Here is a 115,343-nt window from a genome sequence, read left to right as displayed (position 1 = left end):
GAACAGTAGAGGCAGGCGCATGAGGGAGGGGCGGCCCGAACCGGGCCGCCCCTCGCTCATGCCGTCGGCGGTGCGGGCGACACCCGGACCGCGCGCGCCCTCAGAAGAAGACCGACCGACGCTGCACCAACAGCTTGTAGAGCGTGTGCTGGATCTGCTCCCGCACCTGGTCCGTCAGGTTGAACATCAGCATCGGGTCCTCCGCCGCCTCCGGCGGATACCCGTCCGTGGGAATCGGCTCCCCGAACTGGATCGTCCACTTCGTCGGCAACGGCAGCGCGCCCAGCGGCCCCAGCCACGGGAACGTCGGCGTGATCGGGAAGTACGGGACACCGAGGACGCGCGCCAGCGTCTTGGAGTTGCCGATCATCGGGTAGATCTCCTCGGCCCCGACGATCGAGCACGGCACGATCGGCACCCCGGCCCGCAGCGCGGTCGAAACGAACCCGCCCCGCCCGAAACGCTGGAGCTTGTACCGCTCGCCGAACGGCTTCCCGATGCCCTTGAAACCCTCCGGCATCACCCCGACGACCTCGCCGCCCTGCAGCAGCCGCTCCGCGTCCTCCGCGCACGCAAGGGTGTGCCCGGCCTTCCTCGCCAGCTCGTTGACCACGGGGAGCATGAAGACGAGATCGGCCGCCAGGAGCCGCAGATGCCGCTCCGCCGGGTGGTTGTCGTGGACCGCGACCTGGAGCATCAGCCCGTCCAGCGGCAGCGTCCCGGAGTGGTTGGCCACGACGAGCGCACCCCCGTCGGACGGGATGTTCTCGATGCCCTTCACCTCGACCCGGAAGTACTTGTCGGCGAGTGGCCGCAGCACCGACATGAGGACCTGGTCGGTCAGCTCCTTGTCGTAGCCGAACTCGTCGACGTCGTAGTCGCCCGTGAGCCGGCGCCGCAGGAACGCGAGCCCGCCCGCGATCCGCCGGTCCCAGCCGCTCCCGGCACCCGCGTCACCGTCCTGTGGGGCGGCACCAGTGGCCTCGGCGGCCCCTCCCGGCACCTGACCGCCCGGCAGGGCGCTCACGGGCGCAGGACCGGCCGTCGCCGGCCCTCGGGCGCCGCCCGGCAGCACGCCTCTGCGCCGCGCCGCGCCTGAGCGCGAACGGTCGTCGTCGAAGGGAATGACCTTGGCGTCCGCCATCGTCGGTCGCGCTCCTCTACCTGGCGCCGTGAGTCGAATGTGTCCTGTCGGCCTGTCCCCCGCCGAGCGGCAGCCCGGCGAGTCTCCCGACCGCCCTGCCCACCCGCTCGGGAGGCAGCAGCCCCGGCCCCCGGCTCCGCGCGAACTCCGCGAAGGTCTCGGCCGTGGTGAACCTGGGCCTGAACCCGAGCGTCTCGCGCATCTGCACCGTCGAGACGACCCTGCCGTGGGTGAGCAGCCGGATCTGTTCCGGCGAGAAGTCCGTCATACCGATCGTACGGAGCGCCGTCCCCACCCAGGTGACGGCCGGCAGCAGCACCGGCACGGTCGGCCGTCCCAGTCGGCGCGAGCACTGCGACAGCAGCAGCACACCGTCGCCCGCGATGTTGAACGTGCCGCTGTTCAGGGTGCCGCGCCGGGGTTCGCGTGCGGCGATCTCCAGTACGTCGACGACGTCGTCCTCGTGGACGAACTGCAGCCGGGGGTCGTACCCGAGGACCGTCGGCAGGACCGGCAGCGTCAGGTAGTCGGCGAGCGGCGAGTCCGGCTCGGGCCCCAGGATGTTCGCGAACCTCAGCACGCACACCGCCACGTCCGGCCTGCGGCGCGCGAACCCGCGGACGTACCCCTCGACCTCCACCGCGTCCTTGGCGAAGCCCCCGCTGGGCAGGGACTTGGGCGACGTGGTCTCGGTGAAGACCGCGGGGTCACGGGGCGCGGAGCCGTAGACGTTCGTGCTGGACTTGACCACGAGGCGCTGGACGGACGGGGACTTCTGGCAGGCTCCGAGCAGCTGCATCGTGCCGATGACGTTGGTCTCCTTGACCGTCGTCCGGCCGCCCGCGCCCAGCGCCTTCGCCGAGACGTCCAGATGTACGACGGTGTCGACGGAATGCTCGGCGAGGACCCGGGCGATGGCCGACTGCCGGATGTCCGCCAGGACGAACTCCGCGTCACCCAGCTGGTGCCCGGGCGTGACCGCGTCGAGCGCGATCACCCGGTCCACACCGGGATCGCGCTGGATGCGCCGCACGAAGCGGCCTCCCAGCTGACGGGCCGCACCAGTGACGAGCACGATCTTCCCCAAGATCAGCGCCTTCCGTCGATCGTTCACCGAACGGGGTCTTCCCCTGGCCGTCACCGTAGTCGGTGGATGTTGCCCTGTGATGACCCCAGGCGGGCTTTACCGAACCGATGGCGCGAATACCACCGGATCCGCCGCACGGCACAGGAGCCCGGAACACGCCCGGAACGCACCGAGGCCCTCCCGCCATGACGGCGGGAGGGCCTCGGACTCACGAACTGCGTTCGCCTACTTCTTGTTGCGACGCTGAACGCGCGTGCGCTTGAGCAGCTTGCGGTGCTTCTTCTTGGCCATCCGCTTGCGCCGCTTCTTGATAACAGAGCCCACGACTACCCTCGCTCACTTCTTCTTCACTGGTGCGGGGCGTCTGGGCCCACACGACCTACGTCGGCCTAGCCTACCCGCCACCGGGTGAGGGGCGTAATCCGAGGGCAACGTCAGGCCGACTCCACCCCCACGAAGGACTCGCGAAGGTACTCGTGAACCGCTTGCTCCGGGACCCGGAAGGACCTTCCCACCCTGATCGCCGGCAGATGACCGCTGTGCACCAAGCGGTACACGGTCATCTTCGACACCCTCATGACCGAGGCGACTTCCGCCACGGTCAGAAACCTGACCTCGTTGAGAGGCCTCTCACTGTCAGCAGCCATGACCCACCTGTACCTTCCGCACGAGACGCGCACCGGCTTCCCCTCCGGTGACTCTTCGTCGTTGTGCGCTCACTCCCCAGATTAGGGGCGGGTGATACGAGTGGGGAAGAGGTGAGACGATCGGCCGCCTACTGTGACAGACACGCCCGATTGAGTACATACCGAGTGAGAGGCCGGTAGTAGTCCGACCGCACCCCGTCATCGAGCGGAACGGCGACGGACACCCGCCCCTCCGCCTCGCCCACGAACAGCGCGGGGTCGTCCGTGTCCGCCAGCCCGATGGCCTCGATACCCAGCTGACCTGCCCCGCAGACCCACCCGTGGTCCCCGACGACCAGCTCCGGCAGCGGCCCCCCGGCCCTCACCGCCTCCTCCAGCACCGCCCGGACCGGCAGCGGCGAGTGGGTATGTGCGCCGGTCGCACTCCCGGGAACCCGCACGCCCGGTTCGCGCACCAGCGCGACACCTTGTACGTAGTCGAGGTGGTACGTGCGTACGCCGAATCGAGTCGCCATGTCGACACATCGGCCCTGCGCCGGGGTGAGGACCGCGCAGCCGGCCGCCGACAAGGCGTCTGCCAGCCCGGCGTAGAACCCGAGCAGCCGATGCGGATGCCCCGTGCCGAACAGCACCGGAGCCCGCCTCTCCGCAGCCCCCGCGAGACGCCGCGCGAACGCTTCCAGAGCGGTCAGGGTCCGCTCCGGATCGATCACGTCCGGACCTGACACATAATCAGGATCGTCCGAGACACCGCACTTGTCGGCCATCAGCCGCAGCAGGTCACGCTCACCCCAGGCATGGTCCGGATCAAGTCCGAGCAGCACACGAGGATCCCTCGCCGCGAACAGCCGATAGCTCCGCAGACTGGTCTCCCGAGGCGTGGCCACGGGCCCCGCGAGCCGCGCCGCCAGCAGATGAGCGCGCAGCGCTCCGGTGCTCAACACCCTCCCGATGCTCCCGCACCCGACGCGCTCAGGGGCCGGAACCCGGATACCGCCCACCCGTTGGCGTAACCCCGGCTCAGGCCAGCAGCCCCCGCAGCGGGAACGCCGACCGCCGGGTCGCCAGCACCGCCTGGTCCAGCCGGTCCGCAGGGTCGTACCCGTCCTCCCACGGCTTCCACGAAGGAGTACGGCCGTCGGTCATCCGGGCAGGGCCCAACTGCCGCGTACGGGCGTAGACCTCGTCCCGCCACGAGGCCGGAATCACGGCCTCCGGCTCCACCGGCGCGTGCGCGGCGATCCCCACGAGATGCGTCCAGGAACGCGGCACCACGTCCACCACCGCGTAACCCCCTCCGCCCAGCGCCACCCAGCGCCCGTCCTCGGCGTATGAGTGGGCCAGCTCATGACAGGCCGTCATGACGGAACGCTGGGCGTCCAGCGACACCGCGAGATGCGCCAGCGGGTCCTCGAAATGCGTATCGGCCCCGTGCTGGGTCACCAGCACCTGCGGCCGGAAGTCCTCCAGGAGCTCCGGCACCACCGCGTGGAACGCCCGCAGCCACCCGGCGTCACCCGTACCCGCCGGCAGGGCCACGTTCACGGCCCCACCATCGCCCGCCCCGGCACCGGTCTCCTCCGGCCACCCGGTCTGCGGGAACAGCGTGCGCGGATGCTCGTGCAGCGACACGGTGAGGACCCGCGGATCCTCCCAGAACGCCGCCTGCACCCCGTCCCCGTGATGGACGTCCACATCGACGTACGCCACCCGCTCGGCGCCGAGCTCCAGCAGCCGGGCGATGGCGAGCGCCGGATCGTTGTACACGCAGAACCCGGAGGCAGCCCCTGGCATCGCATGGTGCAGCCCGCCCGTGAAGTTCACCGCGTGCCGGCTCTCCCCCCGCCACACCGCCTCCGCGGCCCCCACCGAGAGCCCGGCGATGAGCGCGGACGCCTCGTGCATCCCCGCGAAGGCGGGGTCGTCGACCGTCCCCAGCCCGTATGCCTGGTCGGCGGACCCCGGATCCACGGACGCGGCCCGGACGGCCGCCACGTAGTCCTCACGGTGCACGAGCCGCAAAGTGGAGTCCCCGGCGGCCTTGGCCGACCGCACGTCCACCGACCCGTCCAGCCCGAACGCCCGCACCAGGCCCATCGTCAGAGCGAGTCTGACCGGGTCCATGGGGTGACTGGACCCGAAGTCGTATCCGGTTACTGCCTCATCCCACATCAGCTGCGCGCGCCCGCTCATGCCCGCCACCGTATCGGGCGGGATCCGCACCGAACGAGCGGGCGTACACGAGCGTCGCCAGGACCAGCACCATGGGCACGAGCATCGCGCCGCGGTAGCTCCACGCGTCCCCGAGCGCCCCCACGAGCGGCGACCCCACGAGAAATCCCACGTAGTTGAAGACGTTCAGCCGGGCCACGGCCACATCACTCGCCCCGGGGAACATCCGCCCCGCGGCGGCGAACGTCTGCGGCACGATCACACAGAGACCCAGCCCCAGCAGCGTGAAGCCGAGCATCCCCCACCAGGCCCCCGGCGCCACCGCCACCACACCGAACCCCACGGCGGCCAGCACACTCCCGCCCCGCACCACGGCGACCGCCCCGAACCGGCGCACCCCGAGGTCACCGACGGCCCGCCCCAGCAGGGTCGTCACCATGTAGACGTTGTACGGAACCGTCGCAAGCTGCTCCGAGCCGCCCAGGACGTCCTGCAGGTACTTCGCGCTCCAGTTGGAGACCGTCGAGTCCCCGATGTACGCGAACGCCATCACCAGGCACAGCGGCAACAGCAGCCTGAACGGCACGGGCGTCCCCTCGGCCCGGCCGGGCGCCGATGCGTCACCGGCCACCTTCCCCTCCGCGTACCAGCGGCTCCCGATCAGGGCCGCGGGCAGCAGGACGAGCACCGCCGGCAGATAGGACACCAACAGCGACAGGTCCCAGTGCGCGCCGGCCCACGCCATCGACGCCCCGGCGATACCACCCAGGCTGTACGCGGCGTGGAAGCCCAGCATGATGCTGCGCCCGTACGCCCGCTGAAGGCTGACGCCCATCATGTTCATGGAGGCGTCCAGCGCCCCGACGGCCAGCCCGAAGACGCCGAGCGCGAGAGCGACCTGCCAGACCTCGGTGCCGGCGCCCACGCCGAGCAGGGCCAGCATCACCACGGGCTGCGCCCACCTGAGCACGGCCCCCGGCCGCACCCGCGCGACCACCTTCTCGGTGAGCACGCTGGCGACCCCCGCCAGGACAGGAACGGCGGCCAGGAAGACGGGCAGCAGCCCGTCGGATATCCCGTACCGGTCCTGGATGGCGGGGATGCGCGTCACGAGGAGAGCGAAGGTCACCCCCTGCACCAGGAAGCTCAGAGCGAGCGAGGCCCTGCCGTACCGCAACCGCGCATCCGTCATGGCCGCGAGCGTAGAGCCCTGAACTACCGCTGGGTAGACGGATCAGGCGAGGAGTTCGGGCAGCTGCCTCATGTCGGAGAAGTGCCCCGTGACTCCGCTGAGCCGGTCCGCCGGCATCATCGAGGTGAAGCCGTACACGTCCATCCCCGCGGCGCGGGCCGCCTCGACGCCCAGCGGGCTGTCCTCGATCACGACACACCGCTCGGGGGCGACGCCCATCCGTTCGGCGGCGTGGAGGAACAGGTCCGGGGCCGGTTTCCCCCGCCCCACATCCTCGGAGCTGAAGATCCACTCCTCCTCGAACCACTGGTCGAGGCCGGTGTTCCGGTGCCCTGCCGCGATCTTCTGGTGACTTCCGGACGAGGCGACGCAGTACGCCACACCGTCGGCGACGAGCGAGCCCAGCAGCTCGTCGACTCCCTCGACCGCGGCCAGCCGCTCCTGCTGGAACGCGCCGAGGGTGCGCCGGTGGAGCTCCTCGTCGAAGTCCTCGGGCAGTTTCTGGCCGGTCCGCTCCTCCACGAGGTCGTGGACCCGGTGGATGGCGGCCCCCATGTAGTCGCGGAGGGACTCGTCGTACGAGGTGGGGTGGCCGAGCTCGGTGAGGTAGCCGGCCAGGACGGTGTTGGAGATCGGCTCACTGTCGACGAGCACGCCGTCGTTGTCGAAGATGACCAGTTCGTAGCGCATGGTTCGACACTAGACGCTCAGAACGCAGAAAAGCCCCGTGCCACAAGGGCACGGGGCTTTCCCGGAATAATTGTTCGGCGGCGTCCTACTCTCCCACAGGGTCCCCCCTGCAGTACCATCGGCGCTGAAAGGCTTAGCTTCCGGGTTCGGAATGTAACCGGGCGTTTCCCTAACGCAATGACCACCGAAACACTATGAAATTAACCAACACCGGAACAAAACACGGCCGTTCGTTATTTCAGAACTAACACAGTGGACGCGAGCAACTGAGGACAAGCCCTCGGCCTATTAGTACCAGTCAGCTCCACCCGTTACCGGGCTTCCACATCTGGCCTATCAACCCAGTCGTCTACTGGGAGCCTTAACCACTCAAGGTGGTGGGAATACTCATCTCGAAGCAGGCTTCCCGCTTAGATGCTTTCAGCGGTTATCCTTTCCGAACGTAGCCAACCAGCCATGCCCTTGGCAGGACAACTGGCACACCAGAGGTTCGTCCGTCCCGGTCCTCTCGTACTAGGGACAGCCCTTCTCAATATTCCTACGCGCACAGCGGATAGGGACCGAACTGTCTCACGACGTTCTAAACCCAGCTCGCGTACCGCTTTAATGGGCGAACAGCCCAACCCTTGGGACCGACTCCAGCCCCAGGATGCGACGAGCCGACATCGAGGTGCCAAACCATCCCGTCGATATGGACTCTTGGGGAAGATCAGCCTGTTATCCCCGGGGTACCTTTTATCCGTTGAGCGACAGCGCTTCCACAAGCCACTGCCGGATCACTAGTCCCGACTTTCGTCCCTGCTCGACCCGTCGGTCTCACAGTCAAGCTCCCTTGTGCACTTACACTCAACACCTGATTGCCAACCAGGCTGAGGGAACCTTTGGGCGCCTCCGTTACTCTTTAGGAGGCAACCGCCCCAGTTAAACTACCCATCAGACACTGTCCCTGATCCGGATCACGGACCCAGGTTAGACATCCAGCACGACCAGAGTGGTATTTCAACGGCGACTCCACAACCACTGGCGTGGCTGCTTCAAAGTCTCCCACCTATCCTACACAAGCCGAACCGAACACCAATATCAAACTATAGTAAAGGTCCCGGGGTCTTTCCGTCCTGCTGCGCGAAACGAGCATCTTTACTCGTAGTGCAATTTCACCGGGCCTATGGTTGAGACAGTCGAGAAGTCGTTACGCCATTCGTGCAGGTCGGAACTTACCCGACAAGGAATTTCGCTACCTTAGGATGGTTATAGTTACCACCGCCGTTTACTGGCGCTTAAGTTCTCAGCTTCGCCGACCCGAAAGTCAGCTAACCGGTCCCCTTAACGTTCCAGCACCGGGCAGGCGTCAGTCCGTATACATCGCCTTACGGCTTCGCACGGACCTGTGTTTTTAGTAAACAGTCGCTTCTCGCTGGTCTCTGCGGCCACCCCCAGCTCACCGAGTAAATCGGATCACCAGTGATGGCCCCCCTTCTCCCGAAGTTACGGGGGCATTTTGCCGAGTTCCTTAACCATAGTTCACCCGAACGCCTCGGTATTCTCTACCTGACTACCTGAGTCGGTTTAGGGTACGGGCCGCCATGAAACTCGCTAGAGGCTTTTCTCGACAGCATAGGATCATCCACTTCACCACAATCGGCTCGGCATCAGGTCTCAGCCTTAATGTGTGACGGATTTGCCTACCACACGGCCTACACCCTTACCCCGGGACAACCACCGCCCGGGCTGGACTACCTTCCTGCGTCACCCCATCGCTTACCTAGTACAAGTCTGGTTCGTCGGCTCCACCACTACCCTCAACTCCGAAGAGATCGGGCCGGCTTCACGGACTTAGCATCGCCTGATTCAGTATTGGGCGTTTCAAAGCGGGTACCGGAATATCAACCGGTTGTCCATCGACTACGCCTGTCGGCCTCGCCTTAGGTCCCGACTTACCCTGGGCAGATCAGCTTGACCCAGGAACCCTTAGTCAATCGGCGCACACGTTTCTCACGTGTGTATCGCTACTCATGCCTGCATTCTCACTCGTGAACCGTCCACAACTCGCTTCCGCGGCTGCTTCACCCGGCACACGACGCTCCCCTACCCATCCACACAGGCGTTGGCCCTATATGTGTGAATGACACGACTTCGGCGGTACGCTTGAGCCCCGCTACATTGTCGGCGCGGAATCACTTGACCAGTGAGCTATTACGCACTCTTTCAAGGGTGGCTGCTTCTAAGCCAACCTCCTGGTTGTCTCTGCGACTCCACATCCTTTCCCACTTAGCGTACGCTTAGGGGCCTTAGTCGATGCTCTGGGCTGTTTCCCTCTCGACCATGGAGCTTATCCCCCACAGTCTCACTGCCGTGCTCTCACTTACCGGCATTCGGAGTTTGGCTAAGGTCAGTAACCCGGTAGGGCCCATCGCCTATCCAGTGCTCTACCTCCGGCAAGAAACACACGACGCTGCACCTAAATGCATTTCGGGGAGAACCAGCTATCACGGAGTTTGATTGGCCTTTCACCCCTAACCACAGGTCATCCCCCAGGTTTTCAACCCTGGTGGGTTCGGTCCTCCACGAAGTCTTACCTCCGCTTCAACCTGCCCATGGCTAGATCACTCCGCTTCGGGTCTAGAGCGTGCAACTCAATCGCCCTATTCGGACTCGCTTTCGCTACGGCTTCCCCACACGGGTTAACCTCGCTACACACCGCTAACTCGCAGGCTCATTCTTCAAAAGGCACGCAGTCACGACTGCATGTGCAAGCACATACAGCGACGCTCCCACGGCTTGTAGGCACACGGTTTCAGGTACTATTTCACTCCGCTCCCGCGGTACTTTTCACCATTCCCTCACGGTACTATCCGCTATCGGTCACCAGGGAATATTTAGGCTTAGCGGGTGGTCCCGCCAGATTCACACGGGATTTCTCGGGCCCCGTGCTACTTGGGTGGTTCTCAAGCAAGCCGTTGATGTTTCAGCTACGGGGGTCTTACCCTCTACGCCGGACCTTTCGCATGTCCTTCGCCTACACCAACGGTTTCTGACTTGCCGACCAATCGGCAGATTGATCAAGAGAACTCCCACAACCCCGCATGCGCAACCCCTGCCGGGTATCACACGCATACGGTTTGGCCTCATCCGGTTTCGCTCGCCACTACTCCCGGAATCACGGTTGTTTTCTCTTCCTGAGGGTACTGAGATGTTTCACTTCCCCTCGTTCCCTCCACACTGCCTATGTGTTCAGCAGCGGGTGACAGCCCATGACGGCTGCCGGGTTTCCCCATTCGGAAACCCCCGGATCAAAGCTTGGTTGACAGCTCCCCGGGGACTATCGTGGCCTCCCACGTCCTTCATCGGTTCCTGGTGCCAAGGCATCCACCGTGCGCCCTTAAAAACTTGGCCACAGATGCTCGCGTCCACTGTGCAGTTCTCAAACAACGACCAGCCACCCATCACCCCACCCTTACAGGTGAGTGCACTGGGGCCGGCAACCGAAGGCGACCGTAACCGGCCGTACCTTCAGATACCCAACAGCATGCCCGACCCGACCGATCCCTCACCACGTTCCACGCCGAAGCAGTACTAGCAGTGAGTTACCTGTCGTGCCGAATAGTCAACGTTCCACCCTTGAGCAACCACCGTCGAACATTTGCCGACGAAATGGTCTCTGGATTCCCCGAAGGAAACCTAGATGCTCCTTAGAAAGGAGGTGATCCAGCCGCACCTTCCGGTACGGCTACCTTGTTACGACTTCGTCCCAATCGCCAGTCCCACCTTCGACAGCTCCCTCCCACAAGGGGTTGGGCCACCGGCTTCGGGTGTTACCGACTTTCGTGACGTGACGGGCGGTGTGTACAAGGCCCGGGAACGTATTCACCGCAGCAATGCTGATCTGCGATTACTAGCAACTCCGACTTCATGGGGTCGAGTTGCAGACCCCAATCCGAACTGAGACCGGCTTTTTGAGATTCGCTCCGCCTCGCGGCATCGCAGCTCATTGTACCGGCCATTGTAGCACGTGTGCAGCCCAAGACATAAGGGGCATGATGACTTGACGTCGTCCCCACCTTCCTCCGAGTTGACCCCGGCAGTCTCCTGTGAGTCCCCATCACCCCGAAGGGCATGCTGGCAACACAGAACAAGGGTTGCGCTCGTTGCGGGACTTAACCCAACATCTCACGACACGAGCTGACGACAGCCATGCACCACCTGTATACCGACCACAAGGGGGGCACCATCTCTGATGCTTTCCGGTATATGTCAAGCCTTGGTAAGGTTCTTCGCGTTGCGTCGAATTAAGCCACATGCTCCGCTGCTTGTGCGGGCCCCCGTCAATTCCTTTGAGTTTTAGCCTTGCGGCCGTACTCCCCAGGCGGGGAACTTAATGCGTTAGCTGCGGCACCGACGACGTGGAATGTCGCCAACACCTAGTTCCCAACGTTTACGGCGTGGACTACCAGGGTATCTAATCCTGTTCGCTCCCCACGCTTTCGCTCCTCAGCGTCAGTAATGGCCCAGAGATCCGCCTTCGCCACCGGTGTTCCTCCTGATATCTGCGCATTTCACCGCTACACCAGGAATTCCGATCTCCCCTACCACACTCTAGCTAGCCCGTATCGAATGCAGACTCGGGGTTAAGCCCCGAGCTTTCACATCCGACGTGACAAGCCGCCTACGAGCTCTTTACGCCCAATAATTCCGGACAACGCTTGCGCCCTACGTATTACCGCGGCTGCTGGCACGTAGTTAGCCGGCGCTTCTTCTGCAGGTACCGTCACTTTCGCTTCTTCCCTGCTGAAAGAGGTTTACAACCCGAAGGCCGTCATCCCTCACGCGGCGTCGCTGCATCAGGCTTTCGCCCATTGTGCAATATTCCCCACTGCTGCCTCCCGTAGGAGTCTGGGCCGTGTCTCAGTCCCAGTGTGGCCGGTCGCCCTCTCAGGCCGGCTACCCGTCGTCGCCTTGGTAGGCCATTACCCCACCAACAAGCTGATAGGCCGCGGGCTCATCCTTCACCGCCGGAGCTTTTAACCCCGCCCCATGAGGGACAGAGTGTTATCCGGTATTAGACCCCGTTTCCAGGGCTTGTCCCAGAGTGAAGGGCAGATTGCCCACGTGTTACTCACCCGTTCGCCACTAATCCACCCCGAAGGGCTTCATCGTTCGACTTGCATGTGTTAAGCACGCCGCCAGCGTTCGTCCTGAGCCAGGATCAAACTCTCCATGAATGTTTTCCCGTAATCGGGAGAGCACCATGCAAGAGCGGAACAACCAGGTCGGAATATGACCGGTTGTTCACAGCGTCCTCGCTGATGTTGCCTACCCGGTCCGAGGACCGTGCAGGACTTTTCAAAGGAACCACCAACCTGCGTGATGCAGGCCGGGGTATCAACATATCTGGCGTTGACTTTTGGCACGCTGTTGAGTTCTCAAGGAACGGACGCTTCCTTCGGTCCCGTTTCACCGGGGCCCTCCGGGCGCTTCCCTTCGTTCTTGCGTTTCCGACTCTATCAGACTCTTTCGTGTCCGATTCCCGGTCGAAGCGGGTTACTACTTGTTTCGCTTTCCAGTTCTTCGCTTTTGCGTTTCCCTTTCCGGCGAGTCCGACTCTATCAGATCCTTTCGGGCCTGATTCCCAGTCAGCGGGGTTCGCCTTCCCGGCCCTTGGGCCGTTCCGACGAGTGAGACTTTAGCGGAATCCCCGGCCCCGACGCTAATCGGGCCACCTTCGAACGCTGATTCCTCATTTCGCACGTGCGCACGTGAAAACGACACGACAGATGCCGTTGGTTTCTCGTGGTTACTGCGGAATGGCTGTCCGGGGACCGACCGGGGTCGGCGCTCACGTCGGACAACTCGGAGCACACTACGGACCGGTGTCGGGCGTGTCAACCCCCGTCCGACGTGTCCCTGTCGTGGAACGCCAGCCTGTAGTCGCGTGGGCTGGTGGCCAGGTGTGTCGCGAAGTGCTGACGCATCGTGATCTCGCTGCCGAAGCCGGCTCGGCGGGCCACTTCGGGCACGGCCAGGTCGGTCCTTTCCAGCAGCTTCTGGGCTGCGGCGATGCGCTGGGTGATCAGCCAGCGCATCGGCGTCGTACCGGTGGTGGCCTGGAAACGGCGGGCGAAGGTTCGGGCCGACATGCCTGCCCGGGCGGCGAGGCCGGCCACCGTGTGGGGTTCGGCCAGACGGGTCAGCGCATAGGCCCGAGCCTCGGCCAGGGCATCCGCGTCACGGTCGACGCGTGGGGTGGGGTGTTCGATGAACTGGGCCTGGGTTCCGGTGCGGAACGGTGCCGTGACCATCGAACGCGCGATCGTCGCCGCCGCTTCCGCTCCGTGGGTCGTCCGCACCAGGTGCAGACAGAGGTCGATGCCGGCCGCGGTGCCGGCCGAGGTCCAGATGTTGTCCTCGTGGAGGAACAGGGCGTCCCGCATCACGGTGACCCTCGGATGCCTCGCCTTGAGCAGCTCGGTGAGGTTCCAGTGGGTGACGGCCCTGCGGCCGTCCAGGAGTCCGGCCTGGGCCAGGGTGAATGCCCCGCCGCAGAGGGCGGCGAGGGGGACGCCCCGGGTGTGGGCGCGGCGCAGGGCGTCGAGCACCGGCTCGGGCGCGGGCGTGACGTGGTCGTCGAGCCCGGGAACCACGATGAGGTCGGCACGGGCGAGCCAGGCCAGTGTCCGGTCGGGTGTGAGGGACAGGCCGCCCCGTAGCTGGACGGCGTCCGGCTCGCTCGCCACCCGTCGCAGTTCGAAGGCGGGTACGCCCCGGTCGGTGCGGTCCACTCCCCACACCTCCGTGATGACCGAGACGTCGAAGGCCCGGACGCCGGGGAAGGCCATTAGCGCCACACGGCCGGGACGGGGCTCGGGAGTCACGGTCATGGTGGCAGTAAAGCATCGGTCGATGACTTTTCCGTGTCTGGGAACGGGCCGCCGTCCGGAGGAGGGTGGTGGGCATGGAGATCGCGGAGAACGCAGCGCTGGTGGTCGTCGATGTACAGCAGGGGTTCGAGGAGGAGGCGTATTGGGGACCGCGTGACAATCCGGAGGCGGACCGGAACATCGCGAAACTGATCGATGTCTGGCAGGCGAGCGGCCGGCCCGTCGTGTTCGTGCGGCACGACTCCCCCAAGCCGGACTCGCCGCTGCGGGAGGGGTACGCGGGCAACGCGTTCAAGGAGTACGTCGAGGAACGCCGGGGGAAGGGCACGGGGCCGGAGCTGTTCCTGACGAAGTCGGTGAACTCCGCCTTCTACGGGACTCCCGACCTGGACACCTGGCTGCGGGCGGCCGGGGTCGGGCAGATCGTGGTGGCGGGGATCCAGACCAACATGTGCGCGGAGACGACGGCCCGCATGGGCGGCAATCTCGGCTACGAGGTGTTCTTCGCGCTCGATGCGACGTACACGTTCGACGCGGTCGGCCCGTGGGGCTGGACGCTGAGCGCGCGGGAGCTGTCGCGGGCCACCGCCGTGACGCTGCACGGCGGTGGGTTCGCGCGTGTGGTGCGCAGCGAGGAGCTGGTGGCCGCCGCGGAGTAGCGGGTCAGCCGTTGCCGGTGGCCAGCTCGCGGCTGCGGTCGCGGGCGGCTTCGAGGGCCGCGATGAGGGCGGCCCTCACCCCGTGGTTCTCCAGCTCCCGGATGGCGCTGATGGTCGTGCCGGCGGGGCTGGTGACGGCCTCGCGGAGCTTGACCGGGTGTTCGCCGCTGTCCCGCAGCATCACCGCGGCGCCGATCGCGGCCTGGACGATCAGGTCGTGGGCCTGGGCGCGGGGCAGGCCCAACAGGATGCCGGCGTCGGTCATCGCCTCGACGAGGAAGTAGAAGTACGCGGGGCCCGAGCCGGAGAGAGCGGTGGCCGCGTCCTGCTGGGACTCGGGCACCCGGAGCGTCTTGCCGACGCCGCCGAAGATCGACTCGGCGTGGTCGAGGTGTGCGGCTGTGGCGTGGCTGCCCGCGGAGATGACGGACATGCCCTCGTCCACCAGGACGGGGGTGTTCGGCATGACGCGTACCACCGGGGTCCCCGCGGTCAGGTTGTCCTCGATGAAGGCGGTGGTGATCCCGGCGGCCGCGCTGATGACGAGGCGGTCGGCGGTGACGTGGGGGGCGAGCTCGTCCAGGAGCCTGCCCATGTCCTGGGGCTTGACCGCGAGGATGAGGATGTCGGCGCTCTTGGCGGCCTCGGCGTTGGTGACGGCCTCGACGCCGTAGCGGGTGCGGAGCTTCTCGGCGCGCTCGGCGCGGCGGGTGGTCACCAGCAGATCGCTCGCCCGCCAGCCGGCCCTGATCATGCCGCTGAGCAGGGCCTCGCCGATCTTTCCTGTACCGAGGACTGCGACGGTCTGGGTCATGCGGTTCATCCTCCGGGGGCGGTGCGCGGTAGGTGGTTCGCCATCCTCGCACCGCACTGTCAGGTGGTGCGGCGGCGGAGGGTGGCGGCACCCAGGCAGAGGACGAGCAGAGCGCAGCCGGCGACGACCAGGATGTCGCGGCGGAAGTCGGCGGTGACTTCGGTGTGGGTGAGGACCTGGTTCATCCCGTCGACGGCGTACGACATCGGCAGGAGGTCGGAGACGGTCTCCAGGACAGGGTGCATCCGGTCGCGCGGTGTGAACAGTCCGCACAGCAGCAGCTGCGGGAAGATCACGGCGGGCATGAACTGGACCGCCTGGAACTCCGAGGCGGCGAAGGCCGAGACGAACAGGCCGAGAGCCGTGCCGAGGAGTGCGTCGAGCAGGGCGACCAGGAGCAGCAGCCAGGGGGATCCGACGACGTCGAGTCCGAGGACCCAGACGGACATCGCGGTGGCCAGGAGGGACTGGGCTACGGCGACGGCGCCGAAGGCCAGCGCGTATCCGGCGATCAGGTCGCCCTTGCCGAGGGGCAGGGCGAGGAGGCGTTCCAGGGTGCCGGAGGTGCGCTCGCGGAGGGTGGCGATCGAGGTCACCAGGAACATCGTGATCAGCGGGAAGATGCCGAGCAGTGAGGCGCCGACGGCGTCGAAGGTTCCCGGGCCGTCGTCGAAGACGTAGCGCAGCAGCGTGATCATCAGGACCGGGACGATCAGCAGCAGAGCGACCGTGCGGGGATCGTGGCGGAGCTGGCGCAGGACACGTCCGGCGGTGGCGAGGGCCCGGGCGGGGGAGAGCGCGGGGGTGTCGGTGCTCATCGGGTCGTCTCCTGGCCGGCGGGGGTGACTTCGTCCGCGGCCGCCCGGTGCGCGGCGGTCGCGGGCGCGGCCTCGGTCGTGACGGCCTCTGTCGTGACGGCTTCCTCGACGAGGCGCAGGAAGGCTTCTTCCACGGTGGCGGAGCCTGTGCGGGTGCGGAGGGCGTCGGGGGTGTCGTCGGCGAGGATCCCGCCCTCGCGCATGAGCAGCAGCCGGTGGCAGCGCTCGGCCTCGTCCATGACGTGGGAGGAGACGAGGATCGTGGTGCCCCGGTCGGCGGCGAGGGAGTGGAAGAGGTTCCAGAGGTCGCGGCGCAGCACGGGGTCGAGGCCGACGGTCGGCTCGTCGAGTACCAGGAGTTCGGGGGTTCCGAGCAGGGCCACGGCGAGGGAGACGCGGCTGAGCTGGCCTCCGGAGAGGGTGCCGGCGAGCGCGTCGGCGCGACGGGTCAGATCGACGTCGCCGATGGCCCGGGTGACGGCTTCCTCGCGGGCCGCGCGATGGCCGCGCCCCGGGCGGAGGACCGCCGCGAAGTAGTCGAGGTTCTGCCGCACGGTGAGGTCCGTGTAGACCGACGGTGCCTGCGTGACGTAGCCGACGCGTGCCCTCAGGGAGGGGTGGCCCGCGGGCCGTCCGAGGACGTCGAGCGTTCCCGAGACCTTGGCCTGGGTGCCGACGACGGCGCGCATGAGCGTGGACTTCCCGCAGCCGGACGGGCCGAGGAGGCCGGTGATCCTGCCGGGCTCGACGGTGAAGCCGAGGTCGCTCAGGACGGTGCGGTCTCCTCGTACGACGGTGAGGGCGCGTGCCTCGACGGCCCCCGCGTTCGCAGCACGCAGAGAATTCATCATGTGATGAATATGGGTCGCGCCGGAAGGGCCCGTCAAGGGATGCGGCATGCCCCGCCCTGTTGGTCAGCGGATCAGCACGGCGAGTTCGACCACGTAACGCTCCTCGACCATGCCGTCGGGGAACTCGGCGGCCAGGTGGCCGCGCTCCTCGTCCAGGAACCGGCGGGTGGGCTCCGAGTCCGGTCCGCCGCGCACCAGGAAGGCGGAGTGGCTGGAGAGGTTGGCGAGGTGGGTGCCGACCTGCACGGTGCGGGACCACGGCAGCAGCCGCTGCGCGAACTCGCCGCCGGACAGCTGCGGGAGGTTGCGTGAGCCGGTGACGCCCGGGGTGCCGTGCGCGCTCTCCTCGGCACCGAAGTGGCGTCGCAGCCGGGCGTCCTGGTCGGCGATCCACGGCACGGAGTGGTCGGCGACGTTCCACCAGAGCGCCAGGGCGCCACCCGGGCGCAGGACGCGGAGTGCCTCGGGGAGCGCCAGGGCCGGGTCGGTCCAGTGCCAGGACTGGGCATAGGTGATCAGCTCGGCCGATCCGGTGGCCAGGGGGAGGCGGTTGCCGTCGCCCCGGACGACGGGCACGGACGGCAGCGTCCGGCGCAGTTCGTCCGCCATGCCGGGACCGGGCTCCACGGCGGTGACACGGCAACCGCGCTCGTGCAGCAGCCGGGTGGCGATGCCGGTTCCGGCGCCGACGTCGACGACGCGGGCCCCGTCGAGGGGGCGGGCGGTCAGTTCCCCGACGGTGTCGAGGAGTACGGGCGGGTATCCGGGACGTGCCGCCGCGTACAGGACGGCGGAGTTGTCGAAGGAGAGGGCGCGGAGCCTGGATGCGGACATGGGTTCATCGTGCACGCGTCCTGCGGTTCGCGGGCCGTGATCGCGCCGACTTCACCTGCGGCCGGAGCGCTTCCCCTTGGCGCTCCTGCGGGCCGCCGGGTTTCCGGTCCGGGACGAGCGGCGCTTCTCGTACCGGGCCAGCGCCGTCCCGTACTCCGTGCGCCGCAGTGTCTCGCCGGGTGCCTCCCGGAAGGAGCGGAGGAAGTAGGCGAGGAGCGAACCGATGAAGCCGATCGACTTGAGGCCGCGCAGCCTGTCCTCGTGGGACGGGTCGGCGGGGCGGCGGGTGAAGCCCTCCCAGGTCTTGCGGAAGGCGATGGCGCTGCACACCGCGAACATCAGCACGACGAGCATGCCGACGAGGCCGCCGACCTCGGCGATCTCCAGCCCCTGATAGGCGAAGCGCAGGACGAAGCACGAGGCGACGGCCGCGACGAGCGAGCCGACGGTGACGCCCACGCGCCGCAGCCCGTACCCGCCGTCGTGGTCGACCCAGGTCGTACCGAAGAAACGGAGGGGTTCGGGCTGCGGCCCGGGCGTGGTGCCGCCCGCAGGCAGGTCCGAGGGCGTTCCGGGGGCTTCGCTGTTCTCGCTCACGGAATCGATTATCCCCGGACGCGCGACGGTCGGGTCAGTCGCAGCGCGTGGCGATGTAGCCGTCGCTGCCCGTCTTGACGTAGGCGTCCGACACGAACTGCCCGTTGGCGATGTTGTCCCACAGGTTCGACGTGCCGTACGGGCCGGTCACCCGCTCCCCCGGCTTCTGGCAGTACACCGGGACGCTCATCCCGTACGGCAGCGTCCGGACGATCCCGTACTGGGTGCCCGGACCCCTGCGGACGTTGACGCGGTAGCCGGGCGCGATCGGGTAGACGACCGTGCCCGCGGCGAGCGTCGCCACCCCCTCGGCCGCGGCCTCGACGGTGTCCGTGCCGGCCGAGCCGACGGTGTTCTCCTCAACGCCCATGAGGGCCTCCCCCGTTGAAAGTGACGCGTGTGACGCGCAGGCTAACAAGCCCCACGTCCCTCGCACGCACCATCGACTAGGCTCCGTGCGTCGCGCTTGCGCACGAACACACGGGGGTGGGCGATGCCGCCGCTGCAGGGGACCGGATCACATCCGGAAGCGGAGCATCCTGAGTACGCGGGGAAGTACCGGCTCCAGGCATGTCTCGGGGCGGGCGGCATGGGTGTCGTACACCTCGCGCGCTCCCCCTCCGGGCTGCAACTCGCGGTGAAGGTGGTGCACCGCCAGCACGCGGCGGACCCGGAGTTCAGGGCACGTTTCCGGCAGGAGGTCACTGCCGCCCGGCGGGTCAGCGGGGCGTTCACCGCACCCGTCGTGGATGCCGATCCGGCGGCGGCACTGCCCTGGATGGCCACCCTGTACGTCCCCGGCCCGACGCTCTCCGCGCAGGTGAAGCGGAACGGGCCGATGAGCCCCGCCGAGCTGCGCAGGCTCACGGCGGGGCTGGCCGAGGCGCTGCGCGACATCCACCGGGCCGGTGTCATCCACCGCGATCTCAAGCCGAGCAACGTGCTGCTCCCCGACTCCGGGCCCAAGGTCATCGACTTCGGCATCTCCCGGCCGTACGACAGTGACGTCCGCACGGAGACGGGCAAGCTGATCGGCTCGCCGCCGTACATGGCGCCCGAGCAGTTCCAGCGGCCCCGGGAGGTCGGCCCGGCCGCCGACGTGTTCGCGCTCGGGGCCGTGCTCGTCCACGCGGCGACGGGCCGGGGGCCCTTCGACTCGGACAGCCCGTACCTCGTGGCCTACCAGGTGGTGCACGACGAGGCCGATCTGACCGGTGTGCCCACGGATCTCGCGCCCCTGATCGGACGTTGTCTGGCCAAGGACCCCTCGGAGCGCCCCACCCCGGACGAGATCATGACCGCGCTGCACCCTCCGTCGTACGAGGCGGCCGCCTTCATACCCGTCCAGCGCAGACCGCTCGCCGCCGAGCCGGGGGAGGCGTCCGAGGGGACGACGCATGTCCGCGCGCCGGACGGGCTGCCGTCCGGGAGGCGGGGGGAGGGGCCGGCCGGGGGACGCCGTACGCCGCACCGGATGGCGGCCGTCGCCACCGCTGCCCTGCTGGTGGCCGGCGGGCTCTGGGCGGCCGTCACCTGGGGCGGCTCCGGGGCGCCGCGGCCGGAGCCCGGTGCGGAGGCGGGGCACGCGGCCGCCTTCACACCGTGGCGGACCCCCCTGCGCTCCACGGACGTGGCCACCCCCTCGTGTGCGGCGGGGGCGGACGGCACCGGCTCCGCGCTGTACTGCGTCACCGCCGGTCTCGGCACATCCCGGCTGGACCCGTCCGGCGGCACGGTGGTCTGGTCGCACCGGACCACGTCGCGGAAGGGTTCCGAGGGAGCGGTGTCCGGGAGCGTGCCCTACACCGTCGTCGAGGGCGAGGAGCTCAGGGCCTACTCCCCCGGCGACGGGGCGGAGCTCTGGCGCACGGACCTCTCCGCGTACCTGGACACCCCCCTCCCGGCCGGCGATCTCCTGCTGACGGTCCGCCAGGACGGTTCGCTCCAGGCACTCGACGCACAGACCGGCGGATCCCTGTGGCGGCACACCGCCCCGGGCCACGAACAGCCGGGTTTCGCGCTGTACGAGGCCGGGACCGGTCTCGCGTACGTCTACGAGAGCTCGGCCCGGGGGACCTCCACCCTTGTCACGGCCGTCGAGGCGAGGAGCGGCGACACGGCCTGGCAGCGCAGGCTGGACGGGCTGCTCACCCCGGCGGGGGCGTCCGACGGCACGCTTCTGCTGACCTCGATGAACGAGAAGGCCCAGACCACCGGGCTGGTCCGGTACGACCCCGGGGCGCGCGCCACGAGCCGTACCGAGCTGCCCTTCCGGATGAACGGGCCGGAGACCGTGGTGGACGGGGACACCGCCCTGATGCTGGAGCGCGGCGGGACACTGCTCGCCCTCGACATCCGGCCGGACGCCGGGCGGGCGGAGCGCTGGCGGCTGGAGACGGCCGTCGGGACGACCTCCGCGCCGGTCCTCGGAACGGGCGGGCGGCTGTACTTCTCGGCCGCGGACGGGCGGCTGCTCGCCGTCGACACCGAGCGCGGGACGCTGCTGGGACAGACGCGCCCGCGGCTGAAAGAGGGCAGGCTCGGTCATGCGTCGTCCCTGCCGGCCCCCGTCGTCCTGGGCCGGAGCGTCGTCGGCACCGCCCCGGACGGATCCGTCTTCGCCGTGGACGCGGACGACCCCGCCGCCTGGTGAGGCCAGGGGCGGGGCCGGACGGGACAGCCGGGGGTCAGCCGAGCTTGGAGACGTCGCGGACGGCGCCCTTGTCCGCGCTGGTCGCCATCGCCGCGTACGCGCGCAGCGCCTGGGAGACCTTGCGGTCGCGGTTCTTCGGCGCGTACACGCCGTTCAGCGCCTCGCGGCGGGCGGCGAGGTCCTCATCGGCGACGAGCAGCTCGATCGAGCGGTTCGGGATGTCGATCCGGATCCGGTCGCCGTCCTCGACCAGCGCGATCGTGCCGCCGGACGCCGCCTCGGGCGAGGCGTGCCCGATGGAGAGGCCGGACGTGCCGCCGGAGAACCGGCCGTCCGTGACGAGCGCGCAGGTCTTGCCGAGGCCGCGCCCCTTGAGGAACGACGTCGGGTAGAGCATCTCCTGCATGCCGGGGCCGCCCTTGGGGCCCTCGTAGCGGATGACGATGACGTCGCCGTGCGTGATCTCCTTGCGGAGGATCTTGTCGACGGCGTCATCCTGCGACTCGCAGACGACGGCAGGTCCCTCGAAGGTCCAGATCGACTCGTCGACGCCTGCCGTCTTCACGACGCAGCCGTCCACGGCGAGGTTCCCCTTGAGGACCGCCAGGCCGCCGTCCTTGGAGTAGGCGTGCTCCATGTCGCGGATGCAGCCTCCGGCCGCGTCCGTGTCGAGGGTGTCCCAGCGCTCGGACTGCGAGAAGGCGGTCGCGCTGCGGACGCAGCCCGGGGCGGCGTACCAGAGCTCCACGGCCTCGGGGGACGGGGAGCCGCCGCGGACGTCCCAGTTCTTCAGCCACTCACCGAGGCTGCCGGAGTGGACCGCGTGCACGCCTTCGTTCAGCAGCCCGCCGCGTTGCAGCTCGCCAAGGAGGGCGGGGATGCCGCCGGCCCTGTGCACGTCCTCCATGTAGTACGTCCCGCCGGGCGCCACGTTGGGGGCGACCTTCGCGAGGCAGGGGACCCGCCGGGAGATCTCGTCCATCTCCGGGAGACCGAAGGCGAGCTCGGCCTCCTGGGCCGCTGCCAGCAGGTGGAGGATCGTGTTGGTGGAGCCGCCCATCGCGATGTCGAGCGCCATGGCGTTCTCGAAGGCCTCGCGGGTGGCGATGCTGCGGGGCAGGACGGAGTGGTCGTCCTCCTCGTAGTGGCGCTTGGTGATGTCGACGATCGTGCGGCCGGCGTTCTCGTACAGCGCCTTGCGGGCGGTGTGGGTGGCGAGGACCGAGCCGTTGCCCGGGAGGGCCAGGCCGATCGCCTCGGCGAGGCAGTTCATCGAGTTGGCGGTGAACATGCCCGAACAGCTGCCGCAGGTCGGGCAGGCGTTCTCCTCGATACGGAGGATGTCCGCGTCGGAGATCTTGTCGTTGACGGCGTCCGAGATCGCGTCGACGAGGTCGAGGGTGCGGACCGTACCGTCGACCAGGGTGGTCTTGCCTGCCTCCATCGGACCGCCGGAGACGAACACCGTGGGGATGTTGAGGCGCATCGCGGCCATCAGCATGCCGGGGGTGATCTTGTCGCAGTTCGAGATGCAGATCAGGGCGTCGGCGCAGTGGGCCTCGACCATGTACTCGACGCTGTCCGCGATGAGGTCGCGGGAGGGCAGGCTGTAGAGCATGCCGCCGTGGCCCATGGCGATGCCGTCGTCCACCGCGATGGTGTTGAACTCGCGGGGCACCGCGCCCGCCGCCTTGATCGCGTCGGAGACGATCCGGCCGACGGGGGCGAGGTGGGTGTGGCCCGGCACGAACTCGGTGAAGGAGTTGGCCACCGCGATGATCGGCTTGCCGATGTCCTCGCCGGCTACGCCGGACGCCCGCATAAGGGCGCGGGCGCCCGCCATGTTGCGGCCGTGGGTGACAGTGCGGGACCTCAGCTGGGGCATCGTCTCTCGCTCCTTCGACAGAAAAGACTGCCTTTGAGCGTACGCCTCACGTGCCAAGATCTGGACATCCCGTCCGAAATGCGGGACGCGATGCCCAGTGGGCGGGCAGGCGGGACGACTGCCCGCCCCTCTCCGTCACACCGCCGGGAGGGCCAGCAGGCGACGGTCGTGCAGCGCGGCCAGACGCTTGCCGCCCGAGACCACGTACCACTGCTCGATCGAGCCCTTGCCGTCGTTGAACGTCCAGCGGAGCTTGCCGTCCCGCGCGTCGTAGGCCTGGACGCCGCCGTTCTCGTCGAACTCCGTCGCCCCGTAGAGAGTGTCCCCCACCTTGGCGAACTGCAGAGGGACCGAGACCTCGCGCAGGTCGGGGTTGTGCCACCGCCGCTCGCCCGTGGCGGGGTCGACGGCCCACAGGGCGTGGGCGCTGTCCGAGGCGTAGAGCACCCCGTCGAGGACGCTGGGTCCGTTGAACGTGTCGAACTCCTCGGTCCTCACCGCCCAGCGCTCCGCGCCGTCGCTCAGGGCGAAGGAGCGCAGATGCCTGCCGTCGGCGACGCAGACCGCCCCGTCGTGAACCGCGATCCGCTCGAAGTTGGACCGGCTGATCTTCTTCGACCACAGCTGCCGTCCGGTCGCGGTGTCGCGGACGGTCAGGTTCTTCCGGTGGTCGGTGTAGACGAGGTGGTCGCCGAGTACCGCGGAGGTGATGCCGGACTCCTCGGTGCCGGCGTCCCGCTTCTCGCTCCAGACGGCCTTGCCCGTACGGACGTCGACGGCGGCGATCACGTTGGTCCGGGAGCTGAGGTCCTTCTCCAGGATGCCCGCCACCACGTAGACGCGTTCGGTGTCGGCGCCGATGGGCCGGGGCTGCGCGTACCGCCCGTCCAGGCGGCTGCGCCACGTCTCCTTGCCGGTGGCCGGGTCGAGACCCACGAGGTCACCGTCGTACTGCCCGCTGGCGAGGTAGAGCGTGTCCCCGCCCATGATCAGCCGGGCGCCCGGCTGGGCGGCACCGGGCAGTGACCACAGCTCCTCGCCGGTGGTGAGGTCCCGGCCCGTCAGGGGGTCGCCCGCCACCAGCACCACGTTCCCCACGACGGCGAGCACCTCGTGGTTGCCGAGGGTGCCCACCGTGGTCTTCTCCTGCCACAGAGCGCGCGGGGCGCTCCCGGCCGGCGGAGTCGCGAACGCGTCCCCTGCGCCCTTTCCGCTCCCGCCGGGCTCCGGCTTCCCCGAGGCACCGGCCTGCTCGGGGCCGCACGCCGTCGTCACCGCCCCCGCGAGGAGGAGGCCCAGTCCCGCGCCGGCCATTCCCAGCAGCCGGCGGCGGGACACGGGGCCGTCCGCCGCGTGCCCGTCAGGTCTGCGTACATTGCGAGTCGTCACGGTCGTCTCCCCCACTTGTCGTCCACCACGTACAACCGGCTCGCCGGTCCCGGACAGCCAACCACCGGAATCCGGCCATGACGGCCGCTGGTACCGACTCGCGACACTGTTGTCGAACCAACGGCACAGCGGTCACACAGGCAGGGCCCCGGTCACCCGTCGGCCAGATACCGCTGGAGCGTGGGGGCCACCATCTCGATGATCTTCTCCGGATCGGCCGACGCGAGGGGCTCCGCCCGGACGACGTACCGCAGGATCGCGATGCCGATCATGTGGGAGGCGGCGAGTTCCGCGCGGAAGGCCGGATCAGGCACGTCGAGGCCCGCCGCGATCCGTTCCAGCAGCCGGCGCAGCACGAATTCGCGCAGCGCCTTCGCAGCCGCCTCGTGCGTGAGCGCGGAACGCAGGACGGCCAGCAGCGGCGCCCGGGACACCGGGTTCTCCCAGACGCCGATGAAGTACCGGGCCAGCCGCTCTCCGACGTCCTCGGAGGGCCCGCCCAGGATCGACGGGATGAGCAGCGCGGGTTCGAAGGAGACCTCGACGGCCGCGGCGAAGACCTCGTCCTTCGTGCCGAAGTAGTGGTGGACCAGGGCCGCGTCCACACCCGCCGCCTTCGCGACGCCGCGTATCGAGGTCCTGTCGTAGCCGCGTCCGGCGAACTCCGAGCGGGCCGCCTCCAGGATCCGGGTCCGGGCGTCGGGGCCCTCGGCGTGCGCCGCGCGGGAGGGGCGGCCCCTGCGCCGGGGGGCCGGGCCGTCGGCGCCGGGGGTCACGGCCGGGGAGCCTGCGCCGACGACGCCAGGTGCAGCCGGGTGAAGGCGAGCGCCTCCGCGAGATCGGCCTCGCGTTCGGCCGACGACATGGCGCGGCGGGTGTTGACCTCGATGACCACATGGCCGTCGAAGCCGGTGCGGGCCAGCCGCTCCAGCAGTTCCGCGCACGGCTGGTCCCCCCGGCCGGGCACCAGGTGCTCGTCCTTGCCGGAGCCCTTGCCGTCGGCGAGGTGGACATGGGCGAGCCGGTCGCCCATCCGGTCCACCATGGCCATGCTGTCGGTGCGTGCGGTCGCCGTGTGCGAGAGGTCCACGGTGAAGTGCCGGTAGTCGTCGTTGCTGACGTCCCAGGCGGGGGCGTACGCGAGCATCTCGCGGTCGCGGTAGCGCCACGGGTACATGTTCTCCACCGCGAAACGCACATCGGTCTCGTCCGCCATGCGCCAGATTCCGGTGACGAAGTCACGGGCGTAGTTGCGCTGCCACCGGAAGGGCGGGTGGACGACCACCGTCGAGGCACCGAGCTTCTCCGCCGCGGCCCTGGCCCTCTGGAGCTTCACCCACGGGTCCGTGGACCAGACCCGCTGCGTGATCAGCAGACAGGGCGCGTGCACGGCCAGGATCGGCACCTGGTGGTAGTCCGACAGCCGCTTCAGCGCCTCGACGTCCTGGCTGACGGGGTCGGTCCAGACCATGACCTCGACACCGTCGTAGCCCAGGCGCGCAGCGATCTCGAAGGCCGTCGCCGTCGACTCCGGATAGACGGAGGCCGTAGACAGGGCGACCTTCGCATCCGGGATGCGCACCACTGGTTCTGCCACGTTGACAGGGTACGGGCAGCGGTGTGCGGTGCCGAGGGAGCCCGGCTGAAAGTGAGAAGGGCCATGGCGGGCCGCGAGGTCATGCCAGGGCGGCCGCCTGCTGCGCCGGCAGGTGGTCGAGGCGGCGCAGGATGACTCCCTCCCGCAGCGCCCAGGGGCAGATCTCCAGCTCCTCGACACCGAACAGGTCCATCGCGCCCTCGGCCACGAGCGCCCCCGCCAGCAGCTGGGCGGCGCGCCCCTCGGTGACCCCGGGCAGACTCCCCCGCTGCTCGACGGTCATCGCCGAAAGCTTCGGCACCCACTCCTCCAGGGCCTTGCGGCTGAGGACGCGCTGCACGTAGAGCCCCTCGGCGGAGCGGGCGGCCCCCGTGATCCTGGCGAGCTGCCGGAACGTCTTGGAGGTTCCGACCACGTGGTCGGGCGGCCCCAGCCGGGTGAACTCGCCGACCGTCCGGGCGATGCCCGCACGGACGTGGCGGCGCAGCGCGCGCACGTCCGTCGGGTCCGGCGGATCGCCCTGGAGCCAGGCGGCGGTGAGACGGCCCGCGCCGAAGGGCAGCGACACCGCGGCGTCGGGCTCCTCGTCCATGCCGTAGCCGACCTCCAGCGAACCGCCGCCGATGTCCAGGACCAGCAGTTTCCCCGCGGACCAGCCGAACCAGCGGCGGGCGGCCAGGAAGGTCAGCCGTGCCTCCTCCTCGCCGCTGAGGACGGCGAGGGCGACACCGGTCTCGTCCCGCACCCGCGCCAGCACCTCGTCGGCGTTGCCCGCGTCGCGGACGGCGGAGGTGGCGAACGCCAGCACGTCCTCGCAGCCCTTGTCCTCGGCCGCCTGGAGTGCGTCGCCGACCGTGGCGACGAGCCGGTCCACGCCCTCGGGACCGATCGACCCCTCCGGATCGAGGAGTTCTGCGAGCCGCAACTCCGCCTTGTGCGAGTGGGCGGGCTGCGGGCGGGCGCCCGGGTGCGCGTCGACGACCAGCAGATGCACCGTGTTCGACCCCACGTCGAGGACTCCGAGTCTCATACGGGAACGCTACTGCGGCTTACTCTGGGCAGGTGCCAAAGACGAAAAAGGCGAAGCCGGACAAAGCCACGAAGAAGCAGCCGAAATCGAAGCAGGAGATCCAGCAGCCGGAAGCAGCGGGGCCGGACGGGCCCGACGAGAAGGGGCTCGACTTCGCACGGGCCTGGGTGGAGTTCGCCGACCCCGTCGACGACGAGCAGGTCTTCCGCTGCGATCTGACCTGGCTGACGTCCCGGTGGAACTGCATCTTCGGCAGCGGCTGCCAGGGCATCCAGGCGGGCCGCGCGGACGACGGCTGCTGCACGCTGGGCGCGCACTTCTCCGACAAGGACGACGAGAAGCGGGTGGCCGGGCACGTCGCACGGCTCACGCCCGAGATCTGGCAGTTCCACGACGTCGGCACGAAGACCGGCTGGGTCGGTGTCGACGAGGACGGCGAGCGCCAGACGCGGCGCTGGGAGGGCTCCTGCATCTTCCAGAACCGCCCCGGGTTCGCGGGCGGCATGGGCTGTTCTCTGCACATCCTGGCCCTCAAGGAGGGCAAGGAGCCGCTGGAGACCAAGCCCGACGTGTGCTGGCAGCTGCCGGTCCGCCGTACGTACGACTGGATCGAACGGCCCGACGACACGCGCGTGCTCCAGATCTCGATCGGGGAGTACGACCGCCGCGGCTGGGGACCCGGCGGCCATGACCTGCACTGGTGGTGCACCTCGGCCACGTCCGCGCACGGGGCGGGTGACCCGGTCTACGTCTCCTACCGGCCCGAGCTCACCGAGATGATGGGCAAGGAGGCCTACGACCGGCTGGCCGAGCTGTGCGAGCAGCGGCTGGCCTCGCTGCTGCCGATGGCTCCGCACCCGGCCGATCCGGCCTGACCGGAGACCGGCCCCGCCCCGACGGCGGCCCGGTGTGCGGAGCACGGACGTTCCGTCGCACACCGGGCCGCCGTTTCCCGTCACCCGGCCGGCCCGGACGGCTCGTCCGGGTCCGTCGTCGGGCCGGACGACGGACCCGGCGCGGTGGATCCGTCCGACGGTGACGGCGTGGGGCCCGGCGGGTCCGTCGGGTCCGTCGGATCCGTGGGCGTCGGCGTCGGCGTCGGGTCCGGCGGACCGGTGGGATCCGTCGGGGTCGGTGTCGGATCCGTCGACGTGGGCGGGGAGGCCGGCGTGGACGGCGTGGGGCTCGGGAACCCGGACGACGGGTCCGGGGACGGCTCCGGACTCCCGGGGCGCGGGGCACCGTGGCCGGTGATCGCGACCGCGGAGCCCGACGGGGCGACCAGGACGCGGGTGCTCCAGGGGCCCTGCGGCTCGGCCGAGCGGTCCACGAACACGTAGAAGGTGGTGCTCCGGCCGGGGGCGAGCGTGCCGGACGTACGGGTGAGCCGCAGCCAGGGGGCGCCGGACCGGGCCGACCAGGCGACGGCTTCGTCACCCGTCGCGGTCAGGGTGATCGCCGTGCGGCCGCCGGACGAGCGGGCCGAGACACCGATCGAGCCCGCTCCCTCCGGGCCGGCGCCGACACTGATGACCTCGGCCGAGACGTCCGGGCTCCGGACGCCGTCCGTGAAGCCGCCGTCCCCGTCGGTACGGGCGTTGCCGGCGTTCTCGTAGTGGTCGTACGGATCGGCCTCGGAGCCGGGCTCCACATCCACGTCGGTGGCGGTGACCGAGGTGTCGCGCCCCTCGCCGGTCAGCGGCGCACCCCGGTAGGCGGCCCACAGGGCGATCACCGGGGCGGCGACGACCGTCGCCACGACCGTCGTCGTCACCACCCGGGCCCGCAGCCGGTCCCGCCGCGCGGCGTGGTCCTTGGGGTCCAGCGGGAAGCCGGTCCGGGCGAAGCGCGGGGCTCCGGACCGGTTCCTCCGGGCATGGGCCAGGGCGACGTGCACCGAGGGCCGGGGCGCCTCGACGACCGGCAGCGGGGCGGCCGGGGTGACGGCCGCCCCGGGCCAGGGACCGGAGGCACCGGCCCGCTCGGCGGCGCGACGGCAGCGGGGGCAGTCGTCGACGTGCCGGACGAGCTCGCGGCGCAGGGCCGCCGAGAGCAGCACCTGGTGGGTGCCGGTGAGCCGGGCGACCGCGGGACAGTTCCCGGTCTCCACGACGGCGAGAGCGGCGCGGGTGCGCTCCACCTCGCAGGCGGCACCGGCCAGGAGCTCCCGGGCGCTGCCGGGGTCGAGGCCCAGGACGGCAGCGACGGCGCGCGGCGGCAGGCCGTGGCGCACGGCGAGCTCCAGTGCCTCGCGCTGTTCGGGGCTGGTGCCCGCCGCCTCGGGCCAGGCCAGCTTCGCGAGTTCGCGTCGGCGCGCTTCGGCCGCCGGGGACTCGGCGGGGGCGCCGGGGGCGGCCCGCGCGACGCCCTGGGCGGCCGGATCACCGGCGCCCTCGTGCGGCGCGGCGCCCCGGCGGACCGGCCGCCGCCGGTGCGCCTGGCGGCCCCTGCGCTGCTCGGTGAGCACCCTCAGGCACGTCCACCTGGCCAGGGCGTAGAGCCAGGATTTACGTTCCTCCTCGGCCGCGGGGCACCGGCCGTCCTGCCGTTCGGCGATCGCCAGGACCGAGCCGAGCGCCTCGGTGGCGGCCTCGTGGTCGCAGAGCACGGAGAGGCAGTAGGTGAACAGGCCGTCGAGGTACGGCTCGTCACGTGCGGGCGACCGCCGCACCGCGGGGCGGGCCTCGCGACGGTGCGCCCGGTGTGCGCCGGTGGTGTGCGTGTGGGGCTCCAGCCTGCTGCTCGTCACCTTGCGACCGTAGGCAGATGTGGGAGGAACCCTGACAGCATTTTCCGACATTTAATCCTTACGGGTGACAGGCCCCCTCGAAAGGGGACAGGAATCCCGGATTCCTCCTGAAATACCGCATCGGGCACATGTTCGGCTCCCGTGACCGTGGTCGACTGATCGGCACTGTCGGACCGCACCTATACGGTGACGCCATGGCTGCCCGTACGAAATCCGCGAAGGACCGGCCGTCCTACCGCTGCACCGAATGCGGCTGGACGACCGCCAAATGGCTCGGCCGCTGCCCCGAGTGCCAGGCCTGGGGGACGGTCGAGGAGTTCGGCGGCGCCCCCGCTGTCCGCACGACCGCTGCGGGCCGGGTCTCGTCCGCCGCCCTGCCGATCGGCCAGGTCGACAGCCGGCAGGCCACCGCCCGCTCGACCGGGGTTGGCGAGCTGGACCGCGTCCTCGGCGGAGGCCTCGTGCCCGGTGCCGTCGTGCTGCTCGCGGGCGAGCCCGGCGTCGGCAAGTCGACGCTGCTGCTGGACGTGGCGGCCAAGGCGGCGAGCGACGACCACCGCACGCTCTACGTCACGGCCGAGGAGTCCGCCAGCCAGGTGCGGATGCGGGCCGACCGGATCCGGGCGATCAACGACCACCTGTACCTGGCCGCCGAGACCGACCTCTCGGCGGTCCTGGGGCATCTGGACGCGGTCAAGCCGTCCCTCCTCGTCCTCGACTCGGTGCAGACGGTGGCCTCCCCGGAGATCGACGGCGCGCCCGGCGGCATGGCGCAGGTCCGCGAGGTCGCGGGCGCGCTCATCCGGGCCTCGAAGGAGCGCGGCATGTCGACGCTCCTGGTGGGCCATGTGACCAAGGACGGCGCGATCGCTGGGCCCCGGCTCCTGGAGCACCTCGTCGACGTGGTGCTCTCCTTCGAGGGCGACCGGCACGCGCGCCTGCGGCTGGTGCGCGGCGTCAAGAACAGGTACGGCGCCACCGACGAGGTCGGCTGCTTCGAGCTGCACGACGAGGGCATCACCGGCCTGGCGGACCCCTCCGGGCTCTTCCTCACCCGCCGCGACGAGCCGGTCCCCGGCACCTGTCTCACGGTCACCCTCGAGGGCAAGCGCCCGCTCGTCGCCGAGGTGCAGGCGCTGACGGTCGACTCGCAGATCCCCTCACCCCGGCGCACCACCTCGGGTCTGGAGACCTCCCGCGTCTCGATGATGCTGGCCGTCCTCGAACAGCGTGGCCGGATCAGCGCGCTCGGCAAGCGGGACATCTACAGCGCGACGGTCGGTGGCGTGAAGCTCACGGAACCGGCCGCGGACCTCGCGATCGCCCTGGCCCTGGCCAGCGCGGCCAGCGACACACCGCTCCCGAAGAACCTGGTCGCGATCGGTGAGGTGGGCCTCGCCGGGGAGGTCAGAAGGGTCACGGGGGTCCAGCGCAGGCTGGCGGAGGCGTACCGTCTCGGGTTCAAGCACGCCCTGGTCCCGAGGGACCCCGGGCAGGTCCCGGCCGGCATGAAGGTCACGGAAGTGGCCGACATGGGTGACGCCCTGAGAGTCCTCCCCCGCCGGTCTCGGACGGACGGACCACAGGAGGAGGGCGCACGCCGGTAGACTTTGCCCTGGTCTCGCCCGCCCGTACGACGGTATGAGCGACGAAAGGGCACCGCAAACCTGTGACCGGAGGAGTGCAGTGGCAGCCAACGACCGGGCAGCATCGCCCGGAAAGTCCGGCCAAGGCACAAGCAACGAGGCGCTCATGCGCGCCTCGTTGAGCGCCGTCGCGCCCGGGACGGCTCTCCGCGACGGCCTGGAGCGCATTCTCCGCGGCAACACCGGCGGTCTGATCGTCCTCGGCATGGACAGGACCGTCGAATCCATGTGTACGGGCGGCTTCGTGCTCGACGTGGAGTTCGCCGCGACGCGCCTGCGCGAGCTGTGCAAGCTGGACGGCGCGATGATCCTCGACAAGGAGATGACGAAGATCCTGCGGGCCGGCGTCCAGCTGGTCCCGGACGCCTCCATCCCCACCGAGGAGACGGGTACGCGCCACCGCACGGCCGACCGGGTCTCCAAGGCGTGCGGCTTCCCGGTGGTGTCGGTCTCCCAGTCGATGCGCCTGATCGCGCTGTACGTCGACGGGGAGCGGCGGGTCCTGGAGGAGTCCTCCGCGATCCTGTCCCGCGCCAACCAGGCGCTCGCCACCCTGGAGCGCTACAAGCTCAGGCTGGACGAGGTCGCCGGGACGCTCTCCGCGCTGGAGATCGAGGACCTGGTGACGGTCCGCGACGTGACGGCGGTCTCGCAGCGGCTGGAGATGGTGCGCCGGATCGCGACCGAGATCGCGGAGTACGTGGTGGAGCTGGGCACCGACGGCCGTCTCCTGGCCCTCCAGCTGGACGAGTTGATCGCCGGTGTGGAGCCGGAGCGTGAGCTGGTCGTACGCGACTACGTCCCCGAGCCGACCGCGAAGCGGTCCCGCACGGTCGCGGAGGCGCTGGCCGAGCTGGACACGCTCACCCACACCGAGCTGCTCGAACTTCCCGTGGTGGCAAGGGCGCTCGGATACAGCGGCTCCCCGGAGACGCTGGACTCGGCGGTCTCCCCGCGGGGCTACCGGCTGCTGGCGAAGGTGCCGCGGCTGCCCGGAGCGATCATCGAGCGTCTGGTGGAGCACTTCGGCGGCCTGCAGAAGCTCCTCGCCGCGAGCGTGGACGACCTCCAGGCCGTGGACGGCGTCGGCGAGGCGCGGGCCCGGAGCGTGCGGGAGGGACTCTCGCGACTGGCGGAGTCCTCGATCCTGGAGCGGTACGTCTAGAACCCACCTCGTCACGGCCCCTCCGGGCCGGACGCGCCCGAGCCCCGCCGGTCCTGACCGGCGGGGCTCGGGCTTGAGTCCGTGAGGCGCCGGCTCAGTTCGCGGAGTCGAGCTTCGTGCGCTGCTCGGGGGTCAGTTCGAGGTCCACCGCGGCCAGGCTCTCGTCGAGCTGCGCGACCGACGACGCGCCGACCAGGGGGAGGATCGGGATGTCTCCGCCCAGGAGCCACGACAGGACGACCTGGTTGGCGGTCGCCCCGGTCTCCTCCGTCACCTCGGCCAGGGCCGCGAGGCGGGGCTGGGTGCCGGCGTGCTCGAAGCCCGGGCCCAGGGGCTTGTCGTCACGGACGTACGCGCCGGAGAGCAGAGGCGTGTAGGCGACCTGGGTGAGCGAGGGCGTGGCCCGGACGTAGCTGAGCAGGTCGCCGCCGGCGAGTCCCTGGTTGCCGTCGGGGGAGCGCAGGCTCGGGGTGTCCATGCGCTGGCGCAGGTAGCTGTGGTGGTGCTGGAGCACCTCGTAGCCGGGCAGTCCCGCGGCCGCGGCCAGCGCACGGGCACGCTCCACCCGCCAGGCCCAGTGGTTGCTCGCGCCGAGCAGTCCGGCGATGCCGTCCTCCACGACCCCGCCGAAGGCCTCGACGGTCTCCTCCAGGGGAGTGTGCTCGTCCATGACGTGCGCGTAGAGCAGGTGGATCCGCTCGATACCGAGCCGGTCGCGGCTGCGCTCGGCGGACTCACGGATCACCTTGGCCGAAAGCCCCTCGATGTCGAGGCTGAACCCGCTGGTAGGAGCGTTCGGGCGGGCACCCAGCTTGGTGGCGAAGGTGATCTCGTCACCGATTCCACGGCTGCGGATCCAGCGCCCGAGCAGTTCCTCGCTCTCACCACCCTGCGTCCCGTTGAACCAGAACGAGTAGTTGTTGGACGTGTCGATGAAGGTTCCGCCCGCCTCCACGAAGCGGTCGAGAAGAGCGAAGGACGTCGCCTCGTCGGTCGCCGTTCCGAAAAGCATCGAACCGAGACTCACCACGCTGACCTCGCGGCGGGTCTTCGGGTCGCTGCCGATGACGCGGTATTTCATGTGCATCCAATCCGGAAGGGGTTCCGTGCTCAGAAGACGGAATCATTAATTCTGTGTCGAAAATGTTTGAACGGCGGAAACGGACTGCGCCATCGTCTCCGCCACGGCTTCGAGATGGGGGACCAGAAAGAAGTGCCCCCCGCTGAAGACGTGGAGCCGGAAGCTGTCCGTCGTGTGGTCGGCCCACGCCTCCGCCATCGGAATGTCCACCCGCGGGTCGCTGTCCCCGATGAACGCGGTGACGGGGCAGTCGAGTCGGGGGGCGCCCTGGTAGCGGTACGTCTCCGTGGCGACGTAGTCGCTCCGTACGGCCGGAAGGATAGCGTCCAGCAGGTCCGGGTTCCTCAGCATCTGGGCATTCGTGCCGCCCAAGTACTCCATGTCGGCGATGAGTTCCTCGTCGGTCGCGAGGTGTACCGAGCCCGGTGCGGGGATGGACGGGGCGCGTCGCCCCGACACGAACAGCGCGGTCGGCTCGGCCCCGTTCTCGCGCAGCCGGCAGGCGACCTCGAAAGCCAGGGTGGCGCCCATGCTGTGGCCGAAGAGGGCGAAGGGCTGCCCGACCCGGTCGGCCAGTTCGGCGGCGACGGCGTCGGCCAGGTCCGTCAGGCTCTCGATGCAGGGCTCGTTGAACCGCTCCTGGCGGCCCGGGTACTGCACGGTGAGCATCTCGATGCCGGGTGCGAGAAGGGCCGAGAGCGGGTGGAAGTACGAGGCGTTGCCACCGGCGTGCGGGAAGCAGAAGAGCCGCGGCGCACCGGGGTCGGCGGCGTGGAAGCGGCGCAGCCAGGGGGTGTCGGGCAGGTCCGCGCTCATCGGGCCCGGGCCGTGATCGGCACCCGCTTGTAGCCGGAGACGAAGTTCGATGCCAGACGCTCGGGCTTGCCGGCGGGCCGGAAGTCCTCGAAACGGGTGAGGAGTTCCTCGAAGAGGATCCGCAGCGTGACCCGGGCGACGCTGTGGCCGATGCAGTAGTGCGGGCCGATCCCGAAGGCGATGTGCTTGTTGGGCTTGCGGCGGATGTCGAAGGTGGCGGCGTCGGGGAAGACCGCCTCGTCCCGGTTGGCGGCGCCGAGCCAGACCACAACCGCGTCCCCCTCGGCGATCCGGGTGTTGCGTACCTCCGTGTCCCGGGTGGCGTAGCGCAGGAAGTGGTTGACCGGGGAGGCCCAGCGCAGCGCCTCCTCGACGGCGGTGTTGTTGACCTCCGGATGGGCGGCCCAGTCCTCCAGCACTCCGCTGTCGATGAACTGCGCCATGACGTAGTTCGGCGAGTGCGGGGTGGTGACGTTGGCCCCCAGGAGCAGGCTGTAGCAGTTCGCCACGATCTCACCGGAGTCCATGTGGCGACCCTCGAACTCGGTGGAGATCAGCACACTGAGCAGGTCGTCGCCGAGGTTGCCGCGACGGAAGCGGACGAGGTCCTGGAAGTAGGCGAACAACTCCCGGTGCGCGGTCTCCAGGGTGGCCGCCTTGCCGCCCGCGTCCTGGTAGTCCGGGTCGTCCGCGGCTATGCAGACCGTGGTGAGACGGCTGAGCCAGGGCCAGTCGGTGCTGGGCAGACCCATCATCGTGCCGGTCACGGACATCGGCATGGCCAGCATCGCCTCGGCGAAGTCGAAGGTGCCACCGTCCCCGAGCGGACTGATCAGATCGATGATCAGCGGTCGGATCATGTCCTTCTGGCGCTCCACGGCCTTGACCGCCAGTGCCTTCTTCAACCGGGTCTGCATCTCGGTGTGCCGGGGCGGGTCGGTGACGGCCAGCTGCTTCCCGCCGGCCGGGTCGTCCGTGCCCAGGAGGTCGAGCATGGTGCCGCGCTCGGAGGTGAAGACCGCGGTGTCGCGCAGTACCCGCTCGGCGTCGTCGAACCCGACGATGTTCCAGAACCCCCGCTTGTCGTCGACCTCCTGCCGGGTCAGCGTGTCGAGGCCGCGCATCCGCTGCCAGACGGCGTGCGCGTCGCCGTCGGTGTAGAGCAGCGGGTCGACGAGGTCGGTGGCTCCCGGATGTACGGGGCATCTGGAAATCGGGGCGTCGTGGACTTTCAACTGCTGTTGTCCTTCCGTCCGGTTCGGGGCCGACCTCCCGGAATTCACGTGGGAAGAGTGGCGCGGGACAACATACAGGCGAACCACGGAAATAGGCATCGCTTTCCGGCCACGTGACACGGGTCAAGCCACTTTGTCGAAACTTTGAATTCGGCGCGTTAAGGACTACACCGAGGCCGCCAAGATCACCCTTGACGCGTCATATTCAGGTGACGTAGCGTCCCCCCGGCTACGAACGGGCCCCTTTCCCACTCACTTCGGAGTCGGGAAGGCTGGGGGCATGGGCGGCCGTACACGGGGGGAATTCTCAGTGTTACCCGAATGTGAATTAGCTGATGGTCCCTGGTACCCGGCCACCCCGATGCAACAGGGCCTGTGGGTACTGGACCGCGACGAACTGCTGCGGCCGACGCAGCTGGTCCCCTCGGTCGTCGAGTTCACCGGGACGGTGGACCACCCGCTGCTGGTATCGGCGGTCCGCCGCGCGCTGGGCAGGCATCCGTCGCTACGCGCCCGCTTCCGGCTTGATCTGAAGCATCGCCGGGTCGAGTACAGCACCCATGAGGAGCCGGCCGACGCCGGGTTCCTCGACGCGGCCGCCGAGGGCTGGACCGAGGACGAGATCGACCGGTTGGTGCGGGCTCTGTGCGGCACCCCGTTCGACCTGGCCACCGAGGCACCGGCACGGGCCGAGGTCATCCGGATCGGCGCCGATCGCACCCTCCTGGTGCTCACCTCGCACCACATCGTGTTCGACGGTCTGTCACGCACGATGCTGCTGGAGGAGATCTTCACCGTCTACCGTGCCGGACTGGCCGGCGTGGAACCGGAATTGAGCAGCCCTCCGCATCCCGCCTCGGTGGTCGCCACACCGTCCGCCCAGGACGTGGCCGCTCAGGTCGAGGAGGTGGTCGAGCGGCTGCGCGGCGCCCCCACCGAGGTGCCGCTCCCCTTCGAGCGCTCCGGCACCGCCAAAGAGGAAACGTCACTTCTCGGTACCACCATCACTACCGGCCTCGATCCGGAACGCACCGCCGGTGCCCTGGCGGTGGCGTCCGAGGAGGGCTGCACCACCTTCATGCTGGGCGTCGCGCTGCTGGCCGGGACCCTGGCCCGCCGCAGCACCCAGCGGGACTTCCTCATCGCCTTCGCCTGGCCGGGCCGCGACCACCCGGACGCCGCCGACGTCATCGGCATGTTCATCACCACCGTGGTGCTACGCGTGTCACTCGAACCCGACACCACGTGGCGCGAGCTGCTGGGCAACGCGCGCATCAGCAGCATGGAGGCGTTCATGGACAGCGACGTACCGCTGGACGCCATCTCCGCCGAGCTCAATCCCGACCGCAACGCCCTCTGGCCGCCCCTGACCCCGGTGCTCCTCAACCTGGACGACGCGCCGCACGCTCCCGAACTCGCGCCGGGCGTCACGGGCCGACTGCGCCCGCTGGACCCGCTGTACATCAAGTACGACCTCGCCCTGTTCGTCCGCGTCGAGGACGGTGCCGACGGACGGCGTCTCGAGCTGTCCCTGGACTACCCCGCAGACGTCAGCGACCACTCCACCGTGTCCGCCTTCCTGTCGGATCTGCGGCGCAGCGCCGCGGACCTTGCCACTTCTCCGGAGGAAACCGTGCTCGAACAGTCCATAGACGCGATCGATCTCGACGACCCCGCCCAGCGGCTCGACCTCGTACGGTCCATCTGGCAGGAGGTCCTGCAGAGCGACGACATCGAGGACGACGTCAGCTTCTTCGAGTCGGGCGGCGACTCCCTCCTCCTCGTGGTGCTCGTCGAGCGGCTGAGCCAGGCGTCGGGCCGCATGCTGCGGACGGTGGACCTCTTCAGATCCGCCACGGTGAGAGGCCAGGCGGACCTGCTCGCGGCCCCCTCAACGGAGCCGCGGGAGGCCGCCGCCCCCGCCGACGGCCGCCTCGGCATGCTGGACGCCGCCCGCAACCGGCGCGCGACCGAAGAGGCCGTCTGATGACCTGCGCGGACCTGGCCGTCTCCGTCCTCGGTGAGGGGACGGACCCCGCGGACTTCGCCACCGACAGCTTCATCGCACTCGGCGGCGACTCGCTGCGCGCCATGCGCCTGGCCGCACTGGCCGAGGAACAGCTGGGTCTGCGCATCGCGGCGGCGGCGCTGCTGAGCGAGACCCCGCTCGCGACCGTGCTCTCCGGCGCGGAACCGGTCACCGGGACCGACGGGGAGCCCGCGGCCGCCGACGTCTCCGACGACGGCGCCCTCTCCCCGCGCAGCGCGGGATGTGGCTCATCGAGAGCCTGGCCGGCGGTTCCCCGTACAACCTGGTGTTCACGTGCTTCGTCGAGGACGGCACTCTGGACCGGGACTACCTCGCGAAGGCACTGGCCGAGACCACCGGCCGCCACGAGGGGCTGCGCACCGTCTTCCGCGAAACGGACAGCGACGTCGTGCGCGAGGTCCTTTCCGCCCACGTACCGGAACTGACGACGTACGTGTACGACGGCCCGGCGGCGGGGTTCGAGGAGTACGTCCGCGACGAGGGCGCCCGGCAGGGACGCAGGCCCTTCGACCTGTCCGCGGCCCCCGCCTACCGGTGGCTGCACTTCTCGCGGCCGGGGGGCGGCGAGGCGGTCGTCCTGGCCGCTCATCACATGGTGCTCGACGGCTGGGCGGTGGGGCTGCTCCTCACGGAGGTCTTCGCCCGCTACGGCGCACTCGCCGACGGAGCGGCCGAGCCGGACCTCGGCCCCGACGTACCGGTGGGAGTGCTCGCCCGCCGCCAGGAGGCCCTGCGCGCCACGGGCGTGTGGGACAGCCAGGCCGAGCTGTGGAAGCGCCACCTCGACGGGGTGCCCAGGGTCCTGGAACTGCCCGCCGACCGCCAACGCCCGGCCGTCCAGGACGCCACGGGCGGCCGCAGCGCACTGGACCTGGGCCCCGGGACGACCGCGGCGGTGGCCGGGAGGGCGCGGGAACTCGGCATCACCCCGTACGCCTTCCTGCTCGGCGCCTTCGGCCTGACCCTGAGCCGGCGGACGGGCAGCCGCAGTCTGCTCGTCGGTGTGCCGCTGCTCGGCCGCGGGTTCTCCGAGCTGGAGCACCTGGTGGCGGTGACGGGCAACCTGGTCCCGGTACGCGTCGACGTCGACGACGAGGCCACCGCCGCCGGGTATCTCCGCTCGGTGCACGCGTCCCTGGGGCGCAGCATCGACGCCGGGGACCTGCCCTTCGAGGAGCTGGTCGCCCGCGTGGGTGTCGAGCGAGGTCTCGGCTGCCACCCTCTCGTGCAGGTCTGCTTCGGCATGCACGACCAGCTCGTGCCACAGGGACTGGACGCGGGTTCCGTCCGGCTGCGGGTCGAGGAAGGGCACGGCGGCGGTTCGCAGTTCGACCTCACGATGCTCATCGGGCACGCCGATCCGTCCTTCTCCGGTCATGTGGAGTACGCGACGAGCGTCTGGACCGAGGACGAGACCCGCGCGTTCGTCGCGGACTTCCGCGCGGCGGTCGAGCAGCTGGCCACGGACCCTGCCGCCAGGCTGGAGGACGTCCGCTGCGTGTCCGCCGCGAGCCGCGCCCGGCTCGACGGGATCAACACGGCGGCCGACGACTTCCCCGACAGCTCCCTCGACGCGCTCTTCCGGGAGGTGGCCGCGCGCACACCGGACGCCGTCGCCGTCCGCGACGAGGCGTCGGCTCTCACCTACGCCCGGCTGGCGGACGCCGCCGCCGAGCAGGCGCGCCTGCTGCGGGAGGCCGGTGTCGGACCGGGCGACCGGGTACTGGTCGGCGTGGACCGGTCGGTCGCCGAGGCCGTCGCCGTGCTGGGCGTGCAGTGGGCGGGCGCGGCGTACGTCGGTGTGGAGCAGGGCGTGACCGACGCCCATCTGGCCCGGATCGTGGCGCGCGCCGCACCGGCCGCGGTGCTGGCGGGGCCGGTGTCCGGGCCCGCCGCGGCGCGGGCCGCCGCGCTCGGCGTCCGCCCGGTCGCCACGTGGGAGCCGTCCTGGCCCGCCGCCACCGAGGGCGGCGCCGCGCCGTTCGCGCCGGAGGACCCCGCGCGGCTCGCCTACGTGGCCTTCACCTCGGGGTCGACCGGTGAGCCCAAGGGAGTGTCCGTACCGCACCGCGCCGTGATCCGGCTGGTCCACGAGGCCGGCTTCGTGCGGCTGGGGCCCGGCGAGCGGATGCTGCGGCTGTCGCCGCTGGCCTTCGACGCCTCGACGCTGGAGCTGTGGGGTGCGCTGCTGACCGGGGCGACCCTTGAGGTCCACCCGCCCGGCCTGGCCTCGCCGACCGAGCTCGGCGCCTTCCTGCGGGAGCGCGGGATCACCGTCGCCTGGCTCACCGCGGGCCTGTTCCGTCTGGTCGAGGAGTTCGCCCCCGACTCGTTCGCCGGGGTGCGCCAGTTGCTGACGGGCGGCGACGTCGTACCGCACGACCACGTGGCACGCGCGCTCACCCGCCACCCGGGCCTGGTCGTCACCAACGGCTACGGGCCGACGGAGAACACCACCTTCACCACCACCCACTCGGTGGAGCGGCCCGAGGACGTCGACGGCCCGCTGCCGATCGGCACCCCGGTGCCGGGCACCCACGTGTACGTGCTCGACGAGCGCCGACGGATCGTGCCGGCGGGAGCGGTCGGCGAACTCTACGCGGGTGGTGCCGGGCTGGCCGACGGCTACCTCGGCGACGAGGCCGGGACGGCGCGCTCGTTCGGGACGTTCTCACCGGACGTCGGCGAACGCCTCTATCGCACGGGCGACGTCGTACGGATGGACGGCCTGGGGCGGCTGCGCTTCCTCGGCCGGGCGGACGACCAGGTCAAGCTGCGCGGCTACCGGGTCGAGCTGGGCGCGATCGGCGACGTCCTGACCGCTCACCCCGGAGTGCTGGACGCCGTCGTGCACGTCACGGACGGCGACAGCGCGGAGAAGCGTCTCGTGGCCTCGGTGGTACTGACCCCCGGAGGCGGGACCGACGCGGTCGCCCTGCGCGCCCTGCTCAAGGAGCGGCTCCCGGCCTACATGGTGCCGAGCCTCTGGGCCGTCGTGGACCGCCTCCCCCTGACCGTCAACGGCAAGGTCGACCTGCGCGCCCTGGCGGCACGCGCGGTGCCGGCCGCGCGGGCCGGCCCGTGGCCGGGGCCGGGGCGGGCACCGTGGCCGCACCGGTGGAGACGGAGCAGACCGCCCCCGGCCCGGCGGAGGAGCCCACCCCCTCCCTGTCGGAGCGGATCGCGGAGCTGTTCACCGCGGTCATCGAGGACCCCGAGGCGGCCGTCGCCGTGACGGGCGACACCGACTTCTTCATGGTGGGCGGCAACTCCCTCGGCGCGGTCCGGCTCATGCGCAGGCTCAAGGCGGAACTGGGAGTGAGCGTACGTCTGCGCGACTTCCTGCTGGCCCCGACACCGGACGGTCTCCGGGCACTCGTGGAGAAGGCCGGCGCCGAGTGAACCGCACACGGACGAAGGCCCCGTCGCTGTCCCTGCCGGACGGCGCCGGGGCCCCGGAGTGGGACGAAGGGCTGGAGTGCTGGGTCGTCGCCGACCCCGGGCTGGCCCGGCAAATCCTCAACCACACCGGCTTCACCTCCGGGACCTTCGAGCGTTCCTTCCAGCTGTACATGACGGAGGCGTCGCGCGAGGAGTACCGCGAACTCACGGACTTCCTGCGGCTCTGGTTCGTCCAGACCGACGCCCCGGAGCACGCGGCGCTGCGCCGCCCCGTGCAGCGGATCATGTCCGCGTCGTACGTCCGCTCCCTCGCTCCGCGGATCGAGGAGATCACCGAGGAGTGCCTCGACGATCTCGCCGCGGCCCGGCCGCACGACGTGATGCCGACGGTCGCCGACGGCATCTCCGGCAAGGTCATGGCGCACGTGGTCGGAGTCGGTGAGCAGCCGGCGGTGCTGCACCGCTGGTCGCGGGCACTGTCCCTGTTCATCGGCGCCATGTACCGGCGCGACCACGCGGAGGGGGCGCACACCGCGATGGAGGAGATGGCGGAGGCGCTGTCCCGGGCCTCCGCCCCCGCGGCCTTCCCGCGTGACACCCCGCTCGACCGTGCCCGTACGACCGCGACCTGGGCGATGAACCTCTTCGGCGGACTGGAGACGACGGCGTCCCTCCTCGGCTCGGTCATCCTGACCGCGCTCGGCGACAAGGCCGTCTGGGACGCGGTCCGCGAGGAGCGGGAGGGCGCCGTGGAGGCGCTCGTGGAGTCCGTGCTCGTGGCGAGGCCCCCGCTGAGGCACCTCGGACGTGTCGTCGCCTACGACCAGGAGGTCGGCGGGAGCCGGCTGAAGGAAGGCGATCTGGTGCTCGTCAGCCTCACCGGCGACGGGCTGCTCACGGAAGGGGAACCCGCTACCCCGGCCACCGGCTGCCCGGTCACCGGAGCCGCAGCCGTGAGCGGGACGGACGAGGGGGCGGGACGCCCGGAGCAGCACCTCGTCTTCGGCCACGGACCGCACTACTGCGTCGGCGCGCCGCTCGCCCGTCTGGAGGCGGCCGTGCTGCTGCGCCGGTTCGCGAAGCGGTTCCCCGACGCCCGGCTCGCCGGCGAGGCCGCCGTCTGGGGCCCCAACCTCTCGTACGTGGGCCTCGACCACCTCTACGTCGACCTGGGGGTGTGAGCGTGCCGACGGAGAACGCCGTGGCCGTGGTCGGCATGGCATGCAGGCTGCCGGGCGCCGACGACACGGACCGGTACTGGGCGGCGCTGACCGGCGGCGTGGACGGGATCAGCCGGTTCACCCCCAAGTGGCTGCTGGCCCAGGGGGCGGACCCGGAATACGTGCGCAGGGAGAACTTCGTCCCGGCCATGGGGGTCATCACCGGGTCCCGCCGTTTCGACTGGCCGTACTTCCGCTACAGCCGGGCCGAGGCCGCGGCGATGGACCCGCAGCAGCGTGTCTTCCTGGAGTGCGCGACCACCGCCGTCGACGACGCGGGCATCGATCCCACCCGGTTCCCGGGCCGGATCGGGGTCTACGCGGGGGCCGACCGGGTCGGCCGCCGGGCCGACGGCTCGCTGAGCGAACTCGCCCTGTACATCGGCCAGGAGAAGGACTTCCTCGCCACGCGCGTGGCCTACAAGCTGGGTCTGCGCGGCCCCGCGCTCACCGTCCAGACGGCCTGCTCGACCTCGCTGACCGCAGTGCACCTCGCCGCGCGGGCCCTGGCCGGCGGCGAGTGCGACGCGGCACTCGCCGGGGGCGTCACCGTGATGCCCAGGGGCGAGTGGGGATACCTGTTCGAGCAGGGCGGCATCCTCTCGCCCGACGGGCGCTGCCGGCCGTTCGACGAGCAGGCCGGGGGCACCGTGCCCGCCGAGGGTGTCGCCGTGGTCGTGCTCAAGCGGCTCGCGGACGCGCTGCGTGACGGCGACCGGATAGCCGGGGTGATCGCGGGCACCGCGATCAACAACGACGGCTCGGACAAGATGGCGTACACCGCGCCGTCCGTCCCCGGCCAGAGCGAGGTGATCCGCGCCGCCCAGCGGATCGCCGGGATCGATCCGGCGGACATCGACTACGTGGAGGCGCACGGTACGGCGACCCGGCTCGGCGACCCGATCGAGGTGGAGGCGCTGACCGATGTCTTCCGCGACTCCGCAGGCACCACCGGGCAGTGCCTGCTGGGCGCGGTCAAGGGGAACATCGGGCACACCGGGGTCGTGGCCGGCGTCGCGGGGCTGATCAAGACCGTGCTGATGCTGGAGCGGGGGCAGATCGTGCCCACCGCCCACTTCACCGGCCCCAACCCGCTTCTGGAACTGGAGACTTCGCCCTTCCGGATCGCCGCGGCCAACGAGCCCTGGCCCGACCGCGGGACCCGGCTCGCGGCAGTCAGCTCCTTCGGTGTGGGCGGCACCAACGCCCACGTCCTCCTCCAGGGGGCTCCGAGCCGCGCTCCGCGCAAGGGACGTCCCGGCTTCCGCCCGCTCACCCTGTCGGCGGCCTCACCGGACGCGCTCGGACGGCTGGCCGGGGCGCTCGCCGACCGGCTCGAAGCGGCCGCCCCCGGCAAGGCGGCTCCCACGCTCGCCGAGGTGTCCCGCACCCTCGCCGAGCGGCGCGTGCACCGGCACCGCAAGGCACTGGTCGCGGCGGACCCCGCGGCGGCGGCGCGACTCCTGCGAGGCGCGGCGCAGCCCGGGCCGCCCCCGCGGAAGCTGGGCAAGGTCGCCTTCCTCTTCCCCGGCCAGGGCACCCTGCGGCACGGCGCGGGCACCGCCGCGTACCAGCTGCTGCCGGGATTCCGGGCGGAGTTCGACGAGATACGCAAGGGCGTGCGCGACGCGCACGACATCGACCTCACCCCGGTCGTCACCGACCCGGCGGACCAGGACTGGTTCGCCGACACCGTCCACCAGCAACTGGGCCTGTTCGCACTCGGCTACGCCTTCGGACGCCAGCTTCAGGCATGGAACATCCGCCCGGCCGCGATGCTGGGCAACAGCATCGGCGAGTACGTGGCCGCCGCGCTCGCCGGGGTCTGGGCCCCGCAGGACGCCGCGGACCTGGTGCACCGCCGCGCCCGGGCGATGTGGGACACCGAGCCCGGCCGCATGGTGAGCGTCGCCGCCTCCGCCGACGAGGTCGTCCCCCGGCTGCCCGGGGACGGCGAGGTCACCGTCGCCGTCGAGGCCACCGGCTCCGTCGTCCTGTCCGGACCCGAGGCGGCGATGACGGAGCTGCTCGCGGGCGACCGCCTGGCCGGACTCGGGACCACCCTGATCCACACCCGGCGCGCCTTCCACTCGAAGGCCATGGACGGGGCTGCCGAGGAGGTACGGGCCGCCATTTCGTCGATGCCCGTCCGTCCTCCGCGGCAGCCCCTCATATCCGGCACCACCGGACGACGGGCCGATCCGCAGGAGGTGACGGACCCCGGCTACTGGGCCGCGCAACTGCGCAGGCCCGTCCTCCTCGGGGAGGCGATGAGCACCCTGCTCGGCTCGGGCTGCACGACGTACGTCGAACTGGGCCCCGGCAGCTCGATGATCGGCGGCCTGCGCCGCACCCCCGGCTGGGACAGCTCCTTCACCGCGGTGCCGCTGACCTCCCGGCGCGAGGACCCGGCCGAGGCGGGGCTGCTGAGGGCGCTGGCCACCCTGTGGGAACTCGGCGCCGACCGCGCGCTGGAGGACGTGCTCGACACGGCGCCCGGAGCCGGCGAGGAGAGGCCGTCGCGCTGCTCCCTGCCGGGATACCAGTTCCTCGGAGAGGACCCGGAACAGGCGGACGAGGCCCTCCCGCCCGCGCCGGTGGCACCGCGCGCCCCGGCATCGGTATCGGCGCCGTCACCGGCCTCGTCACCGGCCCGACGGCCCGACACGCGTGCCGTGCTGGCGGAGCTGTGGTGCCGCACCCTCGGCGTCCCGGTGGCGCTCGACGACGACAGCTTCTTCGCCCTGGGCGGCGAGTCGCTCATGGCCGTCACCCTGACGGCCCAGGTCAGGGAGCTCACCGGCTGCGTGCTGTCCGTGACCGACTTCTCCCGTGCGCCGTCGTTCGGCCGGCTCGTCGAGACCGTCGAGCGGCAGTCGCCCGCGCGGCCCGCCCCGGCGGCGACGGGCACTCTCCCGGTCCCGGGGGTCGCCACCCTGGCCGAAGGCGGTCCGGGCCGGCCGGTTTTCCTCGTCGCGGACGCCACGGGCACCGCACTCCCCTACCGGGAACTGGCCGCCCTGCTGGCGCCCCTCGCCGAGGACCGGCCGGTCCTCGGACTGGAGGACCCCGGGGGTCCGCGCACCCGCACGATCCCGGCCATCGCGGCCGACCACGTCACCGCGCTGCTCCGCACCCAGCCCGAGGGCCCCTACACGCTCGGCGGATGGTCGTTCGGCGCGGTCGTCGCCCATGAGATGGCGTACCGCCTCGCACGGCTCGGCAAGCGTGTGGACCTCCTCGTGTGCCTGGACGGCTTCGTCCCGGACACCGGGGGTCTGCCGGTGTCCTTCGCCCCCGAGTTCCTGCGCGCCGGGCTGCGGTCCCAGGCCGAGGCGCTGCTCGGAATCGGCCCGATGGGACGACGCCTTGGGCGCAGCACGGCCCTGCGCAGGCAGTTCGTCGCCAATCAGGCGACGCTGCTGCGTTACCGGCCTCGCCCCGTCGCGTGCCCGGTCGTGCTCTTCAAGGCGTCGAGCGGGCCGGCGGAGGCGGACCGGCTGCGCGGCCGGTTGTCCGGGCTCTACGGGGACGGGATCCGGGTCGAGCCGGTCGGCGGCGACCACTGGTCGATGCTCACCGGCCCGTACGCGGGCGATCTGGCGCTGAAGCTGGCGCATGCACTTCCGGCCGAAGCCTCGGCCGAGCAGGGAAAGAGATGACGATGTCCGACAAACCACCGGGCGGGGTCGACACCCCTGATCCCGCAGCCGTGACGACGGCGGCCCCGGACGCGGCGACCGCGGAGACCCCGCTGCTGCGCAACGGCAACTTCCAGGCGCTGTGGACCTCCGAGGCGTTCGCCGCCCTGGCCAAGGAGGCCGCGGAGGTCGCCTATCCGCTGCTGATCCTGACCACCACCGGCTCCGCCTTCTACGCGGGTGCCGTGGGATCGGCCCAGCTGCTCACGGCGAGCGTCATGTCGATCCCCGGCGGAACCCTGGCCGACCGGGTCGACCGGCGGATGATCCTCATCGTCTGCAACCTGGTCCGCGTCGTCCTGCTCGGGCTCTTCGCCCTGCTCATCTGGACCGAGGACACCAACCCGTTCATCATCTTCGGCATCGCCGTCGGTTCGGCGGTCTGCCTGGGCGTCTCGAACCCGACCGGGCTCGCGGTCATCAAACAGCTGGTGCCTCCGTCGCAGCTCACCCAGGCGACGGCGCAGAACCAGGTCCGGTACTTCGCGGCGACCATGGGCGGCCCGCCGCTGGGCGGCTCGCTCTTCGCGGTCGGCCGGGCGTTCCCGTTCCTGAGCTCGGCCGTGGCCTTCCTGGTCTCCACGGTGCTGCTGCTGTTCATCCGCAAGCCCCTCAAGGTGGAGAACGCGGCACCGGGGGAGAAGCGCCACGCGGTGGAGGGCTTCAAGTTCCTGGCCCGGCAGCCGGTCCTGCGCCTCCTGATCATCTGGATCATGGGCTCGAACATGGCGTTCACCCACACCGGAGTCTTCCTCGCGCTGATCGCCACCGCCGAGAGCCGGGGCGCGTCCCCGGCCTTCACCGGCATGCTGCTCTCGATCGCCGGCGTCGGCGGACTGGTCGGCTCCCTGCTGGCGGGCCCGATCATCAAGCGGGTGCGCCCGCCGGTGCTCTTCCTCACCGCCGCCTGGATCGGTCCGGTCGCCGCCGTCCTGCTGGCGAACGTCTCCGGGCTGATCCCGCTCGGCATCATCGTGGCCTGCGTGTTCCTGCGCGGGCCGGTCACCAGCGCGCTGTTCCTCGCCTACCTGGCCGCCATGGCACCCGACAAGGTGCAGGGCCGCGTACTGGGCGCGGTGATGTTCATGTCGATGATCGCGGCGCCGATCGGCGTGTTCGCCGTCGGGACCATCTTCGACCTGGCGGGCGCCACCTGGGTGTTCACCACCATGGCCATCGTCTCCGCCCTCGCGGCACTGCCCACGCTCAGCCCTGTCATCCGCAAGCTCGCGCCGCCCGAGCACTACGCAGACGCCGGCGCGGCCCCCGACGCACACCCCACTCCCAAGGAGACGTGATGGCCGAGACCGACCAGCTGCCGCCGGAGTTCTTCACGGCACCCGAGCCCGGCGACACCCACGCGGCCAACAAGCGGCTGCGCGCGGCAGGCTGCCCCGTACGCGCCATCAACTACCCGCCGGGCGGCGACGCGTACGTCGTCGCCGACTACGAGACCGCGCTCAAGGGGTTCAGCGACCCCCGTCTGTCCAAGCAGGTGGAGAACTCCCCGGCCTGGTTCCGGGAGCTCCTGGAGGACAGCAGCCCGGTCCTCATACGCAACATGATCACCGCGGACGCGCCGGAGCACACCCGGCTGCGCAGGCTGGTCAGCAGGGCGTTCGTGCCCCGCCGGATGGCGCTGCTGCAGCCCCGCATCCAGGAGATCACCGACGAGATCATCGACGCCTTCCCCGAGTCGGGCGAGGTCGACCTGATGGAGTTCGCGTTCACGCTGCCCATGCGCGTCATATGCGAGTTCCTCGGCGTACCGATCGAGGACCGCCCGGAGCTGCACGCCTGGGGCTACTGGCTCAGCGGCGCCCCGTTCGCGGACGAGGAGTCGAACCGGCAGCTGAAGCTGGCGAGCGACGGGATCGAGCGCTACCTCGTCGACCTGCTGGACCAGAGACGGAGCTCCGGCCTGGGCGAGGACCTGGTCAGCATCCTGCTGAGGGCCGCCGACGAGGACGTCTTCACCAACGACGAGCTCGTCTCGACGCTCGTCCTGCTGATCATCGCGGGCCACAAGACCACGGCCAACCTGATCGGGAACGGGATGCAGGCGCTGTTCAGCCACCCGGACCAGCTGGAACTGCTGCGCTCGAAGCCGGAGCTGGCCGAGACGGCCGTCGAGGAGTTCCTGCGCTTCGAGCCCCCGGTCTACCGCGGGACGCTGCGGGTGGCCACCGAGGACATGGAGCTGGCGGGCTGCCCCATTCCCAAGGAGGGCTTCGTGCACATCCTGATGGACTCCGCCAACCGTGACCCGGAGGCGTTCGAGGACCCCGACCGGCTCGACATCACGCGCGCCTCCAACCGCCATCTGGCCTTCGGCCAGGGAGCGCACTTCTGCGTGGGCGCGCCGCTCTCCCGCGTCGAGGGGCTGGTGGCCTTCCCCACCCTGCTGCGCAGACTGCGCGGCCTGGAGCTGGCGGTGCCGCACGACCAGCTGGACTGGGTCTTCGACAACTCCACGAGCCGCGGTCTGAAGTCGCTGCCGGTGCGGTACGACGCCCGGCTGGCCTCCGACACCCTGGAGGGCTGAGATGTCCGTCCGCACCACCCTCGTCTGCCTGCCCTTCGCCGGCGCCGGCGCCTCCTTCTACCGCCCGTGGCAGCGGCTCGCCGGTGACGCGCTGACCATCCTCCCGCTGCAGCTCCCGGGCCGGGAGCGGCGGATCGACGAGGAACCGTACACGGACGCCGGAGCCGCCGCCGACGGACTGCTGGCCGACCTCCGCCACGCCCTGGACGACTCGGCGCGGCCGCACCGGATCGCGCTGTTCGGGCACAGCCTCGGTGCCGTACTCGCCTACGAGCTGGCGCACCGGCTGGTCTCCGAGCCGGGCGTCGAGCCGGCCGGGCTGTTCGTCAGCGGGTCCCCGCAGCCCGCCGAACAGCGCTCCCGGCGCGCCACCGGTCTGCCCGACGACGCCTTCCTGGCACGCGTCAACGAGTTCGCCGGCTACACGCACGAGGCGCTGGAGGACCCCGAGATGAGGGAGATGATCCTCCCCACCCTGCGGGCGGACGTCGAGATGCACGAGAACTACGTGCCGGGCACCGATCTCCCGCTGCCCGTCCCCCTCACCTCCCTGCGCGGCGCCGACGACGAGCTGGTCAGCCGCGACGAGGCCGCCGCCTGGTCGAAGGTCGCCGGAGCGGACTTCCGTTACGTGGAACAGGCGGGCGGCCACATGTACCTCACCGAGTCGCCCCGGGCACTGCTGGAGGTCGTCTCCGGCCGGCTCGGCGCGGGGGCGGGCGAGCCGTGCGCCTGAAGGGGAAGACCGTCGTCGTCACCGGGGCGGCCCGTGGCCTCGGCCGTGCCACCGCGGTGGCGTGCGCGGCCGAGGGCGCCGACCTGATGCTGCTCGATCTCTGCGGTGACCTGCCCGGGGTGCCCTACCCGCTCGGCACGGCGGGCCAGCTCGCGCACACCGCGGCGCTCTGCCGCAAGGGGGGCTCCGCGGTCGCCACGGCGGAGTGCGACGTACGTGACCTGCGGTCGGTGGAGGCGGCGATCGCCCTGGCCGAGGACCGTTTCGGCCGGATCGACGCCGTGGTCAACAACGCCGGGATCGCGGCCCCTTCGGGCAAGCCGGCGCACGAGATCGGCGAGGACGAGTGGGCGCTGATGATCGACGTCGACCTCTCCGGCGCCTGGCGGGTGATCCGTACGGTCGGCAAGGCGATGAGCGCACGCCGCTCGGGCAGCATCGTCAACATCGCCTCCACCGCCGGCCTGGTCGGTTACCGGCACTTCGCCGGGTACGTGGCGGCCAAGCACGGCCTGATCGGGCTGACGAGGGCCGCCGCCCTCGACTACGCCCCCACGAAGGTGCGGGTCAACGCCGTCTGTCCGGGCTCGGTGCGCGACGACACGGTGGTGGAGGGCCGGATGCTGGCGGAGATCGCGCGGGCTCTCGACGTGCCCGTGGGCGAGCACGAGCAGGCGTTCACCGAGGCGCAGCCGATGAACGCGCTGATCGAGCCGGAGGACGTGGCCGCGGCCGTCGTCTTCCTCGTCTCGGACGACTCCCGGCAGGTGACGGGGTCGGTCATGACCGTCGACGGCGGCTTCACCGCCCGCTGACAGAGCGTCGAACAGCCGGCTGGACAGACAGCCGGACAGACAGGGGAGGACACCCGTGCTGGGTGCACAGTGCCATGCGGTCCGCGTCCGGCTGACCGGCCCTCCGGTGCCGGAGGGGACGCTCGCCGAACGGCTGGCCGCCGCCGGGCCCTGGCGGCTGTGGGTGGACGACGTACCGGCGGGAGCGGCGGAGCCGTTCGCCGCCCGCCGCCTCGACGCCGAGATGCGGCGGCCGGCGGCCGGCGTGCGGTGTGTCCTCCTGCGGTACGACGACGGGGAGGCCGACCTGGTGGTCGTGGCGGACCGGGACCGGCTGGACCGGGGCGGGCTGCGCGCCCTGACCGCGATGCTGGCCGGGACGCGGCCCGCCGGGCCCTGCCCCGCGCCCGCCGTGAGCCGTGCCGCGCGGCCGGCCGAGGGCCCTGCGCCGGACTGGGGCCGGGGCGAGCCCGGCTCGTCCGGCCACGGCACGCACCACCTGGACCTGCCCCCCGGGCCGGGCGGCGGGCCGGGGCGGCTGACGGCCGCCCTCGCCCTCACCCTGAGCCGTTACGACGGGCACGGCTCGACGGGGATCGTGACCCTCGCCGGTTCGCTTGGCGTCGCGCGGGAGATCGCGGTGGATCCGGCCGCGACCCTCGCGGACCTCACGGCTCTGTGCGAGGCCGCCCCCGTCCCGGTGGACCGCCCCGTCACCGCCGGGCTGCTCGACGTATCCGGCCCGCAGGGGCCGACCGGTGACGACTACCTGCCCTTCCTCGCTCCCCTGTTCCCGCTGACGACCACGCTCGTCCCCCTGCCCGACGGGGGCTCACGCCTGTGGTTCTCCTACCGTCGCAGTCACTTCTCCCCCGGAGCCGTCGAGCAGTTCGCCGGGCACCTGGCCCATGTGTACGAGCTGTCGGCGCGCGCACCACGGACCCTCGTCGGCGACACGGACCTGCTGGACTCCGCCGAGCGGGACCGGGTCGCACGGCTCGGCCGCCCCCGTGAGGACTTCGCCGCCGAGGGGATCTCGCTGCTGGAGGCGTTCCGGCGGGCGGTGTCGGCGACACCCGACGCCGTCGCGGTGAGCGGCGGTGGTGTGAGCCTCACCTACCGCGACCTGGACGACAGGGGAACGCTCCTCGCCGCCGGCCTCGGGGCGCACGGTGTCCGGCGCGGCGACCGGGTCGGTGTCTGCCTGGAACGGACCGTCGAACTGGTCGTCACCATGCTCGGCGTGCTCAAGGCGGGAGCCGCGTACGTACCCACCGACCCGGCCTATCCCGCCGACCGCCTGGCCTGGACGGCGTCCGACGCCGGTCTGCGCGTGGTGGTCACGCGGCTGTCCGAGTTCCCGCGTGTCGACGGCACCACCGCGCTGACCCCCGACGAACTGCTGGAGGCGGCACCCACCGGGCCGTCGGCACCGGCGGCGGCGGGCCCGGACGACCCCGCCTACGTCATCTACACCTCGGGCTCCACCGGGCGCCCCAAGGGTGTCGTCGTGCCGCACGGCAACGTCGTCTCGCTCGTCGGGGCCACCCGTGACACCTACCGGCTCGGCACCGCGGACGTATGGACGCTGTTCCACTCCGGGGCCTTCGACTTCTCCGTGTGGGAGATCTGGGGCTGCCTGCTGACGGGCGGACGGCTCGTCGTCGTGCCCTACTTCGTCTCGCGCGATCCCGAGGAGTTCCGCGACCTGCTGGTCGCCGAACAGGTCACCGTCCTCAGCCAGACCCCGTCCGCGTTCTCGCAGTTGCTCCGGGTCGACCACGCCGGACTCCCCGTCCGGCTGGTGGTGTTCGGCGGTGAGCCGCTCGACAGCCGGATGCTGCTGCCCTGGTTCGACCGGCATCCGGAGGACACCTGCCGCATGGTCAACATGTTCGGCATCACGGAGACGACCGTGCACGTCACCGCCCAGACCGTCACCCGAGAACTCGCCCTGGCCGGCTCACGCTCCGTGGGGCCCGCCCTCCCCGGCTGGCACCTGTACGTCACCGACGCGCACGGCAGGCCGGTACCGCCGGGGGTGACCGGCGAGATCTGCGTGGGCGGGGCCGGAGTCGCCACCGGCTACCTCGGCCGGCCCGAACTGACCGCACAGCGGTTCGTGACCGATCCCGTCACCGGCGGGCGGATGTACCGGAGCGGGGACCTCGGACGGCTGCTGCCCGACGGCAGGCTGGAACACCTCGGACGGATCGACAGCCAGGTCAAGATCCGCGGCTTCCGCATCGAGCTCGACGAGATCCGCTCCGTACTGCTGGAGGACCCCGGCGTCCGTGCGGCCGCCGTGGTCGTCCGCCGCGACGATCCCGACGACCCGGCCGCCGCACGGCTGGACGCCTACGTCGTACCGGCCGAAGGCTTCGCCGACATCCCGGGCATCCGCGGACGCAGCGCCGGGGTCCTGCCCGGCCACATGGTCCCCTCCACGGTCACCGCCGTGGACGCGCTCCCCCTCACGACGAACGGCAAGCTCGACACCGCCCGTCTCCCCGTGCCGTCCAGGTCCTCCGCCGCCCCTCGGCAGCAGGCCACCGGCCCCGGGGCGGCGGCCGGGCTGCCCGAGGCGCTCCTGGACATCTGGGCGACCGTCCTCGGCACACCCGTGGGCCTGGACGACGACTTCTTCGAACTGGGCGGCAACTCGCTGTTCGCCGTTCGCGTCAGCGCCGCACTTCGCGCCCGCGACCTGCCGTCCCTGCCCCTGCGCGACCTCTACCGCACGCCGACGATCCGCGCCCTGACCGGGGGCGCCTGACTGCGTGCGCCTCCGGCGGACGGCCGGAAACGGCCCGTTCCGGATGCCCCGTCGCCGCCGAGGCGTCGAGACCCGGGCCCGCCGGACTCGCGTGTCCGGTGGGCCCCCGGGGCGTCAGTCCTTGGCCAGGACGAAGGACGCCGGCTGGACGGTCGTGCCCGGGACCTCGGCCTCCAGCAGGTACGTCCCCGGGCCCGCGGCCTTGACCGGCGGTTTCGCGCACCGGGGGGCGCTCCCCTTCCGGTCCCACTCCACGGTGTGGACGACCGTCGCTCCCGCCGGGACCCTCAGGAAGAGGGCGCCGCCCTTGGGGCAGTCCGCGGAGGACCACACCTGCGCGTCGTCCTCGCCGGCCTCGGTGACGGTGAGCACCGCGCTCTTCGGGCCGAAGTCTGCCTTGCAGTCGGCGGCCGAGGTGTTCCTGGCGGTGATCCGGAACTTCGGCTCTTCGTCCGGTGCGTAGCTGATCTCCGTCCTCAGGCTCAGCCGCAGGGCGGAGGGTGCGCAGTCGGCGAGCGAAGAACCGGCCGGCACCTGCTGGCCGCCCGTGCCGCCACCGGTGCCCGCGGTCGCACCCGCCGATGCGGAGGAGCCTGCTCCACCGGTGGCCGAACCTGTCGCGCCGCCCGTTCCGGCGGCTCCGCCGTCCGACCCGGATCCCGCGTCGCCGCCGGTCCCGGAGCCGCCCGACTCGTCGCGTCCGCCCGGGGGTTGGCCGACGACGGGACCTGAACTCGAGGGTCCCGGAGTGATGGACGGAGCGGGGTCCGAGCCTCCCGGCTTTCCGTCGTCCTTCGCGCCGCCACCGCCGCCACCCGAGGTGACGGCCCACGCGACCACGGCCGCGAGCAGCGCGATCACCAGCACCGCTACTGCTCTCCTACGCCAGTAGATGCTGGAGGGAAGCGGCCCGACCGGATTGCGCATAGAACCCACGGACCGAACTGTACGAGAGATCACGCCCAACTCCGGCCCCCAACCGCCGCTCTGATCGACAATTCTCCGGATCATCATCACGGAACGGCCGCTCCCGGGCGCTTCCATCCGCTTTGCACCGGATCGAAGATCATCCGTCCGGCACGGAAGATCGTCCGCCCCGTACGAAGGGACAGAACGGGTGGCTTTATCACCACGTGAGCCGTCCGCCGGGCGCGACACCCCCCGAGGCCGTGCACATCGTGTGCTCTTCCGTGCCAGGATCGAGAGTGCGATGACTGCCACGACTGCGACACAGACGCCCCCTGCCTCCCTCCATGCCCCCGTCATCGGATGGTTCGAGCAGCACGCCCGCGATCTGCCCTGGCGCCGCCCCGAAGCGGGTGCCTGGGGTGTGATGGTGAGCGAGTTCATGCTGCAGCAGACCCCGGTGAACCGGGTCCTCCCGGTCTACGAACAGTGGATGGCCCGCTGGCCGCGCCCCGCGGACCTCGCCGCCGACGCACCCGGAGAAGCCGTCCGCGCCTGGGGCCGGCTCGGCTACCCCCGGCGCGCGCTCCGGCTCCACGGGGCGGCACAGGCAATAACGGAACGGCACGGAGGGGATGTGCCGAGCGAGCACGGCCAGTTGCTCGCACTGCCCGGCATCGGGGAGTACACGGCGGCGGCCGTGGCCTCGTTCGCCTACGGGCAGCGCCATGCGGTACTCGACACGAACGTGCGCCGGGTGTTCGCCAGGGCCGCCACCGGCATCCAGTACCCGCCGAACGCGACAACCGCGGCCGAACGCAAGCTCGCCCGCGCCCTGCTCCCCGAGGAGGACGAACGCGCGGCCGGCTGGGCAGCGGCCACGATGGAGCTCGGCGCCCTCGTGTGCACCGCGAAGAACGAGGACTGCACCCGCTGCCCGATCGCCGACCGGTGCGCCTGGCGGCTGGCCGGCAAGCCCGCACACCAGGGCCCGCCCCGACGCGGCCAGACCTACGCCGGCACGGACCGGCAGGTCCGCGGGCGGCTGCTCGCGGTGCTGCGCGACGCCGTCACACCGGTGCCGCAGTCCGCGCTGGACGCGGTGTGGGAGGAGCCCGTGCAGCGGGCCCGCGCCCTGGACGGGCTCGTGGCCGACGGCCTGGTCGAGCCCCTCGCGAACGGCCGGTACCGGCTTCCCCTCACCTGACCCACGCCCAGGAGCACGGCTGTCCATCGGCTGTTACACAACCGATGGACAGCCGTGCGCCCGTGTACGGCTGCTCCGCACAGCCTCGTGACAACGCCTCCGTAACGTCACCGGACGTCGGCACCGGAACCTTCCGGCCGACGGCTGTACACGGGGATTCACGGGGACGGAGGCGGTTGTCATGGCGCAGAGCGAGGTGCTCGGCTTCGAGGAGTACGTACGGACCCGGCAGGACGCGCTGCTGCGCAGCGCCCGCCGGCTGGTCCCCGATCCGGTGGACGCGCAGGACCTGCTGCAGACCGCGCTGGTCCGCACCCTCGGCCGCTGGGACGGCATCGCCGACAAGTCCCTCGCCGACGCGTATCTGCGCCGCGTCATGATCAACACGCGTACGGAGTGGTGGCGGGCCCGCAAGCTCGACGAGGTCCCCACCGAGCAGCTGCCCGACGCGAGCGTCGACGACGGTGCCGAGCAGCGAGCGGACCGCGCCCTGCTCATGGACGTCCTCGGGGTGCTGGCTCCGAAGCAGCGCAGCGTCGTCGTGCTGCGACACTGGGAGCAGATGAGCACGGAGGAGACGGCCGCGGCGCTCGGGATGTCCGCCGGCACGGTGAAGAGCACGCTGCACCGTGCCCTGGCACGCCTGCGCCAGGAGCTGGAGGACCGTGCCGCCCGGAGCCGTGAGGCCGAGGAGACGTTGGCGCGGATCCCCGCGCAGCGGACCAGGCGTCATGACGAGCGGGGGCGGGAGCGGTGCGCGGCCTGACGGGCAGCACGGGGGGCAGGACGAGGGGTCCGGGCCTGGGAAGGCTCGGAGCCGGTCTGACGGCGGGGAGTTCGGCGGTGGCCGGGCTCGCCGCCTTCGGGCTGTTGTGCTCCGGCTGTTCCGCCGGGGGCACGGGTACGCGCGACGAGGGCCCCGCGAGCACCCAGCAGGTCGCCCGGGCGACGCCGTCGAGCACGGTTCCCGCGGGGACGGCGACGCCCGCCCCCCGGGTGAACGCCGTGAAGCTCGTCATGGGCGACCCGAAGGTCAGCCGGCAGTTCAAGGACGACCTGAAGCCCTGCACCGGTGACGAGTACCCGATCGACACCTCGTACGGCACGCTCACCGGCGGCTCGGCCGCCGACGTCGTGGTCAACGTGATGACCTGCGGCGATTCGGTGGGGGTCGGCACGTACGTCTACCAGCGGCGCGCCGACGGCTCGTACGGCAACGTCTTCGCCACCGAGGTGCCCGCGGTCTACGGCACCATCGACCGGGGGGATCTGGTGGTGACGACCCAGGTGTACGGGTCGAAGGACTCCGTCACCTACCCCTCGGGCGAGGACGTCGTCACCTACCGCTGGACCGCCGGCCGCTTCGCCGAGACCGACCGGGTGCACAACGACTTCAACCGAGCCGTCGGCAGCGGGGAGGGTGACCTTCCCGCACCGCAGACGGCGCAGAACTGAGAGCCGCCCGCATGGCCGAGACCCATGTCCTCTTCGTCGAGGACGACGACGTCATCCGCGAGGCCACCCAGCTCGCACTGGAGCGGGTCGGCTTCGCCGTCACCGCGGTACCCGACGGCCTCCAGGGCCTGGAGGCCTTCCGGGCCGACCTCCCCGACATCGCGCTGCTGGACGTGATGGTTCCGGGCCTGGACGGGGTCAGCCTGTGCCGGCGCATCCGCGACGAGTCGACGGTGCCCGTGATCATGCTCTCCGCCCGGGCCGACGCGATCGACGTGGTGCTCGGGCTGGAGGCCGGGGCCGACGACTACGTCACCAAGCCGTTCGACGGGGCGGTGCTCGTCGCCCGCATCCGCGCCGTGCTCAGGCGCTTCGGCCACGCGACGGGCACGGGGCCCGGCACACCCGCGGCGACGGGCGGGGCACAGGACGAGGCGAGCGGGGTGCTGGTCTTCGGCGACGTGGAGATCGACACCGAGGGCATGGAGGTCCGCCGCGAGGGTGCGCACGTGGGTCTCACCCCCACGGAGATGCGGCTGCTGCTGGAGTTCTCCGCGGCACCCGGCACCGTGCTCTCCCGGGACAAGCTCCTGGAACGGGTCTGGGACTACGGCTGGGGCGGGGACACGCGCGTCGTGGACGTACATGTGCAGCGGCTGCGGACCAAGATCGGGCAGGACCGGATCGAGACGGTCCGCGGCTTCGGCTACAAGCTGCGCGCATGAGGCGGCTGGCCTTGCGGACCGGGGTCCGCTGGAAGATCAGCATCGCGATCGCCGCCGTCGGCGCCCTGATCGCACTGGCCCTGAGCCTCGTCGTCCACAACGCCGCCCGCGTCTCGATGCTGGAGAACGCCCGCGAGGTGCAGCTGGAGCGGCTGCTGTTCGCGCAGCGGCTCTACGAGGCGGGGAACACGCAGAAGCCGTCGCCGAAGTTCGGCGCCAAGATCAACGACCCGTCGCTGCCGGGCAGCCTGCGCGAACAGATCCGGGAGAACCGGCGCGCCACCCATGTCGACGAGTACGGGGACGGGGTTCCCGACGTCTGGGCAGCCGTGCCGCTCGCCAACGGCGACGTCCTGTCGCTGCACACCCGGTTCGCCGACCGCAGCTCCATGATCATGGGGGACCTCGACCGGGCCCTGATCATCGGCTCGGTCTCGGTCGTCTTCGGCGGCTGCGCACTGGGCGTCCTGATCGGCGGCCAGCTGTCCCGGAGGCTGCGCAAGGCGGCCGCGGCGGCGGGCAAGGTCGCCCAGGGCAACACGGAGGTACGTGTGCGGGAGGCCGTCGGCGGGGTCGTGCGGGACGAGACCGACGAGCTGGCCCGCGCCGTGGACGCGCTCACGGACGCGTTGAACGAGCGCATCGAGGCGGAGCGCCGGGTGACCGCCGACATCGCCCATGAGCTGCGCACCCCGGTGACCGGGCTGCTCACCGCGGCCGAGCTGCTGCCCCCCGGCCGGCCGACGGAGCTCGTACGGGACCGGGCCCAGGCCATGCGGACCCTGGTCGAGGACGTCCTGGAGGTGGCCAGGCTGGACAGCGCCTCGGAGCGGGCGGAGCTGCAGGAGCTGCCGCTCGGCGAATTCGTCAGCCGGCGGATCCGGCTGCTGGACCCGGAGATCACGGTGCGCGTGCTGCACGAGTCCTGGGTGTCCACCGATCCGCGGCGGCTGGAACGCATCCTGGGCAACCTGCTGGGCAACGCCGCCAAGCACGGCGCCGGCCCGGTCGAGGTCACGGTCGAGGGCCGGGTGGTCCGGGTCCGCGACCACGGGCCCGGTTTCCCCGAGGCGCTGCTCCAGGAGGGGCCGAGCCGGTTCCGTACCGGGAGCAGCGACAGGGCCGGGCGCGGCCACGGTCTCGGCCTGACCATCGCCGCGGGGCAGGCGCGGGTCCTGGGGGCCAGACTGACCTTCCGCAACGCGGGGCCCACAGGGGGCGCCGAGGGCACCGGCGGGGCAGTCGCCGTGCTGTGGCTGCCCGAGCACGCGCCGACGAACACCGGAAGCTTCCCCGTCCTGCCGCCGGGCACGGGCTGAGAACCGGGAGCGGCCCGAAGCGGGGACCCTAACCCGGGGAGGAGCCCGGGTGCGGCCGAGAACCGGGAGCGGCCCGAAGCGGGGACCTACCCCGGGGAGAAGCCCGGGGCCGGCCGAGAACCGGGAGCGGCCCCGAGGCGTCTCGCGTCCCCGGGGCCGATCGTCGTGTCAGGGCCCAACCGCGCCCCTGGTCCGCTCAGACCGCCTGCGACTCCATCGCCGCGGCCCGGCCCTTCGGCGCGGTTCCGTCGCCGTCCTCGGGTGCGTCGGGCCCGGCCATGCCGCGCAGCGGGACCTCCTTGACGAACAGCGCCGCCACCAGGGCCACCACCGCGACCGAGCCGCCCACCAGGAACGCGATGTGCGTCCCCGAGGCCACGGCGTACTCGTACGCCTCACGCACGGCGTCGGGCAGCTTCGCCAGGCTGGAGGCGTCGAGCTGCGCGGACTGCTCGGTCGCCCCGCCACCCCCGCGCGCCGCCATCTCGTCCTGCACCCGTCCGGTGAACAGCGCGCCCATGATCGCGACACCGAAGGAACTGCCGAGCGTGCGGAAGAGGGTGGTCGCGGACGACGCGACGCCCATGTCCTTGAGCTCGACGCTGTTCTGGGCGACGAGCATCGTGATCTGCATCAGGAAGCCCATGCCGGCGCCGAGCACCGCCATGTAGACACCCGAGGTGAAGCGCGTGGTGCCGGTGTCCATGGTGGCGAGGAGGAACAGGCCCGCGACCATGAGGACGCTGCCCAGGATCGGGAAGATCTTGTACTTTCCGGTGCTCGTGGTGACCCGGCCCGCGACGAGCGAGACGATCATCATGGCGAGCAGCATCGGCAGGAGCAGCAGCCCCGAGTTGGTGGCGGACGCGCCCTGGACCGTCTGCTGGTACAGCGGGAGGAAGAGCACCGCTCCGAACATCACGAAGCCGGCCATGAAGCCGACCACCGACATCAGGCTGAAGTTGCGGTTGCGGAAGATGTGCAGCGGCATGATCGGTTCGGCGGCCTTGGTCTCGACGAAGACGAAGCCGACGAGGGAGGCCACGCCGAGCGCGATGAGCTCCATGATCACGGCCGAGTCCCAGGCGTACTCCGAACCGCCCCAGGTGGTGACCAGCACGATCGCGGTGATGCCCACGGTGAGGAGCGCGGCACCCAGGTAGTCGATCCTGGCCTTCGACCGCTCCTTGCGGGGCAGGTGCAGCACCACGGTGACCATGGCCAGCGCGACAGCGCCGAGCGGGAGGTTGATGTAGAAGCTCCAGCGCCAGCCCAGGTGGTCGGTGATCGCGCCGCCGACCAGCGGTCCGCCGATCATGGCGAACGCCATCACGCCGGCCATCATGCCCTGGTACCTGCCGCGCTCACGGGGAGGCACGAGGTCACCGAGGATGGCCATGACACCGACCATCAGACCACCGGCGCCGAGGCCCTGGACCGCGCGGAAGCCGATCAGCTGGCCCATGTCCTGGGCCATCCCGCTGAGCACCGAGCCGATCAGGAAGACCACGATGGACGTCAGGAAGATGCCCTTGCGTCCGTAGAGGTCGCCGAGCTTTCCCCAGATGGGGGTGGAGGCAGCGGTGGCCAGCGTGTAGGCCGTCACGACCCAGGACAGGTGCTCCAGGCCGCCGAGGTCTCCGACGATCGTCGGCATCGCGGTGCCCACGATGAGGTTGTCCAGCATGGCCAGCAGCATCGTGATCATCAGGGCGAGAACCACCACCCTGACGCTGCGTGCCGGTGGTTCGGCCGGCCGGTCCGCCGCCTTCTTGAGCTCCGCCATGTCCTTCTCCCCTGATCCCCTGGTCGCGCTGTCTGCCACCGGCCCGACACTTACTTGCCGCCCGGCTAGTTGGCTACACTGAGGGAAGGTAGACCCGTAACTAGCCGGTCGTCAAGTAAGTTCTTGGGAGAGTCGCATGGGCAGCACGCCGCAGCCGCGCCGGGGCAACACCCGCCAGCGCATTCAGGACGTGGCCCTGGAGCTCTTCGCCGAGCAGGGGTACGAGAAGACCTCGCTCCGCGAGATCGCCGAGCAGCTACAGGTCACCAAGGCGGCGCTGTACTACCACTTCAAGACGAAGGAAGACATCCTCGTCAGCATCTTCGAGGACCTGAACCGGCCGGTCGAGGAGCTCCTGGAGTGGGGCAAGGCGCAGCCCCGCACCCTGGAGACGAAGAAGCAGATCCTGATCCGCTACAGCGAGGCACTCAAGGCCGCCACGCCGCTCTTCGTCTTCATGCAGGAGAACCAGGCGACGGTGCGCGAGCTGAGCATCGGCCACACCATCAAGCACCGGGTCATCTCGCTGGTCGACCTGATCAAGGAACCCGACGCCGCTCTCACCGACCAGGTGCGGTGCTTCAGCGCGCTCTTCACCATGCACGCCGGGATGATGGCCCTCAGGGACGCCGAAGGCGACCCCGAGGAGAAGCGCGAGGCTGCTCTCGAGGTCGCCATCGAGCTGGTGACCAAGGCCCATGACCACGGGCCCGCCGCTTAGCGGCCGGACGGTGTCCGTCAGATGTGGACGTGCACGGAGTTCAGGTACGAGACCGGGTTGATCGCCGAGCCGTAGTTCGGGGTCGTCCGGATCTCGAAGTGCAGGTGCGGGCCGCTGGAGTTACCGGTGTTGCCGGACAGGCCGATCTTCTCGCCCGTCTTCACACGGTCGCCGATCTTCACGCCGATCTTCGACAGGTGCGCGTACTGCGAGTACTTGCCGTTGGCGTGCTTGATCACGATGGCGTTGCCGTACGCGGGACCGTCGCCGCCGCCGTTCGGGCCGGCCTTGACGACGCGGCCGGTGTGCGCGGCCTCGACCTTGGTGCCGATCGGCACCGCGAAGTCCTGACCCGAGTGCTTGCTGGCCCAGCGGTCACCGCCGGTGCCGTAGGTGGCACTCAGTACGTACTTGTTGACCGGGGCCTCCCAGGAGGCGGCCTTCTTCTTCGCCGCCGCCTTCTTCTTGGCAGCCGCCTTCTTCTCGGCCTCGGCCTTCTCGGCCTTGCTCATCTTCGCCTTCGCGGCGGCCTTGCTCTGGGCGGTCGCCTGCTGGGCGACGGAGTCGGCGGTGGCCGCGCCGGCGAGGGCCGCGGTGTCCGCGGTGCCCGTCGTGCCGGACGCGAACGCCGCGCCCGCGCCGAACACCATCGACGCACCCAGGCCTGCGGCCACGACGGCGCCACTGACGCGGGACATGGACGGGCGGCGGGAGTGCTGGAACGTAACGCGCTTCGACATGCGGGGAGAACCTCCGGGGTGACTGGACCCGGTGCTCGACCGGGCTTGCTCCACCTTGGTAACCCGCACCCCCCACAACACTCAAACACCCCATCTACGAACAAAAGCCGTAGCTGAGGGGGCGGGAATTCCCCGCCGCAGCCAGGCCCGGAGGCCATGGACGATCTTGCGGACAAATTTCGCGAAGCGGGTTTACCCGCAGCTCTGAAGGCATCCTTCCTGGACACAGCCTTGCAACAGGGGCATACCGCCCCAAACACCGAAAGTCTCCCCGGAGGCGGGCCGAAGGTCCTTCGGCCGGCCACGGCAACTTCCCCTAAGACCCCTAGTAGGCCTCTCGGGGCCTGTGCGCCTTGTCACCGCCGGTGGGTCCGAAGCCTGCCCGTTTCGGGACGTTCGGCACTGCGGGCCGGCCTCACCGACTCGCACCTGCGCGACGCACCGGTGCGGCAGCGCACGGCGCCACCCACGACAGGGCGTCTCCCGGCTCGCACCGGGACGCCCCGCCCGAGTCCCGGCCTCGCCCCGCTCCGGCCCTGTACTTCCCGGCCCGCGGTCGGCAGGAACGCCGCGACCGGCCCGCAGCCGGCACGAGCTGCGTGAACCGCCCACGGCCGGCAGGAAAACCGCACGACCGGCATCGGCCGGTCGGCACGACCGGCCGATGCCGGAAACGCCCCTGCACGAGTCGCCCGTCGGCCGGCAGGCCAGGTGCCGCAGCCGGGAACTCGGCAGTTCCGCCGGTCACCGCAGGACGTGACCCCGTCGGCACCGCAGGACGTGACCCGGTCGGCGGCCGGACACCGCAGGCGCCGGCGGTCCACCTGGCCGTTGCGGCTGCCGAGCGGCGGTACGCGCCCACGGGAGGGCTCCCAGGCCCTGTACAGGCACCCATGGGCCTTTCCTTGTGCCCCCGGGCCCCCGGGCCCCCGCTCCATCCGACCGCGCGGGAGGACTCGGCACGTACGCACGTACACGCACGTACACGAAAAAAGGGGCTGCCCCGGACCGAAACCGGTCCGGGGCAGCCCCTTCGACGCTCGGGCGTCAGGCGCCCTACGCTTCCTTCGTCAGGTTCGGGCCGCCGCCCGCTGCCTGCTCGATCGGCGGGACGTCCGGCAGAGCCGACTTCTCCTCGCCACGGAACGAGAACTTCTTCTCGTCCCCTTCACCCTCGGTGCCCACGACCACGATGTGACCGGGACGCAGCTCACCGAAGAGGATCTTCTCGGAGAGGATGTCCTCGATCTCGCGCTGGATCGTCCGGCGCAGAGGCCGGGCGCCCATCACGGGGTCGTAGCCCTTCTTCGCCAGGAGCGACTTGGCCTCGGCACTGAGCTCGATGCCCATGTCGCGGTCCTTGAGACGCTCGTCCACCTTGGCGACCATCAGGTCGACGATCTGGATGATGTCTTCCTCGGTGAGCTGGTGGAAGACGACCGTGTCGTCGACACGGTTGAGGAACTCGGGCCGGAAGTGCTGCTTGAGCTCTTCGTTGACCTTGACCTTCATCCGCTCGTAGTTCGTCTTGACGTCGCCCTGGGCGGCGAAGCCCAGGTTGAAGCCCTTCGAGATGTCCCGGGTCCCGAGGTTGGTCGTCATGATGATGACCGTGTTCTTGAAGTCCACGACCCGACCCTGGGAGTCGGTCAGACGACCGTCCTCCAGAATCTGGAGCAGGGAATTGAAGATATCGGGGTGGGCCTTCTCGACCTCGTCGAAGAGGACGACGGAGAACGGCTTGCGGCGCACCTTCTCGGTGAGCTGACCGCCCTCCTCGTAACCCACGTAACCGGGGGGCGAACCGAAGAGACGGGAAACCGTGTGCTTCTCGCTGAACTCCGACATGTCGAGGGAGATCAGCGCGTCCTCGTCACCGAAGAGGAATTCGGCGAGCGTCTTGGAGAGCTCCGTCTTACCGACACCGGACGGGCCGGCGAAGATGAACGAGCCACCGGGGCGCTTGGGGTCCTTCAGACCGGCTCGCGTACGGCGGATCGCCTGCGAGAGGGCCTTGATGGCGTCCTTCTGGCCGATGACGCGCTTGTGGAGCTCGTCCTCCATACGCAGCAGACGCGAGGACTCCTCCTCGGTCAGCTTGAAGACCGGGATGCCGGTCGCGGTGGCGAGGACCTCGGCGATGAGCTCGCCGTCGACCTCGGCCACGACGTCCATGTCGCCGGCCTTCCACTCCTTCTCGCGCTTGGCCTTCGCCGCCAGCAGCTGCTTCTCCTTGTCGCGGAGCGAAGCTGCCTTCTCGAAGTCCTGGGAGTCGATGGCCGACTCCTTGTCGCGGCGGACGCCCGCGATCTTCTCGTCGAACTCGCGGAGGTCCGGCGGCGCGGTCATCCGGCGGATGCGCATCCGGGAACCGGCCTCGTCGATCAGGTCGATCGCCTTGTCCGGCAGGAAGCGGTCCGAGATGTAGCGGTCGGCCAGCGTGGCGGCCTGGACCAGCGCCTCGTCCGTGATGGAGACCCTGTGGTGGGCCTCGTAACGGTCGCGGAGCCCCTTGAGGATCTCGATGGTGTGCGGCAGCGACGGCTCCGCGACCTGGATGGGCTGGAAGCGGCGCTCGAGCGCGGCGTCCTTCTCCAGGTGCTTGCGGTACTCGTCGAGCGTCGTGGCACCGATGGTCTGGAGCTCGCCCCTCGCCAGCATCGGCTTGAGGATGCTCGCGGCGTCGATCGCGCCCTCGGCGGCGCCCGCACCCACCAGGGTGTGGAGCTCGTCGATGAACAGGATGATGTCGCCGCGGGTGCGGATCTCCTTGAGGACCTTCTTCAGGCGCTCCTCGAAGTCACCGCGGTAGCGGGAACCGGCGACCAGGGCACCGAGGTCGAGGGTGTAGAGGTGCTTGTCCTTGAGGGTCTCGGGCACCTCGCCCTTGACGATGGCCTGGGCCAGGCCCTCGACGACAGCCGTCTTGCCGACGCCGGGCTCACCGATGAGCACCGGGTTGTTCTTGGTGCGGCGGGACAGCACCTGCATGACCCGCTCGATCTCCTTCTCGCGCCCGATGACCGGGTCGAGCTTGGACTCACGAGCGGCCTGGGTGAGATTCCGGCCGAACTGGTCGAGCACCAGGGACGTGGAGGGCGTGCCCTCCGCGGGGCCGCCCGCGGTGGCCGCCTCCTTGCCACCCGAGTACCCGGAGAGCAGCTGGATGACCTGCTGCCTCACCCGGTTCAGGTCGGCGCCCAGCTTCACGAGGACCTGGGCCGCGACGCCCTCGCCCTCGCGGATCAGGCCGAGCAGGATGTGCTCCGTGCCGATGTAGTTGTGGCCGAGCTGAAGGGCCTCACGGAGCGACAGCTCCAGGACCTTCTTGGCCCGGGGGGTGAAGGGGATGTGCCCGGACGGGGCCTGCTGGCCCTGACCGATGATCTCCTCCACCTGCTGGCGGACCGCCTCGAGCGAAATCCCGAGGCTCTCCAGGGCCTTAGCGGCGACACCCTCACCCTCATGGATCAGGCCCAGGAGGATGTGCTCGGTGCCGATGTAGTTGTGGTTGAGCATCCGGGCTTCTTCCTGAGCCAGGACGACAACCCGCCGCGCGCGGTCGGTGAACCTCTCGAACATCGTTAATCGCTCCTCAGAGCGGTCAGGCAGTAAGGGGTCGGTCCCCTCCCTGTCCTTCCGCAGCTTAGTCCCGCAAGCGGGGACCGCTCATTTCAACTGCCGACACCCGGCCCTGCTTCCGGGGGATCTCCCGCCCCGAACGCCGACAACTGCTCCAACCCGATGGTGCGAGACGATGTTCCCGCAGGCCAGGCAGATAGCCCTTTCGCCAGTACGCCGATGGCGAACGTGAGACGTTTTTGCCCGCGTGTCGCCCCTTCCCACTAGGGATGTCTTACCCGCACCGACTGACAGTCCATGCGGCGCACCCCCGTTTCCTCAGCTACGGGCGAACAACTTCGTGCCGGCGGATGCTTCCGCACGCCCCCTCGGCAAGCACGCAGAGAAGTCGTACGGGAACGGCGCGTAACTCCGGGCCCGGTTCCGCGGTTCAACGGACATGGCTTCCCTCGTCCCACCCCCCCGCTCGTCGACGGAGTACGACTGCGCGCAGTGGTACGCCCGCGAACTCGGCTGGGCCACGGCGGGCACGTCACCGGTGCGCCTGCTGACGGGGCTGCGCTTCGACGTGCTGGAGCTGCCGGCCGCGGCAGGTCACGCGGCGCTGCGCCGGGTCGGCCGGACCGGACCGGTGGCTGTGGCGGGGCAGCGGATGCGGCTGCTGGTGGCCGCGGGCAGCGCCGAGGAGGTGCCCGGTCTGCTCGACTGGCTGGAGTGGGGCGGAATCGATCTCGACCTGTCCGCCGTGGGAACCGGCGGGCACATCACGGCTCCGGTGCCGCCCGGCCGGGCGGCAGGCTCGCCGGGGGCCGCGGTCTGGCTGCGACCCCCCGGACCGCGCCGGGAGGCGGAACGATCCCTCCCGGCCCTCGGCGGCCTCGGGAGCAGCGGTGGGGATGCTCCCGATCTCGTACGACTCGTGGACGCGGCAGCTACCGAATGCCACCGGGCCCGGCTCTTGCGTGCCCGGAATCACCTGTGGGCGCATCGGCCGACAGGTCAGCCGTTGGCCTTCTCGTAAGCCTCACGGATCTCGGCGGGAACGCGGCCACGGTCATTCACGTTGTGGCCGTTCTCGCGCGCCCAACGACGGATCTCCGCAGTGTCCTTGTTGCCACCGGAAACGGCGCGGCCCTTGCCACGGCCGGTCGCGGCGCGGCCACCGGTGCGACGTCCACTCTTGGCGTAGGGCTCAAGAAGACCACGGAGCTTGTCCGCGTTGGTCGTGGTGAGGTCGATCTCGTACGTCTTGCCATCCAGAGCGAACGTCACGGTCTCGTCCGCCTCGCCACCGTCGAGGTCATCAACAAGAAGGACCTGAACCTTCTGTGCCACCGGATTTTCCTTTCATCGAAAATGCAGTACGCGGAAAGGAAACCGCTTTTCCCCGGAAAACACAAACCCTTGGGAGAGGTTCAGGAGCACAAGAACACGGGAAACATGCGCGATTCGGACATAGGGTTCCGGCGCCTTCCGCCGTTCACAGGTGCAGAAGCATCCGGCTGTTGCCCAAGGTGTTCGGCTTCACTCGTTCGAGACCCAGGAACTCTGCGACACCCTCGTCATAGGAACGCAGCAGCTCGCTGTAGACATCTCCGTCGACAGGAGTCTCTCCGATCTCGGTGAAGCCGTGCGCGGCGAAGAAGTCGACTTCGAACGTGAGACAGAAAACCCGGCGGACACCGAGCCAGCGCGCGGTCTGCAGGAGCTTGTCCAGGACCTGGTGTCCGACTCCGGCACCCCTGATGCCTTGGTCGACGGCGAGCGTACGGACTTCGGCCAGGTCCTCCCACATCACGTGGAGTGCGCCGCAGCCGATGACACGGGCGTCCTCGTCGCGTTCGGCGACCCAGAACTCCTGGATGTCCTCGTAAAGGGTCACCGTCGCTTTGTCGAGCAGGATGCCCTGGGAGACGTAGCCGTCAAGGAGTCCACGGACGGACGCCACATCACTCGTCCTGGCCCGGCGGACGGTGATGGCCGGCTTATTAGCCGACGGACCGGTATGAACATCTGCGCGAGATCCCGTTTCCGGCTCGCTATGCGCTCCTGTTTGCGACTCGGCACGGTGCTCGGTTTGCGACTGCTCTGAGGACATCCCCCGACGCTATCGCCCGCTCTCCGACGGCGCTTCATCGGCTGCGGTCGTCCCGTCGGCCCCGTTCCCGTCCGGTTCGGGGAAGGTGGGCGCGACGACTCGCATCGCGTCCCGGAGAGCTTCGCGCTGCTCGGCGGACATCATGCCGAAGAAGGCGACCAGGGCGGCAGCCGGGTTGTCGCTCTGCGCCCAGGCCTCGTTCATCAGTGCGGCCGCGTATGCGGCACGGGTGGAGACCGCCGTATATCGATATGCCCGGCCATCGACTTCCCGCCGGACCCAGCCCTTCTGATGGAGATTGTCCATAACAGTCATCACGGTCGTGTACGCGATGGACCGTTCCTGTTGAAGGTCCTCGAGAACTTCCCGCACGGTGACCGGGCGGTTCCATTGCCAGACCCGTGTCATCACGGTGTCTTCCAGCTCTCCCAATTGGCGGGGCACACCGCTACCTTAGTGCCATATGTCCGGAATGGGATAATTCCGGGACGGCAAAAGGGCGCACGGCTCCGGTGGAGCCGTGCGCCCTTCGTGCTCGGTCCGGGTCAGACGCCCTCGGGCCGCGGAGCCTGCTTGGCCAGTTCTGCACGGGCGAGCGCCGCGTCCACCGCGGCGTCCTCCTTGGCCTTGTTCGGGCCGCCCTGGCTCTTGATGATCGTCCTGACGAGGCCGATGAAGAAGACAGCCATCACCACGGGGGGAACGAGCGCGGATACGTAGTCCATGCCGTCCAGGGTAGCGAGCCCGGCATTCCGGCCACTCCCGGGCACCCCTCAGGCGCGTCGGCCCCCTCAGGAGACGGCGCGCTCCTCCGGCGGAGGCGCCGGCGCGGGACGGCGGCGGGGCGGGAAGACCTCGGACGGCTTGGGCATGGGCCGCTCCCCCGGAGCCGCCGGACGAGCCGGCACGGGGGGCCGCGACGGGGTCCGGGGCCGCTCCGGCTCCTTGGCCGCCGCCAGCCCGCCGGGGAGGGCCAGCAGCCTGCTGCGCGGCGCGGGCGCCGCCACCGGGGCCGCACGCCCGGCGAGGCGCGCCCGCACCGAACGCTCGGCGAGCACCTGGCAGCGTTCCAGCAGGGCCGCCGCGACCGGCCCGGCGCGCAGGGCGCGCAGGGCCGCGAGATCGTCGGGGCGAGGGTCGTAACCCGCCGCGAGGGCGTCCTGGAGGAGTTCCAGATAGCCGGTGAGGGAGCCGGGGAGCGCGTCGCGGTAACGGGCGAGATCGGCGAGGAGGAAGGCGCGCAGCCGTCCCGCCTCGCTCACCACCTCGTCCACCGCGCCTGCCAGGCGCAGGCAGTCCTGGACATCCTCTTCCGGCAGGGGCGTGGGGTGGAGGGCGTTGGCGAGAGCACGTCGGAGCACCCGGAGCTCGTCCGCGCTGAACGCCATGCCGCCACGTGATCCGTAGGGCGTGGGCATGACGCGACAATACGTGCTAAATGGACAAAATCCGTTTAACCAACCGCTCGGCGGGGCGCCGTAGGACGGAGCACCGCCGAGTCGTTCCCGCAGGTGGCCGCGGGCGCGCCCTACATCCGGGCGATGTTGCGCTCGTACACCAGGCGCAGCCCGATGAGCGTCAGCCAGGGCTCGTGCTCGTCGATGACGGAGGACTCCCCCAACACCATCGGAGCAAGGCCCCCGGTCGCGATGACGGTGACGTCGTCGGGATCGGCCGCCAGCTCCTTCTTCATGCGCTCGACCACACCGTCGATCTGGCCCGCGAAGCCGTACACGATGCCGGACTGCATGGCCTCGACGGTGTTCTTGCCGATCACGCTGCGGGGCCGCGCCAGCTCGATCTTGCGGAGCTGGGCGCCCTTCACCCCGAGTGCCTCCACGGAGATCTCGATGCCGGGGGCGATCACCCCGCCCGTGTACTCCCCCCGCGCGGAGACCGCGTCGAAGGTCGTGGCGGTGCCGAGGTCGACGACGATCGCCGGGCCGCCGTAGAGCTCGACGGCGGCCACCGCGTTGATGATGCGGTCCGCGCCGACCTCCTTCGGGTTGTCCGTCAGGACCGGCACACCGGTCTTGACGCCCGGCTCCACGAGGACCGCCGGGACGTCGCCGTAGTAGCGGCGGGTGACCTCACGGAGCTCGTGGAGCACGGCGGGGACCGTCGAGCAGATCGCGATGCCCTCGATGCCGTCGCCGAGTTCGACACCGAGCAGCGGGTGCATGCCCATCAGGCCCTGGAGCAGGACGGCGAGCTCGTCGGCGGTACGGCGGGCGTCGGTGGAGATCCGCCAGTGCTCGACGATCTCCTCGCCGTCGAACAGACCGAGGACGGTGTGGGAGTTGCCGACGTCGATGGTGAGCAGCATCAGGCGTCGGCCCCGTCGGTCGCCACCGCGGCGTCGCGGAAGTCCAGACCGATGTCGAGGATCGGCGAGGAGTGCGTGAGCGCGCCGACGGCCAGGTAGTCGACGCCCGCGTCGGCGTAGGCACGTGCGGAGCCGAGGGTGAGCCGGCCGGAGGACTCCAGCGCCGCGCGGCCACCGACGATGGCGACCGCCTCGGCGGTCGCGGACGGGGTGAAGTTGTCCAGCAGGATCAGGTCGGCACCCGCGTCGAGCACCTCGTGGACCTGCTCCAGGGTGTCGACCTCGACCTCGATCGCGAGCTCCGGGAACGCCTTCCTGACCCGCCGGAAGGCCTCCGCGACGCCGCCGGCGGCGATCACGTGGTTGTCCTTGACCAGCGCGGCGTCCACGAGGGACATGCGGTGGTTGACCCCGCCGCCGCACCGCACCGCGTACTTCTCCAGCGCGCGCAGCCCCGGAGTGGTCTTACGGGTGTCGCGGACCTTCGCCTTCGTGCCTTCGAGCACATCGGCCCAGGCGCGGGTCGCGGTGGCGATCCCGGAGAGCCTGCAGAGCAGGTTGAGCGCGCTGCGCTCGCCGGTGAGCAGGTCCCGGGTGCGGGTGGTGACGGTGAGGAGCTTCTGGCCGGCCACGACGCGGTCGCCGTCCTCGACGTGGCGCTCGACCTCGAACTCGTCGGTGCAGACGATGGACAGGACGGCCTCGGCGACGCGCAGCCCCGCGACGACGCCGGCCTCGCGCGCGGTGAAGTCACCGGTGGCGACGGCGTCCTCCGGGACGGTCGCCACGGTGGTGACGTCCTCGCCCCCGTCGAGGTCCTCCTCGATCGCGACGTGGGCGATGTCCTCGACCTGGACCGGGTCCAGACCGGCCTCGGCCAGGAGCTGCGCCAGTGCGGGATCGAGGCCGCACTCCAGGCCGTCGGGGTCGTAGCCGTCACCGCAGCCGCAGCCGTCGCCGCAGCCGCCCCCGGAATCGGCGGGTGCGCCGATGTGGATCAGCGGTACGTCCACGGGGGTGGGGCGCGGATTCTCTTCGGGCGTGCTCACGGTTACGGCTCCTCGGGGGCGTCGGCGGGGTGGTTGCGAAGGCTGTCGGACCCTGCGGTGTCCGTGGGGTCGGCAGGGTCTCCGGGGCGTACGGGCGGGAACGCGGCACCGTCGGTCGTACGGACGACGGGCTGCCGGTCCGTGGCGATACGGACGACGAGGTGGCGGCGCCAGGAGGCGTCGTCGCGGTCGGGCCGGTCCTCGCGCCAGTGGCAGCCGCGGGTCTCCTCGCGCTCCCGTGCGGCGGCGATCAGGACCCGTGAGACGAGGAGCAGGTTCGTGGCCTCCCACGCCTCCACCCCGGGTACGGCGTCCTTGGGCCCGTCCTCGGCGGCGTCCGCGGCGAGCTGGAGCGCCTCCAGCTCCTCGGCCGCGACGGCGAGACTCCCGGCGGAGCGGATGACCCCGGCGCCCCTGGTCATGATCCGCTGGATCGCGGTCCGGGACTCCGCGGTCAGCAGCGCGACGGTGCCGGCACCCGCGGGATCAGCCACGGAGGTGCGCCGGACGGCGGCCCCGGAATCCGCCCGGGGCACTCCCGTGGCGCCGGTGATGTCGGCCGCGATGCGCTCGGCGAAGACCAGGCCCTCCAGGAGGGAGTTGGACGCCAGCCGGTTCGCGCCGTGCACGCCCGTGCAGGCGACCTCGCCGCAGGCGTACAGACCGGGCACCGTCGTACGGCCCCGGAGGTCCGTACGCACGCCGCCGGAGGCGTAGTGCGCGGCGGGGGCCACCGGGATCGGCTGCGTGACGGGGTCGATGCCGTGGGTGCGGCAGGCGGCGAGGATCGTCGGGAACCGCTGCGCCCACATCTCGGCGCCGAAGTGACGGGCGTCCAGATACATGTGCTCGGCGCCCTGGAGGTGCATCTGCCGGGTGATCGCCTTGGCGACGATGTCGCGGGGCGCCAGCTCGGCCAGCTCGTGCTGTCCGAGCATGAAACGGGTGCCGGAGGCGTCCACGAGGTGGGCGCCCTCGCCCCGCACCGCTTCCGACACCAGCGGCTGCTGTCCCTCGGAGTCGGCGCCGAGAAACAGGACGGTCGGATGGAACTGGACGAATTCGAGGTCGGAGACCTCGGCGCCCGCCCGCAGCGCGAGCGCCACCCCGTCGCCCGTGGAGACCGGCGGGTTGGTGGTGGCGGAGAAGACCTGCCCCATGCCGCCGGTGGCGAGCACCACGGCCGGGGCGTGGACGGCGCCGACGCCGTCGTGCTGGCCCTCGCCCATGACATGCAGGGTGACGCCTTCGGTACGGCCTTCGGCATCCGTGAGCAGGTCCAGGACCAGGGCGTTCTCGATGATGCGCAGGGCGGCGGAGCGCACCGCCTCGACGAGGGCGCGGGAGATCTCGGCACCCGTCGCGTCGCCCCCGGCGTGCGCGATGCGGCGACGGTGGTGGCCGCCCTCGCGGGTCAGCGCGATCGCTCCCGTGTCGGTGGTGTCGAAGTGCGCGCCGGTGTCGATCAGCCGGCCCACGGCGCCGGGGCCCTCGGTGACCAGAGCGCGCACCGCCGTCTCGTCGCACAGCCCCGCACCGGCGACCAGGGTGTCGTCGAGGTGCTGCTCCGGGGTGTCCCCCTCGCCGAGCGCCGCGGCGATGCCGCCCTGGGCCCACCGGGTGGAGCCGTCGTCGAGACGGGCCTTGGTGACGACGACGGTCGCGAGGCCCGCGGCGGCGCAGCGGAGCGCGGTGGTGAGACCGGCCACGCCGGAGCCGACCACGACGACGTCCGCGTCGATGGCCCAGCCGGGGGCGGGGGCGGTCAGCCGTATTCCGGTCACGTGAGCGCTCCGAGGGTCAGCGGGATGTTGTCGATCAGGCGGGTGGCCCCCACCCGCGCCGCGACGGCCAGGACCGCCTCGCCGACGGCGCGGTCGTCGGGCACGTCGGTGAAGTCCGCCGGGTCGACGAGCGCGACGTAGTCCAGGGTGAGCGGCACGTCCTGCTCGGCCGCCTCGTCCAGGACGGCCCGTGCGGCGGCCAGCACCGCAGAGGGTGCGACGGTCGGCCGGGCCAGCGCCACGGCCTGTGTGTCGGCTGCCGCGCGTGCCTCACCGAGGCGGGTGAGGGCGTCGGCCCGCCCCTCGCGCTCCGGCACCGTCCGGGCGCGGGCGTGCAGTGTCTGCTGGGCGGCGAGCCGGTCGCGGGCGGCGAACAGGGCCCTGGGCAGGGCCAGCGCGGTGCTGCGCTCCTCGGCGGAGAGGAAGCGGTTCCGGCTGGAGAGCGCGAGGCCGTCAGGGTCGCGGACGGTCGGCACCGCGACGATGTCGATGCCGAAGTTCAGGTCGCGCGCCATGCGGCGGACCAGCGCCAGCTGCTGGGCGTCCTTCTGCCCGAAGAACGCGGCGTCCGGCCGGGTGAGGTGGAGGAGCTTGGCGACGACGGTGAGCATGCCGTCGAAGTGCCCGGGGCGGGCGGCGCCCTCCAGCCGCTCGCCCATGGGGCCGGCGGTGATCCTGACCTGGGGATCGCCGCCGGGGTAGACCTCGTCGACGGAGGGGGCGAAGACCGCGTCCGCTCCGGCCTCCGAGGCGACGGCGAGGTCGGCGTCCAGGGTGCGGGGGTAGCGGTCGAGGTCGGCGGCCTCACCGAACTGGAGCGGGTTGACGAAGACGGTGACCACGACCTGGCCCTCGGGACCCGCCGCGGCGCGTGCCGCGCGGATCAGGGTGGCGTGGCCGTCGTGGAGAGCGCCCATCGTCATGACGACGGCGCGGCGGGCGCCGGCGGCCCGGCCGAGGGCTTCCAGCTCGGCGGCGGAGCGCAGCAGGGTGGCGGGTGCGGTGTTCATCGCTTCTCCCCCGGCCCGGATTCGCCGGGACCGTTCGTTCCGTTCGCGGCGCCGTTGTCCGACAGGACGCCGAGCAGCGCCTCCGCGGACTCCGGCTTGAGCAGGCCGTGGTCCAGTGCCCGGTCGGCCGTGGCGCGCGCCATGGCGAGGTACCCGGCCACCGTCTGCGGCGCGTGCGCGCGCAGCTCCCGGATGTGCGCGGACACCGTGCCCGCGTCACCCCGGGCGACCGGGCCGGTCAGCGCCGCGTCGCCGGAGCGCAGGGCGTTGTCGAGCGCGGCTCCGAGCAGGGGGCCGAGCATGCGGTCGGGCGCGCCCACCCCGGCCTGCCGGAGCAGGTCCATCGACTGCGCGACGAGGGTGACCAGGTGGTTCGAGCCGAGGGCGAGGGCCGCGTGGTAGAGCGGCCGGGACTCCTCGGCGATCCACTCGGGCTCGCCGCCCATCTCGATGACGAGCGCCTCGGCCGCGAGCCTGAGCTCCTCGGGGGCGGTGACGCCGAAGGAGCAGCCCGCCAGCCGCTGGACATCGACGGAGGTGCCGGTGAAGGTCATCGCCGGATGCAGGGCGAGCGGGAGGGCGCCGGCCCGCAGCGCGGGGTCGAGCACCTGGGTCCCGTACCGCCCGGAGGTGTGGACGAGCAGCTGCCCGGGTCGCACGGCGCCGGTCTCGGCGAGGCCTTCGACCAGGCCTGGCAGCGTGTCGTCGGGGACGGTCAGCAGCACGAGCTCGGCGCGCGCGAGGACCTCGGCGGGGGTGACCAGGGGGACGTCGGGGAGCAGGGCTGCGGCCCGGCGCACGGATGCGTCGGAGACACCGGACACGGCGACCGGGCGGTGCCCGGCGAGCTGCAGCGAGGCGGCGAGGGCGGGGCCGACCCGGCCCGCACCGACGACTCCGACGGTGAGGCGGGCAGGGCGGTCCCTCGCGTCGAGGGCTTCTCTGGAAACTGATGCGTTCACGCGGCGACGGCCTTCCGTTCCAGTCCGCGGTGGGTACCGGACGATTTCTCTGCATGCTACGCCAGCGTTTCGTCACACCCCACGGCCGTCCACAGCCTGTGGATAACTTCTGCGCACCGCGAACACCCGGGCCGGGCGGCATCAGCGGCCCGGCGGGTGATCGTCCCACGGGAGTCGTCGGCGGGCACAGCGGCGGAACCGGAGGCGGGCCCGCCCGCGGCCGCCCGAGGAGGCGCCGCGCGGAGCGGCGGGCCCCGGCCCCGCCTCAGGCCAGGGGCGGCCGGTGTGCAGCCGCCCAGGCACGGATACGGCTGCGGATCCCGCGCAGGACCTCGCGGTCGTGGGAGCCGGGCGGCGGGGGCGGCGCCTCACCGCGCCGCGCGGCCCGGTAGCTGTCGAGCATGTACTGCTGAACGATGTCCATGCATCCAGCCTGGCTCCGGCCCGGCGGGTCCGCCCGTGGATTGACGACCGCAGTCAAGTGGCGTCCGGAACCGTCCCGGCACCCCGCACCATGGAGGGGTGAGCGTGCACATCGACATCGCCGGCCTGCCTCCCGAGCGCATAGTTTTCGAGACCTCCCCCCTCGCCGAGCTGGGGCTGGCCCTCCATGCCCTTTCCGAGCCCGGACACCACCCCGGCCTGCACGGCTGGACGACCGCGACCTCCGCGGCCCTGGAGCCGGACCTCGCGGACCGGCTGCACGAGGCCGAGTTCCTGTGGCGGAACACCTTCTCCGACATCTTCATGCCGTTCGCCGGTGTCCGCGGCGGGGACGGCAGGACCGGCTCGACGCTCGCCGAGGACCTCGACATCCTGGACGAACTCGACGACGAACGGTTCGTCTCGGCCGCCCTGGAATTCACCTGTTCGAGTCTGTACGACACCGGAGGCCCCTCCCCGCTCACCGACGCGCGGACGCGGGCGCGCGCGGTCGAGATGGCGACCGCCAGGGGACCGGAACAGCTGGACTTCACCCGGCAGCTGCTGGCCGACCCCGCCGCCGTACGCATCTGGATCCGGCGCCTCCTGGAGGACTGCGACCAGGCCTTCTTCGCCGACACCTGGCGGCGTGTACAGGTCCAGCTGGCCGCCGACGCACGGCACAAGACCGAGCTGCTGCGGCGCAAGGGCGTCGGCGCGGCCCTGGAAGCCGTCTCCGCAGCCCTGTCCCTGGACGAGGAGATCGGCAGGATCAGCGCCGACAAGCTGTCCACGGGCCGGACCGACGCCACGGGATCGGCCGCGGGCACCGGCCTCACCCTCGTCCCGACCAGCTTCGGCTGGCCTCATCTGATGGTGCTGCACGCCCCCGGCTGGCGTCCGGTGATCCACTACCCGGTCCACCGCCCGGAGCTGCCCTCCCCCGCCTCCGTCGAGCTGCTCCAGCTCCGGCTGGAAGCGCTGGCCCATCCCCTGCGGATGCGGATCTGCCGCAACCTGGCCCGTTCCCCGTACACCACCGGTGAGCTCGCCGACTCGCTCGGCATCACGCCCCCCGAGGTCTCCCGCCACCTGGGGGTGCTCAAGAAGGCCGGCCTGGCCACCACCCGGCGACGCGGCCGGTACGTCCTGCACTCGCTGGACCTCACCGTCGTGGCGCGGCTGGGCAGCGACTTCCTGGAGGGAGTACTGCGGTGAGCGGCGCCCCGCCGTGACCCGCCGGATCAGCCGGCCCGTCGGTCAGCCGGCCCCGCCGCCGGCCCTGACCAGGCCCGTCTCGTACGCGAGCACGACCACCTGAACGCGGTCGCGCAGGCCGAGCTTGGTGAGGATGCGGCCCACGTGGGTCTTCACCGTCGCTTCGGACAGCACCAGACGGCCCGCGATCTCGCCGTTCGACAGCCCCTGGGCGACCAGCATCATCACCTCGCGCTCGCGCCCCGTCAGCTTCTCGACGTGCTTGTGCTGCGGCTCCTTGCTGCCGCTCGGCAGCATCGGCGAGAACCGGTCGAGCAGCCTGCGGGTCGTGGACGGTGCCACGACGGCGTCCCCGCTGTGCACCGAACGGATGGCGGAGAGCAGTTCGCCGGGCGGCACGTCCTTGAGCATGAACCCGCTGGCGCCCGCCTTGAGTCCGGAGAACGCGTACTCGTCCAGGTCGAACGTGGTCAGGATCAGCACCTTGGGCGGATCGGTCCGCGCGCGGATGCGCCGGGTCGCCTCGACACCGTCCAGCCTCGGCATGCGGACGTCCATCAGCACCACGTCGACGGCTGTGGACCGCAGGATCTCGACCGCCTCGGCCCCGTCGCCCGCCTCCGCGACGACCTCCATGTCCGGCTGGGCGGCGAGCACCATCCGGAAGCCGGTGCGCAGCAGCACCTGGTCGTCGACGAGCATCACGCGGATCGCCATGGGGTCTCCAGTCCTGGCAGTCACTGTTCGGCCGGCTTGAGCGGGAGCAGGGCGCTGATCCGGAACCCGCCGCCCTGACGCGGGCCCGCGTCGAGCGTGCCGCCGACCATGCCGACCCGCTCGCGCATCCCGATCATCCCCTGCCCCGCACCGTCGGCGCCGCCGTCCTCGTAGAGCTCGTGCGGGGCGCCGCGGCCGTCGTCCTCGACGAGCAGGCCCAGCCCGTCGTCGAAGTAGACCAGCCGCACGCTCGCCCCGGCGTCCGGGCCGCCGTGCTTACGGGTGTTGGTGAGCGCCTCCTGGACGATGCGGTACGCGGTCAGCTCGACCCCGCTCGGCAGCGGGCGCGGGGTGCCCTCGATCCTGAAGTCCACCGCGAGGCCGGTCTCCCTGACCTTGCCGACGAGTTCCTCGATCTGTTCGACGTCGGGCTGGGGAACGTACTCCCCGCCCTCCTGGGCATCCCCGGTCCTGAGGACCCCGAGCAGCCGCCGCATCTCGGCCAGCGCCTGACGGCCCGTGCCGGAGATGGTCTCCAGCGCCTGCCGGGCCTGATCCGGGGACGAGTCCATGACATACGCGGCGCCGTCCGCCTGGACCACCATCACCGAGACGTTGTGCGCGACGACGTCGTGCAGTTCGCGGGCGATACGGGCCCGTTCGGCGGCCACGGCCACCTTCGACTGCGCCTCGCGCTCCCGCTCCAGCCGTGCGGCCCGCTCCTCCAGCTGACTGAAGTAGGCCCGCCGGGTGCGTATGGAGTCGCCGAGCACCCAGGCCAGGACGAAGGGCACGGTCATGATCACGACGTAGCCGAGCGACTGCGCCCAGCCGCCGTACGGTGCGTCGTCGGGCCAGCGCAGACGCGAGATCCCCGCCGCGGCCAGGCTGCATCCGAGGGCGAGCCGGGACGCCCAGCGCTCCCCCACCGTGGCCACCGTGTACGTGATCACCAGCATGGCGAAGTCCGCCACGTCCGGCCGTACTCCGAGCGCCAGCTGGGCAAGTCCCATCAGGATGGCGAGCAGCAGCATCCTCTCCGGGAAGCGGCGGCGCAGCGCGACCACGACGGACAGGCCGACGGCGATCGGCACCCCGGCGACGCGCTCCAGGCCGGCACCGATCTGGTCGGTCACGATGGACACGCCGGAGAACCCGAGGAGGAGGACAGCCCAGAGGATGTCGACGCCCGTCGGGTGTCTGCGGATGAAATCGTAGAAGCGCTGCACGTTACCCAGCGTAGGGACAGCTGATCGGTGCCCGGGTCAGCCGAAGGGCCGATCCGGGTCCTGGGACCGTACTCCCCAAGGTGGAGACTTGCCTACGTGACGTATGACTGGTGCCTCTGGCAGGAAGCGGCCGAGACCGCTTTGTACGGGGAAGAGGGGTTCTACCGGCGCCCCGAGGGCCCGGTGGGGCACTTCCGCACCTCGGTGCACGTCTCCCCCCTGTTCGCCACCGCCGTCGCCCGGCTGCTGGCGGGCACGGCGCGGGAGCTGGGCACGGACTCGGTCGACCTGGTCGACGTGGGAGCGGGGCGCGGCGAGCTGCTGACCGGAGTGCTGGCCGCGCTGCGGGACGGATCCCTGGCCCCCGGCCTCACCGTACGGGCGTACGCCGTGGAGATCGCCCCGCGCCCGCCGGGTCTGGACCCGGCCGTCGAGTGGCGCGCCGAACTCCCGCGGGAAGTACGGGGACTGCTGTTCGCCAACGAATGGCTGGACAACGTGCCCACGGATGTCGCCGAGGCCGACGCGGACGGGGTACCCCGCTACGTGCTCGTGCGCGGGACCGACGGCACCGAGCGGCTCGGCGACACGGTGACCGGGGCGGACGCCCGTTGGCTGAGCCGCTGGTGGCCGCTGACCCGGCCCGGCGAGCGCGCGGAGATCGGCCGTCCCCGCGACGAGGCCTGGGCACGAGCGGTCGACTCGCTGGCCGGCGGAGCCGCGGTGGCGGTGGACTACGCCCATGTACGGGCGTCGAGGCCGCCGTTCGGCACGCTCACCGGGTTCCGGGACGGCCGTGAGGTGCCGCCGGTGCCCGACGGGAGCTGCGACCTGACCTCGCACGTGGCACTGGACGCCTGCGCGGCGGCCGCGGGCGGTACGGCCGAGCTCCTGGACCAGCGGACGGCGCTGAGGGAACTGGGCGTCGGCGGCGGACGTCCACCGCTGGCACAGGCGTCGGCCGATCCCGTCGGCTATGTGCGGGCGCTCGCCTCGGCGGGGGAGGCGGCGGAGCTCACGGCCCGGGGCGGGCTGGGCGACTTCGGCTGGCTGCGGCATCGGGTCCCGGACCGTGAGGAGGGATACTGTCCCGCATGACGGAGACGACGATCGGCATCGGCGGCGCGGCGGAGAGCACCGACATGGTGCTGAACATCGGTCCGCAGCACCCCTCCACCCACGGTGTGCTCCGGCTGCGGCTCGTCCTGGACGGCGAGCGGATCCAGCAGGCCGAACCCGTCATCGGCTACATGCACCGGGGCGCCGAGAAGCTCTTCGAGGCCAGGGACTACCGCCAGATCATCATGCTCGCCAACCGCCACGACTGGCTGTCGGCGTTCTCCAACGAGCTCGGGGTCGTCATGGCCGTCGAGCGGATGCTCGGCATGGAGGTGCCCGAGCGCGCCGTCTGGACGAGGACGCTGCTCGCCGAGCTGAACCGGGTCCTCAACCATCTGATGTTCCTGGGCTCCTACCCCCTCGAACTCGGCGGGATCACCCCGATGTTCCACGCGTTCCGGGAGCGCGAGGAGCTCCAGGCCGCGATGGAGGAGGTCTCCGGCGGCCGCATGCACTACATGTTCAACCGCGTCGGCGGTCTCAAGGAGGACCTGCCGGCGGGCTGGCTCGGCCGGGCCAGGGACGCCGTGGCATCGGTGCGTTCACGCATGGACGTGTACGACCGGCTGGTGCTCGGCAACGAGATCTTCCGGGGCCGCACCCGCGGGGTGGGCGTCCTGTCCGCCGAGGCCGTGCACGCCTACGGGGTGTCCGGGCCGATCGCCAGGGCCTCCGGCGTCGACTTCGACCTGCGGCGCGACGAGCCGTACCTCGCGTACGGGGAGCTCCAGGACACCCTCAGGGTCGTCACCCGGACCGAGGGCGACTGCCTGGCCCGCTTCGAGTGCCTGCTGGAACAGACGCACAACGCCCTGGACCTCGCCGACGCCTGCCTGGACCGGATGGCCGACCTGCCTCCCGGTCCCATCAACCAGCGGCTGCCCAAGGTGCTCAAGGCGCCGGAGGGCCACACGTACGCCTGGACCGAGAACCCGCTGGGCATCAACGGCTACTACCTGGTGTCCACGGGCGAGAAGACCCCGTACCGGCTGAAACTGCGCTCCGCCTCGTTCAACAACATCCAGGCGCTCACCGAACTGCTGCCGGGCACGCTCGTCGCCGACATGGTGGCGATCCTCGGCTCGCTCTTCTTCGTCGTCGGAGACATCGACAAGTAGCTCGCGCCACCGGCCTCGGAGACCGTGCGGCCGGTGACGCCGGCCGCCCCGGCGCCGACGGGCCCCGGGCTACGAGGAGATCGCGCTGCGCAGCTCGACGACCTCGAGCTGCTCGGTGTCGTCGTGCGCCGTCAGGTCGATCACCTTGCCGACGGCACGGTTCTCGGCCGTGCCCGTACGGTGCGCCGCCAGCGCCTCCTCGCCCACCACGTCCGCGAGGTCCTCGTTCTGCACGGACTCGATCGCGGCGGTCGCCTTCTGCGTGCCGAAGAAGTCGAAGCTCCCCTGCGGGACGAGGTGACGGCGCGCCGCGGCGTACGGGACGACGGCGGACGCCGCGGGTACGGCGCGGGGCGGGCGCACGGCTGCGGGCGACAGCTGCGGTGCGGGCGGGGCGGGCTGGGGACGGCGGTGCTGGAGGTCACCCGCTCCGGCGACCGCCGCGTGCTTCCCCTTCGGGCCGTCGCCCTCCGGGTCCCGCTCCGCGGACCTTTCGGCGAGGTCGCGCCGGCGGGCCAGCTCGGCCGTGCCGCGCGCCTCCTGGAGTGCCGCGTTGCGGGGCAGGTCCCGCAGGGCCTGGGCGGCACGCAGATACGCGCCCGGCGTCGGCGTGGACCGCGCGGGAAGGAGCTCACGCGGCGCGGTCGCCTCGATGGCCAGCTGCCGACGGCCCTCCAGCGCACTGGCCCGCTCGGTCTCCGCGTTGGCGTACCGGCGCAGCAGTCCGGCGTGCTCGCCCCGCAGACCGGCGAGCTCCACGCGCTTGCGGCGCAGCTTCGTCTCCAGCCGGGTGCGCAGTTCCCTTGATTCCTCGAGGTCCGCCTCGAGCTCGGCTATGCGCTCCTCGGTCTTCCACTCGTCGCTGGCCCGGGCACGGGTCAGCTCCGCGACCCGCAGCCCCGCGGCCCGGTCCCAGCTGCGCATCAGACAGGCACCGGTGACCGCCGCGGCAGCGGTCACGGCCACCAGGGTGCGCAGGGCCAGCGGTTCCGCGAGGAGCCAGGCTCCGGCGGCACAGACCGCCGGCACTCCGGCCACCACGGCGGGAGGCAGGATCCTGTGGAGGGGCGGCGAATGGCGGTGGCGTCCTCGTGGCATGGCCCGAAATTTACCGTGCGTACGAGCCACTTGGGAGACCACCCGGCAATCTGTTCCCCGCCGGTTACCTGGCAGCCTCTCAAGTGCCCCTCCGGAACGCCTTTTTACTTCTTGATCAGCCCCTTCGACCGGAGATAGTCGCCTGCCGCATCGGCCGGCTTGGCGCGCTCCGCGTCGACCTTACGGTTCAGTTCCGCGAGGTCCTCGGTGCTGAGCACCTCGGTGAGCTTCCCGAGCGCCTCGGCGATCTCCGGCGCTCCCGCGTCCTTGGCATTGAGAACCGGAAGGACGTTGTCCGCGTTCTGCAGCTTCTTGTCGTCCTCCAGGAAGACCAGCCCGTAGGAGTCGAGCACGGCGTCCGTGGTGGTCGTGAGGACCAACTGGTCCTTGCCGTCCTTGACCGCCTGCTTCGACTGCGGCGTGCCGACGCCCTTGGGGTCGATTCCGGTGACGTCGATGCCGTACGTCTTCTTCAGTCCGGGCGCGCAGAACGGGCGCACCTCGCACTCGTCGCCCGCCGCGATCTTCACCTTGATCTTCGATTCACCGAGATCGGAAAGCGTCTTGAGGCTGTTCTTGTCGGCGAATTCCTTCGACACCGCGAAGGCGTTCTGGTCGACGGCCTCGCCCGCCGGAAGGACCTTCAGTCCGAGCGGCCCGGCGAGCTCCTCAAGGGCCGTGACGGTGGCCGCCACGTCCCCCGAGGCGACCGGCTTCTTCTCCGCCGCGTCCGCTCCGTTGACCTTGGCGTTCAGGAATTCCGCGAGGGTCGCCGCGTATTCCGGTACGACGTCGATCTCGCCCTTCTCCAGCGAGGGCTCGTACAGTTCACGGTTCTTCACCGTGGTGATCGAGGCGTCGTACCCGGCGTCGCCGAGGACCTGGGCGTACAGCTCGGCGAGCACCTTGGACTCGGTGAAGCCGGCGGCGCCCACGACCAGCGCGCCCTTCCCGGAGCCGGAGCCGGCGCCGGCTCCCGTGTCCGAGCCGCCCTTCTCCTTCTCCAGGCTGTCGCCGCCGCAGGCGGCGAGGGAGCCCGCCAGCACGACCGCTCCGATGACCGCACCCGCTATGCGCGAGGTCCTGCTCATGTTGTTCTCCGTCCGGGAAAAATGGTGTGCACAGTTCGAGAAATCCGCGCGCTCATACCGTCCGGCGGCGGCGCAGGGGCGACAGCAGCCGGTCCAGCGCCACGAGGACGCCCTCCACCACCAGGGCCAGGAGGGCGACCAGCACGGCGCCCGCGAAGACCTGCGCGGTGTCGTAGGTGTTGAAGCCGGCGGTGATGATCCTGCCCAGGCCGCCGAGACCCACCATCGCCGCGATCGATGCGGTGGCGATGACCTGGACGGCGGCGGAGCGGAGGCCAGTCATGATCATCGGGTAGGCGAGGGGGAGCTCGACCCGCAGGAAGAGCTGCGTGCCCGACATCCCCATGCCGCGCGCGGCCTCCAGCACCGATCGGTCCACCTCCGTCATCCCGACGTAGGCGTTGGTCAGCAGCGGGGGCACGGCGAAGAGCACCAGGGCGATGATCGTGGGCAGATAGCCGGAGTTGCGGAGCGGCGTCATCATGAAGAGAGCCAGCACCGCGAACACGGGCACCGCCCGGCCCACGTTGGAGAGGTTGACGGCGAGTCCGCCCCCCTTGCCGACATGCCCGAGGTACAGCGCGATCGGCAGGGCGATGAGGCAGGCCACCGCGAGGGCGACCCCGCTGACGTACAGGTGCTCGGCCAGCCGGTGCGCCGCCCCGCCGTCCCCCGACCAGTTGGCGCCGGTGGTGAGCCAGGTCCATGCCTCCCCTATGACTCCCATGGATCAGCCGGCCTCCGTCTTCGCGATGCCCGGCACGCCGGGCGCCCTCGCGGGCGTCCGTATGCGGGTCCAGGGGGTGAGCAGACGCTGCACACCGAGCAGCAGCAGGTCCGCCGCCACCGCGAGCAGCACGCAGAGCACGGAAGCGGTGAGCACCTGGGCCTTGAAGAAGCTCGGCAGCGCGTCCTCGATGAGATTGCCGAGTCCGCCCTTGCCGACGAGGGAGCCGACCGTCGTCAGCGCCACCGTCGAGACCGTGGCGATCCGCAGGCCGGCCATCAGCGCCGGGAGCGCGAGGGGAAGTTCGACCTCCCAGAGCAGCCGGACCGGGCCGTACCCCATGCCCGTCGCGGCCTCCCTGGCCTCCTGCGGGACGGCTTCGAGGCCCGCCAGGATGTTGCGTACGAGGATGGTCAGCGAGTAGAGCACCAGGCCGGTGACCACGAGCGCCGCGGAGAGTCCGAACAGCGGCAGCAGCAGCGAGAACATCGCCAGGGACGGCACGGTGTAGAGCACGGTGGTCAGCCCCAGCACCGGGCCCGCGAAATGCCGGCCGCGGCGCGCGAGCAGCGCGAGCGGAAATGCCACAGCGAGCCCTATCAGCACGGAAGCCGCCGTGATCCAGATGTGCTGGACGGTCGCCTCGGCCAACTCATGGCTGCGGGAACGCAGATACTCTCCGCAGATCCAGTCGTTCGCCACCAGGCAGTTCTGTCCGGCCATCCGTCCCCACCTCCTGTTTGCCGTCGCGATGCCGTCCCGGGTCCGGTCCTGGAAGACCCTATCCCCGACCACCGACAATCGCCGAGGCTGTCGTATTCCGGCAACATGGCCTTCACAGAACCCGCGTCACAATGGGGAATCATGATCCGTTTCGAGCACGTCACCAAGCGGTACGAGGACGGCACCACCGCCGTCGACGACCTTTCCTTCGAGGTCGCCGAGGGTGAACTGGTCACGCTCGTCGGACCTTCCGGCTGCGGCAAGACGACCACCATGAAAATGGTGAACCGTCTGACCGAACCGACCGACGGCCGGATATTTCTCGACGGGGACGACATATCGGCCATCGACCCCGTCAGGCTCCGCCGCCGTATCGGCTATGTGATCCAGCAGGTGGGCCTCTTCCCGCACAAGACGGTCCTGGAGAACACGGCTACCGTCCCCCATCTCCTGGGCTGGGGAAGGGAAAAGGGCAGGAAGCGCGCGAGCGAACTGCTCGATCTGGTCGGACTCGATCCTTCCGTATATGGCGGCCGCTATCCCGAGCAGCTTTCCGGTGGTCAGCGTCAGCGCGTGGGCGTGGCCCGGGCCCTGGCAGCCGACCCGCCGGTCCTGCTGATGGACGAGCCTTTCGGCGCGGTGGATCCGGTCGTACGGGAAAGGCTGCAGAACGAATTCCTGAAACTGCAGGCGCAGGTCCGCAAGACCGTCCTCTTCGTCACCCATGACATCGAGGAGGCCGTCCGTCTCGGCGACCGGATCGCCGTGTACGGGCACGGACGCATCGAGCAGTTCGACACCCCGGCCACGGTGCTCGGGGCTCCCGCGACGCCGTACGTCGCCGACTTCGTCGGGGCGGACCGCGGGCTGAAGCGGCTCTCGGTCACACCCATCGAGGAGAGCGACCTGGACCAGCCGCCGGTCGTCCATCTCGACGACCCGCTGGCGAAGGCGACCGCACGGCTGCGGGCCGACGGCGCGCGCTGGGCGGTCGTCCTGGACGGCCAGGACAACCTGCACGGCTGGATCCCGGCGGGTGACGGAAGGACGGGCGACGGGACGACGGCCGGGGGCACGGTCCGTGAGCACGCCCGGCGCATGGAGGCCTGGCTCCCGCTCGGCGCTCCGCTCAAGCAGGCCTTCGCCACGATGCTGCAGCACGACGCGGGCTGGATCGCCGTCATCGACGAGGAGGGCGCGGGCCGGTTCCTGGGCGTACTCACCCCGGCCCGACTCCACGAGGCCCTGCGCCGCTCGATCGACGCGGACGCGCAGGCCGTGCCGCGTGCCGACGTCGCCGTGGAGACCGTCGCGGGCGTCACCTCCCGCTGACGGAGCGAGCAGCCGGCACCGCCATCCGGCTCAACGGCGGCGGGCGGATCCGGGCGGCGGATCCGGGCGGCGGACCGGACGCGGGGTCTCCCGACGCGGGGCCCCACGGGCCGGTGCCCGCCCGGCCCGGCGCCACGTCCGGTGACGGTCACCGCACCGGGGCGGCCCGACCTCCCCCGTGCCGGGCCTAGGCTGGTCGCATGAGTACGTTGCGAGGACGGGGCACGGTTCGGGGTCTGCCGGAGTGGGACCGCTGCGCGGTCATGGGAGTCGTCAATGTGACGCCCGACTCCTTCTCCGACGGCGGTCGCTGGTTCGACACCACGGCAGCGATCAAGCACGGCCTCGAACTGGTGGCCGAAGGTGCGGACCTGATCGACGTCGGGGGTGAGTCGACCCGCCCGGGCGCGAGCAGGGTGGACGAGACCGAGGAACTGCGACGCGTGATCCCCGTCGTGCGGGGACTGGCCTCCGAGGGCGTCACCGTCTCCGTGGACACCATGCGGGCCGTCGTGGCCGAACAGTCCGTCGCCGCCGGCGCGGCGCTGGTCAACGACGTGAGCGGCGGCCTCGCCGACCCGGGCATGATCCCGGCCGTCGCCGACGCCGGAGTGCCGTTCGTCGTCATGCACTGGCGCGGCTTCAGCGAGTCGATGAACAGCCGGGCCGTCTACGGGGACGTCGTCGGCGAGGTCGTCGCCGAGCTCCGCGAGCGCATGGAGGCCGTGATCGAAGGCGGGGTCGCGCCCGAGCAACTGGTGATCGATCCGGGGCTCGGCTTCGCCAAGGACGCCGCCCAGGACCTCGCGCTCGTCGCCCACCTCGACCGGCTGCGCGAGCTGGGCAGGCCCCTGCTCGTCGCCGCCTCCCGCAAGAGGTTCCTCGGCCACGTCCTGGCGGCCGAGGGCGCGGCCCCGCCACCGGCCCGTGAGCGGGACGCCGCGACGGCCGCGGTCTCCGCCCTCTCCGCCGCCGCGGGTGCCTGGGCGGTCCGGGTGCACGCGGTACGGCCGACGGCGGACGCCGTCCGGGTCGCCCGGGCCGTCGAGGGTGCCGCGTGAGCGCCGCGCGCGACGAGCACGAGGAGGCAGCGGCGGACATCGCCGCGGTCGAGCAGGCGAACACCGCCTTCTACGAGGCGATGGAACGCGGCGATCTCGACGGGCTCTCGGACCTGTGGCTGCCCGGCGAGGACCTCACCGTCTCCTGCGTCCACCCGGGCTGGCCGGTCCTCACGGGCCGCGGCGAGGTGCTGCGGAGCTACGCGCTGATCATGGCCAACACCGAGTACATCCAGTTCTTCCTGACCGACGTCGGGGTCGCGATGACAGGGGACACCGCCCTGGTGACCTGCACCGAGAACATCCTCAGCGGGGGACCCGCGGAGGAGGGCAGCTCGCTCGGACCGCTCGTCGGCCAGCTCGTCGTCGCCACGAACGTGTTCCGGCGCACACCGGACGGCTGGAAGCTCTGGTCCCACCACGGTTCACCCGTACTGGCGGAAACCGGTGAGGAAGAGGACGAAGAACCGACCGTCTGAGCGGACGGGACGGATCGCGGGGATTGGGCTCCCCGATCACCGGGTATACGCGGCTTCCAACCCCCTGCCGGGCCGGTCCGCGCCCCCGCGGGCGGGAGCTGTCGGTGCTCGCGGGTAGATTCGAAAGACGGCACCTCACCGCCCGCACGCGGCCGGGTGCCTCAAGAGACGACGAACAGCAGGAGTGATTCGCGTGGATCGTGTCGCGCTGCGCGGCCTCAAGGCCCGTGGGCACCACGGTGTCTTCCCCAGGGAACGGGAAGAGGGCCAGACCTTCATCGTGGACCTGGTGCTCGGTCTCGACACCCGCCCCGCGGCAGCCGCCGACGACCTGTCGAAGACAGTTCACTACGGCGTGGTCGCGGAAGAGGTCGTCGACGTCATCAAGGGTGAGCCGGTCGATCTGATCGAGACGCTCGCGGAACGCATCGCGCAGCAGTGCCTCAAGCACGAAGGGGTCCAGGAGGTCGAGGTCGTCGTCCACAAGCCGGACGCCCCCATCACGGTCCCCTTCGACGACGTGACCATCACCATCACCCGGAGCCGAGCATGACTGCATTTTCCACCGAGGGGCAGAGCGACCCGACCGTACAGCCGGTTCCCGCAGCCGTGGTCGAGCAGGTCGACGCTGCCGACGTCACCCTCTCCAACCCGAAACGGGCCGTGATCTCCCTCGGCTCCAACCTCGGCAACCGCCTCGAGACGCTCCAGGGGGCCGTCGACGCCCTGGAGGACACCCCCGGGCTCCGGGTCAAGGCGGTCTCCCCGGTCTACGAGACGGAGCCCTGGGGCGTCGACCCCGGTTCCCAGCCGTCGTACTTCAACGCGGTGATCATCGTGAAGACGACCCTGCCCCCCTCGTCGCTGCTGGAGCGCGGCCAGGCCATCGAGGAGGCCTTCGACCGGGTCCGCGAGGAGCGCTGGGGTCCGCGCACGATCGACGTCGACATCGTGTCCTACGCCGACGTGGTCTCCGACGACCCGCTGCTGACCCTTCCGCACCCGCGCGCCCGCGAGCGCGCCTTCGTCCTCGCCCCATGGCACGACGTGGACCCGGAGGCCCAGCTGCCCGGCGCCGGACCGGTCGCCGACCTGCTGGCCGGTGTCGGCCGCGACGGAGTGCTTCCCCGGCCCGACCTGGAACTCCGTCTCCCCGAGTAGTCGTTAGGCTCAAGGACGACCGTCCGCGGGCGGCGACACGGGCAACGGCGACGAAGGGCGGCACTCTCGGTGAAGCAACTACGGCTCGGCCTCCTGGCCGGACTCTTCGCCGGAGCCGGCGTGCTGTCCTGGGGCGCGGCCCGCCTCTGGGACGCCCTGGGGACGCTGCCCAGCGTGCCGCTCGCCGCACCCGTCGTGCTGGCGGTGATCGCCGTGGTCCTGCTGGCGACCGCGCTGTCCTTCCGTTCCCGCCTGCGCGCCCAGCGGGAGCGGCGTCCCGGGGCCAAGGGCGTGGAGCCGATGATGGCCGCGCGCGCACTGGTCTTCGGCCAGGCAAGCGCGCTCGTCGCCGCGCTGGTCGCCGGGATGTACGGCGGCACCTGCGTCTTCCTGCTCAGCCTCCTGGATGTCCCGCCGCGCAGGGATCAGGCCATCTACGCGGGCAGCGCCGTCGTGGCCGGCGTCGCGGTCGTGGCCGCCGCCGTCTTCCTCGAGCGGGTCTGCAAGCTTCCGGACGACGGGGACGACGAGCGGAACACGGCACAGGCCGCCTGAGAGGCGTCCACGGCCGGCCTCAGTCGGCCACCGGGTTCTCGATCAGGGTGACGCGGTTGCCGTCGGGATCGTGGACGGCCGCGAACCTCACTCCGCGTGCACCCGGCTGGATCTCCCCTGCCCTGATCCCCCGGCCGGCGAGGTCCGAGAGTGCCCGGCCCAGATCGTCGACGACCAGGTTCACCAGCGTCCCGCCGGCCTGCTCGGGCGACTCGAACACCTGGAGCCAGGCGTAGGGCGAGACGTGCCAGTCGGCCAGCCCCTCCATGGGCCGCGCATCGGCCGGGCGGCCGAACAGCCTCTCGTACCACTCCACCGCCGGCTCGATGGCCATGACGGGGGCCACGGCGAGCACATGAGTGAACGGCATCGGAGCTCCTCTCCTGGTGGACCCGGCCCATCCGGCCGGATCTCCACCACGGTCGACTCCCCCTACGCCCGGAACTCATCGCCGCCGCACGTCCCGGGCCCCGGCGGCCCGCCCCGGCCGGTCAGCGCGCCATGATGAGGCTCATGGCCTCGGCACGCGTGGCCGAATCACGCAGTTGGCCACGGACCGCGGACGTGAGCGTCTTCGCTCCGGGCTTGCGGATGCCACGCATCGACATGCACATGTGCTCGCACTCGACGACCACGATGACCCCGCGCGGCTCCAGGATCGCCATCAGGGACTCGGCGATCTGCGTGGTGAGCCGCTCCTGGACCTGCGGCCGCCGGGCGTAGACGTCGACCAGCCGCGCCAGCTTCGAGAGACCGGTGATCTTGCCGCTGGTCGCCGGGATGTAGCCCACGTGCGCGACCCCGCGGAACGGAACCAGGTGGTGCTCACAGGTGCTGAACACCTCGATGTCCTTGACCAGCACCATCTCGTCGTGGCCGAGGTCGAACGTCGTCGTGAGGACGTCCTCGGGCTCCTGGTGGAGGCCCGCGAATATCTCCTTGTACGCACGTGCCACACGGCCCGGCGTCTCACGCAGGCCCTCGCGGTCGGGGTCCTCACCGACCGCGATCAGGAGCTCCCGGACGGCGGACTCGGCCCGCTTCTCGTCGAAGACGCCGATCGAACCCTGGCCGTCGAGCGTCACCGGGTCGGTCATTCTGTGCCTCGTTCCTTGGTGCAGTCACATGCGCGGACCCGCCCGGCTCTCACGGAACGGTGCCAGGCACAGCGCAGACATACGAAAAAGCCGCGCCCCCACAGGCTAGAACCTGGGGGGCGCGGCATCCATTCCGGGCCTGGTGGAGCCCCCGTGACAGGGGCCACACCGGGGCGGGCAGGGTCAGCTCTCGGGACGGTCCTCGGGGAGGGCCTCCGTGGGCGTGCCGGTGCTCTTCGTCATGTCCGTCGGAGCGATCTCCGGAGTACCCGAACCGTTGGCGGAGCCGTTGGTGAGGGCGAGCTCCTTGGGAGAGAGCACGGGCGGACGCGTCGACGGAGTGCGCCGGGCGGAACCGGTCCACGCCGGGCGAGCCGGGCGCTTCACGATCGGGGCGAAGATCTCGGCGATCTGCTCCTTGCCGAGCGTCTCCTTCTCGAGGAGCTCCAGGACCAAGGCGTCGAGGATGTCGCGGTTCTCGACGAGAATCTCCCACGCGTCGTTGTGCGCGGTCTCGATGAGCTTCTTGACCTCCTCGTCGACGAGCGCCGCGACCTCTTCCGAGTAGTCGCGCTGATGGCCCATCTCCCGGCCGACGAACGGCTCGGTGTTGTCTCCACCGAACTTGATCGCACCGAGGCGCTCGGTCATGCCGTACTGCGTGACCATCGCGCGGGCCGTGGCAGTGGCCTTCTCGATGTCGTTCGCAGCACCGGTCGTCGGGTCGTGGAAGACCAGCTCCTCGGCCGCACGCCCGCCCAGCATGTACGCCAGCTGGTCGAGCATCTCGTTACGCGTCGTGGAGTACTTGTCCTCCTCCGGGAGCACCATCGTGTAACCGAGGGCGCGGCCGCGGGAGAGGATCGTGATCTTGTGGACCGGGTCCGACTGGGGTGAGGCCGCCGCGACCAGGGCGTGTCCGCCCTCGTGGTACGCGGTGATCTTCTTTTCCTTCTCGGACATGATCCGGGTCCGCTTCTGCGGTCCCGCCACGACGCGGTCGATGGCCTCGTCGAGCATGTGGTTGTCGATCAGCTTCTTGTTGCTGCGCGCCGTGAGGAGCGCCGCTTCGTTCAGCACGTTCGACAGGTCGGCACCGGTGAAGCCGGGCGTACGACGGGCGACCGCGTTGAGGTCGACGTCCTCCGCGACCGGCTTGCCCTTCTGGTGCACCTTGAGGATCTCGAGGCGGCCCTGCATGTCCGGACGGTCGACGGCGATCTGCCGGTCGAAGCGCCCGGGACGCAGCAGCGCCGGGTCCAGGATGTCCGGCCGGTTCGTGGCGGCGATCAGGATGACACCGCCCTTCACGTCGAAGCCGTCCATCTCGACGAGCAGCTGGTTGAGCGTCTGCTCGCGCTCGTCGTGACCGCCGCCCATGCCGGCACCGCGGTGCCGCCCGACGGCGTCGATCTCGTCGACGAAGACGATCGCCGGAGCGTTCGCCTTGGCCTGCTCGAAGAGGTCACGGACACGGGAGGCACCGACGCCGACGAACATCTCGACGAAGTCGGAACCGGAGATCGAGTAGAACGGGACGCCCGCCTCACCCGCGACCGCGCGAGCGAGCAGCGTCTTACCCGTACCGGGCGGCCCGTACAGCAGGACACCCTTGGGGATCTTGGCGCCGACGGCCTGGAACTTCGCCGGCTCCTGGAGGAATTCCTTGATCTCGTACAGTTCCTCGACGGCCTCGTCCGACCCCGCCACATCGGCGAACGTCGTCTTCGGCGTGTCCTTGGTGATCAGCTTGGCCTTGGACTTGCCGAACTGCATGACCTTGGAGCCGCCGCCCTGCATCTGATTCATCAGAAACAGGAACACGACCACGATCAGGACGAAGGGCAGCAGCGAGAGAAGGATCGAGACGAACGGGGACTGCTTCGACGGCGAGACGGTGTAACCCTTCTCGATGTCACCGCTCTCGAACTTCTTCTGCAGTGTGTCGGCGAGCTCGACACCCTGGTTGCCGATGTAGCTCGCCTGGAACTTGCTGCCGGACTCGCCGTCGAGCTTCTGCTTGTCCTTCAGCTCGATCTTCAGGATCTGTTCGTCACCGGTGGTCAGCTTGGCCTGCTCCACCTGGTTCTTGCTGATCGCCTGGATCACCTTGCCGGTGTCCACCGTCTTGTAGCCGCCGGACGAGCCGACGACCTGCATCAACACGACCACGGCGAGGACGGCCAGCACGATCCACATGACCGGCCCACGGAAGTATCGCTTCACGTCCATCCATACGGAGCGAAGTCGCCCCGTCCCTCCTGCCCGTAGGTAAATGCTGCTGTGAGAAAAGAGTGTGCTTCGGACGGTACCCCAGCATTGTCACCCGTGACCGCAGGGGACGTATGACAAACCCGTCCTCGAAGGCTCCAACGGCGGGAACACCACGAGGGTTCCCGGGAGTCCGGCCGGGTTCGGCCGGGCCCTGCCGGGGCGGTTACCTCAACCGCCGTAGACGTGGGGGGCGAGCGTGCCGACGAAGGGAAGGTTGCGGTACTTCTCGGCGTAGTCGAGTCCGTAGCCGACGACGAACTCGTTCGGGATGTCGAAGCCGACCCACTTCACGTCGATCGCGACCTTCGCCGCGTCCGGCTTGCGGAGCAGCGTGCAGACCTCCAGGCTCGCGGGTTCACGCGAGCCGAGGTTGGTCAGCAGCCAGGACAGCGTCAGACCGGAGTCGATGATGTCCTCGACGATCAGGACGTGCTTGCCCTTGATGTCGGTGTCGAGGTCCTTGAGGATGCGGACGACGCCCGAGGACTGGGTGCCGGCGCCGTACGACGAGACGGCCATCCAGTCCATGGTGACGGGGGTGGACAGGGCCCGGGCAAGGTCCGCCATGACCATCACCGCGCCCTTGAGGACACCGACGATGAGCAGGTCCTTGCCCGCGTACTCCGCGTCGATCTTCGCTGCGAGCTCGACGAGCTTCGCGTCGATCTCTTCCTTGGTGAGGAGCACCGACTGAAGGTCGGTGCCCATGTCCTTCTCGTTCACCCGCGTCTCTTTCTCTGCCTTGCCGGACCCGGACTGTTCCCCGGGCCGGACCGGCGTTTCGCCTGCATGTCAGCCGCTTGCGCTTCAGCTCTGCCGAATCACCAGTCTGCCACCCTGCCGCCGTACCTCGACGCGGCCGGGCAGGTTGATGGCCCCCTGGCCCCGCCAGCCGGTGATGAGCCGGTCGACTTCCTCGATGTGGCGGGCGAAGAGCGAACCCGCGGGGGATCCCGCGTCGATCACGGCCCGGCGCAGCACCCGGCGGCGTACCGCGGGCGGCAGCACGGAGAGCTTGGCGCACTCCAGCCGTCCCGCGTCGTCCAGCACGGAACGGGCGGCCTCGGCGGCCCAGGTGTCGAGGGCGTCGGCGTCGTCGCGGGAGAGCTGGGCCGTACGGGCGAGTGCTTCCACGACACCCTTGCCCAGCGCCTTCTCCAGGGCGGGCAGGCCTTCGTGGCGGAGCCGGGAGCGCGTGTAGGCGGGATCGATGTTGTGGGGGTCGTCCCAGACGGGGATCGACTGGACCAGACAGGCCTTACGTGCGGTCTGCCGGTCGAGCTGGAGGAACGGGCGCCGGTAGCGTCCGGCGGGGCCCGAGGCGGCGGCCATCCCCGAGAGCGAGCGGATGCCCGAACCACGGGCGAGGCCCAGCAGGACGGTCTCGGCCTGGTCGTCGCGGGTGTGGCCGAGGAGCACGGCGAAGGCGCCGTGGCGCTCCGCCGCCGCGTCCAGTGCGGCGTACCGGGCGTCTCGGGCGGCGGCCTCGGGACCGCCGTCGCGGCCGACGCGCACGGCGACGGCCTCGACCGGGTCGAGCCGCATCTCGGCGAGACGGGCCACGACCTCGTCGGCACGGAGTCCGGAGCCGGGCTGCAGATTGTGGTCGACGGTGATCCCGCCGGCACGGACGGGCAGCTTGCGCGACTCGAAGGCGAGGGCGGAGGCGAGAGCCATGGAGTCGGCGCCCCCGGAGCACGCGACGAGCACCAGCGGGGTGTCCGGCCGCTCGGGGAGCCCGGAGCGGCGCGCGCCCGCGCCCGCTTCGGCGAACTCGGCGTGTCCCGCCTGTTCGGTCCGACGGTTGAATTCGGTGACGACGTCGTGGAGTACGCGGCGGACCGCCAGGCGTATCGCCGCGACCGCAGGATGGGGACCCATGTCCGGTGCCCTTCGGGTGAAGTTTTGGGGGGTGCCTCGGAGCGCTCGGGACGGAGTCCCGTCACTCAGAGTGCGTCGATGGTGACAGAGCCAAGCCGTCCATCGAGCATTGCACGCCTCCCCACACCCTTATGGTCCCCCGGATGGGTGATTGGGGAGGCAATCTTCTGCCTCCGGACCGGCCAAGATCACGAATCTGCCTTACGGTGCACCCGCGCCACCCAGTCCGCCGGTGCGGCGATCTCGGCCTTCGTGGGCAGGGTGTTGGGAGAGGTCCACACCCGGTTGAAGCCGTCCATACCGACCTCGTCCACCACTGCCCGGACGAACTTCTCGCCGTCGCGGTACTGGCGCAGCTTGGCGTCGAGCCCCAGGAGCTTGCGCAGCGCCAGGTCCAGCCGGCTCGCGCCGCGCGCCCTGCGCCGCTGGAACTTCTCCCGGATCTCGGCGACGGAGGCCACCACGTCGGGGCCCACCCCGTCCATCACGAAGTCGGCGTGCCCTTCGAGCAGGGACATCACGGCGGTGCAGCCAGGCCCAGGATCTCGCGCTGGGCGGGCGTCTGGACGATCTCGACGAGGCTGCGCCCGCCGTCGTCGCCCTCCTCGCCCTCGGGGCGGCTGCCGCCCGAGAACGCCTGCGCGGCTTCGCGGAGGCGTTCGAGCACGGTCATCGGGTCGACGTCGGTCTCGTCGAGGAACGACTGGATTTCGCCCCGCAGATGGTCGCGGAGCCATGGGACCCCGGTGAACTGGGTGCGGTGCGTCTCCTCGTGGAGCGCCACCCAGAGCCTGAAGTCGTGCGGATCGACCTCGAGTTCCCGCTCGACGTGGACGATGTTGGGGGCGACCAGCAGCAGCCTGCCGCCTCCGTCGGAGGACGCGGGCAGCTCGCGGGTTGCGGGGGCGAAGGTCTCGTACTGGCCGAGGACCCTGGACGCCAGGAACGACAGCAGCATGCCCAGCTCGACGCCGGTCACCTTGCCGCCGACCGCGCCCAGCACCGCGTTTCCGGGGCCGCCGCCGCGGCGGTCCTGCATCTTCCCGAGCAGGGGGCCCAGCAGTTCACGGAAGCCCGCGACGTTGGCCCTGATCCAGCCCGCCCGGTCGACGACCAGGACCGGGGTGTCCTCGGGTTCGTGCCCCTCCGGGATCATCCGGGTGAACGAGCGGACGTGCTCCTCGGAGGCCTTGGCATGCCGCCGTAGCTCCGCGACGACGGCACGGGCCTCCTCACGGCTGATCTCGGGACCCGGCCGCACGAACCGGGTCGCGGTCGCGACCGCGAGATTCCAGTCGACCATCTCGGCACCACCGATGCTCGTCATGCGTCAACCGTACGTGAGGTGGTCGCCCCATGGTGGGGTGTCAGCCGCTCACCCGGTGCCTTTGGTGAGGGTGGTGGCCAGGGTGTCCAGCGATGCCTCCGCCTCGGCCGGGGACGTGGTCCCCGAGGCCAGGAACGCGAAGGCCAGGAGCCGGCCCTGTGCGTCGACCGCGGTCCCGGCGAGGCTGTTCACCCCGGTGAGGGTGCCGGTCTTGGCCCGGATCAGCCCGGTCGCCGGGGAGGTCGCGGTGTAGCGGTCACCGAGCGTGCCGCTGAATCCGGCGACCGGGAGACCCGTGAGGACGGGCCGGAGTTCGGGGTGGTCGGGCCCGGCGGCGAGCGCGAGCAGCCCGGCAAGGAGGCCCGCGCTCACCTTGTCCGCGCGGTCGAGTCCGCTGCCGTCCGCGAGCCGGGCTCCGGCCAGCGGCATGCCGAGCCTCTTCAGCTCCGCGGTGGAGGCGCGACGGCCGCCGGCGAAGGAGGCGGGCTCCCCGGCCTTCAGAGCGGTCTGGCGGGCCAGGGCCTCGGCGATGTCGTTGTCACTGTTGGTCAGGGCCCGTTCGACCAGTGCGGAGAGCGGCTTCGACCGGTGCGTCGCCACCGTCCGTGATCCCTCCACGGCCTTCCCGGACGCGGCTGCGGACCGGGTGGCGACACCGGCGTCACCGAGCAGGTCCGCGAAACTGCGTGCGGCGTCACCCGCGGGATCCTCGCTCCGGGGAGCCGGCCCCCGGTCGCTCCCGTCGAGGCGGCCCTCGTCGACCATGAGCGCGCTCATCGGTGCGATGTTCTCGTTGGGGCCGATGGGGTGGCGGGCCGGACCCGAGTAGCGCGAGGTGTCGTACATCAGCCGCACGGGCCCCGTGCCGCCGTCCCGCAGGGAGCGCGCGGTGTCGGCGGCCAGGGAGCGCAGGGCGGCCTTGTCCAGGGTGGGGTCCCCGCCGCCGACGAGGGTGAGCGTCCGGGAGTCCGGGGACAGCTCGACCGTCGTCGCGATGCGGTAGTCGGGACCGAGCGCGGAGAGCGCGGCGGCGGTCGTGGCGATCTTCACCGTGGACGCGGGGGTCATGGGAGTGGTGGCGCCCCGTGCGTACAGCTGCTTGCCGGTGGCCGCGTCGACGACCACGGCGGTGCGTACGGAGCCGAGTGCGGGCGTGTCCAGCAAGGGATCGAGCGCGGTCCTCAGACCGCTCGCGCCCGCCGGGGTGAGTCCATCGGTGACGCCGAGCGCGCTCAGGACGGCAGGCGCGCTCGGGGCGGGCTCCGGGCCGTCGGGCGTGTTCCCTTCGTGATGTGCGCCACCTGAGCGCTGCAGGGCGACCGCCCGGTCGCGCTCGGCCTTACGCTGACCGGAGTCCCAGGGACCGGCGGCCAGCACGGCACCGGCGGCGACCACCAGGCCGAGCACCGCGGAGCCTGCGGCGAGCCGGCGGTTCCCCGACCCGCTTCCGCGCTTCAGGTACTCCGGGGCTTTCCACCTGCCCCACCCGTTCAACGGCTCGTCCGTCGGTCTCTCCACCGGCTCGGCCACCGTTGACCAGCCCCTTTCGCGAGCACTCATCTGCGTGAGGGACACTTAACCACCAGTCGTATGTGTTGATCATGGAGGAGCCACCCGTGGAGTTCGACGTCGTTATCGAGATTCCGAAGGGTTCGCGGAACAAGTACGAGGTGGACCACGAGACCGGTCGGATCCGTCTGGACCGTCGACTCTTCACCTCGACCAGCTACCCGGCTGACTACGGTTTCGTCGAGAACACCCTCGGCGAGGACGGCGACCCGCTGGACGCGCTGGTCATCCTGGAGGAGCCGACGTTCCCCGGCTGCCTCATCAAGTGCCGCGCCATCGGCATGTTCCGGATGACGGACGAGGCCGGCGGCGACGACAAGCTGCTGTGCGTCCCGGCGTCCGACCCCCGGGTGGAGCACCTGCGCGACATCCACCACGTGTCGGAGTTCGACCGCCTGGAGATCCAGCACTTCTTCGAGGTCTACAAGGACCTGGAGCCCGGCAAGTCCGTCGAGGGCGCCGACTGGGTCGGCCGCACCGAGGCGGAGGCCGAGATCGAGAACTCGTACAAGCGCCTCGAGGCGCAGGGCGGCAAGCACTGACGCAGTTCCTCCGGGTTCCGCTTGACGGCGGGACGGCGTGGATCGCGGTACATGGGGCCGACCGGCCCAGCTGACCGTACGGACAACGGGCGGCGCACCTTCACCGGTGCGCCGCCCGTTGCGTGTGGTGCCCATGTCCGTGCCCATACTGGGCAGAAGCGCTCCCGTGACGAGCGGTCGAGGAGGAACGAGGTCGAGTGGTGGCGGAACAGGGCGGTCCCGAGGACCAGAAGCCCCAGTCCGACGAGGCGCACAGCGCGTTCGTCCCGCCCGCCGGGCTCGATCAGCCGACGGCTCCCCCGGAGGACGACCACCCCACATCGGAATTCGCTCTTCCGGCCGGCCTGCACAACGATCCGTCGGCGGCTTCGGGCCAGGGGCAGGGTTCCGCTTCCGGGTCGGGGCAGGGCTCGGGGCCTGATTCCCTGTCGTCCGCCTTCGTCCCGCCGAGCGGGTACAACGCGCAGCAGCAGCCCGCGTTCACCCCGGCGCACGGCATTCCGATGGTCCGGCTGACCAAGGAGGCCCCCTGGCAGGACCGGATGCGCACGATGCTCCGGATGCCCGTGTTCGAGCGGCCGGCACCCGAGAGCGTGCAGAAGACCGACGACGCGGGGCCCGCGGTACCGCGCGTGCTCGACCTGACGCTCCGTATCGGTGAGCTGCTGCTCGCGGGTGGCGAGGGCGCCGAGGACGTCGAGGCGGCCATGTTCGCCGTGACGCGTTCGTACGGGCTCGACCGCTCCGAGCCGACGGTCACCTTCACGCTGCTGTCCATCTCGTACCAGCCGTCGCTGGTGGACGACCCCATCACGGCCAGCCGTACGGTGCGCCGGCGCGGCACCGACTACACCCGGCTGGCGGCCGTGTTCGGGCTGATCGACGACATCACCTCGGCGGAACACGTCGAGGTGTCGCTGGAGGAGGCCTACCGGCGACTGGCGGAGATCCGGCGTAACCGCCACCCGTATCCGGGCTGGGTGCTGACGGCCGCCGCCGGCCTGCTCGCGGGCTCGGCATCGGTGCTGGTCGGTGGTGGTGTGCTGGTCTTCCTCGTGGCGGCGGCGGGCGCGATGCTCGGCGACCGGCTGGCCTGGCTCTGCGCCGGGCGCGGGCTGCCCGAGTTCTACCAGTTCGCGGCGGCGGCCATGCCCCCCGCCGCGATGGGCATCGCCCTGACCCTCACCCACTCGACCGATGTGCGGCCCTCCGCGGTGATCACCGGTGGGCTGTTCGCGCTGTTGCCCGGGCGGGCCCTCGTCGCCGGGGTGCAGGACGGCCTGACCGGCTACTACCTCACCGCGGGGGCCCGGCTCCTGGAGGTCATGTACTTCTTCATCGGCATCGTGGCGGGCGTGCTGCTGATGCTCTATCTGGGGGTCCAGCTCGGCGCCGAACTCAATCCGGAAGCGCGCTTCGAACCCAACGACCGGCCGGTGCTCCAGATCCTGGTCTCGATGACCCTGACGCTGGCCTTCGCCATCCTGCTCCAGCAGGAGCGCTCCACCGTGCTCGCGGTGACCCTCAACGGGGGCGTGGCCTGGATCATCTACGGGGCGATGGCGAGCACGGGCAAGATCTCGCCGGTCGCGGCGACGGCGGTCGCGGCCGGCCTCGTGGGGCTCTTCGGCCAGTTGTTCTCGCGCTACCGCTACACCTCGTCGCTGCCGTACATCACGGCCGCGATCGGCCCGCTGCTGCCGGGTTCGGCGACCTACTTCGGACTGCTGGGTGTCGCGCAGAACGAGGTGGACACCGGCCTCACCTCGCTCTTCACGGCTGTCGCCACGGCGCTGGCGATCGCCATCGGGGTGAACCTGGGAAGCGAGATCTCCCGGCTGTTCATGCGGGTGCCGGGCGCGGTCGAGGGCGCGTCCCGCCGGGCGGCCAAGCGAACGCGCGGCTTCTGACGGACGGACGGCGCCCCTGTCCCCGCGTGGGGACAGGGGCGCCGTCCGTGCGTGCGCGGTGGGTCAGCGCCTGTCCTGCCAGCCGTACCGACCCGGGTCGTCCTCCTGGCCGTCGCCCGGGCGGGCCGCGGGCCGGTCACCGTACGGGTCGCCGTCGGTGTACTCACCGGGGCGACCGGGCCGGCCGTTCGCGTACCGGCCGTCGTGTCCGGCGCCGTACTGGCCACCCTGACCGGCCTCGTACTGACCGCCGCCGTGCTGGCCTCCGTCGTACTGCCCCTGAGGGGCGCCGTACTGTCCGCCCTGGTCCGGGGCGCCGTACTGTCCGCCCTGGTCCGGGGCGCCGTACTGGCCGCCCTGGTCCGGGGCGCCGTACTGGCCTCCGTCGTACTGGGCACCCTGGCCGCCGGCGTACTGACCGCCGTACTGGCCGCCCTGACCGGCCACGTACTGGCCGCCGCCGTACTGCCCCTGAGGCGCGCCGTGCTGACCGCCCTGGTCCGGGGCGCCGTACTGTCCGCCCTGGTCCGGGGCGCCGTACTGTCCGCCCTGGCCCGGCGCGCCGTATTGACCGCCCTGGCCCGGCGCGCCGAACTGACCGCCGGAGTACTGGGCACCCTGGCTGCCGGCGTACTGACCGCCGTACGGGGTGTCCTGGCCGCCGTACTGGCCGCCTGCCTGCTGCCTTCCGCCCTGGCCGTACTGGTCCGCCTGGCCGCCGCCGTACCCGCTGTCGCCGTACTGGGCGCCCTGGTCGGTGCTGCCGTACTGGCTGCCGTACGCGCCGCCGCCGTACGGGGCGGCCCGGTCGCCCGTGTACTGGTGGGCGGCAGGGCCCTGGCCGTCCTCGTCCGTTCCGCCGTGGGGGCCGGCCGCGGGTCCGCCGTCCGAGGGGCCGTGGTCGTCGCCCTGCTGCGCTGCGCCTTCCTTCTTGGACTTGCTCCGGGCGCGCAGGAACTCGATCAGGATCGGCACCACGGAGATCAGCACGATCAGGATGAGGATCATCTCGATGTTCTCGTGCACGAAGTCGATCTTGCCGAGGGCCGCCCCGAGCAGCGTCACGCCGACGCCCCAGAGGATGCCGCCGATGATGTTGAACGTGATGAAGGAGCGGTAGTCCATCCGGCTCACACCGGCGATGATCGGCGTGAACGTCCGGACGATGGGCACGAAGCGGGCCAGCACCAGCGACTTCGGGCCGTACTTCTCGAAGAACTCGTGGGCCTTCTCGACGTTCTCCTGCTTGAAGAGCCGGGAGTCCGGGCGCTTGAAGAGGGCCGGCCCCACCTTGCGGCCGAAGAGGTAGCCGACCTGGTCGCCGATGATCGCCGCCAGGGCGACCAGGACGCAGACCAGCCACAGGGGGTATTTGAGGTCGCCCGTCGTCACCAGGAGGCCCGTGGTGAACAACAGGGAGTCGCCGGGCAGGAAGAACCCGATCAGCAGTCCGGACTCGGCGAACACGATGAGCAGGAGGCCGGGCAGCCCGAAGGTGTTGAGCAGATAATCCGGGTCCAGCCAGCTCGGGCCGAGCGCAAGCGTATTCAAGGGTCCGGGCTCCAGGGTTGGTCGGTGTGCGCGGCTGCGTGGCCGCCCCAAGCTATCAACGCTGCGACGGACGCCTGGGTTCCACTGGCGTAAGCGAGGATGCGCACGGAACGAACCGGGGCAAAGCTTTCCGCAGGAGGTGCCACATCATGGGCATTGAGGACTACGGCGGCGGACAGACGGCCCGGGCGGACGTCCTGGTCGTCACCACGAACGACGTTCCCGGCCACCAGGTGACCGAGGTCATCGGCGAGGTGTTCGGACTCACGGTCCGCTCCCGCCACCTCGGCAGCCAGATCGGTGCCGGTCTGAAGTCGATGATCGGCGGTGAGCTCAAGGGGCTGACCAAGACGCTGGTCGAGACCCGCAACCAGGCGATGGAACGGCTCGTCGACCAGGCCAGGGCCCGCGGAGCGAACGCGGTGCTGATGATGCGCTTCGACGTGAGCGAGGCGGCGGACGTGGGCACCGAGGTCTGCGCCTACGGCACGGCCGCCGTGATCAGCCCGTCCTGATCCGCCCTCCTCTCCCCCTCGCCGTCCGTTTCCCCGTCCACCCCCCGGAGGCCCCCGCATGCCCACGTCCGTCAACGTCGCCGTCATCTACTACTCCTCCACCGGCACGATCTCCACGATCGCCAAGGCCATGGCCGGGTACGTCGAGAGCGCCGGAGCGCATGTGCGTCTGCGCAAGGCCGCCGAGCTCGCTCCCCAGGCGGCGATCGACTCCAATCCCGCCTGGGCGGAGCACGCCCGGGCGACCGCCGACATCCCCGAGGTCTCGCCGGACGACATGGTCTGGGCGGACGCGGTGATCTTCGGTACGCCGACCCGGTACGGAAACGTCACGGCCCAGCTCAAGCAGTTCCTCGACACACTGGGAGGGCTCTGGCAGGCGGGGCAGCTCGCCGACAAGGTCTACAGCGGCTTCACCGCCAGCAGCACCGCCCACGGCGGACAGGAGTCCACCCTGCTGGCGCTGTACAACACGATGTACCACTTCGGCGGAATCCTGGTGCCTCCCGGCTACACGGACCCCTCGAAGTTCGTCGACGGCAACCCGTACGGCACCTCGCACGTCTCCGGCCAGGGCGACATCCCGGTCGGCGAGCAGACCCTGACCGCCGCGCGGGTCCAGGCCGAGCGTGTCGTGAAGTTCACCCGGGCCGTCAAGGCCGGACTCGCGGCAGAGCACTGAGGAGACGGCTCACGATGGCACTCCACCAGGGACGGCACGGCAGGCCCGCCCCGTCCGAGGAACACCGCAGACTCGCCCTCAACCCGTTCTTCGGGGAGGCGGACCCGACCGCGCCGATGGTCGCGGCACCACCGACGCACCGGCTCCCGGACGACCCGCTGCCGCCGTCGACCGCCTACCGGCTCGTCCACGACGAGCTGATGCTCGACGGGAACTCCCGGCTCAACCTCGCCACCTTCGTCACCACCTGGATGGAGCCCCAGGCCGGTGTGCTGATGGGCGAGTGCCGGGACAAGAACATGATCGACAAGGACGAGTACCCCCGCACCGCCGAGCTGGAGCGGCGCTGTGTGGCGATGCTCGCCGACCTCTGGAACGCGCCCGATCCGGCGTCCACGGTGGGCTGCTCGACGACGGGCTCCAGCGAGGCCTGCATGCTCGCGGGCATGGCGCTGAAGCGGCGCTGGTCGTCGAGGAACGCGGACCGTTATCCGGCGACGGCACGGCCCAACCTGGTGATGGGCGTCAACGTGCAGGTCTGCTGGGAGAAGTTCTGCACGTTCTGGGAGGTGGAGCCGCGCCAGGTCCCGATGGACGGTGAGCGTTTCCACCTGGACCCGCAGGCGGCCGCGGAGCTGTGCGACGAGAACACCATCGGCGTCGTCGGGATCCTCGGCTCCACCTTCGACGGTTCCTACGAGCCGATCGCCGATCTCTGCGCGGCGCTGGACGACCTCCAGGAACGCACCGGACTCGACATCCCGGTCCATGTGGACGGCGCGTCCGGGGCGATGGTCGCCCCGTTCCTCGACCCGGACCTGGTCTGGGACTTCCGGCTGCCCCGGGTGTCCTCGATCAACACCTCCGGGCACAAGTACGGTCTGGTCTACCCGGGTGTGGGCTGGGCCCTGTGGCGCTCACCGGCCGAGCTGCCCGAGGAGCTGGTCTTCCGGGTCAACTACCTGGGCGGCGACATGCCGACCTTCGCGCTGAACTTCTCCCGGCCCGGCGCGCAGGTGGTGGCGCAGTACTACACGTTCCTGCGGCTGGGCAGGGAGGGCTACCGGGCCGTGCAGCAGGCATCCCGGGACATCGCGCGCCGGCTCGCCGTGGAGTTCGAGGCCCTGGAGGACTTCAGGCTCCTGACCCACGGCGACGAGCTTCCGGTGTTCGCGGTGACGACGAAGCCCGACGTGCGGGCGTACGACGTCTTCGACGTGTCGAGGCGGCTGCGGGAGCGCGGCTGGCTGGTGCCCGCGTACACCTTCCCCGCCAACCGCCAGGACCTCTCGGTGCTGCGGGTCGTCTGCCGCAACGGCTTCTCCTCGGATCTCGCGGAGCTGCTGCTGGACGACCTGCGCGGGCTGCTGCCCGAACTGCGCGCCCAGCCGCATCCGTTGCACCGCGAGCCCGGGGTCCAGACGGCGTTCCACCACTGAACCCCGGGAACGGGGTCAGCGGCTGAGCCGTGCGAACCTCCGCACCGCCAGCGGGAAGAACACCGCGATCAGGGCCACCGGCCAGAGGACGGCGAGGAGTTCGGCGTGTTCGGCAGCCCAGGAACCGGAGGTTCCGCCCGGGTTGCCGAACAGCCCGCGTACCGCCGTCGCCGTGGCCGACATCGGGTTCCACTCGACGGCCGCGCCCAGCGGACCCGGCATGGACTCGGGTGACGCGAAGACGTTGGAGAGGAAGCCCACCGGCCAGACCAGGATCTGCACGGCCTGCACCATCTCCGGTCTGCCCGCCACCATCGCGAGCTGGATGCCGATCCACAGCATCGCGAACCGCAGCAGGAGCAGCAGCCCCAGCGCCCCCAGGGCGGCGGCCGTGCCGTTGTGCCAGCGCCAGCCGAGGGCGTATCCGACTCCGGTCATCACGGCGAGCGCGGCCACCGACTGGAGCATGTCCGCGATGCTCCGCCCGACCAGGACGGCGCCCGAGACCATCGGCATGGAGCGGAACCGGTCGACGACCCCCTTGTTCAGGTCCTGGGTGACGGCCAGCATCGTGCCCTCCAGCCCGAAGGCCATGGTGAGCGCGAGCATGCCGGGCACCAGGAACTCCGTGTTGTCCCCGTCGACCCCCCGGCCACCGCCGACCAGGTAGTTGAACATCAGGAGGAGCATCACCGGGAAGACCAGGCCGACGACCACCTGCACCGGCTGGCGCGCCCAGTGCGCCAGTTCGCGCCGGGTCATCGTCCAGGAGTCGGCCAGCGCCCAGCCGATGCGTCCCGGTCCCGCCGTCGTCGTACTCATACCGCCACCTCCGTGTCCGCGGACGCCCGGCCCCCGCTGTCGTGCCCGGCCCCGGTGAGGGACAGGAACACCTCGTCCAGCGTGGGCCGGCGCACCGCGATGTCCTCCGCCTCGATCCCCGCCTCCTCCAGCGCCCGTACGGTCCGGGTCAGGGCCCGCATACGGTCCGGAGCGGGTGCGCCGAGCAAACGCCGGTCCACGTCCACGGTCACCCCCTCGCCGAGCAGTACGGCCGCCTCACCGAGCCGGTCCGTGTCCCGGAGCACCACGTCGATGCGGTCCCCGCCGACCATCGTCTTGAGCCGGTCGGCCGTTCCCTCGGCGATGACCCGGCCGCCGTCGACGACCGAGATGCGGTCGGCCAGCTGGTCCGCCTCCTCCAGGTACTGCGTGGTCAGCAGGACCGTGGTGCCGCCCGCCGTCAGGGACCGCACCGCGTTCCACACCTCGGCGCGCCCCCGCGGGTCCAGGCCGGTGGTGGGTTCGTCCAGGAAGAGCACCTCCGGGTCGGTGATCAGGGACGCGGCCAGGTCGAGGCGGCGCCGCATGCCTCCGCTGTACCGCTCGACCGCCTTGCGTCCGGTGTCCGCGAGCCCGAAACGCTCCAGCAGTTCACCGGCCCGCAGACCAGCTCTCCGGGCTCCCAGGTGGTACAGCCGACCGAACATCTCCAGGTTCTGCCTGCCGCCGAGCTTCTCGTCCACAGCCGCGTGCTGACCCAGCAGTCCGATCCGCCGCCTGACCTCGGCGGCCTGGGTCCGTACGTCGAATCCCGCCACCTCCGCGCGGCCGCCGTCGTACCGCAGCAGCGTCGTCAGCACCCGGACGGCGGTGGTCTTGCCCGCCCCGTTGGGGCCGAGCACGCCGTGGACCGTCCCCCTGCGGACGGCGAAGCCGAGGCCGTCGAGGGCGCGCTTCTCTCCGTACCGCTTGTGCACTCCCTCGACGACGATTGCGTCGCTCACCGTGCTCACCAGCCTCTCAGCCACATAGTCAAACTTGACTAGTGAGGCGAAGATAGACCCGCCGACCTCTTTGATCAAACTTGATTAGTGAGCATCCCCGGGATCGGGCACTCCGGTGGCGTAGGGGTTCTCCTGCCCTTCGGCGAGCACCCCGACGAAGGGATCGCCCTCACCCGCGAAGGTGTACGCCCCCGCTTCGAGGCGGGCGATCAGGCCGCGCGTCCACTCGGCACCCGCGTCGGCCGAGTGGACCCACATGTTCATGACCTCACCGATGTGCCCGAGGGACTCCGGGCCCTCCGAGGGCGTGTAGTGCTCCGTGACCGAGGCCCGCCAGCCCTCGATGGCCGCGACGCGCTCCCGCAGGAGCGCCACCGCCTCGCCCCGCTCGAGATCGACGATGAAGCCGATGGCGGCCGAGAGCACGTCCACGCCCTGGTCGTGCGACGCCAGAGAGGCCCGCAGGAGGGTGAAGAACTCCTGGTCGCCGAGGTCCGTCATCTCGTACTCGGTGCGGGGCGGCCCGCCGGCCGTGGACGGGGCGACCTCATGGGCGAGGAGCAGTCCCTGCTTCGCCATCTGCTTGAGCGCGTGGTAGATCGATCCCGGCTTGGCGCTGGACCACTCGTGGGCGCCCCAGTACTCCAGGTCGTTGCGCACCTGATAACCGTGCGCGCGGCCGTGCTGGCGCACGGCCCCCAGGACGAGGAGACGGATCGCCGACATACCACCCACCCTTTGTACTCAACTTTGACCAGAGTAGCCCGCCTCCTCCGCCACCAGTTGGAGGGCCGTCCGGCCGTCCAGCGTCTCGCGGAGGATGTCGGCATGGCCCGCGTGACGGCCGGCCTCCTCGACGAGGTGGATCAGCAGCCAGCGCATGGAGCAGTGCCCGTCCTCGGGGAACCAGGGCGCGGGAGGCAACGGGAAGGTGTCGTCCATGCTCCTGACGTCATGCCGGATGAACGCCTCGGTCTCCGCGGCGACCTTCGCCCAGAACTCGAGCATCTGCGGGACGGTCTCGTCACCCACGAGCCGGAATCCGTCGGCCCACGTGTCCGCGTCCCGCTCCTTGTCGTTCGGGCGCCGCTGGGCCATCCGCAGCCAGTTCAGCTCCCCCTCGGCGACGTGCTTGAGCAGTCCGGAGAGCGAGAGCCCGCTCACGCCGGGGCGGGTCGCCGCCTGCTCCTCGGTGAGCCCGAGGACGGAGCGCCGGATCGCGCCGCGCTGCGCCTCGACGAAGGCGAGGAGTACACCCCGCTCGTCGCCGGGAGCCTCTGCGGGAACGTGCGTGACCATGATGTCTTCCTTCGGCCGGACGTGACGACTGCCTGCGTGCTTGCACCGTCACCATACGAACCCATCAGGTCAGGTCCTGGCCTCGATCCGGCCCCGTCAGAAGGGGAACACCGTTCGCCCGTGCTGCACCGATATCCACTTGCGGGTCGTGAACGCCTCCACGGCCGCCTCGCCGTTCAGCCGTCCCATGCCGGAACTCTTCTCGCCTCCGAAGGCGACCGCCGGATCGTCCTGCACGGTCGGACCGTTCACGTGGAACATCCCGCCGGTGACGCGCCGGGCGAACCGCACGCCGCGCTCCGCGTCCGCTGTGTGCACCGCGCCGCTCAGCCCGTAGGGGCTGTCGTTGACGATGCGCAGGGCCTCGTCCTCCCCGTCGAACGGCACGAGCAGCGCCACGGGGCCGAAGATCTCCTCCGACAACAGCGGCGACCCCTCGGGCAGCCCGGTCAGCACGGTCGGCTCGACGAGATTTCCGCGGGTGCGCCCCCGCACGAGCGCGGTGGCACCGGCCTCGATCGCCCCGTCGACCAGCGCGGTGAGCGCCTCGGCCTGGAAGGCACTGATGACAGGACCGATACGGGTGTCCGGGTCGCGTGGGTCCCCCGCCACCAGGGCGGACACCGCGGCGGTGAACCGATCGGTGAACTCCTTCTCGACGGACCGGTCCACCAGGATGCGGTTGGCGGCCATGCTGACCTGCCCCTGGAACAGGAAGCGGCTGTAGACGGCCGCCCGGACCGCATGGCCGAGGTCGGCGTCCTCCAGCACGACCAGGGCGCTGTTGCCGCTCAGTTCGAGGATGGTCCGCTTGAACAGCCCGGCGGCGACCGCGGCGACATGACGGCCCACCCGGTCCGAGCCGGTGAACGAGATCACCTTGGGCACCGGGTGCTCGATGAAGGAGTCGCCGATCTCCGCACTGTCGGTGACGAGGACGTTGAGGAGCCCGGCCGGAAGCCCCGCGTCCTCGAAGATCCGGGCGACCAGCCCCCCTCCGGCGACCGGCGCGTTCTGATGGGGCTTCACCACGACCGCGTTGCCGAGCGCGAGCGCGGGGGCGACGGTCTTCATCGTGACCAGGAAGGGGAAGTTGAAGGCGCTGATCACTCCGACGACCCCGACGGGCAGCCGGTAGACCCGGTTCTCCTTGCCGTCGGCGACCGAGGGCAGCAGACCGGCCGTGGGCCGCGTCGCCTGACCGGCCGCCTCGCGCAGGAACTCCTGCGCGGCACGCACCTCGTATTCGGCCCTCGGCCTGGTACCGCCGAGCTCGTCGATGATGAGCTCGACGATTTCGGCGCCGCGTTCCCCGACGATCCGCACGGCGTTCTCCAGAACGGCCCGCCGGTCGTAGGAACCGGTCGTCGCCCATTTCCGCTGCGCGCGTTCGGCGGCCCGGTAGGCCAGATCGACTTCCGCCGCGGTGGCCACGGTCACCGAGCAGAGTTTCTCGCCGTTGTAGGGATTGATATCGATGATGTCCCACGCACCGTTGCCGGTCAGCCACTCGCCGTCGATGTACTGGCGGGCCAGTTCACTGGGGAAGGACATGCAATCCCTTACTGCAGGCGCAGACTCCTGTCGGATAAGTCATCGTACTGGCGAATCAGGTGAGTTGAAGGAGTCCTCGGAGAAGATCCCGGCTCTCCTCGGGACCCGGGCTGTCCTCGTGGAGCCGGACCATGGCCTTTTCGTACTGGGCGACTTCTTCCGCCTTGTCCAGATAGAGCGCACTTGTCAGCTGCTCCAGATAGACGATGTCCGACAGATCGGATTCCGGGAAACGCAGCATCGTGAATGACCCGCTCTCCCCGGCATGACCGCCGAAGCTGAAGGGCATCACCTGGAGAGTGATATTCGGCTGCTCCGACATGTCGATCAGGTGCCGCAATTGAGCACGCATCACTTCACGCCCGCCGTAGGGACGGCGGAGTGCCGCCTCGTCCAGCACGGCGTGGAAGCGGGGAGCGCGCTCGGAGACGAGCGCCTTCTGCCGCGCCAGCCGCAGCGCGACCCTGCGGTCGATCTCGGCGGCCGGCGCACCGGGCATCCCCCGGGTGACGACGGCATGGGCGTACGCCTCGGTCTGCAACAGACCGTGGACGAACTGGACTTCGTAGATCCGGATGAGCGACGCAGCGCCCTCCAGACCGATATATGTCTGGAACCAGCCGGGCAGCACATCGCCGTAGCTGTGCCACCAGCCCGCCACATTGGCCTCACGGGCCAGGCCGAGGAGCGAATCCCGCTCCGCCTCGTCCGTGACTCCGTACAGCGTGAGCAGGTCCTCGACGTCCCTGGCCTTGAAGCTCACCCGTCCCAACTCCATGCGGCTGATCTTCGATTCGGAGGCGCGGATGGAGTAGCCGGCCGCCTCACGGGTGATGCCGCGCGACTCGCGCAGGCGCCTGAGCTGTGAGCCCAGGAGGATGCGCCGCACCACAGAACCACTCGACTCGCCTGCCGTCACCGGCTTACCGACCCTCCCCATCGCTTCCCGTACTCCGGAGCTCCCCCGAACCCCGGAGGCGGATTCTGCCACCAAAACGCTTCAGCCCGTACTCATTCGATTACAGAGACGGGAAGACTTTCCGAAAGCTTCAAAACTATGAAGCGGAAGAAATGAGTCCGAACCGGCACGCTACCGGGCAGATCACGCGCGTGCACGTGCATCTGCCCTTGCATCTGCCCTGCGCATTCGGAACCATGGTCCTCGCGCACCTGCGTGCTCGTTCGTGTTGTGCCGCTGTACCCGCAGTGCCCGCCAGAAGCAGTGCCGCTACAGCCGCGAATCCCGGGAGTGCCTCGCATGGGGACGAATGGATCGACGATGCTCGAGCCGTTACGGCAGGGGCTTCCCCCCATCGACCCCTCGGCGGTCGCCGGCTCGGCCTCCTGCGCGCTGCCCGCCCGGTACGAAGCGGTGGGCGGGGCACGGAAATTCACCCGCACGACCCTGACCTCGTGGGATCTGGGCGACCACTTCGACGACGTGGCCCTGGTCGTGTCCGAGCTGGTCACCAACGCGCTGCGGCACGCCCTTCCGACCGACACCTCCCGGGAACGCCAGGACACCTCCGTGCGCCTGCACCTCATGCGCTGGACCTCGCGCCTGGTGTGCGCGGTGCGCGATCCCAGCCGTAAGGGACCGGTCACGGGCGAGGCACCCGACTCCGCCGAGTCCGGGCGCGGCCTGTTCCTCGTCGAGTCGTTCAGTGACAGCTGGGGCTGGCACCCCTCCCCCGTCCCGGCCGGGGACAAGGCGGCCGACGGACTCGGCAAGGTGGTCTGGGCCCTGTTCCGGCTGACGGACCACCCCGCGCCGGAGTATCCGCTCACGGTCGACGCACTCCCCGACCGCCGGTAGCACGACGCACGCCCGGGCGCGCCACGGCGCGCGGCCGGGCCGCCGGGGCGCCCCTGCGTTCAGCCGCCGGTGGCCAGGTGGTCGAACTCCCCGTCCTTGACGCCCAGCAGCAGCGCCTCTATCTCGGCCGGCGTGTAGACCAGCGCGGGCCCGTCGGGGTGGCGCGAGTTGCGCATCGCGACATTTCCGCCGGGCAGTTTCGCGAACTCCACACATGATCCTTGTGAGTTGCTGTGCCTGCTCTTCTGCCAGACGACCCCGCGAAGCTCTGTGGCCGCCATGCCGTTGTACACGTCGTGCACAGGACGCTCCCGAGTTGCAAGGTGCAAGTGTCAACTAGCTCGGATCATAGCTGTGTTCAAATGCCAATGCATGAGCAGATGCACGTGCACGCGGGGTGCGCGCACGATTACAGCTTTCCCGTCTGTTGCCCGCCCACCGGCCCACCGATTCCCCACCTCTGTGAGGAACAGACGAACGGCGCGCCAATTCGGCTCCCGATCAACAGAGTTGTTTGTTCCCGCCTGGTAGCTTGACGCGGTCTTTCGGCCATGAATCGACGAGGGGAACTCCATTGGACAGGCTCCTGCGCTCCGGTGCTCTCGCCGCCACCGGTCTTGTCGCCGTGCTCGCGCTGAGCGCCTGCGGCGGTGACGGCCCCGCCGCGAAGAAGGCCCCGGCCACCGACGCGGCCTCCCTGCCCGCCTCGCCCTCCGGCACCGGCAGGGGCACGGACGGCGAGGACGGCACGGCGGGTGGAGCGGCGGCCGAGGCGCTGAAGGGCACCTGGACGGGCAGTACCGACGGCCTGCCCGTCGCCCTGTCGGTCACCTCGGGCAGAGTGGCGCTCTCCGCCGGCGTGCACATCTGCCAGGGCGAGGTGAAGGACATGGGTTCGGTGATGCTCGCGCTGAAGTGCCTCGACGGGAACACCGACCGCACCATGGGGTCCGTCGAGTCGAACGACGGCAGGAAGATCGTCGTCTCCTGGGAGGCGGGGGCCGAGGACATCCTGACCCTGACCGACCCCTCCGATCTGCCGACGGTCCGGCCGGAGCCCTCCGCCTCCTGACGCCCGGGCCCCTACGCCCGCCCGCTGCCGATCTCCAGCGCCTGCGAGAAGTCGTCCAGGGCGCGGAGCAGCAGGGTGGCCCCGTTGCGTACGAAGGAGTCGGGCGGCGGCTGCCCCGGGGCGGCGTCCCGGGGCTCCAGCGCTTCCCTGACCGGGCCCCAGTCCGGGATGCGGCGCTCCCGTACCGCCTTCGCGCCCTCCTCGGTGGCCCGGCGCAGCGCGTCGGCCAGCCCTGCGGCCTCGGGGACGGGGGTCGCCGAGGCGGCGGGGAGGTGGGCCTCCATGAGCATGGCGACCCTGCCGAACTGGGCGAGCGCGTCCTGGGCGTCCGCTGCGGAGGTCCGGGAGATGCCCCGGTGGCGTACCGGTTCGTGCCGGGCCGTCTCGAGCGCCTCCTGCCAGGCGACGCGTGCCTCCCGGGTGGTGAGGAGGGCGGTGCGCACGTCCTCCAGGCTCCGGGAGGCGGGGTCGGCGTACCGGTCGAGCACGGTGGCCGCGTAGCGCCCGTCCGTGACCACCCAGGCGGCGAGCCGGTCACGCAGCCGCGGGGTCTCCCAGGCCGGGTAGATGGCGTACGCCACCATCGCGAGGAGTCCGCCGATGAGGGTCAGCACCACCCGTTCGGGCACGGTCTGCGACCAGTCGTCGCCCGCCATGCCGAGCAGGAAGACGACGTAGGCGGAGACACAGACCTGGCTGACCGCGTACCCGGTGCGCATGAGCAGGTACATCAGCCCGGCGCTGACGACGGCGAGCAGGGCGGAGAGCTCCGCGTTCGGGTGTGCGGCCTGCACGATTCCGGTGGCGACGGCGACACCGACCACGGTGCCCATGAAACGGGCCACGGACCGCGAGTACGTCTGGGTGAACTCCGGGCGCATCACCATCACGGCGGTCATCGGTGCCCAGTAGCCGTGGCCGAAGGGCAGCACGGCCCCCAGGAGGTAGCCCGCCGCGGCCACCGCCGACACCCGGACGGCGTGGCGCAGGATCGTCGACCCGCGGCGCATCTCGCGGCGCATGGAGCGCTGGACGACGGGGACGAGCCGCAGGAGGGTGGGCCGGCGTCGGTGCGGGACGAGCGGCTCCCCCGGTGTCCGGTCGTCCGTACCGGTGCCCTCGGCGATCTCGATGACGTCGGCCAGCAGTGAGACGAGCCGGTCGGCGGCCCGGCGGGGCGGGCCGGTGAGGATGACCTCGGTGTCGGGGGACTTCAGCACCGAGAGTGCCGTCTCGTCCAGCTGGACCGGGTCCCCGTGGCGTACCGCCCGGGCCGCGGAGTCGAGCAGGGACCCCGCGGCGCCGAGGATCTCCCACACCCAGTACCGCTCGGGGCCCTCGGCCGGGACCCCCAGGGCGGGATCCGCGAGCGAGGCGAGGACCGGCCGCAGGCGTTCGGCGACCCCGCGCGCGCCGTGCAGGTCGGCGGGACGTCTGCGGGCCTGGCGCGGGGTGACGGCGGCGGCGTTGCGCGCGGTCATCAGCGGGACGGGGTCGAAGGGCGCGACCGGGTCGTTCCGCAGTCTGCGGGCGTAGTCGGCCACGCCGGCCAGGGCGTCGGCGAGCGCGTCACGCTGGGCGCCCCATCTGCGGACCGGGAACAGGACGATCAGCGCCGCCTGGACGAACCCGCCGAACGCCATCATCCCGGCGTGGGCGGCGGCGTCGAGGACGGAGGTCGGCAGGGTGATCGTGACCAGCATGATCGAGACGTTGGAGCCCGCGATGATGCCGCCCGTGGGCCCCGCCGCCCAGCTCATCCCGGCGGCGAACGTCCAGAGGACCAGCAGGGCGAGGAAGAGCAGGGTGTGGGAGACGGTGACGTAGCCGACGAACGTCGACACGGCCAGGCTGACCCCGGAGACCAGGGCGAGAACGGGCCGGGGCCGCCAGCTGCGCTGGAAGGTGGCGATGGCGGCCTGGAACGCGCCGAACGCGGAGCCGGCGGCGATCACCGGTCCGAACAGCGCCAGGCTCACCCCGACGACGAGGGCGAGGCCCGCGGCGCCGCGCACCGCGATGAGCGGTTCGAGACGCCGCCGCTCGATCTCCAGCCCCGAGCGGGCCGTCTCCCTCAGCGCCCTGAGCCAGCTCATGGGCAGAGCCTAGCCGGATTCACCCACAAGTCCGGACTTATGCCGCACTGACGATCTAACGGCTGATTCCCGGACCTTCGCCGCCCATCCTGGCCCGGTCCGCCGCAGCCGTGCCGTGCGTCCATCCTTCGAGATCGGTCGCCCCGCGCAGCCGGGTCGTGGTGGTCCTCGGGAACATCCGCTCAGCCGTGTCGGTGACCGCCACGTCCCGCGCCGCCAGGACCGGCAGCAGCGCCCCGGTGGTCTCGGCGCGGCTGCCGGCCTCCGCGCCCGCCGCGGCGGTGACCCGCGCGGTGTCCGCCGCGAGACGGCTGCCCAGGCGCTGGGCGTAGGCCATCAGGAAGGACTGCCTGAACGTCTTGGTCCGCCTGCGTCCGCCGGCCCGCTGCCCCGCCTCCGCCTTCGTCATCGCGGCGTTGCCCTGGACGAGCAGGGAGGTGAAGAGCAGCTCCACGGACTCCAGGTCCGGCTCGAAGCCGACCACCGTCGTGAAACCGAGGTCACTGTTCCACACGGCACGGCAGCGGTTCGCCGAGGCCACGGCGTCGAGCAGGACGGCCTTCGCGCTCTCGTACGGGGCGTCGACCCCGATCCTGACCGCTCCCGGCACGTCGGCGCTGTGCGTGCGCGCGGCGAGGAGCGCCTCGTCGATGCTGTGCCGGGCCATCAGCTCCTGGGCCTTGGTGGTGAGCGCCTCGGCCTCCTCCGGGAAACCGGTCGCCTCCGCCTTGGCGAGCAGCGCCCGGATCCTGGTCAGCATGCGGGGTTCACCGGCGGCCGGCGGCCGGAACGTCGTGGCGTCGGACTGCGTGCCGGGCGGCGGGCCTGCCGGCTCGATGACCGGGAGCCGCAGGAGCAGCCGGTACAGCTCCAGGAGCGCGGAGGCGTACGTGAAGCGGTCGGGGCGGTTGCGCGGGGCAGAGGCGGGCATCGCGGCCAGCTGGTCCGCCCAGCGAGGGGGCAACTGCCCGTACCCCGCCGTCTCCGCCGCGATCAGGGCGGCGGCGAGGGCGGCCCCGGCCTCGTCCAGCTCCCGCCGGACCGTCCGTACGACGTCGGCGGGCTGCCAGCCACGGGCCCAGGCGCGCCGGACGAACTCCTCGCCACGGCGGTGCAACTCCTCGTCGGCGGACGGGTCGGCGGCGAGGAGGGAGGCGCCGGTGTCCAGGCCCGCGTCGCCGTCCGAGTACAGGGCCGCGGCGCACGCCCGGTCGATCACCGATTCCATCGGGCCAGCGTAGGCGGCAGGACGTCCGTCTCTCCCCAGGGGCGTCGCGGCCGGGCGCTCAGTGCTCTTCGGGAAGCAGCACCGGCTTGCCGCGTACGTCCCTCAACGCTCTCCGGGAAGCAGCACCAGCTTGCCGCGTACGTGTCCCGCCTCGCTGAGCTCCTGGGCCCGAGCGGCCGCGCCGAGCGGGAACGTCTTCTCGACGGGGATGCGCAGGCCGCCGACCGAGGCCGACTGCGCGTACCCGGCGAGCCGCCTCCCCTCGTCCGGGGGGTTGCCGCCGCCCGCCGAGAAGGCCACCCCGTGACCGGCCGCGTCCGGATCGGCGATGGTGGAGATCCGGTCGGAGGTGCCGCCGCGCAGCTCCACCGAGTCCGCCAGAGCGCCCTTGCCCGCCACGTCGAACACCGCGTCCACACCCTGTGGTGCGGCCTCACGCACCCGGCTCACCAGACCTTCCCCGTACGCCACGGGAACCGCGCCGAGCACCCGCAGATAGTCGTGGTTGGCGGGTGAGGCCGTCCCGACGACGGTGGCGCCCCTGGCCGCGGCCAGCTGGACCGCGGCGGAACCGACCGCGCCGGACGCGCCGTGCACCAGCAGGGTCTCGCCCGCCGACACCGCCAGTTCGTCGAGCACCCGCGCGGCGGTCGCGGTCGCGACCGGCAGCGCGGCGGCCTCCGGCCAGCCCAGCCCCTCCGGCTTGTGCGCGACGGCTCCCACGTCGGCCAGGACGTACGCCGCGTACGCGCCGGTCGCGCTCCGGCCCAGTACCTCGTCGCCGACCGCGAACTCGGTGACGCCCACACCGGTCTCGTCGACGACCCCGGCGAACTCGCTGCCGGGTGTGGCGGGCAGCGGGGTGGGGAACGCCGCCTCCATCCAGCCGTTGCGGATCTTGTAGTCGACCGGATTGACCCCGGCCGCCTTCACCGCCACCCGGATCTGCCCGGGTCCGGCGTGGACGTCCTCGACCTGGGCCCGGCGCAGGACCTCGGGTCCGCCGAACTCCTCGTACACGATCGCTTCCATCACCGTCTCCTCCGCCGCCTGCCGGGTCCCGGCACGCATCGCGCGCACCTCACTCCGATCCTCGCGGCAGTCGGACGTGCCCGCCCGGTGAGCGGGAGCGG

General features: G+C 70.8%; 101 protein-coding genes, 3 rRNA genes and 2 pseudogenes (1 of these 106 cut by a window edge). 40 read left to right on the top strand and 66 right to left on the bottom strand.

Annotated elements, in window-relative coordinates; translation table 11 throughout:
• On the top strand, positions 1–9 hold the final stretch of the coding sequence (locus P8A20_RS20150) for a DUF5667 domain-containing protein (protein ID WP_306103972.1). It extends 1,188 nt beyond the left edge of the window; only the last 9 of its 1,197 coding nucleotides appear in the window; its start codon lies off the left edge, out of view; it ends in the stop codon at positions 7–9.
• 91 nt (positions 10–100) lie between these two features.
• On the opposite strand, the gene P8A20_RS20145 is transcribed toward P8A20_RS20150, so the two are convergent.
• The 12 genes from P8A20_RS20145 to P8A20_RS20090 all read right to left on the bottom strand — a co-directional run bounded on the left by P8A20_RS20145 (position 101) and on the right by P8A20_RS20090 (position 13,807).
• Positions 101–1,144 carry a lysophospholipid acyltransferase family protein gene (locus P8A20_RS20145; protein ID WP_147958903.1) on the bottom strand — a complete coding sequence of 348 codons (1,044 nt, stop codon included), beginning with the start codon at positions 1,142–1,144 and terminating at the stop codon, positions 101–103.
• A 16-nt stretch (positions 1,145–1,160) separates the two neighbouring features.
• Complete coding sequence (locus P8A20_RS20140; RefSeq protein WP_306105176.1) at positions 1,161–2,231, bottom strand: NAD-dependent epimerase/dehydratase family protein; 1,071 nt, start codon at positions 2,229–2,231, stop codon at positions 1,161–1,163.
• 225 nt (positions 2,232–2,456) lie between these two features.
• Positions 2,457–2,555: a 30S ribosomal protein bS22 gene (locus P8A20_RS20135; RefSeq protein ID WP_003948845.1), complete on the bottom strand. Its 99-nt coding sequence runs from the start codon at positions 2,553–2,555 to the stop codon at positions 2,457–2,459.
• Positions 2,556–2,665: 110 nt separating this feature from the next.
• Complete coding sequence (locus tag P8A20_RS20130) at positions 2,666–2,878, bottom strand: helix-turn-helix domain-containing protein (protein WP_030124091.1); 213 nt, start codon at positions 2,876–2,878, stop codon at positions 2,666–2,668.
• A 128-nt stretch (positions 2,879–3,006) separates the two neighbouring features.
• The gene (locus P8A20_RS20125) at positions 3,007–3,822 is read right to left on the bottom strand and encodes a phosphatase (RefSeq protein WP_147958902.1); all 816 of its coding nucleotides are present in this window, start codon (positions 3,820–3,822) and stop codon (positions 3,007–3,009) included.
• 76 nt (positions 3,823–3,898) lie between these two features.
• Positions 3,899–5,071, bottom strand: a complete 1,173-nt coding sequence (locus tag P8A20_RS20120) for an acetoin utilization protein AcuC (RefSeq protein WP_147958901.1) — start codon at positions 5,069–5,071, stop codon at positions 3,899–3,901.
• Complete coding sequence (locus P8A20_RS20115; protein ID WP_147958900.1) at positions 5,040–6,242, bottom strand: MFS transporter; 1,203 nt, start codon at positions 6,240–6,242, stop codon at positions 5,040–5,042. Before P8A20_RS20115 ends, P8A20_RS20120 begins: the two co-directional genes overlap by 32 nt.
• Before the next feature lie 42 nt (positions 6,243–6,284).
• On the bottom strand, positions 6,285–6,932 hold the full coding sequence (locus tag P8A20_RS20110; protein WP_306103971.1) for an HAD family hydrolase: 648 nt from the start codon (positions 6,930–6,932) through the stop codon (positions 6,285–6,287).
• Between the two features lie 72 nt (positions 6,933–7,004).
• A 5S ribosomal RNA gene (gene rrf, locus P8A20_RS20105) occupies positions 7,005–7,121 on the bottom strand.
• Positions 7,122–7,200: 79 nt separating this feature from the next.
• A 23S ribosomal RNA gene (locus P8A20_RS20100) occupies positions 7,201–10,325 on the bottom strand.
• A gap of 300 nt (positions 10,326–10,625) precedes the next feature.
• Positions 10,626–12,151, bottom strand: a 16S ribosomal RNA gene (locus P8A20_RS20095).
• The 16S, 23S and 5S rRNA genes sit together here, the layout of an rRNA operon.
• A 660-nt stretch (positions 12,152–12,811) precedes the next feature.
• A complete protein-coding gene (locus tag P8A20_RS20090) occupies positions 12,812–13,807 on the bottom strand; it encodes a GlxA family transcriptional regulator (protein WP_306103970.1) in 996 nt (331 codons plus the stop codon).
• Positions 13,808–13,881: 74 nt separating this feature from the next.
• On the opposite strand from P8A20_RS20090, the gene P8A20_RS20085 reads away from it, so the two are divergent.
• Positions 13,882–14,466, top strand: coding sequence for a cysteine hydrolase family protein (locus P8A20_RS20085; RefSeq protein ID WP_147958897.1), 585 nt, complete (start codon positions 13,882–13,884; stop codon positions 14,464–14,466).
• Between the two features lie 4 nt (positions 14,467–14,470).
• On the opposite strand, the gene proC is transcribed toward P8A20_RS20085, so the two are convergent.
• The 6 genes from proC to P8A20_RS20055 form a co-directional block, all read right to left on the bottom strand.
• Positions 14,471–15,280, bottom strand: a complete 810-nt coding sequence (gene proC / locus P8A20_RS20080) for a pyrroline-5-carboxylate reductase (RefSeq protein ID WP_147958896.1) — start codon at positions 15,278–15,280, stop codon at positions 14,471–14,473.
• Between the two features lie 59 nt (positions 15,281–15,339).
• Positions 15,340–16,098 carry an ABC transporter permease gene (locus P8A20_RS20075; RefSeq protein WP_147958895.1) on the bottom strand — a complete coding sequence of 253 codons (759 nt, stop codon included), beginning with the start codon at positions 16,096–16,098 and terminating at the stop codon, positions 15,340–15,342.
• Positions 16,095–16,949, bottom strand: a complete 855-nt coding sequence (locus tag P8A20_RS20070) for an ABC transporter ATP-binding protein (RefSeq protein WP_147958894.1) — start codon at positions 16,947–16,949, stop codon at positions 16,095–16,097. Before P8A20_RS20070 ends, P8A20_RS20075 begins: the two co-directional genes overlap by 4 nt.
• Positions 16,950–17,012: 63 nt before the next feature.
• Complete coding sequence (locus P8A20_RS20065; RefSeq protein ID WP_147958893.1) at positions 17,013–17,783, bottom strand: class I SAM-dependent methyltransferase; 771 nt, start codon at positions 17,781–17,783, stop codon at positions 17,013–17,015.
• A 51-nt stretch (positions 17,784–17,834) separates the two neighbouring features.
• On the bottom strand, positions 17,835–18,380 hold the full coding sequence (locus P8A20_RS20060; protein ID WP_306103969.1) for a hypothetical protein: 546 nt from the start codon (positions 18,378–18,380) through the stop codon (positions 17,835–17,837).
• 34 nt (positions 18,381–18,414) lie between these two features.
• Positions 18,415–18,750, bottom strand: coding sequence for an SH3 domain-containing protein (locus tag P8A20_RS20055; RefSeq protein ID WP_147958891.1), 336 nt, complete (start codon positions 18,748–18,750; stop codon positions 18,415–18,417).
• Positions 18,751–18,873: 123 nt separating this feature from the next.
• Here P8A20_RS20055 and P8A20_RS20050 point away from each other — a divergent pair, with 123 nt between their 5' ends.
• Positions 18,874–21,033, top strand: a complete 2,160-nt coding sequence (locus P8A20_RS20050; protein WP_147958890.1) for a serine/threonine-protein kinase — start codon at positions 18,874–18,876, stop codon at positions 21,031–21,033.
• A gap of 34 nt (positions 21,034–21,067) precedes the next feature.
• Here the strand turns inward: P8A20_RS20050 and ilvD are convergent, their stop codons facing one another.
• From ilvD to P8A20_RS20025, 5 genes are all read right to left on the bottom strand, one after another.
• On the bottom strand, positions 21,068–22,918 hold the full coding sequence (ilvD, locus tag P8A20_RS20045; protein WP_147958889.1) for a dihydroxy-acid dehydratase: 1,851 nt from the start codon (positions 22,916–22,918) through the stop codon (positions 21,068–21,070).
• Between the two features lie 135 nt (positions 22,919–23,053).
• Positions 23,054–24,307, bottom strand: a complete 1,254-nt coding sequence (locus P8A20_RS20040; protein ID WP_147958888.1) for a PQQ-binding-like beta-propeller repeat protein — start codon at positions 24,305–24,307, stop codon at positions 23,054–23,056.
• A gap of 152 nt (positions 24,308–24,459) precedes the next feature.
• A complete protein-coding gene (locus tag P8A20_RS20035; protein WP_147958887.1) occupies positions 24,460–25,083 on the bottom strand; it encodes a TetR/AcrR family transcriptional regulator in 624 nt (207 codons plus the stop codon).
• Entirely contained in the window at positions 25,080–25,892 is an 813-nt protein-coding gene (locus P8A20_RS20030; RefSeq protein WP_187282178.1) for a sugar phosphate isomerase/epimerase family protein, read from the bottom strand. The genes P8A20_RS20035 and P8A20_RS20030 overlap by 4 nt, the downstream gene beginning before the upstream one ends.
• Positions 25,893–25,983: 91 nt before the next feature.
• A complete protein-coding gene (locus P8A20_RS20025; protein ID WP_147958885.1) occupies positions 25,984–26,934 on the bottom strand; it encodes a Ppx/GppA family phosphatase in 951 nt (316 codons plus the stop codon).
• Positions 26,935–26,966: 32 nt separating this feature from the next.
• Between P8A20_RS20025 and P8A20_RS20020 the strand changes: the two genes are divergently transcribed.
• Entirely contained in the window at positions 26,967–27,809 is an 843-nt protein-coding gene (locus P8A20_RS20020; protein WP_147958884.1) for a DUF3109 family protein, read from the top strand.
• An 80-nt stretch (positions 27,810–27,889) separates the two neighbouring features.
• Here P8A20_RS20020 and P8A20_RS20015 read toward each other — a convergent pair whose 3' ends face one another.
• Positions 27,890–29,683, bottom strand: a complete 1,794-nt coding sequence (locus tag P8A20_RS20015) for a BACON domain-containing protein (RefSeq protein WP_147958883.1) — start codon at positions 29,681–29,683, stop codon at positions 27,890–27,892.
• Between the two features lie 194 nt (positions 29,684–29,877).
• Here P8A20_RS20015 and radA point away from each other — a divergent pair, with 194 nt between their 5' ends.
• Positions 29,878–31,290 carry a DNA repair protein RadA gene (gene radA / locus P8A20_RS20010; protein WP_147958882.1) on the top strand — a complete coding sequence of 471 codons (1,413 nt, stop codon included), beginning with the start codon at positions 29,878–29,880 and terminating at the stop codon, positions 31,288–31,290.
• Between the two features lie 79 nt (positions 31,291–31,369).
• On the top strand, positions 31,370–32,494 hold the full coding sequence (gene disA, locus P8A20_RS20005; RefSeq protein ID WP_147958881.1) for a DNA integrity scanning diadenylate cyclase DisA: 1,125 nt from the start codon (positions 31,370–31,372) through the stop codon (positions 32,492–32,494).
• Positions 32,495–32,588: 94 nt separating this feature from the next.
• Here the strand turns inward: disA and P8A20_RS20000 are convergent, their stop codons facing one another.
• Genes P8A20_RS20000 through P8A20_RS19990 form a run of 3 tightly spaced genes read right to left on the bottom strand, consistent with a single transcriptional unit; the run spans position 32,589 to position 35,626 of the window.
• The gene (locus tag P8A20_RS20000; RefSeq protein ID WP_147958880.1) at positions 32,589–33,575 is read right to left on the bottom strand and encodes an aldo/keto reductase; all 987 of its coding nucleotides are present in this window, start codon (positions 33,573–33,575) and stop codon (positions 32,589–32,591) included.
• A 45-nt stretch (positions 33,576–33,620) separates the two neighbouring features.
• A complete protein-coding gene (locus P8A20_RS19995) occupies positions 33,621–34,391 on the bottom strand; it encodes a thioesterase II family protein (protein WP_147958879.1) in 771 nt (256 codons plus the stop codon).
• Positions 34,388–35,626, bottom strand: a complete 1,239-nt coding sequence (locus P8A20_RS19990) for a cytochrome P450 (protein ID WP_147958878.1) — start codon at positions 35,624–35,626, stop codon at positions 34,388–34,390. The genes P8A20_RS19995 and P8A20_RS19990 overlap by 4 nt, the downstream gene beginning before the upstream one ends.
• Positions 35,627–35,906: 280 nt before the next feature.
• Here P8A20_RS19990 and P8A20_RS19985 point away from each other — a divergent pair, with 280 nt between their 5' ends.
• From P8A20_RS19985 to P8A20_RS19935, 11 genes and pseudogenes are all read left to right on the top strand, one after another.
• Positions 35,907–37,613: a condensation domain-containing protein gene (locus P8A20_RS19985; RefSeq protein ID WP_306103968.1), complete on the top strand. Its 1,707-nt coding sequence runs from the start codon at positions 35,907–35,909 to the stop codon at positions 37,611–37,613.
• Positions 37,613–37,723 (top strand): annotated as a pseudogene (locus tag P8A20_RS19980) (hypothetical protein); the annotation flags it as partial. The gene P8A20_RS19985 and the pseudogene P8A20_RS19980, both read left to right, overlap by 1 nt.
• Before the next feature lie 173 nt (positions 37,724–37,896).
• A complete protein-coding gene (locus P8A20_RS19975; RefSeq protein ID WP_306103967.1) occupies positions 37,897–40,911 on the top strand; it encodes a non-ribosomal peptide synthetase in 3,015 nt (1,004 codons plus the stop codon).
• Positions 40,908–41,078: an acyl carrier protein gene (locus P8A20_RS19970; protein WP_306103966.1), complete on the top strand. Its 171-nt coding sequence runs from the start codon at positions 40,908–40,910 to the stop codon at positions 41,076–41,078. Before P8A20_RS19975 ends, P8A20_RS19970 begins: the two co-directional genes overlap by 4 nt.
• On the top strand, positions 41,075–42,259 hold the full coding sequence (locus P8A20_RS19965; RefSeq protein ID WP_306103965.1) for a cytochrome P450 family protein: 1,185 nt from the start codon (positions 41,075–41,077) through the stop codon (positions 42,257–42,259). Before P8A20_RS19970 ends, P8A20_RS19965 begins: the two co-directional genes overlap by 4 nt.
• A gap of 2 nt (positions 42,260–42,261) precedes the next feature.
• Positions 42,262–45,960 carry a type I polyketide synthase gene (locus P8A20_RS19960; protein WP_306103964.1) on the top strand — a complete coding sequence of 1,233 codons (3,699 nt, stop codon included), beginning with the start codon at positions 42,262–42,264 and terminating at the stop codon, positions 45,958–45,960.
• A 2-nt stretch (positions 45,961–45,962) separates the two neighbouring features.
• Positions 45,963–47,297, top strand: a complete 1,335-nt coding sequence (locus P8A20_RS19955) for an MFS transporter (protein ID WP_147958874.1) — start codon at positions 45,963–45,965, stop codon at positions 47,295–47,297.
• The gene (locus P8A20_RS19950) at positions 47,297–48,544 is read left to right on the top strand and encodes a cytochrome P450 family protein (RefSeq protein WP_147958873.1); all 1,248 of its coding nucleotides are present in this window, start codon (positions 47,297–47,299) and stop codon (positions 48,542–48,544) included. Before P8A20_RS19955 ends, P8A20_RS19950 begins: the two co-directional genes overlap by 1 nt.
• A gap of 1 nt (position 48,545) precedes the next feature.
• Positions 48,546–49,280, top strand: coding sequence for a thioesterase II family protein (locus P8A20_RS19945; protein WP_306103963.1), 735 nt, complete (start codon positions 48,546–48,548; stop codon positions 49,278–49,280).
• Positions 49,271–50,095, top strand: coding sequence for an SDR family oxidoreductase (locus P8A20_RS19940; protein WP_147958161.1), 825 nt, complete (start codon positions 49,271–49,273; stop codon positions 50,093–50,095). The genes P8A20_RS19945 and P8A20_RS19940 overlap by 10 nt, the downstream gene beginning before the upstream one ends.
• Before the next feature lie 55 nt (positions 50,096–50,150).
• The gene (locus P8A20_RS19935; protein ID WP_306103962.1) at positions 50,151–52,850 is read left to right on the top strand and encodes a non-ribosomal peptide synthetase; all 2,700 of its coding nucleotides are present in this window, start codon (positions 50,151–50,153) and stop codon (positions 52,848–52,850) included.
• A 114-nt stretch (positions 52,851–52,964) separates the two neighbouring features.
• On the opposite strand, the gene P8A20_RS19930 is transcribed toward P8A20_RS19935, so the two are convergent.
• Complete coding sequence (locus tag P8A20_RS19930) at positions 52,965–53,777, bottom strand: hypothetical protein (RefSeq protein ID WP_306105175.1); 813 nt, start codon at positions 53,775–53,777, stop codon at positions 52,965–52,967.
• 283 nt (positions 53,778–54,060) lie between these two features.
• On the opposite strand from P8A20_RS19930, the gene P8A20_RS19925 reads away from it, so the two are divergent.
• From P8A20_RS19925 to cseC, 5 genes are all read left to right on the top strand, one after another.
• Positions 54,061–54,963, top strand: coding sequence for an iron-sulfur binding domain-containing protein (locus tag P8A20_RS19925; RefSeq protein ID WP_306103961.1), 903 nt, complete (start codon positions 54,061–54,063; stop codon positions 54,961–54,963).
• Between the two features lie 181 nt (positions 54,964–55,144).
• On the top strand, positions 55,145–55,729 hold the full coding sequence (locus P8A20_RS19920) for a SigE family RNA polymerase sigma factor (RefSeq protein ID WP_147958871.1): 585 nt from the start codon (positions 55,145–55,147) through the stop codon (positions 55,727–55,729).
• Positions 55,730–55,806: 77 nt separating this feature from the next.
• Positions 55,807–56,418 (top strand): hypothetical protein, encoded by a 612-nt coding sequence (locus P8A20_RS19915; protein ID WP_147958870.1) that lies wholly within the window; start codon positions 55,807–55,809, stop codon positions 56,416–56,418.
• 11 nt (positions 56,419–56,429) lie between these two features.
• Positions 56,430–57,143 (top strand): two-component system response regulator CseB, encoded by a 714-nt coding sequence (cseB, locus tag P8A20_RS19910; RefSeq protein ID WP_147958869.1) that lies wholly within the window; start codon positions 56,430–56,432, stop codon positions 57,141–57,143.
• Positions 57,140–58,462 (top strand): two-component system sensor histidine kinase CseC, encoded by a 1,323-nt coding sequence (gene cseC, locus P8A20_RS19905; protein ID WP_147958868.1) that lies wholly within the window; start codon positions 57,140–57,142, stop codon positions 58,460–58,462. Before cseB ends, cseC begins: the two co-directional genes overlap by 4 nt.
• Before the next feature lie 196 nt (positions 58,463–58,658).
• Here cseC and P8A20_RS19900 read toward each other — a convergent pair whose 3' ends face one another.
• Positions 58,659–60,248 carry an MDR family MFS transporter gene (locus P8A20_RS19900; RefSeq protein ID WP_306105174.1) on the bottom strand — a complete coding sequence of 530 codons (1,590 nt, stop codon included), beginning with the start codon at positions 60,246–60,248 and terminating at the stop codon, positions 58,659–58,661.
• A gap of 136 nt (positions 60,249–60,384) precedes the next feature.
• Here P8A20_RS19900 and P8A20_RS19895 point away from each other — a divergent pair, with 136 nt between their 5' ends.
• Positions 60,385–60,969, top strand: coding sequence for a TetR/AcrR family transcriptional regulator (locus P8A20_RS19895; protein WP_147958867.1), 585 nt, complete (start codon positions 60,385–60,387; stop codon positions 60,967–60,969).
• Between the two features lie 17 nt (positions 60,970–60,986).
• Here the strand turns inward: P8A20_RS19895 and P8A20_RS19890 are convergent, their stop codons facing one another.
• A complete protein-coding gene (locus tag P8A20_RS19890; protein WP_147958866.1) occupies positions 60,987–61,709 on the bottom strand; it encodes a M23 family metallopeptidase in 723 nt (240 codons plus the stop codon).
• Positions 61,710–62,765: 1,056 nt separating this feature from the next.
• A complete protein-coding gene (locus tag P8A20_RS19885; protein ID WP_014155535.1) occupies positions 62,766–65,291 on the bottom strand; it encodes an ATP-dependent Clp protease ATP-binding subunit in 2,526 nt (841 codons plus the stop codon).
• Positions 65,292–65,730: 439 nt separating this feature from the next.
• On the opposite strand from P8A20_RS19885, the gene P8A20_RS19880 reads away from it, so the two are divergent.
• Positions 65,731–66,312, top strand: coding sequence for an SCO3374 family protein (locus tag P8A20_RS19880; protein ID WP_147958865.1), 582 nt, complete (start codon positions 65,731–65,733; stop codon positions 66,310–66,312).
• Here P8A20_RS19880 and P8A20_RS19875 read toward each other — a convergent pair.
• The 11 genes from P8A20_RS19875 to P8A20_RS19825 form a co-directional block, all read right to left on the bottom strand.
• Entirely contained in the window at positions 66,291–66,626 is a 336-nt protein-coding gene (locus tag P8A20_RS19875; protein ID WP_147958864.1) for a histone-like nucleoid-structuring protein Lsr2, read from the bottom strand. The genes P8A20_RS19880 and P8A20_RS19875 overlap by 22 nt on opposite strands.
• 145 nt (positions 66,627–66,771) lie before the next feature.
• Positions 66,772–67,389 carry an amino-acid N-acetyltransferase gene (locus P8A20_RS19870; RefSeq protein ID WP_261988609.1) on the bottom strand — a complete coding sequence of 206 codons (618 nt, stop codon included), beginning with the start codon at positions 67,387–67,389 and terminating at the stop codon, positions 66,772–66,774.
• A 9-nt stretch (positions 67,390–67,398) separates the two neighbouring features.
• Positions 67,399–67,833, bottom strand: coding sequence for a BlaI/MecI/CopY family transcriptional regulator (locus P8A20_RS19865; protein ID WP_147958863.1), 435 nt, complete (start codon positions 67,831–67,833; stop codon positions 67,399–67,401).
• Positions 67,834–67,934: 101 nt separating this feature from the next.
• Complete coding sequence (locus tag P8A20_RS19860) at positions 67,935–68,114, bottom strand: hypothetical protein (RefSeq protein WP_014155530.1); 180 nt, start codon at positions 68,112–68,114, stop codon at positions 67,935–67,937.
• A gap of 66 nt (positions 68,115–68,180) precedes the next feature.
• Positions 68,181–68,777, bottom strand: a complete 597-nt coding sequence (locus P8A20_RS19855; RefSeq protein WP_147960371.1) for a hypothetical protein — start codon at positions 68,775–68,777, stop codon at positions 68,181–68,183.
• Positions 68,778–68,917: 140 nt separating this feature from the next.
• Complete coding sequence (locus P8A20_RS19850; RefSeq protein WP_147958862.1) at positions 68,918–69,715, bottom strand: type III pantothenate kinase; 798 nt, start codon at positions 69,713–69,715, stop codon at positions 68,918–68,920.
• Positions 69,715–70,764 carry a carboxylating nicotinate-nucleotide diphosphorylase gene (gene nadC, locus P8A20_RS19845; RefSeq protein ID WP_147958861.1) on the bottom strand — a complete coding sequence of 350 codons (1,050 nt, stop codon included), beginning with the start codon at positions 70,762–70,764 and terminating at the stop codon, positions 69,715–69,717. The genes P8A20_RS19850 and nadC overlap by 1 nt, the downstream gene beginning before the upstream one ends.
• A gap of 2 nt (positions 70,765–70,766) precedes the next feature.
• A complete protein-coding gene (locus P8A20_RS19840; protein WP_147958860.1) occupies positions 70,767–72,548 on the bottom strand; it encodes an L-aspartate oxidase in 1,782 nt (593 codons plus the stop codon).
• Positions 72,545–73,558 (bottom strand): pantoate--beta-alanine ligase, encoded by a 1,014-nt coding sequence (gene panC, locus P8A20_RS19835; protein WP_147958859.1) that lies wholly within the window; start codon positions 73,556–73,558, stop codon positions 72,545–72,547. Before panC ends, P8A20_RS19840 begins: the two co-directional genes overlap by 4 nt.
• Positions 73,555–74,520, bottom strand: a complete 966-nt coding sequence (locus P8A20_RS19830; RefSeq protein ID WP_306103960.1) for a Rossmann-like and DUF2520 domain-containing protein — start codon at positions 74,518–74,520, stop codon at positions 73,555–73,557. The genes panC and P8A20_RS19830 overlap by 4 nt, the downstream gene beginning before the upstream one ends.
• A 265-nt stretch (positions 74,521–74,785) precedes the next feature.
• Positions 74,786–74,944 carry a hypothetical protein gene (locus tag P8A20_RS19825; RefSeq protein ID WP_187282110.1) on the bottom strand — a complete coding sequence of 53 codons (159 nt, stop codon included), beginning with the start codon at positions 74,942–74,944 and terminating at the stop codon, positions 74,786–74,788.
• 104 nt (positions 74,945–75,048) lie between these two features.
• On the opposite strand from P8A20_RS19825, the gene P8A20_RS19820 reads away from it, so the two are divergent.
• Positions 75,049–76,161: a DUF5937 family protein gene (locus P8A20_RS19820; RefSeq protein ID WP_147960370.1), complete on the top strand. Its 1,113-nt coding sequence runs from the start codon at positions 75,049–75,051 to the stop codon at positions 76,159–76,161.
• A gap of 42 nt (positions 76,162–76,203) precedes the next feature.
• On the opposite strand, the gene P8A20_RS19815 is transcribed toward P8A20_RS19820, so the two are convergent.
• Both P8A20_RS19815 and P8A20_RS19810 read right to left on the bottom strand, forming a co-directional pair.
• Positions 76,204–76,878: a response regulator transcription factor gene (locus P8A20_RS19815; RefSeq protein WP_147958857.1), complete on the bottom strand. Its 675-nt coding sequence runs from the start codon at positions 76,876–76,878 to the stop codon at positions 76,204–76,206.
• 20 nt (positions 76,879–76,898) lie between these two features.
• Positions 76,899–78,107, bottom strand: coding sequence for a sensor histidine kinase (locus P8A20_RS19810; protein WP_306103959.1), 1,209 nt, complete (start codon positions 78,105–78,107; stop codon positions 76,899–76,901).
• Between the two features lie 96 nt (positions 78,108–78,203).
• Here P8A20_RS19810 and P8A20_RS19805 point away from each other — a divergent pair, with 96 nt between their 5' ends.
• Together P8A20_RS19805 and P8A20_RS19800 are read left to right on the top strand one after the other, a co-directional pair.
• Entirely contained in the window at positions 78,204–79,205 is a 1,002-nt protein-coding gene (locus P8A20_RS19805; RefSeq protein WP_306103958.1) for an SAM-dependent methyltransferase, read from the top strand.
• Entirely contained in the window at positions 79,202–80,344 is a 1,143-nt protein-coding gene (locus tag P8A20_RS19800; protein WP_147958854.1) for an NADH-quinone oxidoreductase subunit D, read from the top strand. Before P8A20_RS19805 ends, P8A20_RS19800 begins: the two co-directional genes overlap by 4 nt.
• A gap of 69 nt (positions 80,345–80,413) precedes the next feature.
• On the opposite strand, the gene P8A20_RS19795 is transcribed toward P8A20_RS19800, so the two are convergent.
• The 4 genes from P8A20_RS19795 to P8A20_RS19780 form a co-directional block, all read right to left on the bottom strand.
• Positions 80,414–81,442, bottom strand: coding sequence for a hypothetical protein (locus tag P8A20_RS19795; protein ID WP_147958853.1), 1,029 nt, complete (start codon positions 81,440–81,442; stop codon positions 80,414–80,416).
• Positions 81,443–81,546: 104 nt separating this feature from the next.
• Complete coding sequence (locus P8A20_RS19790; protein ID WP_306103957.1) at positions 81,547–82,533, bottom strand: ABC transporter substrate-binding protein; 987 nt, start codon at positions 82,531–82,533, stop codon at positions 81,547–81,549.
• A 52-nt stretch (positions 82,534–82,585) separates the two neighbouring features.
• The gene (locus tag P8A20_RS19785; protein WP_147958851.1) at positions 82,586–83,260 is read right to left on the bottom strand and encodes an ABC transporter permease; all 675 of its coding nucleotides are present in this window, start codon (positions 83,258–83,260) and stop codon (positions 82,586–82,588) included.
• Positions 83,261–83,263: 3 nt separating this feature from the next.
• Entirely contained in the window at positions 83,264–83,983 is a 720-nt protein-coding gene (locus P8A20_RS19780) for an ABC transporter permease (RefSeq protein ID WP_147958850.1), read from the bottom strand.
• Positions 83,984–84,124: 141 nt separating this feature from the next.
• Between P8A20_RS19780 and P8A20_RS19775 the strand changes: the two genes are divergently transcribed.
• The 6 genes from P8A20_RS19775 (at position 84,125) to P8A20_RS19750 (ending at position 88,571) form a co-directional block, all read left to right on the top strand.
• Positions 84,125–85,315 carry an ABC transporter ATP-binding protein gene (locus tag P8A20_RS19775; RefSeq protein WP_147958849.1) on the top strand — a complete coding sequence of 397 codons (1,191 nt, stop codon included), beginning with the start codon at positions 84,125–84,127 and terminating at the stop codon, positions 85,313–85,315.
• Positions 85,316–85,515: 200 nt separating this feature from the next.
• The gene (gene folP, locus P8A20_RS19770) at positions 85,516–86,376 is read left to right on the top strand and encodes a dihydropteroate synthase (protein ID WP_147958848.1); all 861 of its coding nucleotides are present in this window, start codon (positions 85,516–85,518) and stop codon (positions 86,374–86,376) included.
• Positions 86,373–86,855 carry a nuclear transport factor 2 family protein gene (locus P8A20_RS19765; protein WP_147958847.1) on the top strand — a complete coding sequence of 161 codons (483 nt, stop codon included), beginning with the start codon at positions 86,373–86,375 and terminating at the stop codon, positions 86,853–86,855. Before folP ends, P8A20_RS19765 begins: the two co-directional genes overlap by 4 nt.
• A 193-nt stretch (positions 86,856–87,048) precedes the next feature.
• Entirely contained in the window at positions 87,049–87,408 is a 360-nt protein-coding gene (gene folB / locus P8A20_RS19760) for a dihydroneopterin aldolase (RefSeq protein WP_147958846.1), read from the top strand.
• Positions 87,405–88,016, top strand: a complete 612-nt coding sequence (gene folK / locus P8A20_RS19755) for a 2-amino-4-hydroxy-6-hydroxymethyldihydropteridine diphosphokinase (RefSeq protein ID WP_306103956.1) — start codon at positions 87,405–87,407, stop codon at positions 88,014–88,016. The genes folB and folK overlap by 4 nt, the downstream gene beginning before the upstream one ends.
• Before the next feature lie 69 nt (positions 88,017–88,085).
• A complete protein-coding gene (locus P8A20_RS19750) occupies positions 88,086–88,571 on the top strand; it encodes a DUF3180 domain-containing protein (RefSeq protein WP_147958844.1) in 486 nt (161 codons plus the stop codon).
• A 19-nt stretch (positions 88,572–88,590) separates the two neighbouring features.
• Here the strand turns inward: P8A20_RS19750 and P8A20_RS19745 are convergent, their stop codons facing one another.
• The 7 genes and pseudogenes from P8A20_RS19745 to dacB form a co-directional block, all read right to left on the bottom strand.
• Positions 88,591–88,941 carry a VOC family protein gene (locus tag P8A20_RS19745; protein ID WP_147958843.1) on the bottom strand — a complete coding sequence of 117 codons (351 nt, stop codon included), beginning with the start codon at positions 88,939–88,941 and terminating at the stop codon, positions 88,591–88,593.
• Positions 88,942–89,062: 121 nt separating this feature from the next.
• A complete protein-coding gene (gene folE, locus P8A20_RS19740; protein WP_147958842.1) occupies positions 89,063–89,668 on the bottom strand; it encodes a GTP cyclohydrolase I FolE in 606 nt (201 codons plus the stop codon).
• Positions 89,669–89,851: 183 nt separating this feature from the next.
• Positions 89,852–91,900, bottom strand: coding sequence for an ATP-dependent zinc metalloprotease FtsH (gene ftsH, locus P8A20_RS19735; protein ID WP_306103955.1), 2,049 nt, complete (start codon positions 91,898–91,900; stop codon positions 89,852–89,854).
• 210 nt (positions 91,901–92,110) lie between these two features.
• Positions 92,111–92,650, bottom strand: coding sequence for a hypoxanthine phosphoribosyltransferase (gene hpt / locus P8A20_RS19730; RefSeq protein WP_014155504.1), 540 nt, complete (start codon positions 92,648–92,650; stop codon positions 92,111–92,113).
• A 99-nt stretch (positions 92,651–92,749) separates the two neighbouring features.
• Complete coding sequence (gene tilS / locus P8A20_RS19725; RefSeq protein ID WP_147958840.1) at positions 92,750–93,823, bottom strand: tRNA lysidine(34) synthetase TilS; 1,074 nt, start codon at positions 93,821–93,823, stop codon at positions 92,750–92,752.
• A 188-nt stretch (positions 93,824–94,011) separates the two neighbouring features.
• Positions 94,012–95,150 (bottom strand): annotated as a pseudogene (locus tag P8A20_RS19720) (Rv3626c family coenzyme F420 biosynthesis-associated protein).
• A 48-nt stretch (positions 95,151–95,198) separates the two neighbouring features.
• The gene (dacB, locus tag P8A20_RS19715) at positions 95,199–96,680 is read right to left on the bottom strand and encodes a D-alanyl-D-alanine carboxypeptidase/D-alanyl-D-alanine endopeptidase (RefSeq protein WP_306105173.1); all 1,482 of its coding nucleotides are present in this window, start codon (positions 96,678–96,680) and stop codon (positions 95,199–95,201) included.
• 86 nt (positions 96,681–96,766) lie between these two features.
• Here dacB and P8A20_RS19710 point away from each other — a divergent pair, with 86 nt between their 5' ends.
• Positions 96,767–97,261, top strand: coding sequence for an inorganic diphosphatase (locus P8A20_RS19710; RefSeq protein ID WP_147958838.1), 495 nt, complete (start codon positions 96,767–96,769; stop codon positions 97,259–97,261).
• Positions 97,262–97,458: 197 nt separating this feature from the next.
• Positions 97,459–99,171 (top strand): threonine/serine exporter family protein, encoded by a 1,713-nt coding sequence (locus P8A20_RS19705; RefSeq protein WP_147958837.1) that lies wholly within the window; start codon positions 97,459–97,461, stop codon positions 99,169–99,171.
• A 63-nt stretch (positions 99,172–99,234) separates the two neighbouring features.
• Here the strand turns inward: P8A20_RS19705 and P8A20_RS19700 are convergent, their stop codons facing one another.
• The gene (locus P8A20_RS19700; RefSeq protein WP_147958836.1) at positions 99,235–100,722 is read right to left on the bottom strand and encodes a DedA family protein; all 1,488 of its coding nucleotides are present in this window, start codon (positions 100,720–100,722) and stop codon (positions 99,235–99,237) included.
• 149 nt (positions 100,723–100,871) lie between these two features.
• Between P8A20_RS19700 and P8A20_RS19695 the strand changes: the two genes are divergently transcribed.
• From P8A20_RS19695 to gad, 3 genes are read left to right on the top strand one after another with little or no spacing between them, the layout of a single operon-like run.
• Entirely contained in the window at positions 100,872–101,237 is a 366-nt protein-coding gene (locus P8A20_RS19695) for a YbjQ family protein (protein ID WP_147958835.1), read from the top strand.
• Positions 101,238–101,295: 58 nt separating this feature from the next.
• Positions 101,296–101,919, top strand: a complete 624-nt coding sequence (gene wrbA, locus P8A20_RS19690; protein WP_147958833.1) for an NAD(P)H:quinone oxidoreductase type IV — start codon at positions 101,296–101,298, stop codon at positions 101,917–101,919.
• Positions 101,920–101,933: 14 nt separating this feature from the next.
• A complete protein-coding gene (gad, locus tag P8A20_RS19685; protein WP_306103954.1) occupies positions 101,934–103,358 on the top strand; it encodes a glutamate decarboxylase in 1,425 nt (474 codons plus the stop codon).
• Between the two features lie 15 nt (positions 103,359–103,373).
• On the opposite strand, the gene P8A20_RS19680 is transcribed toward gad, so the two are convergent.
• From P8A20_RS19680 to P8A20_RS19655, 6 genes are all read right to left on the bottom strand, one after another.
• Positions 103,374–104,180 (bottom strand): ABC transporter permease, encoded by an 807-nt coding sequence (locus P8A20_RS19680; protein WP_306103953.1) that lies wholly within the window; start codon positions 104,178–104,180, stop codon positions 103,374–103,376.
• Positions 104,177–105,145, bottom strand: coding sequence for an ATP-binding cassette domain-containing protein (locus tag P8A20_RS19675; RefSeq protein WP_306103952.1), 969 nt, complete (start codon positions 105,143–105,145; stop codon positions 104,177–104,179). Before P8A20_RS19675 ends, P8A20_RS19680 begins: the two co-directional genes overlap by 4 nt.
• Before the next feature lie 84 nt (positions 105,146–105,229).
• The gene (locus tag P8A20_RS19670) at positions 105,230–105,871 is read right to left on the bottom strand and encodes a PadR family transcriptional regulator (protein WP_306103951.1); all 642 of its coding nucleotides are present in this window, start codon (positions 105,869–105,871) and stop codon (positions 105,230–105,232) included.
• A gap of 18 nt (positions 105,872–105,889) precedes the next feature.
• Positions 105,890–106,444, bottom strand: coding sequence for a DinB family protein (locus P8A20_RS19665; protein ID WP_147958830.1), 555 nt, complete (start codon positions 106,442–106,444; stop codon positions 105,890–105,892).
• Positions 106,445–106,540: 96 nt separating this feature from the next.
• Entirely contained in the window at positions 106,541–107,998 is a 1,458-nt protein-coding gene (locus P8A20_RS19660; RefSeq protein WP_147958829.1) for an aldehyde dehydrogenase family protein, read from the bottom strand.
• A 55-nt stretch (positions 107,999–108,053) separates the two neighbouring features.
• Positions 108,054–108,938, bottom strand: coding sequence for a Sco1979 family transcriptional regulator (locus P8A20_RS19655; protein ID WP_147958828.1), 885 nt, complete (start codon positions 108,936–108,938; stop codon positions 108,054–108,056).
• Between the two features lie 339 nt (positions 108,939–109,277).
• Between P8A20_RS19655 and P8A20_RS19650 the strand changes: the two genes are divergently transcribed.
• A complete protein-coding gene (locus tag P8A20_RS19650) occupies positions 109,278–109,814 on the top strand; it encodes an ATP-binding protein (protein WP_147958827.1) in 537 nt (178 codons plus the stop codon).
• 59 nt (positions 109,815–109,873) lie between these two features.
• Here the strand turns inward: P8A20_RS19650 and P8A20_RS19645 are convergent, their stop codons facing one another.
• Complete coding sequence (locus P8A20_RS19645) at positions 109,874–110,116, bottom strand: DUF397 domain-containing protein (protein WP_014155487.1); 243 nt, start codon at positions 110,114–110,116, stop codon at positions 109,874–109,876.
• Positions 110,117–110,388: 272 nt separating this feature from the next.
• Here P8A20_RS19645 and P8A20_RS19640 point away from each other — a divergent pair, with 272 nt between their 5' ends.
• A complete protein-coding gene (locus P8A20_RS19640) occupies positions 110,389–110,886 on the top strand; it encodes a hypothetical protein (protein WP_147958826.1) in 498 nt (165 codons plus the stop codon).
• Between the two features lie 11 nt (positions 110,887–110,897).
• On the opposite strand, the gene P8A20_RS19635 is transcribed toward P8A20_RS19640, so the two are convergent.
• From P8A20_RS19635 to P8A20_RS19625, 3 genes are all read right to left on the bottom strand, one after another.
• A complete protein-coding gene (locus tag P8A20_RS19635) occupies positions 110,898–112,982 on the bottom strand; it encodes an FUSC family protein (protein ID WP_306103950.1) in 2,085 nt (694 codons plus the stop codon).
• A 55-nt stretch (positions 112,983–113,037) separates the two neighbouring features.
• Entirely contained in the window at positions 113,038–114,210 is a 1,173-nt protein-coding gene (locus tag P8A20_RS19630; RefSeq protein ID WP_306103949.1) for a DUF2786 domain-containing protein, read from the bottom strand.
• Positions 114,211–114,312: 102 nt separating this feature from the next.
• Positions 114,313–115,242 carry an NADP-dependent oxidoreductase gene (locus P8A20_RS19625; RefSeq protein WP_147960367.1) on the bottom strand — a complete coding sequence of 310 codons (930 nt, stop codon included), beginning with the start codon at positions 115,240–115,242 and terminating at the stop codon, positions 114,313–114,315.
• Positions 115,243–115,343: the final 101 nt, after the last annotated feature.

This window comes from Streptomyces sp. Alt3, from assembly GCF_030719215.1.
GTDB lineage: Bacteria > Actinomycetota > Actinomycetes > Streptomycetales > Streptomycetaceae > Streptomyces > Streptomyces glycanivorans.
Note: the sequence above shows the minus strand (reverse complement) of the source record. Positions and strands in the feature narration are given on the sequence as shown.

What these genes read in the sequence shown, in the direction of transcription:
- P8A20_RS20055 (WP_147958891.1), bottom strand. Translation starts at nt 18,750, where the DNA reads ATGGGCGTTGAGGAGAACACCGTCGGCTCGGCCGGCACGGACACCGTC.
- P8A20_RS19670 (WP_306103951.1), bottom strand. Translation starts at nt 105,871, where the DNA reads ATGTCGGCGATCCGTCTCCTCGTCCTGGGGGCCGTGCGCCAGCACGGC.
- P8A20_RS19695 (WP_147958835.1), top strand. Translation starts at nt 100,872, where the DNA reads ATGGGCATTGAGGACTACGGCGGCGGACAGACGGCCCGGGCGGACGTC.
- P8A20_RS19635 (WP_306103950.1), bottom strand. Translation starts at nt 112,982, where the DNA reads ATGAGCTGGCTCAGGGCGCTGAGGGAGACGGCCCGCTCGGGGCTGGAG.
- hpt (WP_014155504.1), bottom strand. Translation starts at nt 92,650, where the DNA reads ATGGGCACCGACCTTCAGTCGGTGCTCCTCACCAAGGAAGAGATCGAC.
- folP (WP_147958848.1), top strand. Translation starts at nt 85,516, where the DNA reads ATGAGTACGTTGCGAGGACGGGGCACGGTTCGGGGTCTGCCGGAGTGG.
- P8A20_RS19655 (WP_147958828.1), bottom strand. Translation starts at nt 108,938, where the DNA reads ATGGGGAGGGTCGGTAAGCCGGTGACGGCAGGCGAGTCGAGTGGTTCT.
- P8A20_RS19745 (WP_147958843.1), bottom strand. Translation starts at nt 88,941, where the DNA reads ATGCCGTTCACTCATGTGCTCGCCGTGGCCCCCGTCATGGCCATCGAG.
- P8A20_RS20085 (WP_147958897.1), top strand. Translation starts at nt 13,882, where the DNA reads ATGGAGATCGCGGAGAACGCAGCGCTGGTGGTCGTCGATGTACAGCAG.
- P8A20_RS19815 (WP_147958857.1), bottom strand. Translation starts at nt 76,878, where the DNA reads ATGGCGATCCGCGTGATGCTCGTCGACGACCAGGTGCTGCTGCGCACC.
- P8A20_RS20050 (WP_147958890.1), top strand. Translation starts at nt 18,874, where the DNA reads ATGCCGCCGCTGCAGGGGACCGGATCACATCCGGAAGCGGAGCATCCT.
- P8A20_RS19920 (WP_147958871.1), top strand. Translation starts at nt 55,145, where the DNA reads ATGGCGCAGAGCGAGGTGCTCGGCTTCGAGGAGTACGTACGGACCCGG.
- P8A20_RS19785 (WP_147958851.1), bottom strand. Translation starts at nt 83,260, where the DNA reads ATGGGAGTCATAGGGGAGGCATGGACCTGGCTCACCACCGGCGCCAAC.
- P8A20_RS19630 (WP_306103949.1), bottom strand. Translation starts at nt 114,210, where the DNA reads ATGGAATCGGTGATCGACCGGGCGTGCGCCGCGGCCCTGTACTCGGAC.
- P8A20_RS20090 (WP_306103970.1), bottom strand. Translation starts at nt 13,807, where the DNA reads ATGACCGTGACTCCCGAGCCCCGTCCCGGCCGTGTGGCGCTAATGGCC.
- folE (WP_147958842.1), bottom strand. Translation starts at nt 89,668, where the DNA reads ATGACCGACCCGGTGACGCTCGACGGCCAGGGTTCGATCGGCGTCTTC.
- P8A20_RS19825 (WP_187282110.1), bottom strand. Translation starts at nt 74,944, where the DNA reads ATGGACATCGTTCAGCAGTACATGCTCGACAGCTACCGGGCCGCGCGG.
- P8A20_RS19900 (WP_306105174.1), bottom strand. Translation starts at nt 60,248, where the DNA reads ATGGCGGAGCTCAAGAAGGCGGCGGACCGGCCGGCCGAACCACCGGCA.
- proC (WP_147958896.1), bottom strand. Translation starts at nt 15,280, where the DNA reads ATGACCCAGACCGTCGCAGTCCTCGGTACAGGAAAGATCGGCGAGGCC.
- P8A20_RS19850 (WP_147958862.1), bottom strand. Translation starts at nt 69,715, where the DNA reads ATGCTGCTCACCATCGACGTCGGCAACTCCCACACCGTCCTCGGTCTG.
- P8A20_RS19895 (WP_147958867.1), top strand. Translation starts at nt 60,385, where the DNA reads ATGGGCAGCACGCCGCAGCCGCGCCGGGGCAACACCCGCCAGCGCATT.
- P8A20_RS19680 (WP_306103953.1), bottom strand. Translation starts at nt 104,180, where the DNA reads ATGAGTACGACGACGGCGGGACCGGGACGCATCGGCTGGGCGCTGGCC.
- P8A20_RS20000 (WP_147958880.1), bottom strand. Translation starts at nt 33,575, where the DNA reads ATGAAATACCGCGTCATCGGCAGCGACCCGAAGACCCGCCGCGAGGTC.
- P8A20_RS20120 (WP_147958901.1), bottom strand. Translation starts at nt 5,071, where the DNA reads ATGAGCGGGCGCGCGCAGCTGATGTGGGATGAGGCAGTAACCGGATAC.
- P8A20_RS19650 (WP_147958827.1), top strand. Translation starts at nt 109,278, where the DNA reads ATGCTCGAGCCGTTACGGCAGGGGCTTCCCCCCATCGACCCCTCGGCG.
- P8A20_RS19955 (WP_147958874.1), top strand. Translation starts at nt 45,963, where the DNA reads ATGTCCGACAAACCACCGGGCGGGGTCGACACCCCTGATCCCGCAGCC.
- P8A20_RS20130 (WP_030124091.1), bottom strand. Translation starts at nt 2,878, where the DNA reads ATGGCTGCTGACAGTGAGAGGCCTCTCAACGAGGTCAGGTTTCTGACC.
- P8A20_RS19780 (WP_147958850.1), bottom strand. Translation starts at nt 83,983, where the DNA reads ATGGCCGGACAGAACTGCCTGGTGGCGAACGACTGGATCTGCGGAGAG.
- P8A20_RS20070 (WP_147958894.1), bottom strand. Translation starts at nt 16,949, where the DNA reads ATGATGAATTCTCTGCGTGCTGCGAACGCGGGGGCCGTCGAGGCACGC.
- P8A20_RS20115 (WP_147958900.1), bottom strand. Translation starts at nt 6,242, where the DNA reads ATGACGGATGCGCGGTTGCGGTACGGCAGGGCCTCGCTCGCTCTGAGC.
- P8A20_RS19995 (WP_147958879.1), bottom strand. Translation starts at nt 34,391, where the DNA reads ATGAGCGCGGACCTGCCCGACACCCCCTGGCTGCGCCGCTTCCACGCC.
- P8A20_RS20075 (WP_147958895.1), bottom strand. Translation starts at nt 16,098, where the DNA reads ATGAGCACCGACACCCCCGCGCTCTCCCCCGCCCGGGCCCTCGCCACC.
- cseB (WP_147958869.1), top strand. Translation starts at nt 56,430, where the DNA reads ATGGCCGAGACCCATGTCCTCTTCGTCGAGGACGACGACGTCATCCGC.
- P8A20_RS19975 (WP_306103967.1), top strand. Translation starts at nt 37,897, where the DNA reads ATGTGGCTCATCGAGAGCCTGGCCGGCGGTTCCCCGTACAACCTGGTG.
- P8A20_RS19775 (WP_147958849.1), top strand. Translation starts at nt 84,125, where the DNA reads ATGATCCGTTTCGAGCACGTCACCAAGCGGTACGAGGACGGCACCACC.
- P8A20_RS19860 (WP_014155530.1), bottom strand. Translation starts at nt 68,114, where the DNA reads ATGGACTACGTATCCGCGCTCGTTCCCCCCGTGGTGATGGCTGTCTTC.
- tilS (WP_147958840.1), bottom strand. Translation starts at nt 93,823, where the DNA reads ATGGGTCCCCATCCTGCGGTCGCGGCGATACGCCTGGCGGTCCGCCGC.
- P8A20_RS20025 (WP_147958885.1), bottom strand. Translation starts at nt 26,934, where the DNA reads ATGAGACTCGGAGTCCTCGACGTGGGGTCGAACACGGTGCATCTGCTG.
- P8A20_RS19925 (WP_306103961.1), top strand. Translation starts at nt 54,061, where the DNA reads ATGACTGCCACGACTGCGACACAGACGCCCCCTGCCTCCCTCCATGCC.
- ilvD (WP_147958889.1), bottom strand. Translation starts at nt 22,918, where the DNA reads ATGCCCCAGCTGAGGTCCCGCACTGTCACCCACGGCCGCAACATGGCG.
- P8A20_RS20145 (WP_147958903.1), bottom strand. Translation starts at nt 1,144, where the DNA reads ATGGCGGACGCCAAGGTCATTCCCTTCGACGACGACCGTTCGCGCTCA.
- P8A20_RS19660 (WP_147958829.1), bottom strand. Translation starts at nt 107,998, where the DNA reads ATGTCCTTCCCCAGTGAACTGGCCCGCCAGTACATCGACGGCGAGTGG.
- P8A20_RS19930 (WP_306105175.1), bottom strand. Translation starts at nt 53,777, where the DNA reads ATGCGCAATCCGGTCGGGCCGCTTCCCTCCAGCATCTACTGGCGTAGG.
- P8A20_RS20065 (WP_147958893.1), bottom strand. Translation starts at nt 17,783, where the DNA reads ATGTCCGCATCCAGGCTCCGCGCCCTCTCCTTCGACAACTCCGCCGTC.
- cseC (WP_147958868.1), top strand. Translation starts at nt 57,140, where the DNA reads ATGAGGCGGCTGGCCTTGCGGACCGGGGTCCGCTGGAAGATCAGCATC.
- wrbA (WP_147958833.1), top strand. Translation starts at nt 101,296, where the DNA reads ATGCCCACGTCCGTCAACGTCGCCGTCATCTACTACTCCTCCACCGGC.
- P8A20_RS19790 (WP_306103957.1), bottom strand. Translation starts at nt 82,533, where the DNA reads ATGAGCAGGACCTCGCGCATAGCGGGTGCGGTCATCGGAGCGGTCGTG.
- panC (WP_147958859.1), bottom strand. Translation starts at nt 73,558, where the DNA reads ATGAACACCGCACCCGCCACCCTGCTGCGCTCCGCCGCCGAGCTGGAA.
- P8A20_RS19950 (WP_147958873.1), top strand. Translation starts at nt 47,297, where the DNA reads ATGGCCGAGACCGACCAGCTGCCGCCGGAGTTCTTCACGGCACCCGAG.
- gad (WP_306103954.1), top strand. Translation starts at nt 101,934, where the DNA reads ATGGCACTCCACCAGGGACGGCACGGCAGGCCCGCCCCGTCCGAGGAA.
- P8A20_RS19885 (WP_014155535.1), bottom strand. Translation starts at nt 65,291, where the DNA reads ATGTTCGAGAGGTTCACCGACCGCGCGCGGCGGGTTGTCGTCCTGGCT.
- P8A20_RS19985 (WP_306103968.1), top strand. Translation starts at nt 35,907, where the DNA reads ATGGGCGGCCGTACACGGGGGGAATTCTCAGTGTTACCCGAATGTGAA.
- P8A20_RS20110 (WP_306103971.1), bottom strand. Translation starts at nt 6,932, where the DNA reads ATGCGCTACGAACTGGTCATCTTCGACAACGACGGCGTGCTCGTCGAC.
- P8A20_RS19625 (WP_147960367.1), bottom strand. Translation starts at nt 115,242, where the DNA reads ATGGAAGCGATCGTGTACGAGGAGTTCGGCGGACCCGAGGTCCTGCGC.
- radA (WP_147958882.1), top strand. Translation starts at nt 29,878, where the DNA reads ATGGCTGCCCGTACGAAATCCGCGAAGGACCGGCCGTCCTACCGCTGC.
- P8A20_RS19880 (WP_147958865.1), top strand. Translation starts at nt 65,731, where the DNA reads ATGGCTTCCCTCGTCCCACCCCCCCGCTCGTCGACGGAGTACGACTGC.
- P8A20_RS19665 (WP_147958830.1), bottom strand. Translation starts at nt 106,444, where the DNA reads ATGGTCACGCACGTTCCCGCAGAGGCTCCCGGCGACGAGCGGGGTGTA.
- P8A20_RS19855 (WP_147960371.1), bottom strand. Translation starts at nt 68,777, where the DNA reads ATGGCGTTCAGCGCGGACGAGCTCCGGGTGCTCCGACGTGCTCTCGCC.
- P8A20_RS19945 (WP_306103963.1), top strand. Translation starts at nt 48,546, where the DNA reads ATGTCCGTCCGCACCACCCTCGTCTGCCTGCCCTTCGCCGGCGCCGGC.
- P8A20_RS19800 (WP_147958854.1), top strand. Translation starts at nt 79,202, where the DNA reads ATGACGGAGACGACGATCGGCATCGGCGGCGCGGCGGAGAGCACCGAC.
- ftsH (WP_306103955.1), bottom strand. Translation starts at nt 91,900, where the DNA reads ATGGACGTGAAGCGATACTTCCGTGGGCCGGTCATGTGGATCGTGCTG.
- folK (WP_306103956.1), top strand. Translation starts at nt 87,405, where the DNA reads ATGACTGCATTTTCCACCGAGGGGCAGAGCGACCCGACCGTACAGCCG.
- P8A20_RS19795 (WP_147958853.1), bottom strand. Translation starts at nt 81,442, where the DNA reads ATGCCACGAGGACGCCACCGCCATTCGCCGCCCCTCCACAGGATCCTG.
- P8A20_RS19890 (WP_147958866.1), bottom strand. Translation starts at nt 61,709, where the DNA reads ATGTCGAAGCGCGTTACGTTCCAGCACTCCCGCCGCCCGTCCATGTCC.
- P8A20_RS19870 (WP_261988609.1), bottom strand. Translation starts at nt 67,389, where the DNA reads ATGTCCTCAGAGCAGTCGCAAACCGAGCACCGTGCCGAGTCGCAAACA.